Source organism: Plantibacter sp. Leaf314, from assembly GCF_001423185.1.
In the GTDB taxonomy this organism is placed as follows: Bacteria; Actinomycetota; Actinomycetes; order Actinomycetales; family Microbacteriaceae; genus Plantibacter.
Window position 1 is genome coordinate 1 of record NZ_LMOB01000001.1, and the last position, 112,313, is coordinate 112,313.

The following is a 112,313-nucleotide window of genomic DNA, read 5'->3' on the forward strand; positions in this document are numbered from 1 at the left end:
GCTGGTCCTGGACGAGCACCGACACTCAACCACCCCCGGCAGACAGTGCCCTCATCTCGCGGCGGCCCTTCGCGTAGCTCACGAGCCAGCGGAGAGCGAGGGTGTTGGCGCGGTGAGGCTTGACATCGACCGGCACCTGGTAGGTGGAACCACCGACGCGGCGCGAACGCACCTCCGGAAGCTAAGACTCTTTGCGCCGATGGTACTGCAGGGGGGACCCTGTGGGAGAGTAGGACACCGCCGGACTTCTTCGTTGAAATGGCCACCCAAGGTTCTTGGGTGGCCATTTTGCGTTAACGCGCAGTGTGCTCAGGCGGTATGCCTGAGCAGACGAACCGCGTGAAGTCGACGTCTCACGAGTAGCGTGGGACACAGGATTTAGCAGGCAGACGCCGGGTGGCGGCGTTCGAACACCGTGGAGATCATCGTGAGTGACCAGTCAGCAGACCAGCCCGACAAGGGCGAGCGACGAGCACCTCGATCGTCCGGTGATGGACGCCCGAACACGAACCCCGGTCGACGAAACGACAACCCGCGCGGTGACAGGCCGCAGCGTGGTGACGGTCCTCGAGGCGATCGGCCACAGGGCTCTGATCGCCCCGCTTGGCAGCGGGATCGCCCGGCTTCCGGCGATCGCCCGCAGCGGTCGGACCGGCCGGCGCGGAGTGGCGACCGTCCTTCGTCAGGCGACCGCCCGCAGCGTTCGGACCGCCCCGCTTGGCAACAGGATCGCCCTGCCTCGGGCGATCGACCGCAGCGCTCAGACCGTCCCGCCCGGAGCGGGGACCGTCCGTCATCCGGCGATCGACCGCAGCGTTCCGATCGGCCTGCGTGGCAGCGTGATCGTCCGGCTTCGGGTGACCGCCCACAGCGGTCCGACCGTCCCGCGCGAAGCGGCGATCGTCCTGCATCGGGCGACCGACCGGATCGCGGGAACCGCACGGATCGCGGGCACTCGTCCGATCGTGGTGGCCGTCCCGACCGCGGCCGCGACAGTGGCGCACGGAGCGGCGGCCGCGAACTGTGGACGCGCGACGGTGCGCCGGCTCGGGGTGACCGCGACGCCTTCCGGAAGGAACGTGAGCTGACGGAGGAGGAGCGCATCGCGTTCGAGCTCAAGTCGATCCGTCCTCGCCACGACGACCCGGAGATTCCCGCGGACGTCACCCCCCAGGATCTCGACAAGGGAGCTCGCAACGAGCTCAAGACCCTCAGCAAGGAGAACGCCGACGGCGTCGCGCAGCACCTGGCCATGGCGGCCCGGCTGATCGACACCGACCCCGCGCTCGCTCATCTGCATGCCATGTCCGCTGCACGTCGTGCCGGTCGGATCGCGATGGTCCGAGAGACCCTCGCGATCACCGCCTACGAGACCGGTGACTACGCCCTCGCACTCCGCGAACTCCGGACCTACCGACGGATCTCCGGCAAGGACGATCAGTTGCCGCTCATGGTGGACAGTGAGCGCGGTGTCGGCCGTCCGGAGCGCGCCCTGGAACTCGGCCGATCCGTCGACCGCGCCACGCTCGACGTCCCGGTGCGTGTCGCGTTGGCGATCGCCATGTCCGGGGCCCGCCTCGATCTCGGCCAGACCGAAGACGCCCTGACCGAGCTGCAGATCCCGCAGCTCGATCCGAAGCGGGCCTTCTCCTACAGCCCGGCCCTGTTCAACGCCTACGCCGAGACGCTCGACGTCCTCGGCCGTTCCGATGAGGCATCCGTCTGGCACGACCGCGCGACGATCGCCGCTGAGGCGCTCGAGCAGTCGGCCGCCGACGACGAGGGGGAGACCATGGTCGTCGTCGAGGAGTTCTTCGACATCGACGATGCTCCTGACGCTGACGCTGACGCTGACGCTGACGCTGATGCTGATGCTGATGCTGATGCTGATGCTGATGCTGATGCTGATGCTGATGCTGATGCTGATGCTGACTCTGAGGTACCAGAGGAGCTGCCAGAGGAGGCACCGGCCGATGAGCCCGCTACTGACGAGAAGGCCTAAGCCCGTGACCCCCCTCGACGGTGTCGACGTCGTGCTTGCCGACCTGGACGGCGTCGTCTACGCCGGACCGAACGCGATCCCGTATGCGGTGGAGTCGCTGAACCTCGCCGCGACACACGTGCGGGTCGGCTACATCACGAACAACGCCTCCCGGACCGACGCCTCGGTCGCGCAACACCTGACGGACCTTGGCCTCACCGTGGCACCCGCCGAGGTCGTGACGAGCCCCCAGGCCGCCGTGCGACTCCTGGCGGGCCTCGTGCCCGCCGGTTCCACCATCCTGGTCGTCGGCGGCGCCGGCCTCGTCGACGAGGTGGAGAAGGGTGGCTTCGTCGTCACCCGGTCCGCCGAGGACTCGCCGGCCGCCGTGATCCAGGGCTTCGCCCCGGAGGTCGGATGGTCACACCTCGCCGAGGCGGCCTTCGCCCTGCAGACCCCGCGAGCGGACGGGACTGAACTGCCCTGGGTCGCCACGAACACCGACTGGACCATTCCCCAGGCCCGCGGTATCGCACCCGGCAACGGAACGCTCGTCTCAGCCGTCCACACCGCCGTCGGACGACTCGCCACGGTCGCCGGCAAGCCCGAAGTACCGATCTTCGACGAGGCGAAGGTGCGCTTCAACGCGTCCAAACCGCTGTTCATCGGCGACCGGCTCGACACGGACATCCTCGGGGCGAACCGCGCCGGCATCGCCTCCGCGCTCGTCCTCACCGGGATCGATCGAGCCAAGCACGTCCTCGCGGCTGACCAGCACTCCCGGCCGACGTTCATCCTCGAAGACCTGCGGCAGCTGCACGAGCCGTACCCGGTCACGACGATGTCACGGGACGGCAAGGCGGCGACCGTCGGTGCCGCGACGGTCCGCATCCGCGGCAACGACGTCGTCGTGGAATCGAGCGGTCCGACGAAGATCGATCTGCTCCGTGCCGCGTGCGCGGCGATCTGGGCCTCCGGCCGGGCGATCTACGGGCTCAACGTCCCGGAGCACCTGTACGCGGAATGAACGCGCTCTCGGCCGCTACCGGCCGTGTTCGCCCTCAGCGCTCCCACCCGACGACGGTGGTGGTGGCCGGTAGGGTTGCCCTGTGACGAATGAACCGGAGGACCCGAGCAACAGCCTCCCGTCCCGCGTCCACCGCATCGACGAGCAGCCGCTCCGGGAGCGTGCCGCCGCCTACGGCGAACTCGTCGATGAACTCCGGGCAACGCTCGAAGGGAGCGACTCGCCGAGGACCTCGGCATAACGCATGCAGAACCTACCCGAACCGCCCGCAGCACCCGACACCGCGGAGGAGGACCGCTCGCCGGTCCGCCTCGACGCCGCCCTCGCCACCCGTGGGCTCGCCCGGTCCCGAACCCATGCAGCGCAACTCGTCGCCGACGGGCTGGTCACCGTGGACGGACGGACCATCGTCAAAGCAGCGCATCGGGTACGGCCCGACGCGAAGCTCACCGTCGCCGCGACCGACCACTACGTGAGCCGCGCCGCGCACAAACTCCTCGCCGCGCTGGACGCGTTCCCCGTCTCCGTCGAGGACGCCCTGGTCCTCGACGCCGGGGCCTCGACCGGTGGGTTCACGCAGGTCCTCCTCGAGCGCGGCGCCCGACGGGTGGTCGCGCTGGACGTCGGCCATGACCAGCTCGTCCCGCAGCTGCGCGAGGACGAGCGGGTGCAGGTCGTCGAAGGATGCAACGTCCGATTCCTCACCCCTGAACAGTTCCGAGAATTGACCGGCGACGACGAGCGGCCGTCGGTCGTGGTCGGCGACCTCTCCTTCATCTCCCTCACCCAGGTGCTTCCGGCCCTCGTGAGCGTGGCAGCGGTCCCGGCCGAGCTCGTCCTCCTCGTCAAGCCGCAGTTCGAGGTCGGGCGTGGAGGCGTCCGCGAAGGCGTCGTCACCGACGCCGCGCTCCGAGCGGACGCCGTCGCCGGCGTCCTGTGGGCCGCCTGGGACCTCGGACTGGGCACGGCCGGGCTCATCCCGTCACCCATCGTCGGGACGCACGGCAACCGTGAGTACGTCGTGTGGATATCGGCTGAGCACGGCCGCAATCCGACAGAATGGATGCAGCAGATCACCTCGATGGCTGGAGCGTAACCCGATGCCACACCCCACCGATCCGACCGTCGCGGCGAGGAACATCCTGGTCGTCGCGCACACGGGCCGTGACGACTCCCGCGACGCCGCGGTCCTCGTCTCCCGACTGCTGCTGGACGCAGGCGTCCGCCCCGTGCTGAGCGCCCTGGAGCGCGCCGACCTCATCGCCGTCGACCCGGAACTCTCGGTCGTCTCCGTCCTCCACGACGAGGTCGGGCTCGGCGACATCGAGCTGACCATCGTGCTCGGTGGCGACGGCACGATCCTGCGCGCCGCCGAGGTCACCCGCGGCTCGGCTGCCCCGCTGCTCGGCGTGAACCTCGGCCACATCGGGTTCCTCGCCGAGAGCGAACGCGACGACCTCACCGAGACGGTCGAAAGGGTCGTCCGACGCGACTACTTCGTCGAAGAGCGGATGACGCTGTCGGTGCGGGTGAAGGTCGGGGCCGAGGTCGTCTACGAGACGTGGGCGCTCAACGAGGCCACGGTCGAGAAGGCGAGCCGGGAGCGCATGCTCGAGGTCGTCATCGAGGTCGACCAGCGTCCGCTCTCGTCGTTCGGTTGCGACGGTGTGGTCATCTCGACACCCACCGGTTCCACCGCGTACAACTTCTCCGCAGGCGGGCCGGTCGTGTGGCCGTCCGTCGAGGCCATCACCCTCGTCCCGCTCAGCGCGCACGCGCTGTTCGCCAAGCCGTTGGTCGTCGGTCCGGAGTCGGCTCTCGCCGTGGAGGTGCTGGAGCGCACCGACGGGCTCGGTGTCCTCTGGTGCGACGGTCGCCGCGCGCGCGACCTCCAGCCGGGCGCGCGGGTCGTGGTCCGACGCTCGTCGGTGCCGGTGCGTCTGGCGCGTCTGCACGAGAGCACCTTCACCGACCGCCTCGTCAACAAGTTCCAGCTCCCGGTCACCGGCTGGCGTGGCCCGACCGGTCGGGAGGAGCCCATGACCGGCACGATCCACCTGCCGGGTCCGACGACCACCGGCCACGACGACGATCAGGACGGCACTGCATGATCGAAGAGATCGAGATCCGCGACCTCGGGGTCATCGCCTCGGGCACCCTTCCGCTGGGACCAGGTTTCACGGCCGTCACCGGTGAGACGGGCGCCGGCAAGACCATGGTCGTCACCGCGCTCGGCCTCCTCCTCGGACAGCGCTCGGACAGCGGCGTCGTCCGCGCCGGCCAGAAGCAGACCAGTGTCCAAGGACGCTGGTTGGTGCCGGCGGAGGGCGCCGTCGCAGATCGCGTCCGCGAAGCCGGGGGAGACCTCGACGAAGCGGGCGAGGCGGCGGAGCTGTTGCTCGGACGCATCGTGACCGCCGAGGGACGCGGTCGCGCGATCGTCGGTGGGCGCACAGCACCCATCGGGATCCTGTCCGAGCTCGGCGAGCAGCTCGTGGTGGTGCACGGACAGTCCGATCAAATCCGCCTGCGGGCTGCACCCGCCCAGCGGGACGCCCTCGACCGGTTCGCCGGCGAACCGCTCCACCAGGCGTTGGCCGACTACCAGGAGCGGTATCGCCGACTCATCGAACTGCGGACCGAGCTCGAGACCCTCACCGGGGAACGCGACACCCGCCTGCTCGAAGCCGAACAGCTGCGCGCCGCGCTGGCGGAGATCGAACAGGCAGACCCGCAGCCCGGTGAGGACGCAGAGCTCGCCGAGCGCGCGGACCGACTCACGAACCTCGAGGAGCTCCGGCTCTCGGCGGCCGGAGCACGCGAACTCGTCTCCGCCGAAGCCGGCGAGGAGAGCGACGTCGTCGGACTCCTCGAAGGCGCACGGCGGCAGCTGGACCGCGCCGCGGTCCACGACCCTGCCCTCGGCGCGATCGCCGCGAGTGTGGCGAACGCGAGCTACCTGGCTGCCGAGATCGCCGCCGAGCTCTCCAGCTACCTGGCCGGACTCGACGAGGACGGCGCCCGCGAGCTCGAGGTCGTGCAGGAACGTCGCGCGACCCTCGCCACACTGGCCCGGAAGTACGGCCCGACCGCCGACGACGTCCTGCAGCTCCTCGAGACCGGGAGCACCCGCCTTCTGGAACTCGACGGCGACTCCGACCGCATCACCGAGTTGGAGGGTGAGGTCGAGCGCCTCGTCGGCGAGGTCGACACGGCCGCCGCGGCGCTGAGCGCGGTCCGGGTCGAGGCGGCGGCACGCCTCGGAGCAGCAGCCAGCACCGAACTGCGTTCGCTCGCCATGGCCGAAGCCGAGCTGGTCGTCGAGGTCACCGACCGCGACGACCTCACGGTGTACGGCAAGGATGTAATCGCCTTCCTCCTCCGACCCCACGCCGGAGCGGAACCGCGCCCGCTGGGGAAGGGTGCCTCGGGTGGAGAGCTCTCTCGCGTGATGCTGGCCCTCGAGGTCGTCATCGCCGGAGCGGACCCCGTCCCGACCTTCGTGTTCGACGAGGTCGACGCCGGTGTCGGCGGTGCTGCGGCGATCGAGATCGGTCGCCGTCTCGCGGCCCTCGCCGAACGATCCCAGGTGATCGTCGTCACCCACCTCGCGCAGGTCGCGGCCTTCGCCAACAACCACCTGAGCGTGGTCAAGGGCGGAGACGGGTCCGTCACGGCCTCGAGCGTCCGTCAGCTCGTCGGTGCGGACCGCGAAGCGGAGATGGCCCGGTTGCTCTCAGGCCTCGCGGAATCGGACAGTGGCCTCGCCCACGCCCGCGAACTGCTCGCCCTCGCCGCCTCATGACGACGGTCCTGTGCAGGAATCGACACGGAAGCCCGAACTGGATGGTAGGATAAAAGCCCGTGGTGAATACTTCTGAAGCGGGCAACCTGAACTCCTCGACCGACGACATCGTCCCGGGCTCCAACGGCACGACCAAGCACATCTTCGTGACTGGTGGTGTCGTTTCTTCGTTGGGCAAGGGGCTCACTGCCGCCAGCCTCGGCAACCTGCTGACCGCACGCGGGCTCCGGGTCGTCATGCAGAAGCTCGACCCCTATCTCAACGTCGACCCCGGCACGATGAACCCGTTCCAGCACGGCGAGGTCTTCGTGACCGACGACGGCGCCGAGACCGATCTCGACATCGGCCACTACGAGCGTTTCCTCGACATCGAGCTGAGCCAGGCGGCCAACGTCACGACGGGCCAGATCTACTCGACCGTCATCGCCAAGGAGCGCCGCGGCGAGTACCTCGGCGACACCGTGCAGGTCATCCCGCACATCACCGACGAGATCAAGCGCCGCATGCGCCTCCAGGCGTCCGAGACGCCGCAGCCCGACGTGATCATCACGGAGATCGGTGGCACGGTCGGCGACATCGAGTCGCAGCCGTTCATCGAGTCGGCCCGGCAGATCCGTCACGAGCTCGGCCGGAACAACGTCTTCTTCGTGCACGTGTCCCTCGTGCCGTACATGGGCGCCTCGGGGGAGCAGAAGACGAAGCCGACGCAGCACTCGGTCGCGGCCCTCCGCTCCATCGGCATCCAGCCCGACGCCCTCGTGCTTCGCAGCGACCGCCCCGTGACGGAGAGCAACAAGCGCAAGATCGCGCTCATGTGCGACGTCGATGAGGACGCCGTCGTCAACGCGGTGGACGTGCCGAGCATCTACGACATCCCCACCATGCTGAACGACCAGGGCCTCGACGCGTACATCGCGGACCGGCTCGGCCTCGTCACCAACGACGTCGACTGGAGCGGCTGGGCGGACCTCCTCGAGGCCGTGCACCACCCGAAGCACGCGGTCACCATCGGCCTCGTCGGCAAGTACATCGACCTCCCCGACGCCTACCTCTCGGTCACCGAGGCGCTCAAGGCCGGTGGATTCGCGCACGACACCAAGGTCAGCATCCGGTGGATCCCGTCCGACGACTGCGAGACCGTCGAAGGAGCGATCAAGGCGCTCGCCGACGTCGACGGCATCTGCGTCCCCGGCGGCTTCGGTATCCGCGGGATCGAGGGCAAGCTCGGCGCCCTGAAGTTCGCCCGCGAGAACGGCATCCCGGTGCTCGGACTCTGCCTCGGCCTGCAGTGCATGGTCATCGAGTACGCCCGCAACATCGTCGGACTCGAGGGCGCGAGCTCCTCGGAGTTCGACCCCGACACGCAGTTCCCCGTCATCGCGACGATGGCCGAGCAGGTGGAGATCATCGCCGGCGGCGACCTCGGCGGGACGATGCGCCTCGGTCTGTATGCGGCGAAGCTCGACGAGGGCTCGATCGTCGCCGAACTCTACGGATCGAACGAGGTCTCGGAGCGCCACCGTCACCGCTACGAGGTGAACAACGGGTACCGCCAGCAGATCGCGGACGCCGGTCTGCAGTTCTCCGGTCTCTCGCCCGACGGCACGCTCGTCGAGTACGTCGAGCTGCCGCGCGAGGTGCACCCGTTCTACGTCGCGACGCAGGCCCACCCCGAACTCCGTTCACGTCCGAACCACGCTCACCCGCTGTTCGCCGGCCTCGTCGGCGCCTCGCTCGAGCGTCAGCAGGCGAGCCGACTGTTCGACGTCGCCAATGGTTGAGTCGAACGACTCCGTCGGAGCGTTGCGCGACGAGGCACACCCGGTCGACGTCGTCTCCTCGGAGCGCGCCTTCGAGGGCAAGGTCTGGGACATCCGCCGCGAGACGTTCCGGTACGGCGACGGCGAGGTCGTCCGCGAGTTCGTCGATCACACCGGAGCGGTCGCCGTGCTCGCGCTCGACGCCGAGGACCGGGTGCTGCTCATCCAGCAGTACCGCCACCCGATCGGCGAGCGCGACTGGGAGCTCCCGGCAGGGCTGCTCGACATCGCGGGGGAGGACCCGGCGGTCGCCGCGGGTCGTGAGCTCGAGGAGGAGGCCGACCTGGTCGCCGGCTCCCTGCAGCTCCTGACGGAGTTCTACACCACCCCTGGTGGCAGCAACGAGTCGATCCGCATCTACCTCGCCCGCGACCTCACCGCGACCACCGAGGCGTTCGCCCGCGCCGAGGAGGAGGCGGACATCCGCATCGAGTGGGTGCCGCTCGACGATGCGGTGGCGGCGGTGCTCGACAGGCGGCTCCACAACTCGATCCTCATGATCGGTGTCCTGACCGCTGCTGCGGCTCGCGATCGCGGATGGTCGACGCTGCGCGACAGCGGCGACTCCACGATCGGACCGGGCGGAGCCTGAGGCGTGGCGCTCGATCGCGCGGTCGCCGACTACCTGCGGCACATCGCGATCGAGCGCGGCCTGTCGGCCAACACGCAGGCCGCCTACCGGCGGGATCTCGACGGTTACCTGGCCTGGCTCGGCGCCCACGGCGTCGATGAAGCGACAGCCGTCACGGCCGGACATGTGTCGGAGTACACCGCGTCGCTTCGGACGCCCGAGGGACAGCCGGTCCGGGCGTCCTCGCTCGCCAGAGTCCTGTCGTCCATCCGCGGGCTCCACCGGTTCCTCCTCGACGAGCAGCTCGTCGAGGTGGACGTGGCGCGTGAGGTGCGCCCGCCGAAGCTCCCCGGACGCCTGCCGAAGGCGATCACGATCGACCAGGTCCGGGCCCTGCTCGAGACGACCGACGGCGACGAGCTGCTCGCGATCCGCGACAAGGCGCTCCTCGAGCTGCTCTATGCCACCGGCGCCCGGGTCTCGGAGGCGGTCGGCCTGAACGTCGACGACGTCATCGACACCGACATCGTCCGGTTGCTCGGCAAGGGTGGCAAACAACGGATCGTGCCGCTCGGGAGCTTCGCCCGCGAAGCGGTCGACCGCTATCTGGTCCGGGTCCGTCCCGTCTTCTCAGCCCTCGGTCGTTCCACGCCGGCACTCTTCCTCGGGCAGCGTGGCGCACGCCTGTCCCGGCAGAGTGCCTGGCTCATCCTGCAGCGTGCGGCCGAGCGCGCGGGACTCGAAGCGCACATCTCGCCGCACACCCTGCGGCACTCGTTCGCCACCCACCTGTTGCAGGGCGGGGCCGACGTCCGGGTCGTGCAGGAACTCCTCGGTCACTCCTCCGTCGCGACGACGCAGCTGTACACCTTGGTGACGGTCGACAACCTCCGCGACGTGTACACACAGTCGCATCCGCGGGCCAGATGGACCGCGGGCGGAGCGGCACCCCGGGCCTGAGCCGCGGCCCGGTAGACTCGTCACTCGAACGACAGCAAGCGGGAGCGAGGCAACACCGGTGGCCGGTACGAAGCACACGAGCGCAGTGCAGCACGCTGCGCGCAAGACCGCCGCCGAAGCGAACCCGAACGGCCCCACCGGCCGCCCGCGTCGCGAATTCGCGGTCCCGCCGACCCTGGCCCAGCACGGCCCGGCGCGCATCATCTCGCTCTGCAACCAGAAGGGCGGGGTCGGGAAGACGACGACCACCATCAGCCTCTCGGCCGCGCTGGCCGAGTACGGCCGTCGCGTCCTCGTCGTCGACTTCGACCCGCAGGGCGCCCTGTCCGCGGGGCTCGGTATCTCGACCCACGATTCGAACACCGTGTACGACCTGCTGCTCGGCACCGTGAAGGACCCGGCGGAGGTCATCCAGCACACCGCCATCGACGGTCTCGACGTCCTGCCGGCGAACATCGACCTCTCCGCCGCCGAGGTCCACCTCGTCAACGAGGTCGCGCGCGAGACGATCCTGGCCCGAGTGCTGCGGAAGGTCTCCGACGACTACGACGTCATCCTGATCGACTGCCAGCCCTCGCTCGGCCTACTCACCGTCAACGCCCTCACAGCGAGCCACGGGGTGCTCATCCCGCTCGAGTGCGAGTTCTTCGCCCTGCGTGGCGTCGCGCTGCTGATCGAGACGATCGACAAGGTCCGCGACCGCCTCAACCCGGCGATCGAGCTCGACGGCATCCTCGCGACCATGTACGACTCCCGGACGCTGCACTCGCGCGAGGTGCTCGAGCGGGTCGTCGACGCGTTCGACGACAAGGTGCTCGAGACGGTCATCGGCCGGACCGTGAAGTTCCCGGACGCGAGCGTCGCCGGAACCCCGATCACCGAGTTCGCGCCGGAGCACGCGGCAGCGAAGGCCTACCGTCAGCTGGCGAGAGAGCTCATCTCCCGTGGCGCGATCGCCTGATCCCGCGCGGTCGTCCGTGGCCGTACTTCCTCCGGCCGACGAGACCGGCACGCACCCCACCGAGGCGTCGTCCGTCGAACCTGCGGCGACTCCGTCGTTCCGGGTGTCGTTCGACGGCTTCGAGGGCCCATTCGATCTCCTGTTGTCGCTCATCGGCAAACACGAGCTCGACATCACCGAGGTGTCACTCAGCCGCGTGACCGACGAGTTCATCGGCTACCTGCGCACCCTCGAGGCCGACGACGAGCTCGATCAGGCGAGTGAGTTCCTCGTCGTCGCGGCCACGCTGCTCGACCTCAAGATCGCCGGCCTGCTGCCGCAAGGTGAGCTGGTCGACGCCGAGGACGTCGCCCTGCTGGAGGCGAGGGACCTCCTGTTCGCGCGCCTGCTCCAGTACCGCGCCTTCAAGCAGGCGTCGGCCTGGTTCGCCGAACGCCTCGAACGGGAGTCGGCGCGTCATCCCCGCTCCGTCCGCCTGGAGGAGCAGTACCGCCGCCAGACCCCGGAACTCGTCTGGACGCTGACGGCCCAGGATTTCGCGGCACTGGCGACGCTCGCGTTCACGCCACGCGAGCTGCCGACCGTCGGACTCGACCACCTGCACGCGCCGCTCGTGAGCATCCGCGAGCAGGCCGCGCACGTCGTCGCCATCCTCCGCAGCGGCGGATCCCACACGTTCCGTGAACTCGTCGCCGGTGCCGAGCAGAAGGGCGTCGTCGTCGCTCGGTTCATCGCCGTGCTCGAGCTGTACCGCCACGCCGCGCTGTCGTTCGAGCAGATCGAACCACTCGGCGAGCTCACGCTGCGCTGGACGGCGGAGACGTGGGACGACGACAGCCTCGCGAACCTGGGAGCCGATTACGATGCCTGAGCGGTCCGACGAGCCGATCGACCGGCCTGCCGACGTGGCGACGAGCCTCCCGCCCGAACCCGAGCCGGTACCGGCACCGGACGTCCCGAGGGCGCTCGAGGCGATCCTCATGGTGGCCGACGAGCCGCAGAGCCTCGTGAACCTGGCTGCAGCCGTGCACGTGCCGGTCGGAACGGTGCGGCGTGCCATCGCCGAACTCGTGGCCGACTACGACGGGGAACGCGGCGGCGTGCGACGCGGCTTCGAGCTGCGCGAGGTCGGTGGCGGATGGCGGTTCTACGTCCGAGCAGACCATGACGCCCTCATCGCCGACTACGTGGTGTCGCAGAACCCGACGAAGCTCTCGCAGGCGGCGCTCGAGACCCTCGCGGTCATCGCCTACAAACAACCCATCAGCCGTGGGGCGATCGCGTCGATCCGTGCCGTCAACGTCGACTCCGTCGTCCGGACGCTCCTCGGACGCGGTCTCATCACGGAGATGTTCACCGACAGCGAGACGGGTGCCATCAACTACGGCACCACCGATCTCCTGCTCACCCAACTTGGTATCAACGCCATCGAGGAGCTGCCGCGGATCTCGCCGTTGCTCGACGATGGCCGGGAAGGATTCGACAGTGACCAGCACTGAACCAGAGGGCATCCGCTTGCAGAAGGTGCTCGCGAACGCGGGCGTCGCTTCCAGGCGCGTCTCCGAGCAGCTCATCGAGGACGGGCGTGTGGAGGTGAACGGCGTCGTCGTGACCGAGCTCGGCTCACGCATCGACCCGGAGCACGACCTCGTGTCGGTCGACGGCAGCGCCATCCAGCTCGACGCGTCGAAGCGGTACCTCATGCTCAACAAGCCGGTGGGCATCTACAGCTCGCTGAAGGACGACCGGGGCCGCCCCGATCTGCGCCGCTTCACCGAGCAGTACGAGGAGCGGTTGTTCAACGTCGGGCGCCTCGACGCCGAGACGAGCGGCCTGCTCATCCTCACGAACGACGGCGATCTGGCCCACGTGCTCGCGCATCCGTCCTTCGGCGTGCAGAAGACGTACATCGCGAAGGTGACCGGCAAGGTGACCCCGCAGGTCCTCGCGAAGTTGACCGCGGGCATCGACCTGGAGGACGGACCCATCTCCGCCGACAAGGCGCGGCTCCTCGGCACCGAGGACGGCTTCAGCCTGGTCGAGCTCACGCTGCACTCCGGCCGCAACCGGATCGTCCGCCGCATGCTGGACGCCGTCGGACACCCGGTCGTGGACCTCGTCCGTCGCCAGTTCGGTCCCCTCCACCTCGGCACCCTCGGGTCCGGGCAGCTGCGCGAGCTCACCAAGGACGAGCTCGGCGCCATCCTGACGATCGCGCGTACGCACGGCCCTGAGGCGCGTGCAGCCGACGGCACCGCGGCGGAGGCGTCGGAGCCGACCGAATGACCGACGTCGTCGCCTCGCCACCGCGCGTCCAGGGTTCCGTCCGCATCGTGGGAGCCGGGCTGCTCGGCGCGAGCATCGGTCTCGCGCTGCGCGCCAAGGGCGTCGACATCATCCTCGACGACGCGTCGCCCAGCCAGTTGCGTCTCGCCATCGACTACGGAGCGGGTCGTGGTGCCGAGGCGACCGACACCCCGTCCGTCGTCGTCATCTGCGTCCCGCCGGACGTCACGGCCCGCGTGATCGAGGCCGAGCTGGCGGCGTTCCCGGATGCGGTCGTCACCGACGTCGCGAGCGTGAAGCTCGAACCGTATCGGGCGCTGCTCGAGCGCGGCGTCGACCTCACCCGGTACATCGGCTCCCACCCACTCGCCGGGCGCGAGCGCGGCGGCGCCATCTCCGCGCGGGCGGACCTCTTCCTCGGTCGTCCCTGGGTGATCTGCCGCGACGCGGAGACCCCCGCCTGGGCGCTGGCACAGGTCGAGGGACTCGCGCTCGACCTCGGGACCATCCCGATGGAGATGACCCCCGAGGAACACGACCGGTTCGTCGCGCTCGTCTCGCACACCCCGCAGCTCGTCGCGAGTCTCCTCGCCGCCCAGCTGCGGGACGCGGAGGAGGGTGCCATCCAGCTCGCCGGCCAGGGCCTCCGCGACACCGTCCGCATCGCGTCGAGCGCGCCCGAACTCTGGGTGCAGATCCTCAGCGCGAACCATGCCGAAGTCCTCCCGGTGTTGGAGCGGCTGTCCACCGACCTCGACTCGGTCATCTCGTCGCTCCGTGACCCGGAGGTGCCAGGCGCACGCCGCACGATCGCGGACACGATCGCCGCCGGCAACACGGGCGTCGCTCGGCTGCCGGGCAAGCACGGACAGAACCGCCGGTTCGCCAGCATCGTCGTCCTCCTCGACGACCGTCCTGGCCAGCTGGGCGCACTGTTCACGGAGCTCGGCGAGATCGGCGTGAACATCGAAGACCTGCGTCTGGAGCACTCGCCCGGCGCGAACATCGGTCTCGCGGAGGTCCAGGTCCTCCCCGAGGTCAAACAGCGCACCGTGGACGACCTCGAGTCGCGCGGTTGGCGCATCGCAGAGGTATAGGAAGAGACATGACTGAACAGCACCCCACCAGCACCGACGCGTCGACGCAGGCCGCACCCGTCGTGGTCGCGATCGACGGGCCTGCCGGCAGCGGGAAGTCGAGCGTCAGCAAGGCCGTCGCGCGCCGGCTCGGCTACCGGTACCTGGACACGGGCGCCTGGTACCGCGCGCTCGCCCTGCACACCGTGGAAGCAGGTGTCGATCCGGAGGACTCAGCGTCCGTCGTCGCCTCGCTCGAGGCCTTCGGTGAGGCGTTCTCCGTCTCGCTCGACCCGGATGTCACCGCCTTCTCCTTGGGCGGGCAGGACGTGACGGAGGAGATCCGCGGGCAGCGCGTGACGGCGGTCGTGTCGGCCGTCGCAAGGGTCCCCGAGGTGCGTGCGTGGATCAACGACACGTTCCGATCGCTCATCGCGGGCGTCGATCGTCCGGGCATCGTCGTCGAGGGACGGGACATCACGACCGTCGTCGCACCGGATGCTCAAGCTCGGATCCTGCTCACGGCGTCCGAAGCGGCTAGAATGGCCAGGCGTTCAGCGGAATTCGAGAGCCACCCTGCCGGCGACGTCGCGGAACAACTGCAGCGGCGTGATCGGGCGGACTCCAGGGTCGTCGACTTCATGAACGCGGCGGACGGAGTGACCACGGTCGACTCCACGCACATCGACTTCGACGAGACGGTCGACGCGGTCGTCCGCGTCACCGAATCCCTCACAGCAAGGAACTCCCATGGCTCACGATGACGAGCAGTTCGACGGAGGCCCCGACGACCTCGCGGACCGCCTCCAGGACATGGACGAGGAGCTCGCGACCCAGCGGGCCGCGTCCCTCCGCTCCGGCCTGGCCGACTACGACCTCGAGGGCGACGACCTCGACATCCTCGACGGCGCGACGGAGGACCCCGACGAGATCCGGTTCCTGCCGGCCCTGCCCGTCGTGGCCATCGTCGGCCGCCCGAACGTCGGCAAGTCCGCGCTGGTGAACCGCATCCTCGGCCGCCGCGAGGCCGTCGTCGAGGACACCCCCGGCGTCACCCGCGACCGCGTCAACTACAAGGCCGAGTGGAACGACCGCCGCTTCACGGTCGTCGACACCGGCGGGTGGGAACCCGACGCGAAGGGCATCGACGCGTCGGTCGCTGCGCAGGCCGAGATCGCCATCGACCTCTCCGACGTCGTCATCTTCGTCGTCGACGCCATGGTCGGCGCCACGGCGACGGATGAGCAGGTCGTCAAGCTGCTCCGTAAGACCGGTCGTCCGGTGTTCCTCGTCGCCAACAAGGTCGACGACGCCCGCCAAGAGCCGGAGGCCGCTGCGCTCTGGAACCTCGGCCTCGGCGAGCCGTACCCGGTCTCCGCGATCCACGGTCGCGGCGTCGCCGACCTCCTCGACACGATCCTCAAGGTGCTCCCGCAGGTCTCGGCCGTCGCGAAGGACGAGTTCGGCGGCCCGCGCCGCGTCGCGATCCTCGGACGCCCGAACGTCGGCAAGTCCAGCCTGCTGAACAAGACCGCGGGGGAGGAGCGCGTCGTCGTCAACGACCTCGCCGGCACGACCCGCGACCCGGTCGACGAGCAGATCGAGCTCGGCGGCAAGATCTGGCGCTTCGTCGACACCGCCGGTATCCGTCGTCGCGTTCACCTCTCGCAGGGTGCTGACTTCTACGCTTCGCTCCGCACGAGCACCGCACTCGAGAAGGCCGAGGTCGCGGTCGTGCTCATCGACGTGACCGAGGTGATCAGCGAGCAGGACGTCCGCATCATCGACCTCGTGCTCGAGAGCGGGCGTGCGCTCGTCCTCGCGTTCAACAAGTGGGACCAGCTCGACGACGAACGCCGCAAGTACCTGGAGCGCGAGATCGAGCAGGACCTCTCGCACGTCTCCTGGGCTCCCCGCGTCAACATCTCGGCCCGCACCGGTCGTCACCTCGAACGGCTCGTTCCGGCACTCGAGGTCGCCCTCGAGTCGTGGGACATGCGGATCCCGACCGGCAAGTTCAACGCCTTCCTCGCGGAGCTCACCGCGGCGCACCCGCACCCGCTGCGCGGTGGCAAGCAGCCGCGCATCCTGTTCGGGACGCAGGCGGCCAGCCGGCCGCCGACCTTCGTGCTCTTCACCACGGGATTCCTCGACCCGGGTTACCGCCGATACGTCGTGCGGCGCCTGCGCGAGATCTGGGGCTTCGAGGGCACGCCGATCAACGTCAACATGCGCGTCCGCGAGAAGCGTCAGCGCTGATCCGACGCACGATGCTCCGCCGCAACGGCGGGTGCTGACGAAGGCCCGGGACCGCTCGATGAGTGATCCCGGGCCTTCGGCGTGCCGGAGCACGCGCTCAGAGGTGTTGCGGGGTGACCTCGACCGCAGGGGCGAGCACCGACTCGGCGTCCGCGTCGAACGGCCACCAGCTCGGCAGCAGTTCGCCGGTCAGCTGCAGGAATCCTTCGATGTCGCGTGGCCCGGGGGTGTCGAGCCACACGCGGGACGCGCCGACGAACCCGGCCGACACGAAGTTGGCCGCCGAGCGGATGAAGACGTCGCGCTGTTCGGGGCTGAGGGACTCCTCGTGCGGGAGGCTGATCGCTCCGCGGTCGAAGATGTCCAGGATCGTGGCGGTGAAGATTCGGTTGAGCATCGGCTGCAGGCTCGCTCCGATGACGTCGTCGTCCAGCCCCACCCGGTAGATGTCGGCGCGGTCGTCGATGTGGCGGAGGGTCGCCACGGTGAGGCGCGCGATCGCGGCGGGTGCGTCGTCGGCCGACACCGTGGCCAGGTGGGTGACGCTCAGCTCCGTCAGTTCCTCGGCCAGTACCGACTCGAGCAGCTCGCACGGTGCCGCTGCGTGTTGGTAGAAGGTCGACCGGTTGATGCCGGCGCGGGCTGCGATCTCGGAGACGGACATCTCGCTGGTGGGGCGCTTGGCGGCGAGTTCCAGGATCGTTTTGGCGAGGCGAGCCCGCGTCCTGCGTTGACGTGCGTCCATGGTGGTCCTTCGCGTGAATCGGTGGGGAGGGCGCGGCTGCGTCCGATGTGCTGATATTCAAGATATAACATACTCCATCAGGTGGTGGAGAGTTTGTGCACAGCGGGCGTACGGCACGGGGTTTCGTGACAGGCTTGAAGCATGACCGACACGCATCCGCCGAGCGACCCCGTGCGCGACGCGGGCGATGCCTGGGTCGAATCCGGAGACGGCCGCAAGTTCTGGGGCCGATTCGGAGCTGCGGGTCTCTTGGTGCACGACCCCGTGCGCGGGGTGTTGCTGCAGCATCGAGCCGGATGGAGTCACTTCGGCGGAACCTGGGGCATCCCGGGTGGTGCGCGTCACCAGTTCGAGGACGCCGTCGATGGTGCCGTCCGGGAGTCGAACGAGGAGGCCGGGGTGCCGGCGGACTTGATCGAGCTCCGGTTCGCCTCCGTGCTGGACCTCGGGTTCTGGTCGTACACGACGGTGATCGTCGAGGCGGTAGCACCCTTCGAACCGGTCGTCTCCGACCCCGAGAGCATCGCGCTCGCCTGGGTGCCGGTGGCGGAGGTCGAGACCTTGCCGCTGCACCCCGGCTTCGCCGACTCCTGGCCTGAGCTCCGGGCGCAGCTCGACCGCCGGGTCACCATCGTCGTCGACGTCGCCAACGTCGTCGGTTCGCAGCCGAACGGGTGGTGGAAGGACCGCGCGGGTGCCGCGCAGGGCTTCGTCTCGCGCCTGGTCGGTCTCGCTCATGCAGGCACCGACGCGTCCGCCCTCGGGCTGGACTTCGACCGGTGGTGGCCGGCATACGTCGCCGTGGTCGAGGGCCAGGCTCGTGGCGCTCGGCCGGACGCCACTGCAGCCGGGGCCGGTCCGTCATCGCGCGCGGGCGTCTCGGTCGTCGATGCGGCGGGGAGCGGCGACGACGCGATCGTCGACGTCGTCGGCGGGCTCCAAGGGGCCGTCGTGGTGGTGACCTCGGATCGCGGACTCCGCGAGCGGGTCGAGCGACTAGGTGCGACGACACGCGGCGCGGCTTGGTTGACCGATCGGCTCGACCGCACCGTCTGACCCCTGAACCGGATGCGGATCTGCGGTTGTCAAGCGGTCCGGTCGCATCCCCGGTGGAGCATACGGGTCCGCCTATCCTGGGATGATGCGTGCGGTGTGCACGGCTCGTCTGGAGGATCAGCGTGGACCATCGAGGAAAGACACCCGAGCAGCGCGAGGGCGAAGCGTCGTCGGAGCCGACCGAGGCCGGCGAGGCCCAGCGTCAGCGTCTGGCCGAGCGGCCGTGGCTGTCCTCGTACGCGAGCGGCGTGCCGGCCGACATCGACGAGGTCACCGAGACGCTCGTGGACCTGCTCGACACCTCGGTGAAGCGGTTCGGCGATCGCATCGCCCTCGAGTTCTTCGGGGCCGAGACGAGCTACAGCGAGCTCGGTGAGCAGGTCGCGCGAGCGGCTGAAGGCCTCCGGAAGCTCGGCGTGAAGCCGGGCGACCGCGTGGCGCTCGTGCTGCCGAACTGTCCGCAGCACGTCGTCGCCTTCTATGCCGCCTTGCGGCTCGGTGCGACGGTCATCGAGCACAACCCGCTGTACACGGCTCGTGAGCTGCGTCACCAGTTCGAAGACCACGGAGCGCACGTCGCGATCGTGTGGGACAAGGTCTACGACCTCGTGGCAGACCTGCCGGCGGACGTCATGCGCGGCCGGATCGTCTCCGTCGACATCACCCAGGCCCTGCCGCTGTCGAAGCGCCTGGCGCTGCGGCTGCCCGTGAAGCGTGCGCGCGAGTCGCGAGCGGCGATGACCGCAACTCCGTCGGCGAAGCACGTGCTCCCGTGGGAGCGGCTGATCGGCGGCCGCAAGCTGTCGAAGCGGGTCGTGCGGCCGACGCTCGACGACACCGCACTCCTGCAGTACACGAGCGGGACGACCGGAGCGCCGAAGGGCGCCATCCTGACGCATCGGAACCTGCGGGCGAACGCCGAGCAGGGGCGCGCCTGGGTGCCCGGGCTGAGCGAGGGCGAGGAGATCTTCTACGGCGTCCTGCCCCTGTTCCACGCGTACGGGATGACGCTGTGCCTGACGTTCGCGATGAGCATCGGTGCGCGGCTCGTGCTCTTCCCGAAGTTCGATCTGGAACTGGTGCTCACGGCGGCGAAGAAGTCGCCGCCGACGTTCCTGCCGGCGGTGCCGCCGATCTACGACGCGTTGTCGCGTGCTTCGACCCGGAAGGGTGTCGACCTGACGAGTGTGCGGTTCGCGATCTCCGGAGCGATGAGCCTGCCGGTGTCGACGGTCACGCGGTGGGAAGAGGCGACCGGTGGGCTGCTCGTCGAGGGCTATGGAATGACGGAGTCGTCGCCGGTCGCGCTCGGCAACCCGATCGGTCCGTCGCGTCGGCCGGGCACCGTGGGTGTGCCGTTCCCGAGCACCGAGATCCGCGTCGTCGATCCCGAGCACCCGGACGTCGACCGCCCGGCGGGGGAGGCCGGCGAGTTGCTGCTCCGTGGCCCGCAGGTGTTCCAGGGCTACTGGGGCCGCGCCGATGAAACCCGCGAAGCGCTGCTTGAGGGCGGCTGGCTGCGGACCGGCGACATCGTGATGGTGTCGGCGGACGGTTTCGTGACCGTCATCGACCGGGTGAAGGAGCTCATCATCACCGGCGGGTTCAACGTGAGCCCGTCCGAGGTGGAGGAGACGCTGCTGTCGCACCCGGACGTCGAGTCGGCCGCCGTCGTCGGACTACCGCGCGATTCCGGCGGTGAAGACGTGACGGCCGCGGTCGTCATGCGTGCCGGAACGGTCTTCGACGCCGGTTCGCTGCGCGACTACTGCCGCACGCGCCTGACGGCGTACAAGGTGCCGAAGCGGGTCGAGCAGCTCGACGAGCTGCCCACGTCGCTCATCGGCAAGGTGCTGCGCCGCAAGGTGCGCGACCAGCTCGTCGAGGCCCGCAAGGCCGAATAGCGGCTGCCGGAGGGCGAGCCACAGCGATCAGCCGCGGGACTCGGGGTGCAGCCAGTGGCGCACGACGGGGATGAGTAGTGACAGCGCGACGAAGGTGATGGCGCCGCCGATGATGGCGTCGTCGATCGGCGTGTTCCGGCTGACCTGCACGATGCCCGAGACGATCGCGACGGGCAGGGCGGTGAGTGCCGCGACGCGGACCTCTTTCCAGTAGTGGCTGTAGCGCATGATGGTCCTTCGTCGGGCGGCCGCAATGGCCGGCTCATCCTGTCGCGCGGGTGCGGACGAGTCACGGTAGCGTGCCCCGTTCGAGGGTGGGCAGGGGAGACCTCCCGTGTGTCGTGACGGCGGTGCGCTCGGTCGCCGGCACGACCGTCGGAGACGTGTCACGAGGTGGTCGCCGGATCCGCTAGACTGTTCGAGTTGTCTTCTCCGCTCAGCGGAGATGGCATCGGGCTGTGGCGCAGCTTGGTAGCGCACTTGACTGGGGGTCAAGGGGTCGCAGGTTCAAATCCTGTCAGCCCGACCATGAAGTCCCGGAAACCGTCTGGTTTCCGGGACTTTTTCGTTGGTGGCAGGGCGGCAACGGTCAGAACCGCTCGTCGTACGCGTTCCGATTCGCTTCGATCGTCGGGACGTGCTCGCCGGCCCACTCGGCGAGCGCCACCGCATGGGGAATCAGTGATTCGGCGAGGTCTGTCAGCTCGTACTCGACCCGTGGCGGCACCTCGGCGAAAGCGGTGCGGGTGATGAGTCCGTCGCGTTCCAGGTTCCTGAGGGTGAGAGTGAGCATGCGTCGGGAGATGCCCGGGATGCGCTGCTCGAGTTCCGTGAACCGGAATGGGCCATCGTGGAGTGTCGCGATGAGGAGGAGCGCCCACTTGTCGGCGATGCGGTCGAGGAGGGAGCGGATGGCTTTGCCCTGATCGCCTCGGACGGAACACAGCCTTGCGTAGCGGAACATGGCACCTCTCGCGACTCGGTCACACGCGTGTGCCTTTTGTACGCCGGTCCGATCCGGTCCACACTTGCTTTGGTTACCTATCGTAACCATAGACGCACACACGCACTCGGAGGTTGCACATGGTCATCGCCTATTGGATCGTCGCAGGACTGCTCGCGGTCCTGTACCTGTACTCGGGCGGCACGAAGCTCGTCCGCTCGGCGGAGCAGCTGCGCCCCATGATGGCCTGGGTCGACACCATGCCGCTCTCGGCCGTTCGCGTGGTCGGCGCCCTCGAGATCCTGGGCGTGGTCGGCCTGATCCTGCCACCGCTCGTGGGCGTCCTCACCTGGCTGACCGTCGCGGCCGCGGTCGGCCTCGTCCTCGTGCAGGTCGGTGGCATCACCGTGCACCTGCGTCGCGGCGAGGTCCGCGTCCTCGGACTGAACGTCGTCCTGCTGGTGCTCGCCGCGATCGAGGTCTGACTGGCAACCGTCTGGTTGTAGCGGTGGCGGATCGGTGCCTGCCTCGTCAGCCGACTCAGGGGACGAGCACGACGCGCCCGAACACGTCCCCGGCGTCCATGAGACGGTGCGCCTCGGCTGCGTCGCTCAGCGGCAGGGTGTCGTGGACCACCGGCGAGAGCGCGCCTTGGACGGCGTCATCGAACACCTCGGCCCGGACCCGGGCGAGGTCCTCGCGCGGCACGGTGTCGAGGCTCAGGGTTCCGAAGGTGATCGATCGGCGGAAGCCGGCCAGCAGAGCCGTGCCGAAGTCGGTGGGCGGGAACCCGCCCACCACGCCCACGGCGATCAGGCGGCCGTTCGGCGAGAGTCGCTCGATGAACCGGGGGAGGTCGGGGCCGCCGACGATGTCGAGGATGACGTCGAACTCGGCCGGGGCGTCCATATCGCCTGCACCGGAGCGGTCGAGCACGTGGGTTGCACCGAACGCCCGCAGACGTTCCCCGCGTTCGGAGGACGAGGTGGTGACGGCGATGACGCCGGCGCCGGCACGAGCGGCCAGCTCGACGCCGGCCAGGCCGATACTCCCGGCGGCCCCGCGCACGAGGACGGATTCGCCCTCGGCCAGGCGAGCGCGTTCGAGCGCGAAGTGCGCGACCGGGAACGCACTGCCCAGCGTGACCGCCTGGACGGACGTCAGGTCGGACGGCAGCTCGACGATCTCGTCGGCGCGCGCGATCACGTATTCGGCGTACGCGCCCGAGGTCCCCGTGAACGCCCAGACCCGTCGACCGAGCCATGCGGGGTCGACGCCAGGCCCGGTCGCGGTGATGACGCCGGCGGCCTCACTCCCCGGGATCATCCCCGAGTCCCGCGCGGCTTCGGCGATGCCGCCCCGGCGGATCACGACGTCGACCCCGCCGACGCCGACGGCCTCCGTTCGCACGAGGACCTCGCCGACCCCGGGCGTGGGGACGGGCAGGTCCGTCACCTCCATCCCACTCGGGTCGCCGAAGGTCCGGATGATCACTGCGCGCATGGGTGCACTCCGTTTCGCGGCGGGGGATCTGACCCGCCTCCCGAAACGTAATGGACGCACCCGTCCACTTGAGTAATGTGAGACACATGTCCGCGACACTGCCTCAGAACCTGCGTTCCGACGCGCAGGAGAACCGTGACCGCGTCCTCTCGGCAGCCCGCGAACTGTTCGGGACCGACGGTCTCCACGTGACGATGCGAGAGATCGCCCGACGAGCCGGTGTCGGGCCGGCCACCCTCTACCGGCGGTTCCCGACCAAAGCCGATCTCGTCAGAGCCGCCTTCGAGAACGAGCTCGGCGACTGCCGCTCGATCGTGGTCGACGCCCTCGCGGACGTCGACCCCTGGCGTGGATTCCGCAGCATCATCGAGGAGGTTTTGGTCCTCAACGCTCGGAACCAGGGGTTCACGGACGCGTTCCTCGCCGCCTACCCCGATGCCGTCGACTTCCGGACCCAGCGTGAACAGGCCGTGCGCGCGATCACCGCCGTCGCTCGTCGTGCCATCGACGCCGGTGCGCTGCGCGCGGACTTCGTCCTCGACGACTTCCTCGTGATCCTGCTCGCGGCTCGCGGACTCTCGAGGACGACGGAGACGGAGCGCGTCCGAGCCGCGCGACGCTACGCCGCACTCGTGATCGACGGACTGCGTGCGTCCGACCGGCACGGACCGCTCCCTCCCGCGCCGCGACTCATCCCGAGCGTCATCCCGACGTAGGCCGCGGCTGCAGGTTCACGATGCGACGCGTTCACCTGCGTCAGCGGTGATCGGCGTGAAGACGTTCACGAGGTTGCCGTCGGGGTCACGGAACAGGAGCGACCGGTTGCCCCACGGCATGTCCGTCGGCTCGTTCACGAACGTCTCCACGACGCCCTGCAGCGTCGCGTAGATCGCATCGACGTCGTCGACGAGCAGGTCGAGGATGACGGACCGGTTGGCACGCGGCGCGGCAGCGTTCTCACCCAGCAGCGGAATGGTCGCGGAACTGGCGATCGCGAGGGTGCCGGTGTCGGTGCGCACCTCGGCGAAGAGCGGATGCAAGCGTGCCGCGGTCACGCCGGTGACTCGTTCGTAGAACGCAACCATGCGGTCCACGTCGTCGGTGATGATCCGGGTGGCTGCGAGTCGCATGAAGTCTCCTTGGTTCGGTGTGGTTGCCGCTCTTGCGGCGGCCGTCCCGACGATAGAAGCAATACCGGGCAGAAATTGCCCGGTATTCTGAGGTCATGGCACGATCGGGCTCGTCGACCTCTCGCGCGCTGCAGCTCCTCGAGTTGCTCCAGTCGGCGGAGATCCGCACCGTGCCTGAACTGGCCGAGCGGTTGGGCGTCGATGAGCGCACCGTGCGCCGCACCGTGCAGCGTCTCGTGGACATGGAGGTGCCGATCGAGTCGGTGCGAGGCCGCTACGGCGGGTACCGCCTGGCCGGCGGACGCGGAGTGTCGCCGCTGATGCTCACTGACGAGGAGGCGGTCGCCGTCTTCCTCGGCTTGAGCGAAGCCCAGTCGACCTCCGGCTCCCCGGATGTCGCGGCGCAGATCGCTCTCGCGAAGATCCGGCGTTCCCTCCCCGCCGCATCCCTGGAGCGCATCGAAGCGGTCATCGACGCCGCAGCGTTGAACCAGTCGCGCCTCGACGTACCTGATGCCGGCATCCTGCTCACCGTCTCCGACGCACTTCGCTCGCGGCGTCCGCTGGAGTTGCGCTACCGCAACGTGGAGGAAACGCCTTCGCGCCGCACGGTGCATCCACTCGACCTGCTCGTCCATGCCGGTCGCTGGTACTTGGATGCGTTCGACGTCGAGCGAGCGGAGGACCGCACCTTCCGTGTCGACCGGATCCGATCCGCGCGGACGCTGCCCGGCGTGCTCTCGACCCCGGTATCCCGAGCGGAGCGTCCTCGACTCGTCGACCGCTTCGCGGGGGCGGACTACCGATGGCACATCCGGTTGCGCATCCAGGCGACCGTCCCGCAGATTCGGGCCCACCTCCCAGAGAGCGTGGCCATGGTGGAGTCGATCGAGGACGCACCCGGCTGGCATCGGCTTTCGATCCGAGCCAAACGCCTCGACTGGCTTCCAGCGGTGATCGCCGGGCTGGGAGATCACGCGGTGATCGTCGACGAACCTGAAGACCTCAGAAACCTCCTCCACGCGACAGCGACGCGGATGCTCCGCATCGCTCGCGGTGCTGACACGGCACCACCAGTCGCCGACTAGCGTGCGGTGGACGTCGAGGGGCTGATGCTCAGCGCCACTCGTCAGCGAGCCCGGCCACGGCAGCGCCGACACGAGCACGCCCCCGCGCCCGAAGGCAACCCCTGTCCCGTCGACGACGCCGGCGGCCGCACCGGGCTACAGTGCGAGCCAGGCACCACCACGTCCCGTGACTCGCGGGACAGGCACGCACATCGAAGGAGAGCACCCCATGTCAGACCTCCGTATCGCCATCATCCTCGGCAGCACCCGCCCGGGCCGCAACGGCAAGGCCGTCGCCGATTGGGTCGTCGAGCAGGCCGCCGGTCGGAGCGCCAGCTACGAGCTCATCGACCTGCTCGACCACCCCCTGCCCCTCCTCGACGAGCCGACGCCGCCGTCGTTCGGCGCGTACGAGAACGAGCACACGAAGGCCTGGGCGGCGACGATCGCGCCCTACGACGGATTCGTCTTCGTCACGCCCGAGTACAACCACTCCACGTCCGCTGTCCTGAAGAACGCCATCGACTACCTGTACGCCGAGTGGAACAACAAGGCCGCCGGGTTCGTGGCATGGGGCAGCCTCGGCGGCGCACGCGCGATCGAGCACCTTCGCGGCATCAGCGCCGAACTGCAGATCGCGGATGTGCGGCAGCAGCTGAGCTTCTCGCTCTTCGCCGACTTCGAGGACTTCAGCACCTTCACGCCCGGGCCGCAGCACACCGAGGCCGCCGGGGTGCTCTTCGACCAGCTCGAGGCGTGGGCGGGCGCTCTGAAACCACTCCGCGCCTGATCGAAGGACTGCACGCTCGGCGATCCCGCCGTGCGCCGAGGGGAGCGAGCACGACAACATGCCGGGGGACCCTCCGCCCGGGTGTCCGCTCAGCCCGTCGGCTTCCTACGCGCCCGGGAAGGGGCGCAGCTCCAGGCGGCCGTTGCGAGCCATCGGGTGGCGGGCGGCGATGTCGAGCGCCTCGTCGAGGTCGGCGCAGTCGAGGATGTCGAAGCCCCAGAGGGTGTCGGTCGCGCCCGGGATCGGGCCATTGGTGACGAGGCGCTCGCCGGCGCGGACACGGACGCCGCGCGCCTCACTCGGATCGAGTACGTCGCCGAGGAGACGTCGCCCCGTCGTGTCGAGCTCCTCGACCCAGTGGTCGACATCCGAATCGTCGGTGGGGTCGTCGGGCACGGGGTCCGCGAGGACGAACATCATGAATCGCATCAGGCGCTTCCTCTCTGTCGGCGCGCATGGGGGCGCACTCGTCGTTGCTCTCAGGCCTCGGCGGCGACCGGTACTGCGCTGTCGTCGCGCCAGAGGGTGTCGATGGGGATGGCCTGGCCGAGGACCCGCTCGGCGGCGCGATGCCCGGAGTGCAGGGCGGCCGACACCGTCGCCGGGTCGTCCGTCCACGTCGCCTCGCCAGCGAGGTGCAGGACGCCGCCGACCGGGGTCGCGAGGGCGTCGTGGTCCTCGGTCGTCGAGCCGACGGTCATGTAGGCGTAGGACCCACGGGTGAAGGGGTCCTCGTGCCAGCGGGTGACGTGCACCTCCGTTGGTTCCTCGACGCGCTCGCCGTAGAGGCGCCGCAGCTGCTCGAGGATCGACTCCACGACGCGCGAGTCCTCCCAATCCCGGATCTCCACGGCCGTCGGGCCGGCGGCGAAGGTGAGCAGTGTCGGTGAGCCGTGCGCCGACGTCAGGTCGTACCAGGAGTGCCAGCGACGACTCTCCGGCCCCTGCTGCCTGACGGCGTAGACGTCGTCGTCCCAGAACCGCCGCTCGAACCGGAGGAACACCTTCTCGAACGCGTTCATCCGCAACCGGGAGAGCGCACCTGCCACCGGCTCCGGCAGCGGGGGATCGATCGTGAACGCCTCCGACTGCAACACACCGACCGGCACCGTCACCACCGCCGAGCCCGCGTGCAGCACCAGCCCGCCCAACGGCCCCTGGGCAGCGACCTCGACGCCGTCCGCGGACCACCGGACGCTCGTCACCACGTGCTCCAGGCGCACGTCGAGCCCCTCGGACAGCCGTCGGGGGAGCACGTCGTAGCCGTCGGGGAACACGACCTCGTCGCCGTCGATCGCGTCGTCGTCGAGGCCGTGCGCCGCGAGATCCTCGATCCACGCGCCGTACTGCTCCTCCGAACGATGCTCCAGGTACTCGCGGACCCGCTGCACCCGCTCGGCGTCCCACGCCTGCAGGGCGAGTGCCGCCTCGGTCACGTCGCGATACGAGGCGTCAGGAGCGGACTCGGCGACCACCCCGAGCAGGGTCGCGTCGAGCGCGTGGACGTCCTTGGCGAAGCCGCGAGCGTCGGCGTCCGACAGGTGCTCGCCGTCGGGACCGTAGTAGGTGATCGGCCGGCTGTCGGGTTGGTAACCGCCGACGGTGAATTCCACCGTCCGCATCCCGAACGCCTCGGCCGCCGCAGCGACGGCACTGTCCGTCACCCCGTGCACCCACGACGCACCGAGATCGGTCACCAGGCCGTCGCGGCGCTCGGTCGACACGCGCCCGCCGACCCGGTCCCGCGCCTCGAGCACGACGACCGTTCGACCGGCGGCCGCGAGGAGCCGCGCGGCGACGAGGCCGGCGACACCCGCGCCCACGACGACCGTGTCGAAGCGGGCGTCAGCGGACGGGCGGGATGCGGACGCCTCGTCAGACCCGCTCATCGAGGGTCACCCATGTCGCCGGTCGCCGGTGCGCCGTCCACGCGCTCATAGCGGAGGTGGACGGTGCCGGCGGGCGAGGTGGTCGCCGGTCCCAGCAGTCGCAACAACGACGGCACCGTCCCGTCGGCGAAGACGCGCTTGCCCGTGCCGAGCGTGATCGGATACACCCAGAGGTTCAGCTGATCGAACAGGGCCTCCGCGAAGAGGGTCTGCACGAGATCGAGACTGCCGATGACGTGGATCTGCGCGTGACGCTCGCGCAGGTCCCGAACGGCCTTCGGGAGGTCGGGTCCGAGCTGTGTCGAGTTCGCCCACGCCAGGTCCCGCGGCTCACGCAACGCGACGACCTTCGGCAGGCGGTTGAAGAGCCTGGCGATGCCGTCGTCCTGACCTCCTTCCTGCTGCGGCCAGTACCCGGCGAAGATGTCGTAGGTCCGTCGTCCGAGGAGGAGGGCGTCCATGCCGACCATGCCGGCATCGATCTGCTGACCGTCGACCTCGTCGATGAGCGGCGCCTGCCACCCGCCGAACGGGAACCCGCCGCTGGGATCCTCCTCGGGCCCACCCGGCGCCTGAGCGACGCCGTCGAGGGTCATGAAGAGGTCGATGTGGATGCGCCCCATGTCCTGCTCCGATCTGCTGCACTCACGATCCACCGGAGGGAGAGCCCTGTCAACGGCTGTCGGCTGAGAACGCACTGACGAAAGGGCGCCGGGCACCTCGGGGGCGAGTAGCGTTCGAGGAGGCACGCACGCGCGTCACGACGCTCGTGGACGAAGCCGTTCCGCTGATGAGAGGCACCGCACCATGACCGATCTGGACACCATCCCCGTCACCACCCTCGACGGCCGCGACACCACCCTGGCGGAGTGGGACGGTAAGGCGAAACTCGTCGTCAACGTCGCCAGCCGCTGTGGTCTCGCCCCGCAGTACGAGAAGCTCGAGGCCCTCCAGAAGGAGTACGCCGACCGCGGCTTCACTGTGATCGGCTTCCCGAGCAACCAGTTCCTGCAGGAGCTCGGCGACAACGAGAAGATCGCCGAATACTGCTCGGCCACCTGGGGTGTCACCTTCCCGATGATGGACAAGGTGAAGGTCAACGGCCGGAACCGTCACCCGCTCTACCAGGAGCTCGTGAAGACCGCCGACGCCAACGGCAAGGCCGGCAACGTCAAGTGGAACTTCGAGAAGTTCCTCATCGCCCCCGACGGCACCGTGCACCGCTTCCGTCCGACGACCGAACCCGATGCTCCCGAGGTCATCGCGGCGATCGAGGAGAGCCTGCCCGCCTAGCGGTCTGGCGTCCGGCGCCGATCAGGCGAAGGTCACGCCGGTGAGAGCCTCCGCCGTGGACCAGAGTTCGGCGGCGACGTGTTCGTCGCGCGCCGCCGAGCTCCGGCCGACGGGCTTCGGATCGCCGCGCATCTCACCGAAGCCGCTCGGTCCGTAGTAGCCGCCCGGTTCGACGTCCGGCGACACCGCCGCGTAGAGCGTCGGGAGCGCACCCATCTCGGCGCTCTGACCGAGGAGTCGCGTTCCCCAACCGAGGAGCGGTCCCTGCGCGGACTCGGTGTGGGACTGGAGTTCGGTCGACGCGAAGCCGGGGTGCGCCGCGACGGACAGCACGGGGGAGCCGTTCGCCGTGAGGCGTCGCTGCAGCTCGGCCGAGAACATGAGGTCGGCGAGTTTCGACTGGCCGTAGGCGGCCCAGCGTCGGTACCTCCGGCTCCGCCAGTTGAGATCGGCCAGGTCGATCGTGCCGGCCCGGTGGGCGGCGCTCGACAGGGTCACGACCCGCGTCGTGATGCGGTCCAACAGCAGGCCGGTGAGCGCGAAGGGGCCGAGGAAGTTGGTACCGATCTGCATCTCGAAGCCGTCGGCCGTGCGGCGCTCGGGCACCGCCATGACCCCGGCGTTGTTCACGAGCACGTCGACCCCATCGACGCCCTCGGCAAAGCGGCGGACCGATGCGAGGTCGGCGAGGTCGAGCCGGCGCACCTCGACATCGCCCGTCATCGTCGACGCGGCCCGCGCACCCTTCTCGATGTCGCGGCAGGCGAGGATGACGGTTGCGCCGTGCGCGGCGAGTTCCCGAGCCGTGACGGCCCCGATCCCGCTGTTCGCGCCGGTCACGATCACGGTGCGGCCGTACTGGTCGGGGATGTCTGCTGTCGTCCAAGCGCTCATGTGGCCGAGGTTACGCCATCCTGTTTTCTTGCGACCACACATATCGTTCACAGCTTCACCGATATATCGTTGAGCATCGTTCACGAACTACGAAGGAGAGCAATCATGGGTGGATTCCCAAGCGGTGGCGCAGGATTCGGTGGCGCAGGATTCGGGAACGGTGGCGGATTCGGCAGCGGAGCCGGCTTCGGTACCGAGAACATGTGGCAGATGATGGAACAGCTGCGTTCCAAGTTCGAGAAGAGCGCCGGATCGCGCGCGGGCCGCGGCGACGTCCGCTCCGCCGTGCTGGCCCTGCTGGCCGAGCAGCCGATGCACGGCTACCAGATCATCCGCGAGATCGACGAGCGCAGTGGCGGCTCCTGGAAGCCGAGCGCCGGCTCGGTCTACCCGACCCTGCAGCTGCTCTCCGACGAGGGCATCATCACGGCCGAGGAGTCGGGCGGTCGGAAGACCTACGCCCTGACCGAGGCCGGCCGCGACGAGGTCGCCGAGTCCGGAGCGACCGCTCCGTGGCAGACCGGTGAGTCGTCCGAGCACCCCGGCATCACCGCGCTGCCGAAGGCCGGCGTCGAGCTGGCCCAGGCTGCCGCGCAGGTCGGCCGGACCGGTTCGCCCGAGCAGGTCCAGCAGGCCGTCGCGGTCCTCGACGAAGCTCGCAAGCGCCTCTACGCGATCCTCGCCCAGGACTGACCGGGTGTCGTCGACCGGCGGGACGCCCAGCGATTCAGCGTCCCGTTTCGGCGACGTCCCAGGCGTCGTGCGGGCCGGTGTCCACACCGGCCCGCCCGCCGACGGGCGCGCGCGGTACCGCCGCATCCTCAGGTTCGCGAGCTGGCATCTGGCCAACGCATGGTGGTTCGAGATCGTGCTGCCGCGCTTCGGGCTCATCAAGCTGACCGAGCGCACCCGCACGCGCCGGATGCAGCGGTTCGCCCGCCGCTTCCACGTGCTCGCCGTCGATCTCGGCGGACTCATGATCAAGGTCGGGCAGTTCATGTCGTCCCGGCTCGACGTCCTGCCGCCGGAGATCACCAAGGAGCTCGAAGGCCTGCAGGACGAGGTGCCGCCGGTCGCGTTCCCGGAGATCCGCGCGCTCGCCGAGTCGGAGCTCCGTGTGCCCCTGTCGCAGGTGTTCTCCACCATCGACGAACGGGCGGTGGCCGCCGCCTCCCTCGGCCAGGCCCACCGCGCACATCTCGTCCCCTCGCTTGCGGCGGACTCCGGCCTCGACGCCGTCGTGCTCAAGGTGCAGCGTCCCGGTATCGACCGGATCGTCGCCGTCGACCTCGCCGCGCTGCGGAAGGTCGGCGGATGGCTCCGGCGCGTCCGCCTCGTCTCGGACCGCGTCGACATGCCTGCGCTCGTCGAGGAGTTCGCCGCGACGAGCCTGGAGGAGATCGACTACCTCCACGAGGCCGCCAGTTCCGAACGCTTCGCCGCCGACTTCGCCGGTGACGACCGCGTGGGCGTCCCCGCCGTCGTGTGGGAACGGACCTCGCAACGCGTGCTGACGCTCGAGGACGTCACCGCGATCAAGATCACCGACACCGAGGCGCTCCTGGCCGCCGGGATCGATCCGGCCGAGGTGGCCCCGGTGTTCGCGGCGGTCATGTTCGACCAGCTGTTCACCAACGGGTTCTTCCACGCCGATCCGCACCCCGGCAACATCTTCGTCACGCCGATCTCCGCCGCCCCGGGTGAGCGCTCCTGGAAACTGACGTTCATCGACTTCGGCATGATGGGCGAGGTCCCGCCGACGACGCGGCGCGGCCTGCGGAAGCTCCTCATCGCCGCCGCCTCCCGCGACGGCAAGGGACTCGTCGGCGCGATCCGCGACCTCGGGGTCCTCCTGCCCTCGGCGGACACGACCGAGCTGGAGCGCGCGATGACGGCCCTCTTCGGGCGGTTCGGCGGCATGGGGTTCGCCGAGCTCCGCGACGTCGACCCGAAGGAGTTCCGCGACTTCGGCAACCAGTTCAGCGAGGTCGTGCGGGCGCTGCCGTTCCAGCTGCCGGAGAACTTCCTGCTCATCATCCGTGCCATCTCGCTCACCTCGGGCGTCTGCAGTTCGCTCGATCCCCAGTTCAACCTGTGGGACTCCGTCGAGCCGTACGCGGCGCAGCTCCTGCGCGACGAACGCGGCAACGTCGTCCAGGACCTCGGCCGGGAGGCGCTCGAGATCGCGACGGTCGCGGCCCGACTGCCGAAGCGTCTCGACGCGGTCATCACGCGGGTCGAGGACGGCTCCGTCGCCGTCACCAACCCGCGGTTGGAGCAGCGGATCGCACGACTCGATCGCACGACGGGCAGGGTCGTCTCGGCGGTGCTGTTCGCCGCCCTGCTCGTGGCCGGCACCGTCCTCCGGATCGACGACGCCGTGCTCGGCACCGTCTTCATGTCGGTCTCCGCCCTGCCACTGCTCCACGCGTTGTTCTCCGGACGTCGCGGGCGGTAGGCGCGCGGCATGTGCCGCGACCGTCGCGCAGGCGTCGGTTGTGGTGCCGGAGGACATGTCGATGCCCTCGTCCGCGGTGACAGGATCGCCACGCACCGGCGGGACCGTTCCGCGGTGCAGAGCGGAGTGACATGCGCAGGCGACCACAGACCACCGTCCCGACGTCGGGTGGCACCCGATGATCGACGAGGATCTGCGGGTCCGGCTCGCCGACCTCGGCGGGTTCGACACGGAACGCGGTTCGCTCGCCGGGGTCGTCGTGGTCGACGTGACCCGGGTCGTCGCCGGGCCGTACTGCTCGATGGTCCTCGCGGACCTCGGAGCCACGGTGATCAAGGTCGAACACCCGGACGAACCCGACTACACCCGCACGTTCCCGCCGTTGCTGCCGGCTGCGGACGACGCCGACGGGCAGCCGGTCGAGGACCCGGCGCTCAGCGGGTTCTTCGCACAGTACAACCGCAACAAGCTCGGCGTCACGGCCAACCTCCGGCACCCGTCCGGCGCCGCGCTCCTCGAACATCTGGTGGCCAGGGCCGACGTCCTCGTCGAGAACTTCCGACCGGGCACGATGGACCGGCTCGGGCTCGGGTACGAGCGGCTCCGAGAGGTCAACCCGCGCCTCGTCTACGCCGCGCTCAGCGGATACGGCCAGACCGGACCGTCCCGTGGTCGACCGGCCTACGACAACAGCGCCCAGGCGACCGGAGGTCTCTGGTCGATGAACGGGCCGGCCGGTGGCCCACCGACACGGGTCGGCACGATCATCGGCGACCTCGCGGCCAGTCTCTACGGCACCATCGGCGTCCTCGCTGCACTCCGACACGCCGAGAGCACCGGGGACGGGCAGCTCGTCGACATCTCGCAGCAGGACTCGGTGCTCACCCTGACCGAGAACGCCGTCGTGGCGTATACGACCGAGGGCACGATGCCGACCCCGCTCGGCAACGCCCACCCGTTCGTGCGCCCGTACGAGGCGTTCCCCTGCCGGGACGGCTTCGTTTTCTTCGGCGGGTACACCGACAAGTTCTGGAAGCTGTCCTGCGAGCTGTTCGGCGGTCCGGACGAGTACGAGGCCCATCCGGACCTCCAGGCGATGGCGGACCGGTTCGACGAGGAGGTCTACGAGCGGGCGGTCCGTCCGATCATCGAGCGCTGGTTCGCGGATCGCACGAAGGCGGAACTGGAGGCGCTCGCCGGGGACCTCGTCCCGCTCAGTGCCGTCAAGGACATCGGCGAGGTGGTAGCCGACCCGCAGATCGTCGCCAGGGACATGGTCGTCGAGACCGCCTACCCGGGCTTCGGCCCGCTCCGGACGTTCGGTTCCCCCGTCAAGCTGCAGGGAACCCCACCGCGGACGACCGGCCGGGCGCCGGCGACCGGGGCCCACACGGCCGCGGTCCTCCGGGAGCTGCTCGACTACGATCAAGCAGCCATCGACGAGCTCCGCTCCGCCGGGACCATCTGATGGACGGCGTCCGCCTCGACCGCTCCGGAGCGACGGCCGTCATCACCATCGATCGCCCGGACAAGCTCAACGCGCTGACCCTCGCGATGTACGACCAGCTCGGCGCGGCGTTCGCCGAGGTCCGCGACGATCCCCGGATCGGCGTCGCGATCCTGACGGGGGCGGGGGAGCGGGCGTTCTGCGTCGGCGCAGACCTCGGGGAGTCGATCCCTGCGCTGGCCGAGGGGCGATTCGACATCAGCGAGTGGGACGCCGCCCACCAGAAGCACACCACCCTCGACAAACCGGTCATCGGGGCGGTCAACGGCCTCTGCCTCGGAGGCGGGTTCGAGATCCTGCTGTCCACCGACATCCGTGTCGCCGCCGACCACGCGACGTTCGCGCTGCCCGAGACGGGGATCGGTGTGGTGCCTGCAGGAGGCACCCTCAGCCGGTTGGTGCGTCAGATCCCGTACGCCTTCGCCATGGACCTCATGTTGCGCGGCGGGCGGATCGACGCTGCGACGGCCGCCCGGTACGGCATCGTCAACCAGGTGGTCCCGGCCGCCGAGCTGACGGACACCGCGCACCGCCTCGCGGACGAGCTCCTCGCGCGGAGCGGTGCCGCGCTCGCCACGGTCAAACGTGCGGTGCGGGAGCTGTCCGCGTTGCCGCTGGAGGAGGCCTTCCACCGTGAGGCGGTGCTCGGACAGGCCGCGTTCACGAGCGACGACGCACGGGCCGGCCTGGCGGCGTTCGCCGCGCGCACGCCACCGGTCTTCCCCTCACGGGCGTCCTAGACTGAGGCCACCCTGCTCGAGGTGGACGCGGTCCGCCCCACGCTGATGGAGGCCTCATGCGTCCCCCGACCGCTTCCGACGACGTCCGCGCGGACGTCGAGCCCTCCTCGGCGACCGCGACGTTCGCGCTCGACCTCCTCGCCGCCTCCCGCGCGGAGCCGGGACGCCCGGGCGCCGGCGTCGAGGAGCTCCTCAGCCGGGCGGGACTCGACGGGGCCGACGCCGAGGCCGTGGTCGAGTCCGTCCGCGAAGCACAGGTACGGGGTGCACGGCAGCGCCGTCGGGCGAGCGAGCTCGAGGCGCTCTTCTCCACCGCTCGCGAGCTGGTCCGCCTCCAGGACGTCGACGAGGTCCTCGGCCGTCTCGTGGAACGGGCCCATCAGCTCATGGGCACCGACGTCACGTACCTCTCCGAGGTCGAGAACACCAGGGGTGACCTCCGCGTCCGGCACTCCGTCGGCACGGTGACCCCGGGGTTCCGGGACCTCGCGGTGCCCGCCGGGGTGGGACTCGCCAGCCTGGTCGCCGGCACGCGGGAACCCGCCTGGGTCGCACGGTACGAGACGATGACCGAGGCCGGGCACGACGACCGCATCGATGCCGCCGTCCGGGCCGAAGGACTCGTGTCGTTCCTCGGCGTCCCGCTCGCGGTCGGTGACGAGGTGCTCGGTGCGTTGTTCGCGTGCAACCGCTTCGGCTACGACTACACCCCGGACGACGTCCTCCTGCTCTCCGCCTTCGCCGACCACGCCGCGGCGGTCCTGCACACCGCACGGGCGCTCGCCGAACGTGCTGCGGCCGTCGTGCGCGCCGAGGAGGCTTATCGCGAACTGGAGCGACACCTCGCCGCCACGGAGCTGGCGAGCGGTATCCACGAAGAGCTCACCTCGGCGGCGATGTCGGGCGGGACCGTCGTGGACCTCGTCGCCACCGTGTCGCGCCGGATCGGTCTGCGGGTGTGGGTGCTCGACGACCAGGCACGACTGCTCGACGGCACGGGGGAGCTGCCGAGCCGTGCCGTCCTCCGCGACGCGGTCGCCCGGAGTCAGGTGAGCGGGCACGCCGAAGCGGTCGAGGCTCGGGATCGCGCGTGGCTCGTCGTGGCGATCGTGGGCGCCGACCGGGTGCTCGGGTCCATCCTCGCGGAGGACGGAACCGATCCCGCCGACCGGGTCGTCCGACGCACCCTGGAACGGGCCGCCCAGGTCGCCGCCCTGGTCTCCTTCAAACGCGACGCCGTGGTCGCCCTGCGCGCCGAGCGTCGTGCGCACTGGCTCCTGGCCGTCGTCGACGGCGGTGCCTCGGAGCCGTCAGCGGACGTCGAGCCCGCTCTGCTCGCGCTGACGCTCGGGGCGTGCGCCGTGATCGACGTGTTGGAGCGGGACGTCGCCGATGCGGCGTTCGTCGCCGCCGGTGCCGTCGGCGATGACGGCGTCGTCGCCCGCCGCGACCATCGGGTGATCATCGCCTGGGCGGTCGACGATGCGATCGAGGCCACCGAGCGGGTCCGGCGGCTGCTGGCCGACCGGCTGCACGAGCCGGCGCTCACCGCGGTGGTCTGTACCGGGCTGCTCGGCCGGGCGGACCTCGGGCCCGCGGTCGAGCGAGCCGCCGCCGATCTGCGGTTCCTGCGACCGCTCGGCATCGAGGCCACCACGGTCCCCTCCGCCGGTCTCGCGCCGTACCACGCGCTCTCCTCCGGGGAGCCGACCTCGGTGATCCGTTTCGTCGACGAGCTCCTCGGGCCGGTGCTCGGGTGGGACGAACGTCGTGGGACCGCGCTCTTCGACACCCTCGCCTGCTACTTCGACGGCGGTGAGAGCCGGCACGCCGTTTCGAAACGACTCCGGATCCACCCGAACACCGTGCAGCAACGGCTGGATCGCATCCGGTCCCTCCTCGTCGGCGACTGGGACGACAGCGAGTTCCGGTTCCGGGTGCAGGCGGCCGCCCGACTCGAACGCCTCCGACGCTCCCTGCGTGAGGCCCATCCGACGAGCTGAGCCCTTCGGGTCGGATCGGGTCCGCCGGCCGGTCGTTCCGACACATCGTCAGCCCGCAAACATGGGTCGAAGATCCATAGGACGCATTTCCCTGCTCCACCACACTTGCCTGAATCGAACGGGCAAGCATGAGGGAGCACCACGGATGGAATCATTCGACGTCGCGGTTGTCGGCATGGGAGCCCTCGGCAGTGCGGCCGCCTACCACCTCGCCAGGCGGGGTGCGAAGGTCGTCGCCTTCGAACAGTTCGAGCTCGGACACGTTCGCGGTGCCTCCCACGACACCTCGCGGATCGTCCGGACGTCGTACGGCGCACCCCAGTACGTGCGGCTCGCGCAGTCGGCCTACCGTGACTGGGCGGACCTGGAGCAGGAGTCGGGCGAACGGCTGCTCACCATCACCGGTGGCGTCATCTTCCTCCCGGTCGACGGACCCTACTCCGCCTCCGACTTCACCGCGGCGCTCGAGGAGTGCGGTGTGCCGCACGAACTCCTGACGCCCGCCGAGGTGCAGGAACGGTGGCCGCAGTTCCGGATCCCGGAGAACGTCGAGACGGTGTACACCGCGGACACCGGTATCGCCCATGCCGCCCGCACCGTGGCCACGCTCCAGCTCCGAGCTCGGGCGCTCGGCGCCGACATCCGCGACCGCACGCGGGTCGACGCCCTCATTCCGGACGGACAGGGCGTCGTCGTGCAGACCTCGGCCGGCACCGTCCGCGCCGGCAAGGTCGTCCTCGCCGCCGACGCCTGGGCGAACGAACTCCTCGAACCCCTCGGCGCGGCGATCCCGCTCGACGTCATGCAGGAGCAGGTCACCTACTTCCGCCCATCGGACGCCGAGCTGCTCGACCGCGAGCGGTTCCCGGTGTGGATCTGGGAGGACGAGGAGTGCTACTACGGGTTCCCGACCTTCGGCGAACCGACCGTGAAGGCCGCCCGTGACGTCTCGGAGAACCGCATGTCGCCGGCCGAGCGCACCTTCGTGCCGTCGCCGGAGCTCACCGGACAGCTGGCCGACTTCATGGCGGACCTCGTGCCGGCGTCCGGACCGGAACTCCGCACCGTGACCTGTCAGTACGCGCTCACCCCCGACCGGAACTTCGTCCTCGGCCCGCTCGACGAGCATCCCGACGTCATCGTCGCCCTCGCCGCCGGGCACGGATTCAAGTTCACGCCCGCGTTCGGCCGGATCCTCGCGGAGCTCGCCCTCGACGGTGAGACGAGCGACGACGTCTCGAGCTTCCGCCCGTCGCAGGCACGCCGTGCCGACCGCGTCTCACCGATGCCGATCTCCGCGAGCTGATCCCCATGGCGCGATACCTCGTCTCACGGATCCTGTCGTCGCTGTTCGTCCTGTTCGTCCTCTCCGTCCTCGTGTTCTCGATGGTGCGGGTCATCCCGGGCGACCCGCTGTCGGCGTTCGCGGACCCCTCGAACCCCGACCCCGCGGCGCTCGACGCCCTCCGCACCGAACTCGGCCTCGACCGGCCCTGGTTGACCCAGTACCTCGTCTGGCTGCTCGGCGTGCTGCAGGGGGACTTCGGCCGGGCCATCACCGTCCCGAACGAGGTCTCCAACCTCATCGCCCAGCGCCTCCCACTCAGCCTCACCCTCGCCGTCATGGCGACGCTGTTCGGGACGGTGCTCGGCATCCCGGCCGGGGTGCTCGCCGCGACCCGGTGGCGTCGGGCACCGGACAACACCGTCCGCGGGCTGTCCTTCGTGCTCCTCGCGACCCCGCCGTTCGTCCTCGGAACCGTCCTCATCCTCGTGAACTCCCTCACCCTGCGACTCCCGCTCGTCGGCACGGCCGGCGCGAGCGGCGATCCGTTACGCCTCGTGGGGGTGCTCGTCCTGCCCGCCCTGCTCATCGGGCTCGTGCTGGCGGCGATCGTCGCCCGGTACACCCGCGGCACCCTGCTCGACACGCTCGGCCAGGACTTCGTCCGGACCGCCAGGGCCAAGGGGGCGTCGCCGTCCCGACTGGTCGGCCGACATGCGCTGCGCAACGCGCTCATCCCCGTCACGACCGTCATCGGGATCGAGCTCGCCGCGCTCGTCGGCGGGACGGTCGTCATCGAGACCGTGTTCGCGCTCCCGGGGATGGGCTCGCTCCTCCTCACCGGCATCCGCTCATCGGACTACCCGATCATCCAGGCGACCGTCCTGCTCATCGGCGCGGTCTACGTGCTCATCAACTTCATCGTCGATCTCATCTACCCGCTGATCGACCCACGAGTGAGGGTCCACACGTCATGACGGTCACCCGCGCCATCGCGCTCGCAACGGTCGCCGGCAGACGCCGACGCCGCAACCGGTTCGGCCCCGCCTTCTGGAGCGGATCCATCATCCTCGTCGGCATCCTCCTGCTCGCCGCCTGGATGACCCTCGCACCGCCACACGACCCGTTCGCGGCGTCCGGGCCGGCACTCGCCGGGCCGAGCCTCGACCATCTCCTCGGCACCGACAACCTCGGCCGCGACAACCTCACCCGGCTGGCGCTCGCCGCGCGGACCAGCCTGCTCATCTCGGGGGCCGCCGCGCTGCTCGGCGCCGTCATCGGGACGGCCCTGGGGCTCGTGGCCGGGTACCTCGGCGGCTGGGTCGACGCGATCATCATGCGGATCGTGGACGCGGCGCTCGCCCTGCCGGCGATCCTCGTCGCCCTCGTGGTCGGGGTCGTCATCGGCACCGGGCCCTGGCCGCTCATCATCGCGCTGGGTCTCGTCTTCGCTCCGGGCTTCGCCCGCGTCATGCGGGCCCCGGTCATCGCCCTGCGCGAACGGGACTTCGTCCTCGCGGCGACGCTGAGCGGCGTGCGTGGACACCGGGTGATCGCCGAACACCTGTTGCCCAACGTGCTGACGCCGCTGTTCGTGCAGTTCGCCTCCGTCGCCTCACAGGTGGTCCTCATCGAGGCCGCCCTCAGCTACCTCGGGCAGGGCGTCCAGGCCCCCGAGCCATCGGCCGGTCGCATGATCAGCGAGTTCACGCGGTTCATGCAGGTGCAGCCGCTGCTGATCATCCTCCCCTCCCTCGTGATCATCCTGCTGTCGGCGGCGTGGAACCTCCTCGCCGACGGGCTGCAGGACTACTTCGCGCCGAGACGGGAACCCGCCTTCTCGCTCGGTCGCCCACGCCGGCGACGGGCAGCCGCGGCAGCACAGCACGGTACGTCATCCAGCACCACCATCGACGCGGCGTCCACGGACGACGCTCCAGAGAAGAGGCAGCAATGAAGACTCGCATCCTCGCGGGGACGGTCGCCATCGTGGCGGCGTCCCTCGCGCTCAGCGGCTGTGCGCCGGCCGGTCCCGCCGGCGACACGGGCGGCGACCCCGTCGCCGGCGGCACCCTCCACTGGGGCGTCCCGGCCGAACCGTCCGCGGGCGGTCTCGACCCGATGGCCGCCAGTGCGATCGCCGCCGAGGTCATCAACGCGGTCGCCTACGACACGCTCCTCGCGAAGGACGACGACGGTGAGGTCGTCCCCGCCCTCGCCACCGAGTGGTCCCAGCCGGACGAGCTCACCTGGGTGTTCGAGCTGCGTGACGACGTCACCTTCGCCGACGGCAGTGCGTTCAGCGCCGACGACGTCGTCTACTCCTTCAAGCTGATGAAGGAGGCGACCACCTCCGCGAGCACGTATCTCGCGAACGTCTCGAGCATCGAGAAGACCGGCGACACCCAGGTCACGTTCCGGTTCAGCGCACCGGACGGCACGTTCCTGGACGCCGTGTCCGCCCGCCAGACGTTCTTCATCGTGAGCGAAGAAGGGTACGGGGCTGCGACGCCCGACGAGCGGCAACGGACGACCTTCGGGACCGGCGCGTTCCAGGTGACCGACTGGAGCGACGGTGTCAGCGTCACGATGGAGAAGAACGAGAACGCCTGGCAGGACACGAAGCCGTACCTCGACGAGATCGTCTTCGACTTCATCCCCGACGAGTCCGCGCGCCTCGCCGCGCTGCAGCAGGGGAGCATCCAGGCCGCGTACTTCATCGACGGCAGCCTCGCCGATCAGGCCGTCCAGGCGGGCTTCACCCTCGGCGAGGCCTCCTACCGTCAGAACCTCGCCATCTACATCAACCCGGAGACCGGGCCGCTCGCCGACATCGACGTCCGTCGGGCCGTCGCGCTGTCCCTCGACCGCCAGGCGCTCGTCGACACGGCGATGCTCGGTTACGCCGCGCTCTCGTTCGTGCCCCCGGCCGGTGACCCCGGTGCCCTCGACCCGGCAGGCCTGCCCTACTACGAGCGCGACGTCGACCAGGCGAAGCAGCTCCTCGCCGACGCCGGCCAGCCGAACCCGACCATCACGCTCAGCTACATGGGCGACATCGCGCAGTCGCACCACCCCGTCTACGAGATGATGCAGCAGCAGCTCGCCGAAGCGGGGATCACCCTGAAGCTCGACGCGAAGCCGCTGTCGGAGATCGCTCCAGTCTTCACGACCGGCGAGAGCTGGACGGACCTCGTCGCCATCCCGGGCAGCCCCCGCGCCGCGTCGCTGTTCTACTACGACCCCGTCCTCGTCGACGGCGGCGTGTACAACCACTGGGAGGGCAACCCCGAGGCGGACGCCGCACGAGAACTGTTCCAGCAGGCGAAGAGCGCCTCGGACCCGGCGGAGTACGCGAAGCTCGTCGACCAGCTGGCGGAAGAGGCGGCCGAGCAGGTGCTGGAGATCGTGCCGGTCGCGGTCCCCGTCTACTTCGAGGTCTGGGACAGCGCGAAGCTGCACGACTACCAGAGCGACGCGTACTACTCCCGGTACCGGCTCGACGAGGCCTGGCTGAGCCAGTAGTCCGTCGCCCGTCGCCCACCCCTCCCGCACCACCCGAGCGAAAGCTGGTCTGCCTCATGGATCGAGACGTCGACGCCCTCCACGTGGAGGCGCTGAGCATCGCCTACGGCGGCGCTGCGCCATCGGTGCAGGACGTGTCCCTGCGGGTCGGCCCGGGGGAGATCGTCGGCGTGATCGGCGAGTCCGGGAGTGGCAAGTCCAGCATCGCGCTCGCGATGATGGGGCTGCTGCCGGACTCGGCGACGGTGACCGCCTCACGTCTCGACGTCGCGGGGACCGACATGCAGGGCGCCACGGAACACGACTGGTCGGCGCTCCGCGGTTCGCGCGCCTCGATGGTGTTCCAGGAACCCATGTCGGCCCTCAACCCGTGTATGCGGATCGGCGCGCAGATCGCCGAGGTCCTCCGGATCCACGGGGTCGCCGACAAACGGACGGCCAGGGCACGGGCGTTGGAGATCCTCCACCTCGTCCGGATGCCCGACGCAGAACGTCGGCTCGGCTACTACCCCCACCAACTGTCCGGCGGTCAACGCCAGCGAGTCGTGATCGCCATCGCGGTGGCCGCCGGACCGACCCTCCTCGTCGCCGACGAGCCGACGACCGCCCTCGACGTGACGGTGCAGGCGCAGATCCTCGAGCTGCTGCGGACCCTGCGCGATGAGACCGGCATGGGCGTGCTCTTCATCAGCCACGATCTCGGAGTCGTCGGACAGCTCTGCGAACGGGTCGCCGTCATGTACCGCGGTCGGATCGTCGAGACCGGCCGCGCCGAGCGGGTCCTCGCCGACCCACGGCATCCGTACACGAAGGCGCTCCTCGAGAGCATCCCGCGGCCGTCGGTCCCGGTCCGGTCACCACTGGCGGTCATCCCCGCCGACAACGACTTCGCCGACGCCCCGGCGGTCCTGGAGGAGGTCCGATGAACGACACCCTGCTCCGCGTCGACGGCGTCACGCAGCGGTTCGGCCACGGCGAGCACGCCACGCTCGCCCTCGACGACGTGTCCCTCGAGGTGCGTCGCGGCGAGACCCTCGGCCTCGTCGGCGAGTCCGGCTCCGGGAAGAGCACGCTCGCTCGCGCGATCCTGCTCATGCGCCGCCCAAGTTCGGGCCGTGTCGAGTTCGACGGCGAGGACGTCTCGCGGCTCCGCGGGTCCACGTTGCGCACGCACCGTCGACGGGTGCAGATGGTGTTCCAGGACCCCAACGACTCCCTCGACCCTCGGTTCACCGTGGCACGGTCCATCGCCGAACCGCTCGTGGCGGCGGGCATGGGTGCGGCCGGGCGTCGGGCACGGGTCGTCGAGTCGCTCCACCAGGTCGGACTGCCCGGAGACGCCGCCGGTCGGTTCCCGCACGAGTTCTCCGGCGGACAACGGCAACGCATCGCGATCGCCCGGGCCATGGCGGCGAAGCCGGAGTTCGTCGTCCTGGACGAGCCGACCTCCGCCCTCGACGTCTCCGTCCAGGCCCAGGTGCTCAACCTGCTCGTCCGACTCCAGGAGGAGACCGGCGTCACCTACCTGTTCATCACCCACAACCTCGCGGTCGTCCACCACGTCGCGCATCGGGTGGCGGTGATGCGCAACGGCCGCGTCGTCGAGGAGGGCACGGGGGAGCAGGTCATGACGAGGCCGCAGGACGCCTACACGCGCGAACTCCTCGAGTCGATGCCCGTCCTCTACCGGACCTGACCCCACCACCGATCGACGACCAGCAGGAGGAACCCGATGCGCGTGCAACGACTCGGCGACAACGCCCATGAGGCGGCGCTGTACGAGGGCCCCGGCCGGATCGATCTGGAGTGGTACTTCCAGCAGACCACGGCCCTGCCGTCGTCGGTCATGCGGTACCGCCTCGAACCGGGAGCGGCCGAGGGTGAGCATCTCCACCTGGAGGGCGACGACGCGAGCTGTTCGCCGAACAGTTCCGACGAACTGTACGTCGTCACCGCCGGTGAACTCGTCGTGACCTCGGGCGAGCATCGGAGGCGGTTGCGATCCGGCGACGCGTTCTACGCGCCGGCCGGGCTCGTCCACGGTGTCCGCAACGAGTCCGACGCCGTCGCCGAGATGATCCTCGTCTTCGGCCAGCCGACGGGGAACCCGTTCCCGCAATCCGGCGAGGAGGCCTTCTCAACGGACGCGGACCGCTGAACCGGCGACCTCCGCTACCGTCCGGCCTGCAACTGCTCCCGGAGCTCGTCGAGGCGGACGGCGATGCCGAGCCGGAACATGCGCTCGTCCTCGCGCCAGGACGCTCCGAGCACCTGGTCCAGGCGGTCGAGTCGCTGCAGGATCGTGTTCGTGTGGAAGTTGAGGGCCCGCGCGGTCCGGGTGGGGCTCGCGTTGTTCCGCACGAACGCGCGCAAGGTGCCCAGCAGGTCCGCGTTCCGCTCCGTGTCGTACCGCCGGACGAGTCCGATGGTGTCACGCAGGAAGTCGGCCAGGGCCCGCGCATCGGTGTCGAAGATCGCGGAGTAGGGCAGGAAGTCGTCGGTCGATGCGGTGAGGTCCGTGAGTTCGAGCGCCGCGATGAGCCTGGCGGTGCGCATCGCTGTCGTGAACGAGGAGGCGAGGGCACCGGGAGCCGCACGGGGGACGACGGCGACCACCGGATGCTGGAGGCCCGACGCGATGTGCCGGCGGAGCGCCTCGGCGTCGAGGGGCCGACGGTCGGAGGCGTGCGCCGCGACGACGTACCCGCGGTATTCGCCCACGAGGGCATGGTCGTCCAGTTGGCGGCTGAGCGCGCGGGCGGCCGCGGTCTGTTGATCGCCCGGGACCGCGAGCAGCAGTAGGGAGTCCAGTGCCTGCAGGTCGATCCCGAGGCGACGCGCGCGTCGCTCGACGTCGGTCCGTCGTTCGGGCACGTCGTCGAGGAGGTCGGCGATGAGTTCGCTGCGGATCCGGTGGTCGGCGCCGGACGCGGCCTCCTGTTGGAGTTCGAGGAGCGCCGCGACCTGGGCGGCGCGCTCGACGGTGCGGATGTCGACGGCGCCGAGGTCGAACGCCCCGTCGCCGAGGATCAGCGCACCGAAGTGCCGGGTCCCGGCCGACAGGGCGGCGATCGCCCCGACACCGCCACTCGCGACCGTGACGCAGTGCCCGGAACGCCGGCTCTCGGCGATGGCCGCTCGGGCGTCGTCGTCGAGGTCGAGCATGCCGGCCGAGAGCGGCAGGCCGGCGGCGGCGATCACGCGGTCCTGCGCGTCCGTCACGGCGACGGCCCGGCCGAGTGCGGTGGCGAGCGTCTCGGCGACCGGTGCGAACCCGCCCCCGGCGAGGACCGCCTGCACGAGTTCCTGGTGGACGGTGTTCGCGCGGTCGCGCTCGACGAGATGCGCCGTGAGGTCGGCGAGGGTCCGGCGGCTGGCGTCCTCCGAGTCCTGCAGATCGCGCAAGGTCTGCGTCGTCTGCAGGATCACCGAGGCGTGGTCGGCGAGCGCCGAGAGGAGTGCGACCTCCTCGGCGGAGAAGTCCTTCCGGTCGCGGTTGCCGACGAACAGCACCCCGAGCACGTCGTCGCTCGTGAGCATGGGCACGCCGAGCAGCGACACGAGCCCTTCCGCGGCGACGGCGTCGTCGATCCCGCGTTCGTGTCGATCGGTCGTGTAGTCGGAGTACTCGGCGACCCACTGCGCCGTCCGTGATTCGACGACGACGCTCGCGAGCCCACGACCCGGCGGCACGCGGAGGGTCTGGAAGGAGGCGCTGACGGAGCCGCTCGTCTCACGGACCCGCAGCTCGTGGGTGACGGGGTCGAACTCGGACAGGTAGGCGAGGTCGACGCCCATCATCTCGTGGGCACGCTGGACGAGCCGGGCGAGCACGGCATCACTGTCGCGGAGCTCGGCGAGTTCGCGGGCACTGGAGAACAGGGCGGACAACTCGTGTTCGCGGCGTCGCAGCCGGATCAGTTCCTGCTGGGGATCGGCATCGGCGTGATCGAAACCGGTGGCCGTTCGCGCGTCGGCAGGCTCTCGCATCGGGTCTCCTGACTGGTCCCTCAGGAGTCTAAGGTGATCGTCCGTCGAGAGGCGTGTGTCATCCACCCACACGATCGCAGATCCACTGAGTCATCCGCCCATCGTCGTCGATGATCCCCGCTCGTAGGGTCATCATGACCGCAGCGCCGAGGACCCGGTGTCTGCATGTACCGAAGGGCGAGCCATGCCGAGAAACAGCCGAATCCAGGGGCTGCGCGACCACACCACCGAGGAGCGACTCGAGCTCGTCGCCGAGGGTGCCGGCGTGCCGGTCGGGGCGCTCGCCGCCCTGCATCCCGACGCCGGGCTGTCGATCGCCCAAGCGGACCACCTGGTCGAGAACGTCGTCGGCGTCATCGCCATCCCGGTGGGTGTCGCCACCAACTTCACCGTCGACGGCGAGGATCGCCTCGTCCCCATGGCGACGGAGGAACCCAGCGTCGTCGCCGCGGCCTCCAACGCAGCCCGGATCGCGCGGGTGCACGGCGGGTTCCGCACCTCGTCGTCGGGTGACGTGATGATCGCGCAGATCCAGATCCTCGACGCGGTCGACCCGCACGCCGCACGACTCCGGGTCCTGGAGGCGCGCGAGGAACTGCTCGCCCTCGCGAACGAGCTGGACCCGATCCTCGTCTCCTTCGGCGGGGGTGCCAGGGACATCGAGGTCCGGGTCTTGCCGACGCGGGTGGGCACCCAGGTCATCGTCCACCTCCACGTCGACGTCCGTGACGCCATGGGCGCGAACGCCGTCAACACCATGGCGGAGGCGATCGCACCGCGTCTCGCCGAGATCGCCGGCTCGCGCACCCTCCTGCGGATCCTGACGAACAAGGCCGACCAGCGCATCACCCGCGCCAGGGCCGTGTTCGACGCCGAACTCCTCGGCGGACCACAGGTGGTCGCAGACATCGTCGCCGCGAGCGCCTTCGCCGAAGCCGACCCGTACCGGGCGGCCACGCACAACAAGGGCATCATGAACGGCATCACCGCCGTCGTCCTCGCCACCGGCAACGACACCCGCGCGGTCGAGGCGGGCTGCCACTCCCACGCCGCGCGGTCCGGCCGGTACTCGGCGCTGTCGCAGTTCGAACAGGACGCCGACGGGAACCTGGTCGGCACGATCGAGGTCCCGCTGGCCGTCGGGCTCGTCGGGGGAGCCACGAAGGCGCACCCGACCGCGCAGGCGGGCGTCACCCTCCTCGGCGTCGAGACGGCCAGGGAACTGGCGGCCGTCATCGCCTCCGTCGGCCTCGCCCAGAACCTGGCCGCCTGTCGTGCGCTCGCCGCGGAGGGTATCCAGCGCGGCCACATGACCCTGCACGCGAGGACGATCGCGGCGAGCGCCGGTGCGACGGTGGACGAGATCGGCGCGGTGGCGGCGCGGATCGTCGCCGACCGTCGGATCCGGGTCGAGTACGCGCGCGAGGTCCTCGACGAGCTCCGGGCCGGAACCGCATGAGCGGGCTCCCGCGGCCACAGGTGGAGCCGGTCGACGGGCTGCCGACGCGTGTGCGCGTGTACGAGGTGGCGCCGCGTGACGGGTTGCAGGCCGAGACGGACATCCTGCCCACCGCGGTGAAGGCGGAGCTGTGTCGGCGCCTGTACGAGGCGGGGTCGCGCGATCTCGAGGTGACGAGTTTCGTGCCGGCCACCTGGATCCCGCAGTTCGCGGATGCGGAACGACTCGTCGCGGAGCTCGAGGTGCCGTCGGGGGCCCGTGCCGTCGCCCTCGTGCCGAACCTGCGAGGCCTGCATCGTGCGTTGGACGCGGGCATCCGTGCGGTGTCGGTGGTCGTCAGCGCCTCGGAGTCCTTCGCGCGGGCGAACCTCAACACCTCGCGCGAGGGCGCCATCGAACGGGCCGAGGAGGTCGTGGCGGCGGCGACTGCCGCCGACGTCCCGGTCCGCGGCTACGTGTCGATGGCGTTCGGCGATCCGTGGGAGGGTGCCGTGGATCCGGCGACGGTCGTCGACGCGGTCGTGCGTCTGCACCGTGCCGGATGTTCGACGGTCGCGATCAGCGACACGATCGGTGTGGGGACCCCGGGGCTCACGACGCGGATGGTCCGGGACGTGCTCGACGCGGGGATCCCCGTGGATGCGGTCGCGCTGCACCTGCACGACACCTACGGTCAGGGGCTCGCGAACGTGTATGCGGCGCTCTCGCTCGGGGTCGCGGAGTTCGACTCGTCCGTCGGAGGCCTGGGTCGGTGCCCGTACGCGAAGGGTGCCACCGGTAACCTCGCCACGGAGGACCTCGTGTGGATGCTCCACGGTCTCGGCATCGAGACCGGTCTCGACCTCGACGCCCTCGCCGCGACGACCGCCTGGCTGTCGCGCGTCCGGGGCGTCGGAGCCCCGTCGAGCGTGGCGACGGCCTTCGCGGCCGCAGCGTCATCGGTCGACACCCCGAACGCCACTGGAGGCAGCAGATGAGGCACACCGACGAGTACGTGCTCGACGACGTCGAGGCGGTGCGCGCCCTCGTGCGTGAACACCCCTGGGCCACGGTGGTCAGTCACGTGCCGGGTCGGGGTCTCGTCTCCTCGCACTACCCGATGCTGCTCGACGAGGACGAGGACGGGATCGTCCTCCTCAGCCACGTCGGGCGTCCGGACGAGCGGCTGCACGAGCTCGGACAGCATGAGGCGATGGTGATCGTCTCCGGCCCACAGGGGTACGTGTCGCCGAGTTGGTACGACACGACGCCGGCGGTGCCCACCTGGAACTTCGCGGTCGCCCACCTGTACGGTGTGCCCGAGCTGCTGTCCGACGAGGAGAACCTGCGGGTGCTCGACCGCCTCGTGGCCCACTTCGAGCGGGTCCTGCCCGAGCCGTACCTGATGAACGGGACGATCGCGAACAGCGAGTACGCGGCCCGGATCGTCCACGGCACCGTCGGCTTCCGCATGCGCGTGACCCGGATCGAGGCCAAGGAGAAGATGAGTCAGGACAAGCCGGCCGAGGTCGTGGAGCGCGTGATCGCGGCCCTCGGCGAGCCGGGACCGTATCGGAATCCGGCGCTGGCGGCACGGATGGGCGCGATCCACGGCATCGGCACCGGAGCCGCCGCGGCGACCACCGACGGCGGGGTGGCGGCATCGTGACGGACGCGGCGCTGACGCTGCTGAACGCGCGGCCGTACGGCCAGGATCCCGTCGACCTCGTGATCCGCGACGGTCGCATCGCCGGAATCGGCCCGGCAGGGACCCTCGAGACCGCCGGGGAGGTCGTCGACGTCGCCGGCCGCAGCATCGGGCCGGGCCTGTGGGACGCCCACGTCCACCTGACCCAGTGGGTGATCCAGCGGCGTCGGATCGACCTGACGGAGACCGCGAGCGCCGCCGACGTCCTGGCAGCCGTCCGTCGCGCGGTCGACACCGGTGCACCGCTCACCGACGGATTCCTCATGGGGTACGGCTTCCGAGACGGCCTGTGGGCGCAGCCGGCGACGCTCGCCGCGTTGGAGGCCACCGAGTCGGACCTCCCCGTGATCCTCGTCAGCGGTGACCTGCACTGCGCGTGGATGAACACCCGGGCCGCGCACCGGCTCGGCCTGGAGCTCGACGCGAGCGGTGTCGTCGCCGAAGCACCGTGGATCGACGCACTGCAACGGATCGACCAGCACTCGGGGCTCGCCGTCCACGCCTATCGCGACGCCGCCGAGGACGCAGCGCGACGCGGTGTCGTCGGCGTCGTCGAATTCGAGAACACCGACAACCTCGGTGAGTGGTCCGAGCGCATCGCCGGCGGGGCGACGAGCCTGCGGATCGAGGCCGCCGCCTGGCCGGACCGCCTCGAATCCGTCATCGCGGCCGGTCTCCGTACCGGGGACCCGATCGACCCGGCTGGCCTCCTCACCATGGGCCGCCTGAAGGTCGTCGTCGACGGTTCCCTCAACACGCGGACCGCCTGGTGCTGGGACCCGTACCCGGGTGCCGATCCGTCGAGCCCGCACGCCTGCGGCGTCGAGAGCGTCTCGATCGACGAGCTGCGCCGGCTGTTGGAGCGTGCGAGGGGCGCCGGGATCGAGGCTGCCGTGCACGCCATCGGCGACCGTGCCAACACCGAGGTCCTCGACACCTTCGAAGCGCTGGGGATGCGCGGGGTCGTCGAACACGCGCAGCTCGTGCGCGAGGAGGACTTCGCCCGGTTCGCCGAGCTCGGACTCATCGCGAGCGTGCAACCCGAGCACGCGATGGACGACCGCGACGTCGCCGATCGCCACTGGAGCGGCCGCACGGGTCGCGCCTTCGCCTTCGGATCGCTGCACCGTGCCGGGGTCGGGCTCCGGCTCGGATCCGACGCCCCGGTCTCGCCGCTGGACCCGTGGCAGGCGATCGCCGCCGCGACGACCAGGAGTCGCGACGGCCGCGACGCCTGGCACCCCGAACAACGGCTCCCGATGGACGTCGCCCTCACGGCGAGCGTGCGGACGTCGATCGCGGTCGGACAACCCGCCGACCTCGTCATCACCGACCTCGACCCGCTCAGCACCGACCCCGAGCGGTTGCGGTCGATGCCGGTGTCCGCGACCCTGCTCGGCGGCCGCTTCACGTGGAGGGCCATCTGATGCGCGGGTCGCAGCTGTTCAGCAACGCGCGGGTCTTCACCGGCACCGACGAGACGGGGTTCGCCTCGGCGTTCCGCATCGTCGACGGACGCTTCGACTGGGTGGGCGATGCGGCGGACGTCGCGGGCGAGCCCGCCGTCGACCTCGGCGGGCGGACGGTGCTGCCCGGCCTCATCGACAGCCACACCCATCCGGCGCTCATGGCCGCCACCGCCGTGGCAGCCGAGTGCTTCCCGCCGTCCGTGGTGTCGATCACCGGCCTCGTCGACCGCCTCCGCGAGCACGCGGCGACCCTGACCTCAGCGAGCGCCTGGGTCCTCGGTCGCGGCTTCGACGACACGAAGTTCCCCGAGGGACGCATGCCGACGGCGGCGGACCTCGACGCCGTGTCCACCGAGCGGCCCGTCCTCGTCTGGCGTTGCGACGCCCACTCCGCCGTTTGCAACAGCGCGGCGCTCAGACTCGCGGGCATCACCGCCACGACACCCGACCCGCCCGGCGCGCGCTTCGAACGTGGACCGGCCGGCGAACCGAACGGCGTCCTCACCGAGATCGCCGCGGTCGAGGCCGTCTCGCGGTTCATCCCGGTCCCGGAGCGCGAGGAACAGCGCGCATCGTTGGTGGCGATCGGCGAGGAACTGGCGTCCCGCGGGATCGTGGCGGTGTGCGACCTGCTGTCGAACCGTCTGCACGACCCCCTCGATGCCTTCCGGAGCGCCGCCGATCAGGGCCTGCGCACCCGGGTCGCCCTCTACCCGGGGTGGGATCCGTCCGCGCCGCTCGCCGAGCTGACCGAGGACGACCGCGAGGGTCGGATCCGCATCGGCGGGGTCAAGGTCGTCCTCGACGGGGCCTACTCGAACCGCACGGCCTGGGTCGCCGAACCATACCCGGAATCCTGCGACCACGGACTCCGCCTCGTCGACGACGAGGACGTCCTCGCCGCAGGCGCCTGGGCTCGCCGCAACGGCGTCCAGCTCGCCGTGCACGCCATGGGCGACCGCGCGCTCGACCGCGTCGCGAGCCTCTTCGAACACGAGGAACCCTGGCTCGACGGGATCCCGTCGGTCCGGATCGAGCACGCCACCATCATCAGCGAGCCCTACGCCGAACGACTCCGGTCCGCTCGGATGACGTTCGGGATCGCCACCCACACCGTCTTCTTCTTCGCCGAGTACGACGGGTACGAGCTGGCCCTGCGCGCCGAACAGGTGCCGGACGCCTACCCGATCGCGCGGCTGTACCGCACGATCGAACCGCTCGCGCTGTCTTCGGACCGTCCCGCGACCGCGTGGAGTGGCGCGGACGACGTCATGCTGAGCGTGGAGGCCGCGGTCCGACGCCAGGCCTACAACGGCGCCGACTTCGTCCCGGCCGAGGCGATCAGTGTCGCCCAAGCACTGCTGCTGTACACCGGACGGGCCGCGCTGCTCTCGCCCCTCGAGGGCGTCGGCCGGATCGCTCCCGGATACGACGGCAGCTTCGCCGTCCTCGACCGTGACGTCTTCAGCGTGCCCACGGACGAGATCGCCGCCGTGCGGGTCGCCGAGACGTGGATCGACGGTGAGCAGGTGTACCGGCGTCCGCCGGAGGACGAGGAGGACCGGACATGACGACGTTCCAGGAGGATGCGACCACACTGCTCGAGGAGCTCGTGGCCGTCCGGCGCGAACTGCATCAGGCCGTCGAGGTCGGGCTGGACCTGCCGGCGACCCAGCTGATCATCCTGCGCGAGCTGGCCGACCTCGGGCTCGAGATCACGACCGGGGACGGCATCTCCTCCGTGGTCGCGGTCCTGCGCGGCGACCTCCCCGGGCCGACCGTCCTCCTCCGAGCCGACATGGACGGGCTGCCCGTCACCGAGGCGACCGGGCTCCCGTTCGCCGCGACGTCGGGGGCGATGCACGCCTGCGGTCACGATCTGCACATGGCCGGCCTCCTCGGTGCGGTCCGCCTCCTCGTGGCCCGTCGCGACCGGCTCGCCGGCACCGTGGTGTTCATGTTCCAGCCCGGTGAGGAGGGGCAGGCTGGCGCCAGGGTCATGCTCGAGGCGGGACTCCTCGACGTCGCGGGGGAGCGACCCGTCGCCGCCTACGCGCTCCACGTCGACCCCAGCACCCGCCGCGGCGACCTCGTCACCCGGGAGGGCGCGATGATGGCGAGCGCCAACGCGCTGCGCGTCACCGTCCGTGGGACGGGCGGTCACGCGGCGTTCCCGCATCTCGCCGTCGACCCGGTGCCGGTGGCCGCGCACCTCATCCTGGCCGTGCAGACCTTCGCGGCGCGTCGGTTGCCGGCCACCGATCAGGCCGTGATCTCCATCACCCGCCTCGGCAGCGACTCGGAGGCGAGCAACGTCCTGGCGTCGGCGGTCAGCCTCGAGGCGAACATCCGCACGCTGTCGAAGGCCACGCTCACGACGGTGCGCGAGCAGCTGCCTGAGCTGCTGCGGGCCATCGCGGACGCGCACGGCTGCACCCTGGAGTCGACGTTCATCGAGTCCTACCCGGTCACCGTCAACGACCCCGCCGAGACACGGTTCGTGCTCGGCACCCTCGACGCGCTCGTCGGACCCGACCGGGTCGTCCGGCAGGAGGCCCCGTCGATGGCGTCCGAGGACTTCGCCTACGTGCTCGACGAGGTCCCGGGAACGCTCGTCTTCGTCGGTGCGGCACCCGAGGGTGGGTCTCCAGCGCTCCATTCGGAACGGGCCGTCTTCGACGACAGCGTCCTGGGCCTCCAGGCCACGGTCCTCGCCGAGCTCGCGTGGGAGCGGCTCCAGCTGCGCTGATGCGCGGGTGGTCGACCCGAACGGCCCGCGAGATCCCCGACACCTGGGGGATCGGGTGTCCCCTGGATGGGTAGCATTGACTCGTTCCGGATTCCGACGACGAGAGGGCACGCGTGATCACCGCAGAGGACATCACGAGGCGTGCCGCGATCGCCGAGTACCAGATCGTCGGCCGCCCGCCCGAGACCGATCTCGAGAGCCTGGTCCAATTGGCGGCGACGATGTGCGACGTGCCGAAGGCCGTCATCAACATCATCGACGACCGCTTCCAGCACCAGGTCGCGGCGGTGGGGCTCGAGCCCGCGAGTTGCTCGCGTGAGGACTCGATGTGCGCGGTCGTGTTCCAGCAGCAGTCCCGCACGATGGTCCCCGACGCCCGCGAGGACGAGCGGTTCGCGTCGAACCCCTTCGTCACCGGCGAGGTCGCGAACGTCCGCTTCTACGCCTCGAGTCCACTCGTCACGCCGGACGGGGTGCCCATCGGGACCCTGTGCATCTTCGACGACCGGGTGCGCGAGCTCGCCCCGGAGCACGGCCGGGCGCTGGACCTGCTCGCCCGGCAGGTCGTCGACGTCCTCGAGCTGCTCCGCCTCACGCATGAGCTCGGCCAATCGAACGAGCAGCTCGCGCAGTTCGCCGGACAGGTGAGCCACGACCTGCGCAACCCGCTCATGGCGGTCTCCGGGTTCCTCGAACTCGCGACCGACAGCCCCGAGATGGCGAACGCACCGCACGCGGCGAAGGCGCTCGCCCGGGCCGAGTCCGCCGCCGACCGGATGGCGGCGATGATCACCGACCTGCTGGACTTCGCCCGGATCGGTGGCGCCCGTCCGCGGCGCGAGACGATCGACCTCGAGCCGCTCGTCTCCTCGGTGATCGAAGACCTCGATGCGGTCATCGTCGCGACTGGTGCGACCGTCGTCGTCGACACGCCGCTGCCGGTGCACGGCGACGAGACGCTGCTGCGCGCGCTGCTGCAGAACCTGGTCGCGAACGCGGTGAAGTTCAGTGCGGCGGACGGGGTCGTCCCACACGTGCTGGTGCAGGCCGAACGGGTCTCCGCCGGGGTGCTGGTCGCGGTCGAGGACAACGGTCCCGGTGTCACGCCGGAGCAGCGCGAACGCGTCTTCGATCTCATGGAGCGTGCGGCGGGGAGCGAGGTCGCCGGCCTCGGCATCGGCCTCTCGACCTGTCGGAGGATCGTCGAGGCGCACGGTGGCCGGATCGAGATCGACGAGTCCGGGCTCGGGGGAGCGAGCGTCTGGTTCCTGCTGCCGGACCCCCGTTCAGCGGGCTGAGCCTCCTCCGCGCGCCCGGTGCCGACGCACACCCGAGCGGTTGGCGCACCGCACCGAGCAGTACCGCTGCCGACCGTTGCGGGTGACGTCGACGACGACGTTCCGACAGGTGTCGCCCGGTTCCGACCCGGCGGCACAGCGGCTGAGACGCTGCATGCCCCGGGTGGTGAGGTGCAGGGCCGTCCCGACGCTGATCACGGCGGCGAGCACCGCCGGCAGGGTCTGATGCTCGTCACGGTAGTGGAGATGCCAGCCTTCACCATCATGGTCGGTCAGCCGCGGGAACGCGGCCGCTGAGGCCATCTGCCGGTTGAGCGCCGCCGCCCTGGCCTGGTCGTCCGTCGCGTCCACGACCGTCAGCCACTCGTCGACGACGGCGCGCACCCGCCGATGGTCGTCGACCGCTTCGGTGAACGGCATCGTCATCCCGTGCTCGCGGGTGCGATCGACGATGCCGTCCCGGTCGTCGGGCCAGGCGTTCGCGAGTGACGCGGCGAGCAGGACCGCGTACGATCCGTAAGGGTTGAGATGCATAACGCCATTACATCATGGTTGGTGCATGACCATCCTCGACGCACCACCACAGCCGTCCGCTCCGACCACCGAGCTGTCCGATGCACACCCGCACGCCTGGACGACCGAGTCGGCGCACACCACCTCGGAGGGCCGCCTCCGCTACCTCCGGTGCGCTTCCTGCGGGTCCCGCCGGATGGTCCTCGAGCCGTACGAGGAGCTCGGGGCCGTCGTCGTCACCCGCCACGACATCCCGCCACGGTGACGTCCCTCCCGTCGTGCGCGTTAGCGTTGGACCGAGGGGCTGCGGAACCGCGCCCGCCGAGCGAGGAGAGGAACCCCATGAGCGCCGACGTCTGGCTCGACAAGGAATCACCCGAGGTCTACCAGGCGCTCGTCGAGACCGGTCGTGCAGCGGGCCGCGCCGCGCTCGCCGCCGGCATCGACAAGCGCCTCATCGAGCTCGTCCGGATCCGCGCCTCCCAGATCAACGGGTGCGCCTACTGCCTGCGCATCCACGTGGCCGACGCGATCGCGCTCGGCGAGACCACCGAACGCCTGGCGATCCTGTCCGCCTGGCGGGACACCACCTACTTCAGCCCGGTCGAACAGGCGGCGCTCGCGATCACCGAGGACGTCACCCTCATCGCGGACGTGCAACACCGCCGGCGACTGCCGGACGACGACCTGTCGACGCTCACGAACGGTCAGATCGCCGCGGTCCGATGGTTGGCGATCGTCATCAACGCCTTCAACCGCGTCTCGATCACGAGCCACCACCCGGTGCACCCGGACGCGGCGCACTGACCCGGGTCAGTCCTTCCGTCGCCTCGCCCCGCGGAACCATGCTGCGACGCGGGTGCCCAGGGAATCGGAGTACTCGTTCGACAGGTCGAGCGTCTCCTTGCCCAGGTCGCCACCGTTCCTGATCGCCTCGAGCGCACGGAGCGCACGCGCCTCCTGTTCGGCCGCCCGTCTCCTGCGCTCGTCCTCACCCATGCGCCCAGCCTAGACGCGGTCGGCGTCGGCACCAGGCCCGACGGTGACGTGGTGTCGGCCGATGGGCAGCATGAGCGGTTTCCCGGAGGTGGGGTCGGTGATCACCTGGTTCTGGAGACCGAACACGGCGCGGACGGTCGCTTCCGTCAGCACCTCATGTGGCGTGCCGGCCGCGTGGAGTCGCCCGCCGGCGAGGGCGATGAGGTGGTCGGCGTACCGTGCGGCGAGGTTGAGGTCGTGGAGCACCATCACGATCGTGGTGCCGCGGGAGCGGTTGAGGTCGGTGAGGAGGTCGAGCACCTCGACCTGATGGCTGACGTCGAGGAAGGTGGTCGGTTCGTCGAGGAGGAGCAGGTCCGTCTGCTGGGCGAGTGCCATCGCGATCCACACCCGCTGGCGTTGCCCGCCGGACAGTTCGTCCACATGCCGGTCGGCGAGCTCGCTCGTCTCGGTGGCGTCGAGCGCCGCGGCGACGGCGACGTCGTCCTCCGTGCTCCACCGCGAGAGGATGCCCTGGTGCGGGTGCCTGCCACGACCGACGAGGTCGGCGACGGTGATGCCCTCCGGCGCGATCGGCGACTGCGGGAGGAGGCCGAGCGTGCGTGCGAGCTGCTTGGCCGGCGTCCGGTGGACCTCCTTGCCGTCGAGGACGACCCGTCCACCGCGCGGGGCGAGCAGACGCGACATCGACCGGAGCAGGGTGGACTTCCCACAGGCGTTGGCGCCGACGATCGCCGTCACCTTGCCCGGTGGGACGACGAGGTCCAGGTGCTCGATGACGGTGCGATCGCCGTATCCGAGGGTGAGTCGCTCGACGAGGAGCTGATGATCGGTGGTCACGGGGTGCCTCCCGGGCGCGGAGTCGAGACGGGGGTCGGAGCGCCGCGGGGCCGCGTCACAGCGAGCCTCCGGAGCGGTTCGTGCGGATGATGAGCCAGATGAGGAACGGGGCGCCGAGGACGCCGGTCACGACGCCGACCGGGTAGCGGGTACCGAGCAGGTACTGTCCGGCCAGGTCGGCGACCAGCACGAGGAGCGCGCCGACCAGGGCGGCGGGGACGAGCATCGAGCCGCCGCGACCGACGATGCGGGACGCGATGGGGCCGGACAGGAACGCGACGAACGCGATCGGACCGGAGGCGGCGGTCGCGAACGCGATCAGGCCGACGGCGGCCACGATGACGATCAACCGCGTGCGGTCCACCCGGACCCCCAGGGCGGCGGCGGTGTCGTCGCCCAGCTGGGTCGCGGCGAGGTTCCTCGACTGGCCGAGGAGGACCGGTCCGAGCACGAACAGGGCCGCGACGACCGGCCAGACCTGGGCCCAGTTGGTGCCGTTGAGGCTCCCGGTCAGCCAGCGGGTCGCCTCCTGGAGGTCCCACTGGGCGGCACGGGACAGGATGTAGGCGGTGACGCTGTCGAGCATGGCCGCGATGCCGATCCCGATGAGGATGAGGCGCGTGCCCGCCACCCCGCTGCGGTACGACAGCAGGTAGACGAGGACGGCGACGGCCAGGCCCACGACGATCGCGAAGACGGAGACCGCGGTCGCGCCGAGCGAGAGGGTGACGATGGCGAACGCCGCCGCGGCGCTCGATCCGGCGCTGATCCCGATGATGTCGGGACTCGCGAGCGGGTTCCGGAGCATCGTCTGGAAGGTGACCCCCGCGAGACCGAAGGAGGCGCCGGCGATGACCGCGAGGACGGCTCGGGGGAGGCGGAGCCGACCGACGGTGAAGCCCGCGCCGGCGACGTCTTCGCCGAGGATGACGCGGACGACGTCCACCGGTGTGTAGAGCGTGTTCCCGACCATGAGGGAGACGAGGAACACGGCGACGATGAGCGCTCCGAGCACGCCCATGACGAGACCTCGGCGCCGCATTCGCGCGCCGCGTCCCGCGGTGACGAGATCGAGTGTGGACGGTTCCTGCCCGGCGATCGTCGGGTGTGTGCTCCGTGCGTCGACGCTCACAGGGCGCTCACCTTCTGCCGGCGCACGATCGCGATGAAGATCGGCGCCCCGATGAGCGCCGTGATGATGCCGACGTCGATCTCGGAGGGGCGGGCGACGACCCGGCCGAGCACGTCGGCGACGGTGAGGAGGACGGCGCCGATCACGGCTGAGAACGGGAGCAACCACCGGTGGTCGACGCCGACGACGAGCCGACAGGCGTGCGGCACGACGAGCCCGACGAAACCGATGGGGCCGGTGACGGCGGTGGCCGCGCCGCACAGGACGACGGACCCGAGTGCCGCGGCTCCACGAGCGACCGCGACGCGCTCACCGAGACCGGCCGCGAGGTCGTCACCGAGGGCGAGCGAGTTCAGGCCGCGCGCGGACAGGAGGCAGATGACGAGGCCGACGATCAGGAACGGCAGCACCTGTTCGATCTGTACGAAGGTGCCACCGCCGACGCCGCCGATCTGCCAGGACCGCACGCTGCTCGCGATGTCGCCGCGGGGAAGGACGACCGCGGTGATGAACGAGGCGAGCGCGGCGGACGTCGCGGCGCCGGCCAGGGCGAGTTTCAGCGGGGTGGCCCCGCCGCGGCCCAGCGAACCGACGGTGTAGACGAAGACGGCGGAGGCGGCGGCGCCGATGATGGCCACCCAGATGGTGGTGCTCGCCGCGGCGAGTCCGAAGTAGGCGAGGCCGGTGACGACCGCGAGCGAGGCGCCGAGGTTGATGCCGAGGATGCCGGGGTCGGCCAGGGGGTTCCGGGTGACGCCCTGCATGACGGCCCCCGAGACGCCGAGGGCCGCGCCGGCGACGACGGCGAGGAGGGTCCGGGGGATGCGCTTGGCCACCGCGGCCTGGTCGAAGCCGTCGACACCGCCCGCGAAGGCGCCGAGGACGGCCGACCACTCGACGTCCCGAGATCCGATGGTGACGGAGCAGAGCATGGCCGCGACGAGGACGAGGGCTGCGACGAGGAGCCAGAGCCCGCGAACCCGCCTCGGGCGTCGCACGACGGCGACACCCGAGGCGGGTGGGGTGGCGGTGCCGGTGATCACGCCGCCTTGTCTGCCGCCTGCGCGAGCAGCTCGAGGTAGTCGCCGAGGATCCAGGAGATCGAGAGCGGCGTCGGGTTCGCGGCGGTGCCGAGGGGGCTGGTGCCGGGGAGCGCGACGATCGCGCCGTTCGCGACGGCGGGCATCTGCGAGAGCAGCGGGTCGGCCTCGAGCGCCGCGATGAGCTCGTCGCCACCGTAGGTCACGATGATGTCGACGTCACTGAAGGCGTCCGCCTGCTCAGCGCTCTGGGTGAGGGAGAACAGCTCGGTCTCGGCGGAGGCCGTCGCGACGCTCTCCGGGAACGCGAGGCCGAGGTCCTCGAAGAACGCGGTGCGCGTGTCGTGCGTCGTGTAGTAGCTGACCTCGCTGAGGTCGCTCGTGTCGACGTGGGTGAGGAACATCGCGGTCTTGCCCTCGAGCTGCGGGTACGCCTTCGCGGCCTCGGTGATCTCGCCCTCCAACTCGGTGACGAGCGCTTCGCCTTCGTCGGCCATGCCCATCGCCTCACTGTTGAAAAGGATGGTGTCGCGCCAGGACGTGCCCCAGGCGGTCTCCGGGTACGCGACGACGGGCGCGATCTCGCTGAGCGTGTCGTAGTCCTCCTGCGTGAGGCCGGAGTACGCGGCGAGGATGACGTCCGGGTTCGTGTCGGCGACCGCCTCGAAGTCGATGCCGTCGGTCTCGTCGAAGAGGACGGGGGTCTCGGCGTCGAGGGATTCGAGCTTCTCCTCGACCCAGGGGAGCAGGCCGTCGCCGTCGTCGTCACCGAAGTTGGCGGCGGCCATCCCGACGGGGACGACGCCGAGGGCGAGGGGCACCTCGTGGTTCGCCCAGTTGACGGTGGCCACGCGCTCGGGCTTGGCGTCGATCGTCGTCGTGCCGAGGGCGTGCTCGATCGTGATCGGCGTGAAGCCGGCGTCGCCGCCGGCCGCCTCTTCTGCTGACGACGAGGAGCAGGCCGCGAGGCCGACGGTGAGGAACGCCGCCGCGGAGAGGGCGACGAGACGTGGTGCGCGCTGCATGGGGTCCTTTCGGGTGCTGCTGACTGACGCCGGTGCGCTGGCACGACGAACGACGGCGTCGGAGGACGTCGTCTGTGGTTCGAAGAGGGTGGCCGGTGGAGACCGGCACCGCGCGTGGAGCGGCGGTGATGAAGGGTTGCCTAACCAAAGTTAGCTGGCGGCCGGTGGCAGCGCAATCGAGCGGATACGACGCCTTCCTTCGCGAAACGGACACATAGGGACCGGGCGCGTGAGCCGCTTCAGCCCGCGCGGAAGCGTCCTGGACTCGTCCCGGTGACCCGGCGGAACGCCGTGCCGAACGCCGTGGTCGAGCGGTACCCGACAGCCGCCGCCACCTCGTCGATGCCGTCACCGGCGATGAGACGCGTGATCGCGTGCTGCACCCGGGCAGCGGCGACCCAGCGCGCGAACCCGAGTCCCGTCTCCGACTCGAACGTCCGGGTCACCGTCCGGGTGCTCACGCCGAGGAATGTCGCCCATTCCGCGAGGGAGGTCCCGTCGGACGGACTCGCGCGGAGGCGCTCGACGATCGGCGCGAGGAGCGCTGACCGGGGGAGGCGCAGGAGCAGCTCGTGCTCGGCGGGTTCGAGGACGTCCAGGATGGTCGCCTCGGTGGTGGCCCTGGCGCGATCGTCGAGCCCGGCCGCGCTCAGGCGGTCGAGCAGGAGCCGGAGCAACGGGGTGAGCTCGACCGCCGTCGGCAGCTCGGAGATGGCGGGCACCTGATCCACACTGAACATCGCGGCCCGCTGCCAGGTGCCGGCCGGCGTCCAGCCGGTATGGCGCACGCCGGCCGGGATCCAGAGCGCGTGATGCGGGGTCACGGTCCAGACACGGTCGCCGACGGTGGCGGTGGACGCGCCGTGGTCGTTCCACAGGAGCTCGTGCGTGGGGTGCGAGTGTTCGTCCCAATGGGTGTCGCGTGCGATCCGCTCGGTGTTCCCACGGATGACGAACGGCACGGGGATCGCTCCCGCCTCGTAGAGCGGGAGTCGACGGCGTACCGGTCCGGTGTCCGCCCGGACGTCGACGGACTGCTCCCACGGGTCGAGGGCGGTGGGGGCGGACACCGCTCCAGCGTACGGGCGTCCGCGCCGGACCGCGTCGCTTCAGCGCTGCTTCAGCTTGCCCGCGCCACACTGGGAGGCGCCGCTCGAGCGTCGACGGCACGGAGCCGAGAGGTCACACCCCATGCGGATACTCGTCGTCGACGATGAGGTACGTCTCGCCGAGGGCGTCAGGAGGGGCCTCGAGGCCGAGGGCTTCGCCGTCGACGTCGCCGCGAACGGGGTCGACGGACTCTGGATGGCCGGCGAACACCGGTACGACGCGATCATCCTCGACATCATGATGCCCGGCATGAGCGGGTACCGCGTCTGCCAGCAGCTCCGCGACGCGGGGGACTGGACGCCGATCCTCATGCTCACCGCGAAGGATGGCGACTGGGACCAGGTCGAGGCCCTCGACACCGGCGCCGACGACTTCCTGAGCAAGCCGTTCTCGTTCGCCGTGCTCGTGGCCCGGATCCGGTCGCTCGTCCGGCGGGGGTCCCGCGAGCGCCCGGCGGTCCTCGAGGTCGGCGAGCTCCGGCTCGATCCCGCATCCAAGCAGGTCCACCGCGGTGATGTCCCGATCGATCTCACCTCCCGCGAGTTCGCCGTCCTCGAGTTCCTCATGCGGCGCGGCGGCGAGGTCGTGTCGAAGCGCGAGGTCCTGCAGAACGTCTGGGACGACGACTTCGAGGGCGATCCCAACATCGTCGAGGTCTACGTCGGTCACCTGCGGAACAAGGTGGACCGGCCGTTCGAGCGGGCGTCGCTCGAGACCGTGCGCGGCTTCGGATACCGACTCGTGGGCGGCCGTGGCTGACGCCGGGCGGCATGATCCGGACACCGCCGGCCGGGCACCGTGGCGGTCCGTCCGCGCTCGGGCGGCCCTGGGCTCGGTGCTCGCCGTCGCCCTGTTCCTCGGCGTCGGTTCCATCGTCTTCGTCGGCCTGTTCTCGGCGACGTTGCGATCCGGCGTCGAGCAGAGTGCGGCGGCCGAGGCGGAGAGCGTCTCCGCGCAACTGACCGCCGCCGACGCCACGACGCTGCCCGCGGACGACGGCCGGCTGCTGGTGCTGCTCGAGGACGGGCGCGTCGTCGACCGGACGGACGACGAGATCGAGCTGCCGACCCCGGTCCCGGACGGCGACTCCTTCGTCGCCGTCGTCGACGACGAGTCGGTGCTGTTCGCGAGCGAGGACCTCGAGGTCGACGGACGAGACCTCGTGGTCCTCGCGGGTCGTTCCCTCGAGGAGACCGACGACGCCGTCGGACTCGTGGGGGTGCTGCTGCTGGTCGCCGTCCCCGTGCTCGTCGTGCTGATCGGCGCACTCACCTGGCTCCTCGTCGGACGGGCACTGGCGCCGGTGGAGCGCATCCGCCGCGAGGTCTCGGAGCTGGGAGCGGGGGAGCTGCATCGACGGATCGACGTGCCCGCGACGGGCGACGAGATCGGACGCCTGGCCGGGACGATGAACGCGTTGCTCGGTCGTCTGGAGGACGCCCAGACGGCGCAGCGCCGCTTCGTGTCCGACGCCTCGCACGAGCTGCGGTCGCCGCTCGCGGTCATCAGGCAGTACGCGGAGGTCGCGTCGCTCCACCCGGACCGGGTCGACACCGCCGAGCTGTCCGCGACGGTGCTCGACGAAGGCGCCAGGATGCAGACCCTCGTCGAGTCGCTCCTGCTCCTCGCGAAACTCGACGAGGGGGCGACGGGTGCCGGACGGCATGCGCTCGACGTCGACGACCTGCTCCTGGCCGAGGCCGGCCGTCTCCGGTCCGTCGGTGGGCTGCGGATCGAGTCGTCGTCGGTCGCCGCGGCGAGGGTCGACGGCGACGAGGCGCTGCTCGCGCGGGTCGTGCGGAACCTCGTCGACAATGCTGCGCGGCACGCGCGCTCGGTGGTCCGTCTCGGATGCTCGTCCGACGGCCGGTCCGTGAGGATCACCGTGGAGGACGACGGTCCGGGTGTGCCGGTCGAGCTGCGTGCGCGCGTCTTCGAACGTTTCGTGCGCCTCGACGAGAGCCGATCCCGCGACGCCGGTGGATCAGGCCTGGGACTCGCGATCGTGGCCGACGTCGTGCGGGTGCACGGCGGCTCGGTCGAGCTCGTGGACAGCGGGCTCGGGGGAGCCGCGTTCATCGTGACGCTGCCGGCTTCGCCCGCTTCCTGAACGCGGCTTCAGCTCGCTTCAGGCCCGCTTCAGCGCTCCTCGGACAGTCTGGGGCACATGAACGAGAACACAGCCTCTCAGCCCACCGACCCCACGCAGCCCACCGCAGCCACCGAGCGCATCGAGCCCGTCGAGCGCGTCGAGGCGACCGAGCACACGAACATCCCCGCAGCCCCCGCGTCCAAGCCGAGCTTCTGGCGCCGCAAGCCCGTCTGGATCACCGCGATCGTCGTCGGTGCCCTCGCCCTCGGCGGAGCCGGTGCCGCCTACGCGGTGGACGAGTTCGGAGACGCCGACGACGACCGCGTCGCATCGGCGTCGAACGTCGATCGCGACGGTGGCCCCGTCACCGACGACGCCGCCGCCGGAACCACCGACGACCGCGACGTCAGGGACGCCGACGACGTGCCGCTCACCCAGGACGAGTCGGACGCGGCCTCGAAGGCGGCCCTCGCCGAGGCCAAGGGTGGCACGGTGACCGACGTCGACCGCAGCGACGACCCCGGCGTCGCCTTCGAGGTCGACGTGCTCCTCGACAACGGTGACGAGCTCGAGGTCGCCCTCGACGCCGACTACGCCGTGGTCACGAGCGTCCTCGACCCGCGCGACTGAGGTCGACGCCGCCTGGTGCGGAACGACGAGGGCCGGACGGAATCCCAGGATTCCGTCCGGCCCTCGTCGTGTGCGCGGAGCGCTAGGAGCGCGGCTTGCGGTCGTATGACCCGCCGCCCGTGCCCGACTCGTCGTCACGCCGGCGCGCGGGGCCACCACGGTCGGGGCGGAGCTCGATGAGCTTGCCGCTGATCCGGGTGTTCTCGAGCCGGTCGAAGACGTCGTTGCCGAGGCTCGCAGGCAGTTCGACGATCGAGAAGTCCGGCTTGATCTGGATCGCGCCGAAGTCTTCGCGCTTCAGCCCGCCCTCGTTCGCGAGCGCGCCCACGATCTGGCGCGGGTCCACCTTCTGGCGACGACCGACCGCGATGCGGTAGGGCGCCATCGGTCCGCTGGACGGACGGCTGCGACGCTCGGGACGGTCGCCCTGATCGCCACGGTCGCCGCGGTCGAACCGCGCGCCGCGGTCGCCGGAGTCGCGGCGGTCGCGACCGGCGCGGTCGGTGCCACGGTTGGTGTTGTCGAACTCCTCGCGACGACGACGCTCGTCCTCGGCGGAGAGCAGCAGCGGCGTCTCGCCCTGCGACACGACCGCGAGGGCCGCGGCGACGTCTGCTTCGGGGACGTCGTGGTGCGAGACGTAGTGGCCGATGATCTCGCGGAAGCGCTCGATGCGGTCGGTCTGGCCGAGCGCCTCGGTGATGGCGTCGTCGAAGCGGGTGAGGCGCGTGGCGTTGACGTCGTCGACGCTCGGCAGCTGCATCTGGGTGAGCGGCTGGCGGGTCGCCCGCTCGATCGCCTTGAGCAGGTGGCGCTCGCGCGGGGTGACGAAGCTGATCGCGTCACCCGTGCGGCCGGCGCGGCCGGTGCGTCCGATGCGGTGCACGTACGACTCGGTGTCCACCGGGATGTCGTAGTTCACGACGTGGCTGATGCGTTCCACGTCGAGGCCTCGCGCGGCCACGTCGGTGGCGACGAGGATGTCGAGCTTGCCGGCCTTCAGCTGGTTGACGGTGCGCTCACGCTGTACCTGCGCCACGTCGCCGTTGATCGCCGCGGCCGAGTACCCGCGGGCGCGGAGCTTCTCGGCGAGGGTCTCGGTCTCGTTCTTCGTCCGCGTGAAGATGATCATCGCGCTGAAGTTCTCGGTCTCGAGGATGCGGGTCAGGGCGTCGACCTTCTGCGGGTACGAGACCGTGAGGTAGCGCTGTGTGATGCTGGCCGAGGTCGTGGTCTTCGTCTTGACCGTGATCTCTTCCGGGTTGTTCAGGTACTTGGCCGAGATGCGACGGATCGACGACGGCATCGTCGCGGAGAACAGGGCGACCTGCTTCTCCTTCGGGGTGTCGGCCAGGATCGTCTCGACGTCCTCGGCGAAGCCCATCTTCAGCATCTCGTCGGCCTCGTCGAGCACGAGGTACTTGAGCTCGGTGAGGTCGAGGGTGCCCTTCTCCAGGTGGTCCATGATGCGACCCGGGGTGCCGACGACGATGTGGACGCCGCGGCGGAGCGCGGAGAGCTGCACGCCGTAGCCCTGGCCACCGTAGACGGGGAGCACGTGGACGCCGCGCAGGTGCGTCGCATACTTCTCGAACGCCTCGCAGACCTGCAGGGCGAGCTCGCGCGTCGGCGCGAGGACGAGGGCCTGCGGCGTCTTCTGCGCGAGGTCGAGCCGGGAGAGGATCGGGAGGGCAAATGCGGCGGTCTTCCCGGTTCCCGTCTGGGCGAGGCCGACGACGTCGCGTCCCTCGAGCAGCAGCGGGATGGTGGCCGCCTGGATGGCGGACGGGGTCTCGTAACCGACATCCTTCAGCACCTTGAGCACCGCGTCGTCGAGGCCGAGGTCGGAGAAGGTCTGCGTAGCGCCGGCGGGTTCCGCCTCGGGCTGCGTCGTGGAATCAGAAGACGTCATACTCCTAACGGTAGTCGCAACGCAAGCGTTTGCAGGACATCGTCTGGAGCTGACGCCGCCGCGTCGCCGCCCGAGGCGTTCGCCTCAACGGGTCAGAGGCTGCCCCAGCGGGCGCGGGCGCCGCAGAACAGTCCGTAGGCGATGAGGCCGAGACCGACCACGAGCAGGATCACGACGCCGAACGGGAGTGCCGCGAGCGCTGAGATGGCGCCGTCCATCCCGGAGGCCTTCTCCGCGTCCTGCGTGGCCGCGGCGACGATGAAGAGGATCCCGACCGTGACGAGCGCGACCCCCTTGGCGACCCATCCGACGATCCCGAGAACCACGACGGCCCGCTTGGCCGTGCCGGTCGGCGGGTGCACGTCCTCCAGGAACTTCTGCGTCACGCCCTTGAAGACGAAGAAGCCGCCGATGCCGATGACGACGAGGCCGACGGCGATGACGACGAACACCCCGCCGGGGGAGGACAGGAGTGTCGCCGTCAGGCCCGTGCTGGACTGCGACGAGTCGCTGCTGCCGCCGAGGGCGAAGGTCAGTGCCGTGGATCCGACGGCGAGGTAGGCGATCGCGCGTCCGGCGGTCGAGATGCGCTTGCTCCACCGTTTCCGGGTGTCGGACTCGCTGACGAGGAACGCCGCGATGACGGTCCACAGCCCGAGTGCCAGCAGGCCGGCGGCGACGACCCAGATGATCACGATCCCACCCGGCGTGCCGGCGAGCGTCTTGAGCGCACCGGACTGGTCGGCGTCCCCGCCGCCCGATCCGCCGCCCGACAGCGCGATCGAGATGGCGATCCCGCCGATGAGGACGTGGAGGAGCCCGTTGACGGCGTGGCCGGTGCGGGCGAGCGTTCGGAGGGTCGTGCTGTTCTTGGCGGTTCCTGCGGCGTGGTCTGCGGTGGCGCGTGCGTTCGAAGGCATCAGACCACGCTAGCCGCCGCGGACTCGTGCCGACGGGGGGTTGCGCACCCGGCAGGCGGGCCGGCCGCCGACAGACGTCCGATCCGGATGGTGCCTCGTTTCCGAATGATCCGCATGTCCTCGAACCACTCCCGTCCTGCCGTGCCCGACCGTGCTTCCGCCATCACCGCCGATGAGACCGCCCTGGGACTCGGACGCGTCACGGTGGACACGGACATCGGACCCGTCACCGTGCGAGCGGGTCGTGAGGCAGGGGGACCGGCCACGATCCTCCTGCACGGTGCGGCAGGCTCCTGGACGACCTGGTCGCCGTTCCTCCGCGCCGACGACGAGCGAGGCGCGGTCGTCGACGACGTCATCGCCGTGGACCTCCCCGGGTGGGGCGAGTCACCGACGGCCGCTCGGGGGACGGTGAGCGTCCGAGCGCTCTCGGTCGCGGTCGCGACCGTGGCCAGAGCGCTCGGCTACCGTTCCTGGCGGGTCGTCGGGCACTCGCTCGGCGGCTTCGTGGCACTCGATCTCGCCGTCCTCGAGCCCGACGCCACGATCCGTGTCGACCTCGTCTCGCCGACCGGCGTCGGCGTCGTCGAGGCGATCCGTCACCCCGTGACGGGCGGCGTCCGCCTGCCGTGGTTCGCGGGCATGCTCGTCGGCATGCGCGTGCTGGAGGTGCTGGGCTCTCGGGGCCCGGCACTCCTCCGCCTCCTGAACCGGGCCGGACTCCTGGCGCCGCTCATGTCACCGCTCTTCGGACGACGCCACGACCTCGACCGGTCCGTCGTCGACGCACTCGCCGCGGACGTCCGACCCGCGACCTTCCTGGCGGCGACGCGTGCTGCAGCCGCCTACGACCTCCACGGGTGGCGCGGTGTGCGCTGTCCCGTCCGCTGCACCATGGGCGGCCGAGACGTCTTCGTCGGTTCCGACGACGCGGCCGTCCTCGCGGCGCTCGTCCCCGACCTCCGGGTGCACACGTTGGCCGGGACGGGTCACTTCGCCGCGGTGGAACGGCCTGAGGCGGTCCTGGAGCGATACACCGCCGACTGATCCCGCGGTCTGCCGGGCGTGTTGCGTCAGGGATCCGCTATCCTGGAAGCCTGCCCGACTTCGTGGTTGGGGTGGTTGATCGTCCGCACCGTGCTGCATTCGCGCCGTGTGTCGAGCATCGATCTGGGGCTGGAAACCCCCAGCACCCGCACCCCTCGCTCGGAGGTCCCCTATGTCTGCGTCCGCAGCCACCAAATCCCACGCCACCGCACCACCGTCCGGCTCGACCGGTCGCCGTTGGTGGGTGCTCGTCGTCCTCGCGATGACGCAGCTCATCGTCGTGCTCGACGGCACGATCGTCAACATCGCCCTGCCGGCCGCCCAGCGCGAGCTCGACCTGTCCGACACCCAGCGTCAATGGGTCGTGACGGCCTACGCGCTGGCCTTCGGCGCACTGCTCCTCCTCGGTGGCCGGATCGCCGACTACTGGGGTCGGAAGCGCACCTACCTCGTCGGCATGGTGGGCTTCGGCGCAGCATCGGCGTTCGGCGGATTCGCGCAGAGCGGGACCGAACTCATCGTCGCCCGCGGCCTGCAGGGCGTCTTCGCGGCCCTCATGGCGCCGGCGGCGCTCGCCCTGCTCACGGTGACCTTCACCCACGGCCGCGACCGCAACACGGCGTTCGCCGTCTTCGGTACGGTCGCCGGAGCCGGCGCGGCCGTCGGCCTCATCCTCGGTGGGGTGCTCACCGAGTTCGTCGATTGGCGCTGGTGCCTCCTCGTCAACGTGCCGTTCGTCATCGTCGGCCTGATCGCCGGGCTCATCCTCGTGACCGAGAGCAAGGCCGAGGGCGACAACCGCTACGACTGGCTCGGCGCCGTCACGGTCATCCTGGGGCTCGGTTCCCTGGTCTACGGCTTCACGCTCGCCGAGGGCGGCTGGGGCAGCATCGACACCATCGGCTTCCTCGCGCTCGGCGCCGGACTCCTGGCCCTGTTCGTCGTCATCGAGATGCGCGTGGCCCAGCCGCTGCTGCCGTTGCGCATCGTCGCCGACCGCGTGCGCGGTGGTGCCTTCCTCATGCAGATGATCGTCGGCAGCGTCATGATCGGTGCGCTCCTCTACCTGACCTTCCACCTGCAGATCGTGCTCGGCTTCCCGCCGCTCGAGGCGGGGATCGCGACCCTGCCGATGACCGCAGCGATCATGATCGTCGCCCCCATCGCCACCAAGCTCCTGCCGGCGATCGGTCCGCGCCCCCTGCTCATCGTCGGTCCGCTGATCGCTGCGGCGTCCCTCGTGTACCTCAGCCGCATCACCGCAGACGGGAACTACTTCGTGCAGGTCCTCCCGGCGCTCGTCGTGCTCGGGGTCGGCATGGCCATGGTCTTCGTGCCGATGCAGAACCTGGCGCTGACCGGTGTCGCCCCGCACGATGCCGGCGCCGCGTCCGCCACGGCGAACGCCTCCATGCAGATCGGCGGCTCGATCGGGCTGTCGGTCTTCACCACCGTCTACGCCAGCGTCACCGACCAGGCGACCGTCACCGATCAGACGTCGCAGCTGGTGGCGTTCACCCAGGGTTACTCGGCCGCGTTCATCGCCGCTGCGGTCGGACTCGTGGTCGCGAGCGTCATCGCGGTCGTCTGCATCCGCGGTCGCAAGGAGGACCTCCTGCCCTCTGGTGACCAGCAGGCCGTCCACCTGGGCTGATCGCGACCGCGCGCGCCGCTAGCTGCGGGGTGCGTAGGTCGAGAGCACGTTGCCGGAGCTCGTCTGCACGGAGCGGACGAGCTCCAGCCGCGTCACGGGGTCGCTCGGCTCGAAGAGGTGGCGCCCGCCGCCGGCGACGACCGGGTGGACCATGAGGGTGAGGCGGTCGAGGAGACCGGCGAAGAGGAGCTGCCGGACGACGGAGATGCTCGCCTGCACGGCGATGCGCCCACCGTCCTGCTCCTTGAGGTCCGCGACGAACGACTCGAGCGCGCTCGGGATGACAGATGCGTTCTCCCAGGCCAGAGGGTCCGTCAGCGTGCGCGAGGCGACGTGCTTTCGAACCGGGTTGATGAACGAGCCGAACGGGTCGTCACCGTCGACGGTCGGCCAGAACGCGCTCCACTGCTCGTAACTCACACGGCCGAGGAGGACGTCGTCGATCGGTGAGATCGCCTCGGTCATCATCGCCCCCATGTCGGCGTCGAAATGGTCGAACTGCCACTGGTCGGGCGATTCGACGACACCGTCGACGGACTGGAACAGCGACGCATGGACCTCGCGCATGGTGGCTCCTTCGCCAGAGTAGGGCTGCCTGCCTGTCCGGCGGACGTGTCCGTTCTACTCCGCTCCGGCCATGAGCACCACCCTCGTGACGACCTCCGGACGGACGCGTACCGTGTTCGGCATGGCCAGCACCGCGATCGTCCTCACCGTCCCCGGACCGCACGGCGACCGGGAGGTGCGGCTGTCGAGTCCCGAGCGCGTGCTCTGGGAGGAGCCCGGCATCACCAAGCAGGAGCTCGCCGAGTACCTCATCGAGGTGGCGCCGGCGTTCCTCACCGCCAACGGCGACCGGCCCGTGTCGCTGCAACGTTTCCCGGGCGGTGTCGACGGCGAGTGGTTCTTCTCGAAGAACCCGCCGAAGGGCGCTCCCGCGTATGTGCGTGCGGTGGACGTCGTGTACCCGAGCGGGCGGCAGCACCCGCAGCTCGTCCTCGATGAGGCGGCAGCGGTCGTCTGGGCGGCGCAGATGAACACCGTCGTCTTCCATCCATGGCCGTCGCGGGCGGCCGACCCCGATCGGCCCGACGAGCTGCGGATCGACCTCGACCCGCAGCCGGGCACGGACTTCGCCGACGCCTTCCGCGTGGCCGCCTCGCTGCGGGAGCTGCTGACGGAGGTCGGGTTGACCGGCTTCGTGAAGACCTCCGGGAACCGAGGGGTCCACGTGTTCGCCCCCATCGAGCCGGAGCACGAGTTCCTGGACGTCCGTCACGCCGTGATCGCCGCGGCGCGCGAACTGGAGCGGCGGGATCCGTCCCGGGTGACGACCTCCTGGTGGAAGGAGGAACGCGGCGAGCGCATCTTCGTCGACTACAACCAGGCGAACCGCGACCGGACCATGGCGGGCGCCTACAGTCCGCGCGCCCTGGCGGCGGCGACGGTCTCGTGCCCGGTCACCTGGGACGAGCTGCCGGAGGTCGACCCTGGCGCGTTCACGGTCAGGACGGTGCCCGAGCGGTTGCGGTCGGTCGGCGACCCGTGGGCGGGGATGCATGATCACCCTGGACGGATCGACGTCCTCCTGCAGTGGTGGGAGCGGGACCTCGAGCAGGGCCTGGGCGAGCTCCCGTTCCCTCCCGACTTCCCGAAGATGCCGGGGGAGCCGCCGCGGGTGCAGCCGAGTCGGGCGAAGCTCCCCGAGGAGTGACCCGTGGATGCACGAACGCCCGGTGATCGTGGATCACCGGGCGTTCCGTGGGTGCTCGAGGCTATTCGGCCTTGCCGAGGGCGAAGCGCACGCCGCCCTGCTCGTCGATCTGCGCGTCGAGGACGGCGTCGCTGAGAGCGACCGCTGCGGACTCCTCGAGGAACACGGTGGCTCCTGCGCTCTCGATGACCTGGTCCGCTTCATGCGGCGTCGCCGTCATCGTGACTTCGAAGTTGTTGTCGTCGGAGCTGCTGATGCGCAGTCCGGCGCCGTGCGTGAGCGACGACGCGTCGTCCGGGACGACCAGTCCCGGGGTGAGTGGTGCGTTCTCGGCGAGGGTCTTGACGACTCGGCCGGCGTTCTCGGTCAGGGTGAGCATGTGTGTTCTCCGTTCCGTTCGCGAATACGAGTTCCCCACCTTGCTCGGCTTCGGCCCGCGGCGCCACCAGCTCGGCGATCCTCTGCGGGAACTGCCAAGCAACTTTGCAGGGATTCACACCTGGCGGGTCGGCCGTAGCACACCTCGGACGTGAGCTCTTGGGGCAGGCCCGGGCGGAGTGGGCTGCTAGCGTCGAAGGTGCTGTCCGGCGCGATCACCCCGCCCCACGGCACCCCCCCCAACCCCCACAGCTCGAGGAGTCCTATGACCACCGTCGCCGCCATCATCAAGCCCACTGCCGACGCCCCCTTCGAGGTCGGTTCGATCGAGCGCCGCGCTCCGCGGGCCAACGACGTCGTCATCGACGTCCTCTACGCCGGCATCTGCCACAGCGACATCCACCAGGCCCGCGAGGAGTGGGGCAAGGCCATCTTCCCGATGGTGCCCGGTCACGAGATCGCCGGTGTCGTCACCGAGGTCGGCGAGGGCGTCACGAAGCACCGGGTCGGCGACCGCGTCGGCATCGGCTGTTTCGTCGACTCCTGCCGCGAGTGCGAGAACTGCGTCGCCGGCGAGGAGCAGTTCTGCCTCAAGGGCAACGTCGCCACCTACAACGGACGCGAGTACGACGGCGAGCCCACCTACGGCGGGTACAGCAAGCAGATCGTGGCCGACGAGAACTACGTGTTGAGCATCCCCGAGGGCATCGAGCTCGACGTGGCGGCTCCGCTGCTGTGCGCCGGGATCACCACCTACTCCCCGCTGAAGCACTGGGGTGCCGGTCCCGGCAAGCAGGTCGCGATCGTCGGCATGGGTGGCCTCGGCCACATGGGCGTGAAGATCGCTCACGCACTCGGCGCCGAGGTCACCGTCCTCAGCCAGACGACCTCCAAGGAGGCCGACGGCAAGCGCTTCGGAGCGGACCACTACTACGCCACCGGCGAGGAAGGCACGCTGCAGTCGCTCCGTGGCCGGTTCGACCTCATCATCAACACGGTCTCGGCCGACCTCGACATCGACGCGTACCTGTCGACGCTGAAGCTCAACGGCTCGATGGTCTTCGTCGGCCTGCCGGAGAACACCCAGCAGTTCCGTGTGTTCTCGCTCGTGGGAGGCCGCCGCTCGCTCGCAGGCTCGAACATCGGTGGCATCCGCGAGACGCAGGAGATGCTCGACTTCTGCGCCGAGCACGGCATCGGTTCGGAGATCGAGCTCATCGGCGCCGACGAGGTCGAGGGCGCGTACGACCGCGTCGTCCGCAGCGACGTCCGCTACCGCTTCGTCATCGACACGGCGACGATCGGCTGATCGCACCGTTACCCTGAGAACATGATCCGGCTCCCGTTCCGTCGCCCAGGCGGAGCGGGAGCCGTTGCTCGTGAGCCGCTCGGTCGCGAGGTCCTCGTCCTCGGTGGCGTCGCGTTCTTCGTGATGCTCGGCTTCGGGGTCGTGATCCCGGTGTTGCCGGTCTACGTCCGCAGCTTCGGGGTCGGCTATCTCGAGGTCGGAGCGGTCGTCTCCGTCTTCGCGCTCATGCGCCTCGTGGCGAACCCGTTCGTCGGAGCGCTCGTCGACCGGATCGGCGAGCGGGTGGTACTCGCCTCCGGGATCGGGATCGTCGCCGTCTCAAGTGCGTTGGTCGGCCTGGCGGCGGATTACCCGCAGCTGCTGCTGCTCCGTGGCGCGGGCGGGATCGGATCGGCCATGTTCTCCGTGGCCGCCATGACCCTGCTCCTGCGGACGACCGCGCCACACCGCCGAGGCCGGGCGGTCGGCTTCTACCAGGGCGGGTTCCTCGTCGGCGGCATGGCCGGCCCGGCCGTCGGTGGGCTGCTCGCGACCATCTCGCTCACGGCGCCCTTCTTCTTCTACGCCGGGACGCTCGCGATCGCGGGTGTCCTCGGCCTCGTCATGCTGCGGGGCAGTCGGATCGCCGCGCCCACCGAGCACGCAGCACCCGCCGAACCGTTCCGCACCGTGCTCCGCGACCGTCGGTACCAGGCGGCCCTCCTGGCCAACTTCGCCAACGGCTGGGCGTCGATGGGGGTCCGCGGCGCGCTCGTCCCCGTGCTCGTCGTCGAGGCGCTGCACGAGGAAGCGGCCTGGACCGGTGTCGCGTTCGCGATCGCAGCCGTGGCCCAGACCCTGGCGCTCGGGCCGGCCGGCCGCTTCGTCGACACCGTCGGTCGACGCCCGGCGATGCTGGTGGCCTTCCCGGTCGCTGCACTGGCCCTCCTCGCGATGCCCTTCGTCGGCGAGCTCTGGATGCTCGTCGTCGCGCTCTGTGTCTACGGCGTCGCGGCCGCATTCCTCGGGACGGCGCCGGCGGCGGCTGTCGGCGACGCCGCCGGCGGACGGGGCGGACGCGCTGTGGCGGTCTTCCAGGCGACATCGGATCTCGGCGCCATCGTCGGCCCGCTGGTCGCCGGGGCACTGCTCGACGCCTTCTCGTTCCCCGCCGCGTTCGGCTCGGCGGTCGTGCTCATGCTGCTCGTCCCGGTGCTCGCCGCCCGCATGCCTCGGGAGCACCGCGAACCCGCCGCGGCGGGTTAGGGCGTACGGAGGCGGAGACCGACCGAGGTGGTGATGTCCTCGCGCTGGCCACCCGAGTGCACGAGCTGCGTGCCGTCGACCGTCAGCTGACTGGCGTGTTCGTGCAGCGCGCGGGTGACCTCGGGCAGCCGGTGTTGGAGGTCGAACCAGACGGCGTCATCGTGATCGGGGTCGAGGGATTCCTGGTGGTGCACGATCTCGGCGAAGGGTGTCCTGGTCCGCGCTGCCGCCGCGAGAGCCGCCTCGTGCATCCGCAGGTGGTCCGGGTGTCCGTAGCCTCCGCCGTGGTCGTAGCTGATGAGGAGGTCGGGGGAGATGTGTGCGATGAGCGCGGCCAGGTCTCCGGCGACCTCGTCGAGTGGCGCGAGCGAGAACGCCTCCGGTCGGACGTCGTCGGCCGGCCCGGCCAGCCCCTCCCGCACCCAGCGCATGCCGGAGTCGACGTACCGCGTCGTCGTCCCCGGTCGAGCGGCGGGCGGCGTCCCGAGCCAGTACTGCGCGGTGATCCCGAGGGCGGCGCAGGCGGCGGCGAGTTCCGCCTCGCGGTGCGCGGCGAGTGCAGCGGTTCCGGCGAGCGTGCGCAGGGGGCCGTCGACGACTTCGCCGCGCTCGCCCCGCGTCGCGGTCACGAGGACGACCGTGATCCCGCGGGCGACGAGGTCGGCGATGAGTGCCCCCGTCGCGAGCGTCTCGTCGTCGGGGTGGGCGTGCGCGACCAGGACCGTCCGTGCGCGCTCGAGCGCCGGCCTGAGACCGTCGGTCACGACGCGGACGTCGACGCGGACGAGCCTCGTGGGGACCGGGCGGCGGCGACGAGGGGCCGGTAGACGTCGACCAGAGTGTCGCCGGAACGTTGCCAGTCGAAGTGCTCGGCGCGCTCGCGAGCCGTGGTGCCGAGGCGAGCGAGTCGCGTCTGGTCGGTCAGGAGCCCGGCGACGGCCGCTCCCCACACCGCTGGATCGCGGGACTCGAGGACGATGCCGGTCTCCCCGTCGACGACGGCCTCCCGCAGGCCACCCGACGCGGCGACGACGGTCGGCACGCCGCTCGCCGCGGCTTCCAGCGCGACGAGACCGTACGTCTCCGAGTGGGAGGGGACGAGCACGAGCGTGCTCTCGCGGAACAGCGTGGCGAGCCCGACCCGCGACTGCGGCCCGACGAAGCGGACGTCGTCGGCGACACCGAGGTCACGGGCGAGGGCGGCGAGTTCCTCCGCATAGCGGTCGTAGTCGACTGAGACGTCGCCGGCGATGACGAGTTCCGGGCGCAGTTCGAGCGGAACCGCAGCGATGGTCTCGATGGCGAGGTCGAAGCCCTTCAGCGGGTGCAGGCGACCAGCGACAACCGCCGTCGGACGACCGGAACGGGCACCGCCGAGCGGGTGGAAGAGCGTGCCGTCGACACCGGGCGGCACGATCGACACCCGATCGGGGCGGGCTCCGAGTCGGGTGATCGCGGTGTCGGCCTCGGCCGCGCTGATCGCGACGACGGCGTCCGACTCCGCAGCGAGCCACGCCTCCCCTGCCAGACGCCCGGGGGACTCGGCGCGTTCGCCGTGGGAGAGCGGCGTGGTGGACTCTGCGGCGATGCTGTGGAAGCTCTGCACGTGCGGAACCGCCAGTTCACGCGCGAGGGGGAGTGCGGCCATGCCCGAGAACCAGTGGTGGGCGTGCAGGACGTCGTACCGCGGCAGCCGGGCGAGCTCCGAGCGGAAGCCCTCGACGAACTCCTCGTGTCGACCCTTCGCGACCGGCTCAGCGGGTCCGGCGTCGAGGAATCGCAGCGTCACGCCGGGGGCGAGGGCGGCGGAGGACGGCTGGCCGACGGAGGACCGCCGGGTGATGACGTCGACCTCGTGCCCCGCGGCGCCCATCGCGACGGCCTGATGACGCACCACGACGTTCATCCCGCCGGCGTCACCGGAACCCGGCTCGTCACCGGGGCTGGTGTGGAGCGAGATCATCGCGATGCGGAGGGGCTGGGGTTGCGAGGGCACCAGACGAGCCTAGTAGCCGTGGGCGTCCCGGCCCCTCGTGGCGGAGCCACCAGAACGTGCTCGCGCATCCGACGCCGGAGGTTGAGAATGATCGCGAGACGAGTGCGACGGTGCACCCGCCCAGGAGAAAGGGACGATCATGACCACGCTCAACCCGTACCTCGGCTTCCGCGGGACAGCCCGCGAAGCGATGGAGTTCTATCAGGGCGTCTTCGGCGGCGAACTGACGGTGTCGACGTTCGGTGACTTCGGTGCCGCGGTCGAGCCGGACGAGGTCGATCTGGTGATGCACTCCCAGCTGACCGGCGACGCCGGGGTCGTCTTCATGGGATCGGACACGCCAAAGCACATGGACTACCGCGAGGGCAACAACTTCTCGATGTCGCTGAGCGGGCCGGACACCGACGAGGCCCGACTCCGCGAGTACTTCGAGCGGCTCTCGGACGGCGGCACGGTCCAGCAGCCGCTGAGTGTGGCCCCCTGGGGTGACTCCTTCGGCATGGTGCAGGACCGCTTCGGCATCACCTGGCTGGTGAACATCGCCGCCCCGGCGCAGGGGTGACGTGAGTGCGATGAGCGGGTGTGCCCGGGAGACGCGGGTCCCTGGGCTTCGCGCATCGCCTCCGACGTTCGGTCCCTGAGCCTGTCGAAGCGTTCCTCGTGGGCACTTCGACACGCTCAGTGCCCGGGAGGGGTGTGCCAGGGCCGTCGCCGGCTGTCTCGGACAGCTGTCCGAGAAGTCGTGGTACACTGGCCTGAATGCCTCGCACATCAGGAGTATCCGCCCTCGGTGTCGAGCAGTCCACCTCCGGCCGTCCCACGAGCCTGTCCGTCGAGCGTCTCGCTCCGGTCCTCAGGGTGACGGGCGATCCTCGCGCCGAGCGGACGCGCCAGACGATCTTCGACGCCGTTGCGACCATCCTCGCCGGTCGTCCGGAACGCGTGTCCGTCGGCGACATCGTCCGCGTCGCCGGCATCAGTCGCAGCTCGTTCTACGCGCACTTCTCGAGCCTCGACGACCTGACCGCGGCCTACCTTCGCATGCAGTTCGCGGGGCTCACCGCTCCCGCCACCACGCGACCGGTCGGCGAGCGGGCGAGCAGCCGCGAGCGCGCCGAGGACGCCTACCGTCGGCTGGTCGGCCAGCTCCTCGAAGACGCACCGCTCTACTCGAGCGTGCTCGAGCTCCCCGTCGCCCGTGCGGTCTTCGACGCGCTCGTCGGTGAACACGCCGACCACCTGGTCGCCGCCTTGCTGCAGCGTACCCGGGTCCCCGCCGGCATCCCGGTCGAGCTGGTCTCCGCGTACGTCGCCGGCGGCACGCTGTCACTCGTCGACGGTTGGCGACACGGCCGCATCGACGTCTCCGACGACGAACTCGTCGACTCCCTGGTCGCCCTCCTGCCCGCGTGGCTGCTCGAGGAACGACCCACCGGTGCATCGCCGCCGACGCAGACCCCCGAATCATCCGGCAGCTGAACGCGCCGGAGCACGACGACGCCGGTGCGAGAGCGCCGGTGACGACCTGAGAAGAGAAGAGGAACCATGCAGTTCATCGTTGGAGAGACCCTGGTCTACCCGCACCACGGAGCGGTCACCATCACCGAGTTGTCGAAGGTGACGATCAAGGGTGTCGAGCAGGACGTCATGACGCTCCGCGTGCACACGTCCGAGCTCACCATCAAGCTGCCGATCGCGAACGCCGACCTCGTCGGTGTCCGTGACGTCATCGACCACGACGGCGTCCAGGCCGTCTACGGCGTCCTGCGCGAGCCGTTCGTCGAGGAGCCCGGCAACTGGTCGCGCCGCTACAAGGCCAACCAGGAGAAGATGGCGAGTGGCAACGTCCACCGCGTCGGCGAGGTCGTCCGCGACCTGTGGCGCCGCGACCAGGACAGCGGTGTGTCCGCCGGTGAGAAGCGCATGCTGCAGAAGGCCCGCCAGGTGCTCGTCTCCGAGCTGGCCCTCGCACAGGCGATGACCGACGAGGAAGCCTCCGCCGGCCTCGACGAGGTGCTCGCCTCCTCGATCGCGACGCCAGAGGCCGTCGCAGCCAAGTAGTTCGGTTCCAGCAGAGCGCCCCACCGGACCGGTGGGGCGCTCTGCTGCGTCACGGGTCGGACGACGGCGCGGGTGCTCCGTCGGCGCGGAGAACGTCGCAGTCGATGGCCTCGGGTCAGTTGCCGCCGCCTGAGACGATCGCCAGGACACCGACGATCGCGATGGCGATGATCGGACCGAACGACAACACCGTCTTCGTGATCGTCCAGGCGCGGTTCTCGCGCTCGGGAGCCGGTAGTTCAGCCGCCGAGACGTACACCGGAGCCTGCTCGCCGTCACCGGAGGCGGCACCGGTCAGCTGGAGGACCCGCGAGTCGTCCCAGGCCCGGCCGTCGAAGTGGACCTGGCGTTCGTCGTCCGTCGGGTGGGGGTACCAGCCGGCGGCTTCCGTCTGCGCCGGCTTGTCCCGCTGGAACCGCAACACCCGTGACTCGCCCCAGGCCTCACCGTCGAAACGGAGTTCCTTCGTCGGGTCGTCGGGGTTCGGGTACCAGCCTGCGGTCGTAGCCATTGATCCAGTATGACAGCGGGATCCGCCCTGCCGAGACCGAGCGAACGACGGCAGAATAGAGACAATCATGACGACGACACCGCGACCTCGAGCCCCCCGCCCGCAGACGATCCTCGAGGTGGTCCGCACCGCCTGGATCACACCGCACCTGGTGCGCCTCACCCTCGGCGGGCCCGGATTCGCCGACTTCCAGCCCAAGGACGCCACCGACAGTTACGTCAAGCTGTACTTCGCGAAGCCCGAGCTCGGTCTGGAGCCGCCCTACGACCTCACCGCGCTGCGAGCGACCCTCGCGCCGGAGGACCTCCCCGTCACCCGCACGTACACCGTGCGACGGGTGGACAGCGAGGCGCGCACCATCGACATCGACTTCGTCGTGCACGGCGACGAGGGACTGGCCGGCCCGTGGGCGGCGGCCGCCCAACCGGGGGACCGCGTCGTCCTCGCCGGCCCGGGCGGTGCCTATCGCCCCGATCCGTCCGCCGACTGGCACCTGTTCGCCGGAGACGAGTCCGCGGTCCCGGCGATCGCCGCAGCACTCGAGGTCCTGCCGCCTGAAGCGACGGGGCTCGCGTTCATCGAGATCGGTGGCCGCGACGACCTCATCGAGCTCGACCGCCCGGCGGGTGTACAGCTCATCTGGGTCGGGCGCGCCGCTCGCGACGAGTCTGCGGCGGCCCTCCTGGCCACCGCCATCGCCGGTCACCCCTGGCCCGCCGGCCGCGTCCAGGTGTTCGCGCACGGAGAGCGCGAGTCGATGAAGGCCCTCCGCGAGTTGTTCCTCACCCAGCGCGGGCTCGACCGATCGCAGCTCTCGCTCTCCGGGTACTGGGCCTACGGCCGGACCGAGGACCGCTTCCAGGCGGAGAAGCGCGAACCGATCGGGGTCGTCCTTCCGGCCTCGTGACGCGGGCGCCGACGAATCGTCAGTGCGACGGATCGGCCGGCTTGTTCCTCGACCTCCGGACCCGGGACGGTCGTTCGACCCTCGCTCGGATGTCGGGCGGGACGAGGTCGAGCAGTTGATCGCGTCTGAGGGGCAGATCAAGCAGGCTGAGCTTCATCCTGCCCTTGCGGGAATGCCGGCTCGGATCGAGTCGGACGACGTTCGCCGCATCGCGGACCAGCCGGACGGAGACGACCGCACCGCCGGCGACGTCCGCCAGCACCTGGCCGTCGATCTCCACCGCGGCCTGCTTCGTCGCCGTGCCGATCGAGAACTGCAGGCGCTCGGCCGGGCCGAGGATGAACGAGCGGTCGATGCCGGACATCGGTGCCACCGGCGTGACGACGGTGGCCGCCACGGCGGGGGAGAGGACCGGACCGCCCGCGGCGTAGTTGTAGGCGGTCGAACCGGTCGGGGTGGCGACGACGATCGCGTCGGCCTTGAAGTACCCGTACGCGGTCCCGTCCACCGCGAGGTCGGCCATGACGACCCCGGTCCCGGGCCGGCGCGCGATGGAGATGTCGTTGAACGCCAGGAGGTGGGTGACGTCGTCGCCGGTGGTGATCGTGACCTCGAGACCGTGGTGGGGCTCGAGTGAGAACTCGTGGTCGCTGACCCGCTGCAACGCCGCCGCCAGCGCGGTCGGCTCGACCTCCACGAGGAAGCCGACGTTGCCGTAGTTGACGCCGAGCACCGGTGCCGACCTGCCGGCCAGCAGGCGCATCGCTCCGAGCATCGTGCCGTCGCCACCCATCGCCACGGCGACGTCCACCGACGAGGCGAAGGCGTCCTCGTCGAGCAGCTCGACGTCGTCGCCGAGGCGGTTCGCCTCCGCGCGCAGGCCGACGAGGCGCGCGCCGTGCTCGAGTTGCCAGGCGCGGAGGATGCGGACGGAGTCGTCGATGTTCTTCGTGGGGTGGGTGATGAGGCCGATCGTCATCGACGGCCCGGCCGGGTGCTTCGTGCGAGTGGTGGTCACCCGACGAGCATAGGCCGACCGCCTGACAGCCGGATCGGGAGGTGCGGCGGTTGTGGAACGGCCCTGTGGAGACGAGCTGCGTCGCTCGATCGACGTTTGGGATACTGGAGGGCACCGTCCACCGTGACCCTCGCGGGACGAGGTGCGCGGAGGATCCACATGAGCGACACCAGCGGCCAGATCGGGCGATCACGGCGGACCGGGCGACTGAAGACCACGCTGCTCGGCGTGCTGGCTGCGCTCGTCGTCCTGGTGCTCGGATTCGTGGTGTGGACGCAGATCGTGATGCCGGGGACCCGGTCCGCCGCGCTCGAGGTGTGGGAGGACCCGGCCGTCTCCGTCACCGACGTGGGTGACGCCATCGTGCTCGCACCGACGGGCGATGCCGCGGTTGAGGCCTCGGGGACGGGGCTCGTCTTCATCCCCGGAGCGAAGGTCGACCCGTACGCCTACCTCCGCAAGCTGTCCGGTGTGGTCGAGGAGGCGGGGGCGACGGTCGTGATCACGAAGCCGACGCTGAACCTGGCCTTCTTCGATCAGCGCTCTCTCGAGACGTTCACCGCGGCGGCTCCCGACGTCGATACCTGGTTCGTCGGCGGCCATTCCCTCGGTGGCGTGCGGGCCTGCCAGCTCGCGGAGGACCCGGCGGTGGCCGGTCTGGTGCTGTTCGGCAGCTACTGCGCGAACGACCTCTCGGAGGCTTCGCTCGCGGTGCTGAGTCTCTCGGGCAGCGACGACGGTCTGAGTACGCCTGAGAAGGTCGCCGACGCACGCGTCCGCCTTCCGGCCGACGCGACGATGGTCGAGATCGACGGTGCGAACCACGCCAGCTTCGGCGACTACGGCGTGCAGCCCGGCGACGGTGAGGCGACCATCTCGAGCGATACGGCGCGCGCGGCGATCACCCGCGAGTTGGTCCGGTTGCTCGGCTGACCCCGTCGTCGGGGTTCAGGTCGTGCGGTACCGGTCCGTCGGTGTTCAGGCCTTCGGGACCGGAGGCCCGACGACGAGGAGCGCGGTGAACACGGCGACGACCGCGAGGCCGCCGACGACCAGGAGCAGGACGGGGTGGCGGACGAGCCAGCGGGTCGCGCGGTCGAGGACCCGCTGGTCCCGTGGGTCCGAGCCGGCCTCACGTCGCCAGGCGCCGTCGAGTCGACCCGTGCGATCCGCCCAGACGTCGAAGGGGATGGTGGCGTAGGGCACGACAGCGCTCACGAGACCGGTGAGGATCGTTCCGACGCCCCAGCGTTGGTTGATCCCGATGAGGAGCACGGTCGCGCCGTAGACGAGGAACACGAAGCCGTGCAGTGCCCCGCCGATGCTGACGCCGAGCTCGGTCGTCTTGGTGCCGTACTTGAGGATCATCCCGACGATGAGGAGGGTCCAGGTGATCGCCTCGGCGATCGCGATCAGACGGAAGAGGCGGCGCGGCGACACAGGGGCTCCAAGGCTCGGGGTGCAGGTCTTCCAGCTTGTCAGGGACGGCTGGGAGGGTCCTCCCAGGGAACGTCGCGTTCTGGCACCCTGGAGTCGTCGGGAATAGTCGCCACACGGACGAGGTTCTCCGATGTGTATGCAAACGTATACAACCGTCGCGATCGCCCGCGGCGAGCCATACGACGTTGGAGAGCCCCATGACCACATCCCTCGAGTTCGGCATCGACACCTTCGGTGACGTCACGGTCGACGCCGACGGCACGCCGTTGTCACAGGCCCAAGTCCTCCGGAACGTCGTCGAGCAGGGGGTGCACGCGGAGGCGGTCGGCCTCGACTTCATCGGCGTGGGGGAGCACCACCGGGAGGACTTCGCCGTCTCCTCACCCGAGATCGTGCTGGCGGCGATCGCCGCGAAGACCGAGCGCATCCGCCTCGGATCGGCCGTCACGGTGCTGAGCTCCGACGACCCGGTCCGCGTCTACCAGCGGTTCGCCACGCTCGACGGCATCTCCGGCGGACGCGCGGAGGCCATCCTCGGGCGGGGTTCCTTCACCGAGTCCTTCCCGCTCTTCGGATACGAGCTCTCCCAGTACGAGGAGCTCTTCGAGGAGAAGCTGGAACTCTTCGTCGCGATCCGCGAGCAGGAGCCGGTCACGTGGTCGGGGAAGACGCGTGCGCCGTTGCGCGAACAGTCGGTCTACCCCCGGGTCGAGCACGGCAAGCTGAAGACCTGGGTCGGTGTCGGCGGGAGCCCGGAGTCGGTCGTCAGGACGGCTCGGTACGGACTGCCGATGATGCTCGCGGTCATCGGCGGCGGGCCGCTCCGGTTCGCGCCCTTCGTCGACCTGTACCACCGCGCGCTCGCCCAGTTCCAGCTGCCGACGCAGCCGGTGGGGATGCACTCGCCGGCTCACATCGCCGAGACGGACGAGCTCGCGCAGGAGCAGTTGTGGCCCCATTACCGGGCGATGATGGACCGGATCGGTCGTGAGCGCGGGTGGAGCCCGATGACGCGTGGCCACTTCGAGCAGGAGGCCGGTCCGGAGGGTGCGCTGTTCGTCGGATCGCCGGAGACCGTCGCGCGCAAGGTGGCGACCGCGGTCGACGGCCTCGGTCTGTCGCGGGTGGACCTGAAGATCAGCAACGGTTCCCTGTCCCACGAGCACCTCATGGACAGCATCGGGCTGTACGGCTCCGAGGTCGTCCCGCGCGTGCGTGAGCTCCTGGCGGACAGCTCGGCCGCCTGATCCGGTCCGTTCGGAACCCGCGTCCCGGCCGCCTCAGCGGGCGGCCGGGACGCGATAGGGCATGCTCAGCCGGAGGACGGCGCCGCCCTCGGGCGCGTCGCTCGCTGCCGAGCTGACCCGGAGGGCTCCGCCGAAGGCGGCTGCGCGGCGGTCGAGCTGGAGCAGACCGCCGGCCGGTTCCGCACCGTCGAGGAGCCCGGTGCCGTTGTCGAGCACCCGCAGCTCGATGGTCCCACTCGCCACCGGAGCACCGTCGTCCCGCGGCGCCGGCGTCGCGATCCGCAGCTCGACGACGAGCCGGTCCGCCGCACCGTGGGTCAGCGCGTTCGTCACCCCTTCTTCCAGGGTCCGCACGACCACGGCGCGTTCCGCCGTCGTGAACACGTTGTCGATCGGGTCGTCGAGGAGGCGGAACTCCGGCGAGACGTCGAGGGTGGTGGTGATCGACGGCGGCAGGCGCTGCAGGATCGCGCGGATGCTCGGTGCGATGCCGACCTCGAGCAGTGGTGGGGACAGCAAGCGGCTGAGCTCTCGGACGTCCCGCTCGCGCACGGTGTGGAGGTCCTCGCCGAGTGACCGCAGCCGCCGGGTCGCGTCGGAGACGGCTGCAGCGCCCTCACGTTCGAGCGCGGCCGTGACGGCGGCGAGCTGCGCGCTGATCAGCACGAGGTGCTGCTGGAGGGTGCCGTGGAGGCCTTCGGCGACCTCGCGCTTCACGCGCAGCTCCTCGCTCTGCAGCGATTGGAGGGCGACGTCGGCGCGATGGCGTTGGTCGGCGTGGGCGCGTTCCTCTTCGCGCGCGCGCCGTCGTGCCGCGCTCAGACTGAACCCGAAGGTGGCGCACACGGCGAGGGCGATCGCCGTGGTCCCGGTCTCGACGAGGACGGTCTGCAGGCTCGGATCGCGGTAGACGCCGAGGAGGAGCTGCAGGCCGCTGCGCAGCAGGCCGGTCGCCAGCGCGACGAGGAGGACACCGGCGAGCACCTTCGGGCGCCACCACTCGTGGAGGGAGGGACCCCATCTCGACCAGAGCAGCAACGCGAGCACGATGATCGCAGCGCTCAGGGAGACGAGGTTCGCGGTGACGCGCTCCACGAGCATGCCGCGGGTGCCGCCGGGCGCGACCCAGGTGTAGATGTAGACGCTCTGGAAGGAGACGGCGAGTCCGAAGACCGCGGCCATGGCGCCGCTGGCGGTGATGAAGGCCCGACTGTCGCGCCAGCGCTCGGCGCGAGCGGTGAGGGCCTCCTGGGTCATGGCTCCATTCTGACCTGCCGCGTGGTGCGACGGGGGCATCTCCGGGCGGAAGTCGGGAGCTTCCCCCTCGGACGACGAGCCGTTCATCCGGGATACTCGGACCATGCACCACCAGCCGCAGCCCGACCGCTCGTCCGCCGTCCCCGTGGTGGGCGCGGCGACGCTCGACGTCGCGCCGGCCGTCCCGCTCCGGGTCGGAGTCGTCGAGGACCAACCGCTGCTCGGCGGGATGCTCGCCGATCTGCTCCGGGGGACGCCGGGGGTGACGTTCGTCGGTCATGCCGCCACCGTCGCCGAGGCGCGGCGGACGTTCCTCCCCGGGACGGTCGACGTCCTGACGATGGACATCGAGCTGCCGGACGGCAACGGGGTGAGTCTCGGCGTCTCGCTGCGTCGCGCCCAGCCGGGTCTCGGGATCGTCCTGCTGTCGGCCTACGACCTGATGGACATGCTCCTCGAGATGCCGGCAGATGTCAGAGACGGCTGGAGCTACCTCTCGAAGACCTCGTCCCTCACCCGCGACGTCCTCCTCGAGGCCATCCGCGTCTCGGCGCGCGGCGAGACGATGTTGGACCCCGAGCTCGTCGACCGCGCGCGGCCCCGAGCGGGTTCGAGCCTCGAGTCGCTCACCGATCGCCAGTACGCCGTCCTCCAACTGCTGGCGACCGGTCGCTCGAACACGGGGATCGCTACCCGGCTCGGGATCGCCGAGAAGTCGGTGCAGAACCATCTCACGGCGATCTACGCCGCGCTCGGGATCGAACACGACGCCGCGAGCAACCCGCGGGTGTCCGCCGTGCTCGCGCTCCTCGCCGAGTCAGGACGACTCGCCTGAGCCGGGGCGGTCGACCGCTCACCGGCCCCGATCCGGCACCTCGAGGTCGTCGACGGCGCGGTCCGGACGCCAGCCGCGCCAGACCGGATGCCTGAACCGGCCGTCGGGGGTCCATTCGCTGAACCGCACCTCACCGATGAGGACGGGATCCAACCAGTTCGCGTCGGCGGCATCGGCCGGTGGCACGCCCAGCAGTGACGTCGACGAGCGCGCCAACCGTTCGAACCGCACGGCGGTCGCGGCGAGCTCCCGGTCGGTGAACCCGCTGCCGACCCGCCCGGCGTAGTGCAGGAGACCGTCGGGCCCCGGCACGCCGAGGAGGAGCGATCCGATCCCACCCGTGCGCCCACCACGTCCCGGTCGCCAGCCCGCGACGACGACCTCCTCCGCCCGCTCATGCTTGAACTTCATCCACGTGCTGCTCCGTCGACCCGGCCGGTAACGACCGTCGAGTTCCTTCGCGACCACCCCCTCGAGCCGGAGCGCCCGGCTGACCTCGAGTGCATCGTGCAGGGAACCGTCGATCCGCGGCGGAACCTGCACGACCGCGCCGGATCCGACCGTCTCCTCGAGGAGTTCGCGGCGCTCACGGTAGGGCAGTCCCGTCCGGTCCTCGTCGTCGAGGGCGAGGAGGTCGAACACCAACAGCCGGACCGGCGTCAGCCGGCGCTCCCGATCGACGTCGCGGTCCGACGTCAACTGCATGCGTCGCTGCAACAGCGAGAAGTCGGGACGGCCGTCGGCCCCGGACGCGACGATCTCGCCGTCGAGGACGACGTCGCGATCCCCGAACGACGCCCCGAGCTCCTCCACCACCTCCGGGTAGGCCGCGGTCAGATCCTTGCCGTTGCGGCTCGACAACCGCACCCGCCCCGTCGCACCGTCGATGCTCGCGATCGCACGGATCCCGTCCCACTTCATCTCGAACGCCCACGACCCGTCGTCGACGACCTCTCCGAGAGCGGCCGGGCTCGCGAGCATCGGAGCGGGGACCTCGCGCGAACGCGCTACCGGCGGAGCCGGCGGATCGCCTGGAGCGCGCATCCGGTGGATGAGCCAGGAGGGCGCGTCCCGCCCGGAGTCGCCGGCGGTCCGGATGAGCGCGAACCGTGCCGGGCGCTCCAACGGACCACCCGCTCGCCCGTGCAGGGTCGCGATGACCTCGTCGTCCCGCCACTTCTCCAGCTCGTAGGTGCCCGCATCCCAGATGGTCACCTCGCCCGCCCCGTACTCGCCGGCCGGGATGGTGCCCTCGAAGCTGCCGTACTCCAGGGGATGGTCCTCGGTGCGGACGGCCAGACGGTTGCTGCTCGGATCCGTCGGGACACCCTTCGGCAACGCCCAGGACACGAGCACCCCGTCGTGCTCGAGTCGGAAGTCATGATGCAGCTTCCGTGCTTCATGCCGCTGGATGACGAACGACGGCGCCGTCCCCGCAGCCGACGATGGCGGCGACGCCTCCGGAACCGGCTCAGGCGTCCGCGAAGCATCGCGTTTCCGCCGGTACTCCGAGAGTCGATCCTCGTGCTCCGACGGCCTGATCGTGATCGACGGACGGGGGTCGCCGAGCACCGACAGCGGATCGACACCGTCGGCCAGCCGTTCGAGCACCTCCGGGAACTCCAACTGGGAGAGCTCGGGATCGTCGAGCTCGTCCCACGACCGTGGCGCCGCGACCGTGGGACGCAACCGACCCCGCAGGGAGAACGGGGCGATCGTCGTCTTCGACCCGTTGTTCTGGCTCCAGTCGACGAACACCTTGCCCCTGCGTCGATCCTTCGCCATCTCGCTCACCACGAGCGTCGGCGCATCCGCCGCGAGCGCCCGAGCGAGTTCATGCGCCACGAGCGACACCTCGTCCGAACGCTGCCGACCGTCCAACGCCGCATAGAGGTGGATCCCCTTGCTGCCACTCGTCACCGGGACCGGTTCAAGCCCCATGTCGACCAACACCGCGCGTGCCATCCGAGCGACCCCGGCGCACTCGGCGAACGACACCCCCTCACCAGGGTCGAGGTCGAGCACGAGCCGGTCGGGAGGACGGCGCTCGCCGGACCGGTCGAACCGCCACTGCGGCACGTGCAGTTCGAGCGCGCCGAGCTGTGCCAGCCAGGTGAGCGTCGCGAGGTCGTCGACGACCGGGTACTCGTTCGTGTGATCGCTGTGCTCGATGGGGAGACGCTGCACCCAGTCCGGCGCCGACGCACCCAGGTCCTTCTGGAAGAAGCCGGACTCCGGCGCCTCGGCCGTCCCGACACCGTGCACCCAGCGTTTCCGGGTCACCGGCCGGTCCGCCACGTGCGGCAACAGATGCGGTGCGACGGCCGCGTAATACGCGAGGACCTCCGCCTTGGTCGTGCCCGTCGCAGGATAGAGGACCTTGTCGAGATGGGTGAGCTGGATGCGCCGACCGTCGACGGTCACCCACTGCGCCCGCGCGCCGCCGGAGCTCGTCCTCGCCATGGCGCCCAGCCTGCCGTCCGAGCCCGTCAAGGGCTAGCCCTTGACGCCGGTCCGGGTGTCTACTGGTGCGATTGACGGCGTGGGCCGACCCGCCGGCGGACAGGAGAGGTCATGCGCGCGATCTGGAAGGGCGCCGTCACGTTCGGTCTCGTCAACGTCCCGGTGAAGGTGTACAGCGCGACGGAGGACCACGACCTCTCGCTGCACCAGGTGCACGACGCCGACGGCGGGCGTATCCGGTACCAGCGCAAGTGCGAGGTCTGCGGCAAGGTCGTCAGCTACGACCACATCGACAAGGCCTACCAGGACGGCGAGCAGACGGTGGTCCTCACCGCCGACGACCTCGCGTCGCTCCCCGAGGAACGCAGTCGCGAGATCGAGGTGGTCGAGTTCGTGCCGAGCGACGACCTCGACCCGATCATGTTCGACCGCAGTTACTTCCTGGAACCGGACTCCTCCTCCTCGAAGGCCTACGTCCTGCTCCGGAGGACGCTCGAGGAGACCGACCGCACGGCCATCGTGCGGTTCGCCCTCCGCCAGAAGACGCGACTCGGCGCCCTCAGGGTGCGCGAGGACGTCATCCTCCTGCAGACACTGCTCTGGGAGGACGAGGTCCGCGAGGTGCGGTTCCCGGCCCTCGAGGAACGAGTCCGCATCTCCGCCAAGGAACTCGAGATGTCGGAGGCGCTCGTCGAGTCCTTCTCGTCCCGCTTCCGTCCCGACGCGTTCGTCGACGAATACCAGGCACAACTCCGGAAACTCATCGATGCGAAACTCGAGCAGGGCGACGCCCTCGACACCGCCGCCACCTTCGGCGAGCAGCCCGAGCCCGACGACGACAAGGGCGCCGAGCCGATCGACCTCATGGAGGTGCTGCAGCGCAGCATCGACCGGCAGCGTGGTGGGAAGGACCCGAAGGCCGACACCGGGTCGAGTGGTTCCTCGAAAGCCGCCTCGTCGAAGACCACGACGTCGAAGAGCACGACCTCGAAGCGCAGCGCGTCGAAGCGCAGCACGACCAAGGCCGGATCGTCGAAGGACGAACCGTCGTCGACCCCGGCCAAACGCAAGAAGAGCGCCTGATCCACCTCCCACCGGTCGGAGGAGCGCGACCTCCGGGGAAGCCCTCCTCCACAGCGACCACGCACCGGCCGGCCCACCCACCATCGCCACCGAAGCGACCAGCCGTCGGCGGCTCCTGACAGACTTGCCACATGTCCGACGTCAGCGCGCCAGCCCCCACCCACCACGAAGCCACCACCACCGGGTCGGTCGCTGAAGCGACGGCGGCGCTCGCCGCTCTGACGGGCGTTCCGGGAGCCCGGTTCCACGATGGCCAGCTCGAGGCGATCCTCGCCCTCGTCGACGAGCACCGTCGCACCCTCGTGGTCCAGCGCACCGGTTGGGGCAAGTCGGCCGTGTACTTCATCGCGACGGCGCTGCTCCGTCGTCGGGGTGCCGGTCCGACGCTGCTCGTCTCGCCGCTCCTCGCCCTCATGCGCGACCAGGTGGCCGCGGCGGCGCGTGCCGGTGTTCGGGCGGTCGCCATCAACTCGGCGAACGCTCATGAGTGGGACGACGTCCGCGCGCAGCTGGACGCCGACGAGGTCGATGTACTGCTCGTGTCGCCCGAGCGGCTCAACAATCCGCGCTTCCGCGATGAGCAGCTCCCGACCCTCGTGGCTCGAACCGGCATGCTGGTGGTCGACGAGGCCCACTGCATCTCCGACTGGGGTCACGACTTCCGCCCCGACTACCGGCGGCTGGCCGAGCTGATCGGTCGTCTGCCGGTGGAGGTCCCGGTCCTGGCGACGACCGCGACGGCCAACGCCCGCGTCGTCCGCGACATCGCCGAGCAGCTCACCGCACCAGCCGCTTCCGGCTCCACGGCGGCCGAGGTCCTCACCATCCGCGGTTCCCTCGCGCGGGCGTCCCTCCGGCTCGGCGTGCTCCGGCTCCCGGAGTCCAGGGACCGCCTCACCTGGTTGCTCAGCCACCTCGACGGACTCACGGGGTCCGGCATCATCTACACCCTCACCGTCTCCGCCGCAGAGGACACCGCGCGGCTGCTGCGCGAGGCCGGTCACGAGGTCCGGGCCTACACCGGCCGGACCGATCCCGACGAACGCGAGGAGTCCGAGCGGCTCCTCAAGGAGAACCGGCTGAAGGCCCTCGTGGCGACGAGCGCGCTCGGGATGGGCTTCGACAAACCCGATCTCGGGTTCGTCGTGCACCTCGGCGCGCCGTCATCGCCGGTCGCGTACTACCAGCAGGTCGGGCGAGCCGGGCGCGCGACGGAACACGCCGACGTCCTGCTCCTGCCCGGAGCGGAGGACGAGGAGATCTGGCAGTACTTCGCGACCGCGTCGATGCCTGACGAAGCTCGGGCCACGGCCGTCCTCGACGCGCTCGACGATCGGCCACGGTCGACCCCGGCACTCGAAGCACTCGTCAACCTGCGCCGCACCCCGCTGGAACTGCTGCTCAAGGTGCTCGACGTCGACGGCGCCGTGCAGCGGGTCGCCGGGGGATGGGTCTCCACCGGTGAGCCGTGGGTGTACGACCGCGAACGCTACCGCCGGATCGCCGAAGCGAGGGTCGCGGAACAGCAGGCGATGCTCGCCTACGAGCGCGGCGAGGAGTGCCGGATGCTCGTGCTCCAGCGCGAACTCGACGACGCGACCGCCGAACCCTGCGGACGGTGCGATCGGTGCGCAGGTGCCTGGTTCCCCACCGAACTCGACAGCGCAGCTGCCGCCTCGGCTTCCGAGGCGCTCGGGCGGGTCGGTGTCGAGCTCGAACCTCGAGCGCAGTGGCCGACGGGTGCCGGCAAACTCGGCGTCACCACCGACGGAGCACCGGTCAGCGGCCGCATCTCGCTCGAGGATCGTCTGGAACCGGGCCGGGCGCTCGCGCGCTTGACCGATCTCGGCTGGGGCGGCGTCCTCCGTGAACTCTTCGCCGCCGGCGCGGCGGACGCCCCGGCGTCCCGCGCGGTGATCGACGCGAGCGTCCGGGTGCTCGCCGACTGGCCGTGGGCGAGGCGACCGGCCGCGGTCGTGAGCGTCCCCTCACGATCACGTCCGCAACTCGTCGACTCGGTCGCCCGGGGTATCGCCTCGCTCGGACGACTGCCCTACCTCGGTGAACTGGACCTCGTCGGCGACGGCCCTCGCGGAGGGCCCGGCGGGAACAGCGCCTATCGGCTCGCCGGCGTCTGGGACGCGTTCAGCGTCGGTGCCGAACTCCGCACACAGCTGGCGACGCTCGAGGGCGCGCCGGTGCTGCTCGTCGACGACCGGGCGGACAGCCGATGGACGCTCACCGTCGCCGGACGGGCGCTCCGGCTCGCGGGCTCCGGCCCGGTCCTCCCGTTCGCCCTCGGCATCGTGGGCTGAGCCCTGTCACCCCTCGTGGAGACTCGACCGCGTGTCCTTCGCGAGGTGCTTCGGCAGCAGGAGCGTGCAGACGAGGCCGACCACGGCGGCCGCCGCGCAGATCGCGAAGCTCAGCCGGAACGCGTCGGCGCTCGGCGTCGTGACGGCCCCGTCCGTGACGACCTGGGAGGCCAGGATGGCGCCGATCACCGCACTCGCGATCGTGGAACCGAGCGTCCGCATAACCGAGTTTAGCCCGTTGGACGCCGCGGTCTCGCTCGGCGGGACGGCGCCCATGATCAGCGTCGGCATCGCCGCGTACGCGAAGCCCACGCCGAAACCGACGGCGGTCGCCGTCAGGACCGTGTGCCAGACCTCCGTCATGAGCCCGATCGCGACCGCGTAGCCGATCGCGATGATCGCGATACCGATGAGCAGGCTCAGCCGCGCACCCTTCGCGGCCGTCAGCCGAGCGGCGACGGGCGACATCGCCCACATGATCAGACCGCTGGGCATGAGGCAGAGGCTCGCGATGAGCATGTCCTGCCCGAGCCCGACCCCCGTGCCCACCGGTGCTTCGAGGATGCCGGGGAGGACCACGGTGCTGCCGAAGAAGGCGAATCCGACGGTGATCGACGCGAGGTTCGTGAAGAGCACCGTCCGGCGTGCGGCGATCCGCAGATCCACGAGCGGGCTCGAGGAACGCACCTCGAACCAACCCCAGAGGAGCAGGACGACGACCCCGCCGATCAGGCACGCGAGCGTCCCCACGCTCGTCCAGCCCCACTCGTTGCCCTTCGAGACGGCGAGGAGGATCGGCACGAGTCCGGCGGCGAGTCCGATCGCCCCGATCCAGTCGAAACCGCCCTCGCTCCGCAGCGTGCTCACGGGGACGAAGCGGGCCACGAGCAGGAATCCGACCAGTCCGAGCGCACCGGCCACCCAGAAGAGCACATGCCAATCCAGGAACTGTGAGATGACGGCTGAGATCGGCAGGCCGACGGCTCCACCGATGCCGAGCGTGGCGCTCACGAGGGCGACCGCCGGACCGAGCCGCTTCGCATGGAGCACGTCGCGCAGGATGCTGATGCCGAGCGGGATCACGCCCATCGCCATACCCTGCAGGGCGCGAGCGACGATCAGCGGCACGATCGTTGACGAGAACGCAGCGAGCACCGAGCCGGCCATCATGATCCCGAGCAGGATCAGGACCATCCGGCGCTTCCCGTACAGGTCACCGAGACGACCGGAGATCGGCGTCGCCACCGCAGCGGAGAGCAGGGTGGCGGTCACCACCCACATGCTGTCCGAGGCGTGCACCCCGAGGATCGTCGGGAGGGACGGCACGAGCGGGGTGACGAGCGTCATCATGAACGCCGCGACGAGGCCGGTGAACGCCAGGCTCGCCACGACCGCCCGCTCAGGGAGCGGCTTGCTGAGCGCAGCGCGCTCCTCGTCGCTCAGCCACGGTCGCTCCTGCGACTCCGGTCCGTCGTCATGGTCGTCGGGCTGCGCTGAATCCTGCGTCACGGGTCCTGTTCCTGTGGAGAGTGGATGCGGCCGGAGCCACTCGGAGTCGAACGCCCGCGCGCGGCCTGGCATTCCCGTCTCCCGGAACCGATCGTCCGCGGGGGCCGTGCGCGACTCAGCGGGGCAGCCGGGGGATCGCCGCGACGAGCTGCCGCGTGTACGCCTCGGCCGGCCGGTGGAGGACCTGAGCGGTCGACCCCGCCTCGACGACCCGCCCGTCCCGGAGGACGACCGTGCGCTCGCACAGGGCCGCGACCGTGCCGAGGTCGTGCGACACCATGACGAGAGCCAGACCGTTCGAGGCCCGCAACTCGGCGAGGAGCTCGATGATCTGGATCCGGGTGCTCATGTCCAGGGCACTCACCGGCTCGTCGGCCAGGAGGAGTCTGGGGTTCGGGACGATCGCACGAGCGATGGCGATCCGTTGGCGTTGGCCGCCGGAGAACTCGTGCGGGTAGCGGGATGCGGCCTCGGGAGGAAGACCGACCGCTTCGAGCGCGTCCGCGGCTCGGCTCACGGCCTGCTCCGCCGAAGCCAGCCGCAAGGAGCGGAGCGGCTCTGCGACGATGCGGCCGACGCGCTGCCGTGGGTCGAGCGAGGAGTACGGATCCTGGAAGACCGCCTGCACGGATGCGCGGAAGCCTCGGACGCGGGCCTTGTCCCGCGGATCGAGCGCGCTGCCGTCGAATCGGACGGACCCCGTGGTCGGACGGTCGAGGCCGAGCAGCAGTCGGAGGAGGGTGCTCTTCCCGGCGCCGGACTGGCCGACGACGCCGACCGCCTCACCGGCGCCGACGGACAGGGAGACGTCGTCGAGCGCGACCTGGCCACCGCGGTACCGGAAGCCGGCCGCGTCGAGCTTTAGGATGGGCGCAGCGGCGTCAGGGCTCGATCCGTCGATCATCGCGGGTCCTCCAGTGCGTCGTCGATCGCGCGGGCGCTGGCGACGAGACGCCGCGTGTCCTCGTGCTGTGGGGCCGTCAGCACCTGCGCGACGGGGCCGCGCTCGACCGCTCGGCCCGAGCTGAGCACGATCACCTCGTCGACCATGGTCGACACCACGGCGAGATCGTGACTGATGAACAACAGCGCCATGCCCCGTTCGCGCACGAGCCGGTCGAGGAGCGACAGCACCTCCGCCTGCACGGTGACGTCGAGTGCGGTGGTCGGCTCGTCGGCGATCAGGAGCTGCGGTCGTCCGGCGAGGGCGATGGCGATGGCGACGCGCTGTCGCTGGCCGCCGGACAACTCGTGCGGAAACGACGCGGCGATGCGGGCCGTGTCGGTGAGCGAGACCTCGGTGAGCGCCGCATCCACGGCATCCCGCAGTCGGTCCCGACGGAGCCCGAGGTGTCGTCGGAGCGGTTCAGCGAGCTGAGCGCCGACGCGCATGAGCGGGTCCAGGGCGGTCAGCGGCTCTTGGAAGACGAGTCCAGCGACCCGGCCGCGGAGGGGACGCAGGGAGCGGTCCGTGGCGCCGATGACCTGCGTGCCGGCCAGCTCGATGCTGCCGCTCGCGGTGAGCTGGTCGTCGAGCAACCCGATCGCGGCGAGAGAGGTCAGCGACTTGCCGGACCCGGAGCCGCCGATGAGACCGAGTCGGTCGCCGGCGGCGATCATGAGGTCGAGGTCGTCGACGAGTGGCCGCTCGGTGGCGTCCGATGCTCCGCGCCGCGTACCACGGGTGATGGTGAGGCCGGTGATGTCGAGCAGGGCCGTCATGCGCTGCGCCTCCTCGTCGGATCACCGAGATCGCGCAGGCCGTCCGCGATGAAGTTCACGCCGACGACGAGCATGATCACCGCGACACCGGGCGCGATCGCTCCGATCGGTGCCGTCGTGACCGTGGCCTGTGCCTCCTGGAGGAGCCGTCCCCAGGAGGCGTTCGGCGGCGGAGCCCCGAGGCCGAGGTAGGACAGGCTCGCTTCCGCGAGGACGGCGATGCCGAACTGCAGGGCGAGGTTGACGCTCAACGTCGGCCAGATGTTCGGCAGTACGTGCTGGCCGATGATGCCGGGCCAGCTCGTCCCGGCGGTGCGCGCGGCGACGACGTACTGTTCGCCGAGGACGCGCTTCGTGAGGATCCTCGTGAGCCGGGCGACGATGGCGGACATGGCGAGCCCGATCGCGACGATGGCGGTGCCGAGCGAAGCGCCCTGGGCGGCGACGATCAGCATGGCCAACAGCAGGACGGGGAAGGCGATCACGACGTCGAGGGCGGCGGAGATCGTGTCGTCCAGCCAGGCGGCCGCGAACGCCGCGGCGAGACCGACGGCGATCCCGATGACCGCGCCGACCGCGACGGCCCCCGCCCCAGTGACGAGCGCGATGCGGGCACCGATCATGAGTTGGGTGAAGAGGTCTCGACCCAGCTTGTCCGTGCCGAGCCAGTGCGTGCCGCTCGGTCCTTCGAGACGGTCGCCTGCCGTGTCCGTCGGCGCGAAGGGCGTCCAGAAGAGGGAGACGAGCGCCAGCGCGGCGATGACACCGACGAGGACCAGCCCGACCGTGAGGGTGACGGAGCGTCCGCGGCGTCTCCCGCCCCGCTCGGGGGCTGTGGCGGCCGTCCGGGCGTCGAGGTCGCTCATCGGAGCCCGCTCCCGGCGATGGAGGTGCGCAGGCGCGGGTCGATGAGGCGCTGGGCGATGTCGGCGAGGAACCCGGTCACGAGGACGACGAGGGTGGACACGAGGAGGATGCCCTGGATGTTCGGGTAGTCGTGCTGCTGGATCGCCGTGAGGAGCATCGACCCGAGTCCCGGCAGGCTGAAGACGCTCTCGACCACGACGGCCCCGAGGAACGTGGTCGCGAGTTCGATCCCGAGGATCGCGACGACGGGGACGGCCGCGTTGCGGACGCCGTGCCGGAGGAGCGCCTCGCCGAGTCCGGCACCCTGCGCCCTGGCGGAACGGAGGTAGTCGCTCCCGAGCACGTCGAGCGTGGCGGAGCGGACGTACCTGGTGATGGACGCGCTCATGACGATGGCGATGGTGATGACCGGGAGCGCCAGACTCGTGAGTGCCGCCGCCGGGTCTGCCCAGTCGTCGCGCGGGAACCCGCCGGACGGGAACAGGCGGAGCGTGACCGCGAACACGCTCACGAGGAGGATGCCGACCCAGAACACCGGCACCGCGATGCCGAACTGCGACAACCCCGACAGGGCGATGCCGTACCACCGGTCGGCTCGGAGTGCGGCGATGACGCCGGCCAGGCTGGCGAGCACGACGGCGAGGAGGAAGGCGAGGAGCGTCAGCGGGACGGTGACCTGCAGGCGCGAGGCGATCTCAGGGCCGACGGGGAGACTGCTCACGAAGGACGAACCGAGGTCGAAGGTGAGGACGCCACCGAACCAGGCCAGGAACTGCTCGCCGACCGGCCGATCCGCTCCCACCTGCGCGCGCGCCGCCTCGATCTGCTCCTGCGTGGCGTTCACCGAGAGCAGGGCGTTCGAGGGGTCTCCCGGCAGCAGCCGGAGCAGGACGAACAACACGGTCATGGCGACGAGGAACGACACCACCAGGAACGCGGATCGACGCAACAGGTAGGGGAGCATGGTGGACCTCAGCGTAGCGAGGCCGGGCCGACCGGGCGGTCCCGGTCGGCCTCGGCGACGACTACTTCCGGACGATGTCCGCGACGAAGAACTGCGAGTTCAGGCCGTTCACGCCGTATCCCGACACGTCACTCGCGGCGACGACGATCTGGGGGTAGAGGTACAGCCAGACGCTCGCGGCGTCCTCGGCGATCTGCTCGTTGACGAGCTTCAGCTTCGCCGTCTGCTCGTCCGTCGTGGTCGCCTGCTCCGCCTCGGAGACCCACTGCGTCACCTGGGGGTTGTCGTAGCCCCAGTAAAAGTCGGGGTTGCCGTACCAGACCACGTCGCGGTCGTTGACGTGCTCCTGGAGCGTGGCCTGGAAGTCGCGCTCCTTGAACACCTTCGAGTACCACTCGTCCGCGCTGATCGTGTTGATCTCCACGGTGATGCCCACCTTGGCGAGTTCGCTCTGCAGGAACTCGGCGACGGCCGGGTGCGGGTCGTAGCTCGGCGTGTCGAGCGTGAACGTGAAGCCGTCGGCCAGGCCCGCCTCGGCGAGCTGCTGCTTGGCCAGCTCGGGGTCGTAGGGGTTCACCTGGGTGAGGTCCTCGTACCACGGGTCCGTCGGCGGGACCATGGACCCGATGAGCGTGCCGTAGTCACCCCAGATCGACGACAGGAGCTTCTTCGTGTCGATAGCGGAGTAGACGGCCTTCCGGACGAGGGCCTGGTCGAACGGTGCGACGCGGTCGTTGAAGGCCAGGAGCTCCTTGGTGGTGGAGTCGCCGTCGGAGACCGTGTAGTCCGCGTTGTCGGTGAACTGCGTCAGCTGGTCGGGGCTCTGCACGCTCGTGATGATGTCGATCTGCTTCGTGACGAGGGCGTTGCTCAGCGCGGTCGCGTCGGTGAAGTAGGTGAAGACCACTTCAGCGTTCTTGGCGGGGTCCCCCCAGTAGTCGTCCCAGCGCTCGAGGCTCAGGGTGCTGCCGCGCTTCCACTCGCCGAGCGTGTACGGGCCGGTGCCGTCCTCGGAGGTCTTCAGGTCCTTCGCGGCGTCGTTCACGATCCAGACGTAGCTCAGGTTGTACAGGAAGGAGATGGAGCGCTCGGAGAGCGTGACGACGACGGTGCGGTCGTCGGGGGTCGCGATGTCGGAGACCACGGCGAAGCTGCTCTTCCGTGCCGACTGCGAGTCCTCGGCCGTCACGGCTTCGATGCTCGACTTCACGTCGGCCGAGGTGAGTGGGTCACCGGAGTGGAAGATGACGCCGTCCTGGAGCGTGAAGGTGTAGGTGAGGCCGTCGTCGCTCACGGTGCTGTCGGCGGCGAGCACGGGTTCGACGTCGCCGTCGTCGGTCAGGCGGTAGAGCCCCTCGTACACGTTGCCGGTGAGCGCTTCGGTGACGCCCTGACCGCCGCCGCCGGTGTTACTGAGGTTCTGCGGCTCGTAGAGGGAGCCGACGGCGATGGTCGCGTCGTCACCCGTCGCGGAACTGCTGCTCCCGCCGGCGCAGCCCGCGAGCGCGACGGCGGTGGCGACGGACAGGGCGACGAGCCCGATGGTTCTCTTCACGGATACTCCTGTGGTGTGGGGGTGGTGATGCGGGAGGCGCAGCTGATGGGGTGGGGCGTCGTGCCGTCGGTCAGACGGCGTAGAGGTCGAAGCCGTCGCGGAACCGCACGAGGCGTTCTCCGGCGCGGACCTCAATGGCGAACCGGTTCTGCGCGGGCGGCATCGGACAGTTGTACTGCACCGAGAAGCCGCACGGCGGCACGAACGCTCGGTTGAAGTCGAGGACGACCTCGCCCTCGGTGCCGAACCCGCCGTCGTCGGTCCGCTCGACGAACAGGAACCGGCCTGCACCGTAGGTGCCGGTCTCGCCGTCGACGCCGTTCGTCGCATCGCCGAACACGAGGAGGAGAGTGCCGCCGTCGTCGAAGGCGCTCATCGTGTACGTCGTCCCGTCCCTCGTGAACGTGATGTCGCCCGGGACGACGAGCTCGCGCGAGCCGCCGTTGTCGCGGATGTGCTCGAAGGGCACGGTCCGTGAACCGTCGACCGGCGTGAAGTGGGCCGTCTGCACCCAGGAGGGGTCGTACGGGAAGACCGGGACGTCGATGAAGGCCTTGACGGCCGGGGCTGCGGCGTCCCACCTGCGGATGCCGACCTCGTCCGCGCCCGTTTCGAGGTGGGTGCGGCGGAGGGTCGTCACGGTGACCCCGTCCGCCTGTTCGGCCGCGATGGCCGCCGCAGCCTCGTCGAGGGTGGCCGGGGTCTCGTCGGGGAGCCAGCGGGTCTCCACGAGGGCGAGGTTGCCGAGCGGCGCCGTTACAGCTGCGCGACGGTCCTGCCGCCAGGCGTCGTGCTCTGCGGTCGCGTCGTGGTGCGGTGCGGTGTCGATCGGCATGTCTCGATTCTCCGGATGACGACGGGCGGGTCCCAATCGTGTGTCCTTCGGAGTCCAGCACGGTTCGGGTGTGAAGTATTCCCGTGACGGACCGAGGAGGTCGCGGCGGTCTGGGAGGATGTCCTCATGAACGCCACGCTCGTCCGCATGCCAGCCGATCGACTGCGGGGGTGGATGCTCGCGGCGAACGCGCAGTACCGCCTCGAGCGCATCGAGGCGGGGGAGACGGAGGCTGAGGCCACGGCGAAGGCCGCCCAGTCGCTCGCGGAGACGTTCCCCGCCGGTCGCCTCCAGGTCGGCCATCTCGTCTTCGAGGTCGTCCTCGACGAGACGGCGGTCGGCGTCCTCTGGATCGGACCCCGCAACACGAGCCATCCGGACGAGTGGTGGGTGTGGGACGTGGAGATCGACGAGCCCTTCCGCGGACAGGGGCTCGGTCGGGAGGCCATGCAGCTCGCCGAGACGGCGGCCAAGGAGCAGGGGGCGAAGACGCTCGGGCTGAACGTGTTCGGGTTCAACCGCGTCGCGCGGGGGCTCTACGAGTCCCTCGGGTACGAGACGATGGCCGTGCAGATGCGGAAGGCGCTCTAGCGGGTCTCCAGCCCGTCGATGAGTTCGGTCATGACGCGGTCGGCGAGTGACGGCGGCCTCGGGTGCCCGTCGCGGGTGGTCTGCGGCGTGGTCGCGCGGTCGAGGGCGAGGACCTCGCCGTGGAGGTGCTCCATCTTCGCGTCCAGCCGTGAGGCGGCCTCCGCGGCGTGCTTGAGCTCGGCGAGCAGGGTGTCGGGGACGGCCTTGTCGTACTTGTAGTAGATCTTGTGCTCGAGACTGGCCCAGAAGTCCATCGCGATCGTCCGGAACTGGATCTCGACCGGGACCTGGACGACGCCGTCCGACATGAACACGGGCACCTCGACGATGACGTGGAGGCTCTGGTACCCGTTCGGCTTCGGGTTCGCGATGTAGTCCTTGACCTTCACGACGGTGATGTCCTGCTGACTGGTGAGCAGCTCGAACACCTTGTAGGTGTCGGAGATGAAGCTGCAGGTCACCCGGATGCCGGCGATGTCCGTGATGTGCTCGCGGATGTCGTCGATGTCCTGGCCGTACTGCTTCCGCTCGATCTTGCCGATGATGCTCTCGGGCGACTTCAGCCGCGAGCTGATGTGCTCGATCGGGTTGTAGTCGTGGATCTGCGTGAACTCCTCCTTGAGGATGTTCAGCTTCGTCGTGATCTCGTCGATGCCGAACTTGTACAGCATCATGAACCGCGTGAACTCGTCCTTGAGCCGCTTCAGCTCTTCGAGGTTCTCCGACGACGATGGTCCACCCATGGCTTGTACTCCAGCTCTGTATCCGACGGGCCGACGGCCCGCTCGCACTCTACTGAAACGGCCTTGGAACCACTCTCAGCCTGGAGCGCGTCGACGGGCACGTCCGCACCTCAGTGCTGCAGGGCTGGACGCCGCCGGGCCGAGGCGCGCGCTCGGCGTCCGCTCCCGGCGGTCAGGACCAGACCGACCACCACACCGGCGACGGCACCGGAGGCGTTGGCCAGGAGGTCGCGGGGATCGCTCACCCGTCCGGGGATGGTGAGCTGCGCCGTCTCGATGGCGACGGTGAGGGTCGCGGCGATCAGCACGGCGAGCCACCACCGGCGTCGACCGAGCAGGAGGAGGAAGAAGACGCCGATCGGCACGAACATGGCGACGTTCGCTCCGAACTCCAGTCGCTCATAGGTGATCCAGGCGGTCGTCTCCCACCGGGCGAGGACGTCGACGATCCGGTACACGAGCGACTCGGTCTGTCCGTCGAACGGTCGGGGGCCGAGCGTGATCATCGCGACGAGTCCCAGGTACACCACGGTCAGGGTGCTGAGGACGGGATGGCGACGGAACATCCGTCAAGCATGCACGAACCACCTTGGCGGTGCGTGAGTGCCGTCTGGACGGTTCCGACGCGGCGGCTGAGCGCTGCCCGACGGCACGCTCCGTGCTTCAACGGCCTCGCAGTCGTTCGATGTCGCGACGTTCGCGCTTGGTCGGGCGGCCGGCACCGCGGTCACGGACGGCGACGACCTGGCGCTCGGCGGGGGTCGGAAGCGGGGGAGAGCGGTCGATCAGGCACTCGGCCGCCACCTCGGCGCCGACCCGTTTCGCGATGAGGCGGCGCACCTCGACGACACGATCGAAGCCGGCCACCCGGAGGCGCACCTCGTCGCCGATGCGGACGGGCTGAGCGGGCTTCGCGCGGTCGCCGTTGACCCGCACATGGCCGGCGCGACAGGCGGAGGCGCCGGCGGAGCGGGTCTTCGTCAAGCGGACGGCCCACACCCACGCATCGACGCGCACGCTCGAGGGGCTCTCCATCCTCTGATGCTAGAGCAGCCGCTCGGTAGACTCGACCCGTGACGGACGGGGTGGGACGAGGGGTTCGACGGACCGGCGAAGACCGCCTGGTCACGATCCCGAACGCGCTCAGCGTCCTCCGGATCCTGCTCGTCCCGGTCTTCCTGATCCTCCTCGTGCAGGGGGAGGACCTCTGGGCGCTCGTGACCCTCGCGTTCTCGGGCGTCACCGACCTCCTCGACGGATGGATCGCTCGGCGGTTCGACCAGATGACGCGACTCGGACGTCAGCTCGATCCCGCGGCCGACCGGCTCTACATCATCGCGGCGCTCATCGGGCTCGCTGCGCGTGACCTCATCCCGTGGTGGCTCCTCATCGTCGTCGTGGCGAGGGACGTCCTCCTCATCGGGTTGGCGGTCGTCCTCCACCGGACCGGCACGGGGGTGCTGCCCGTGACCCGGGTCGGCAAGTGGGGTACGGCGCTCCTCTTCATCGGGCTCCCGGTCCTCATGCTCGGCGCGGCGTTCCCCGCCGTGGCGGCGATCGCGACGCCACTCGGCTGGGTGTGTTCGATCGCCGGAGCGGCGCTCTACTGGTGGGCGGGCATCCTGTATCTGTTGCAGACCGTCCGCATCGCGCGTGCCGACCGTTCGGGGCGTCCGCACGGCGCCGGATCCGTCGCGTCACCCTCGTCCGGGCGGCTCGACAGGCACGCCACATCGGATACGCTTGACGGAGAGGAGGTCGACGGTGGCTGAGCACGATGAGAAGTATCCCGCGACCGGGGCGTACACGCCGGGATCCGTCACTGACGGAGCACCGACGAGCGGCTCGGGCGAACGGGAAGTCGACACGACACTCACCTTCGGTGAAGACCTCGGAGCTGCCCTCGCGGCCATCGACTCCGACGTCACCGCTGAGGAGCATGAGGCGATCGCGGCACTCCCTTCGGGGTCTGCACTGCTGATCGTCCGTCGCGGGCCGAACGCCGGAGCACGCTTCCTCCTCGACGACGACGTCACCACGGTCGGCCGTCACCCCGAAGCCGACATCTTCCTCGACGACGTCACCGTCTCGCGTCGCCACACGGAGTTCCACCGTCACGGCACGGCCTTCGAGATCCGCGACCTCAACTCGCTGAACGGCACCTACTTCGACGGTGTGCGCATCGACAAGGCCATCCTGCGCGACGCCGCGGAGGTCCAGATCGGCAAGTTCCGCCTCACCTTCTACGCGTCGCGGATCGACCTCGCCTCCCAGCTGGGAAGCTAGTGGCGGCAGCCAGCGCGAACGCGCGAAGCGATGCTGCTCCGCTGCTCAGCATCGGGCAGGTCCTCGCGCGGCTCACTCCGGAGTTCCCGGAGCTGAGCAATTCGAAGCTTCGCTTCCTCGAGGAGCAGGGCCTCGTCTCGCCGGCCCGGACGAAGTCCGGCTACCGGAAGTTCTCGAGTGATGATCTGGACCGGCTCCGGCTCATCCTGTCGATGCAACGCGACCACTACTTCCCGTTGAAGGTCATCCGCACGTACCTCGTCGAGGTCGACGCCGGCCGGTCTCCGATGTTCCCGGGCTCGGGGCAGTCGGTCGGCGCACCGTCGATCCACCCGAGCGCCCGCAGGTTCTCCCGGAACGAACTCATCCGTGAGGCCGGAGCCACGCCGATGCTGTTCAACGACGCGGTGAGCGCCTCGTTGATCCTCCCGGCGGAGAACTACGGCGAGGACGTGGCGTCGCTGCTGCGCATCCTGGTCGAGTTGCAGCGATCCGGCATCGAACCTCGCCATCTGCGCGGGTTCCGTGCCTCGGTCGAACGCGAGGTCGGACTGATCGAGAGCGCGCTGAGCGCGGTGTCCAAGCGGAACGACGCCGCCGGGCGAGCCCGTACCGCAGACCGCGCCGTGGAGATCGCGGCGCAGCTCGAGGGGGTACGGTCGAACCTCGTCCGCACCGCGCTCGAACGACACCAATCCTCCTGACGGGCCGTCCAGGGCGTAGACTGCCCTCATCCATCACGGCCAGGTCACAGTTCGGTCACTCGTCACGACACGCCGTCCGTTTCGACCGGATGTCGCAACGTTGGCAGTGGCTGATCGATACCGTGGTGGAAGCGGCCGAGCCGTTCCGACGCCCCCGTCAGGACCACGCAGACCGTGAAGCGAACATCGAGGAGAAGCAGACATGAGTGAACTCAGTCGCGACGGTGCGTCACGATACGGTGACCTCGGGCTGCTGTTCACCGATGGACTCCCGGAACTCGAAGAGGGCCAGGGCTACCGCGGAGCCATCGCTGCCCGCGCCGCCGGCATCAGCTACCGCCAGCTCGACTACTGGGCTCGTACCGGTCTCGTCGAGCCCACGGTGCGCGGAGCATCCGGGTCCGGGACGCAGCGTCTCTATGGGTTCCGCGACATCCTCGTCTTGAAGCTCGTCAAGCGTCTTCTGGACACGGGGATCTCCCTGCAGCAGATCCGCACCGCGGTCGACCAGCTCCGCGAGGCCGGCATCGTCGATCTCGCCCAGACCACGCTCATGAGCGACGGGGCCAGCGTCTACCTGTGCACGTCCAACGATGAGGTCATTGACCTCGTCAGCCGCGGTCAGGGCGTCTTCGGCATCGCCGTCGGCAAGGTCCTCCGCGAGGTGGAGTCGACCCTCATCGAGTTCGACGCGCAGTCGGCCGACCCGATGGATGAACTCGCCGCACGTCGTTCCGCCCGCACCGCGTAACCACCGCTCTCGCGCGGTCCCGCCCCTGGCGCCGTCGCGGCGCTGTGCCCAGCACACCGGTCTCTAGGCCCGTCGTAGGGCCTGCCATCGGTCCCTGAGTCTGTCGGCGGGCTCGACGCTCGAGCCGCCGAACGACCATCCACTGGTGCCAGTCGTCGTGCGCGACGACGGCGACGCCGGTGTCAGCCTTCGGTGACGGGCGTCTCGACGGTGGACGTGCTGGTGACGGCCGCAGGCTCCGGGGGAGCGCCGTCGGCGTACTCGCCGACCCGGCCGGTGCGCAGCACGCGGTCGAGGAGCGAGTCGAAGTTCTTCGCCATCTCCTGAGCGGTGTCGCCCGGCCAGACGTGGACGGGCTTCGCCGCGCCCTGTGCCTGCTGCAGCGAGGTGCGCTCGAGGAGCTGCGGGTTGAGGATGAGGGGGCCGAACATGTCGCGGAGTTCCTTGATGCGGAACTGGTGCTCCATGGACTGCGGACGCACCCGGTTGACGATGATGCCGAGCGGCTGGAGCCGGGGGCTCAGCCCGCGACGGATCTCCTCGACGGCGCGGAGCGCGCGGTCGGCGGCGGAGACGGAGAAGAGGCCGGGCTCGGTGACGACGGCCACGCGGTCGCTGGCAGCCCAGGCCGTGCGGGTGAGGGCGTTGAGCGACGGGGCGCTGTCGATGAGGACGAGGTCGTACTCCTCCTCGACGTGTGCGAGTGCCTCTTCGAGTCGCCAGATGTCGCGGATGCTCGGGTGCGGGCCGTCGAAGTTGATCGCGGACGGACTGCCGATCATGACGTCCATCTTGCCCGGGTGGATCTTCGTCCAGCCGCTCGCCACGATCGCCTGCTCGACGATCTTCTTCTTCGGCGAGGTCAGCACATCCGTCACCGTGAGGTGACCGGCGACGTCGACGGCCATGCCGGTCGAGACGTCGGATTGCGGGTCGAGATCCACGACCAACGTGCGGATGTCCTTCGAGAACGCGGCGGAAGCCAGGCCAAGGGTGACGGTGGTCTTGCCGACGCCCCCCTTCAGGGAGCTAACGCTGAGTACATGCACAAGGCTCAACGTTACCGTGACTAGGCTAGGGAATCTCAACGTTTGCTGAGTTGGCTGTTGTGGAAAGGGTTCCATGTTCAGGAAGATTCTTGTCGCCAATCGCGGAGAGATCGCCATTCGGGCGTTCCGTGCCGCGTATGAGCTGGGGGCGAAGACGGTTGCGGTGTTCCCATACGAGGACCGTAATTCGATGCATCGGCTGAAGGCCGATGAGGCCTACCAGATCGGTTCCGAGGGTCATCCCGTGCGGGCCTACCTCGACGTCTCGGAGATCATCCGGGTCGCGAAGGAGTCGGGCGCCGACGCGATCTACCCCGGGTACGGCTTCCTCTCGGAGAACCCCGAGCTCGCCGAGGCCGCCCGTGCCGCCGGCATCACCTTCATCGGCCCGCCGTCGTCGGTGCTCGAGATGGCCGGGAACAAGGTCACCGCGAAGGAGCACGCGATCGCCGCCGGCGTCCCCGTGCTGAAGTCGACCCCGGCGAGCCGCGACATCGAGGAACTGCTGGCGGGGGCCGCCGAGATCGGGTTCCCGATCTTCGCGAAGGCCGTCGCTGGTGGCGGCGGGCGCGGTATGCGCCGCGTCGACAGCGAGGCCGACCTCCGCGGCGCGCTCGAGGCGGCCATGCGTGAGGCGGACAGCGCCTTCGGCGACCCGACGATGTTCCTCGAGCAGGCCGTCGTCCGGCCCCGCCACATCGAGGTCCAGATCCTGGCCAGCGCCGACGGTGAGACCATCCACCTGTTCGAGCGCGACTGCTCGGTGCAGCGACGGCACCAGAAGGTCGTCGAGATCGCTCCGGCCCCGAACCTCGACGAGGACACCCGCCAGGCGATGTACCGCGACGCCATCGCGTTCGCGAAGTCGATCGGGTACGTCAACGCCGGAACCGTCGAGTTCCTGCTCGACACCGCCGGTGAGCGCAAGGGCCAGCACGTCTTCATCGAGATGAACCCGCGCATCCAGGTCGAGCACACGGTCACCGAGGAGGTCACCGACGTCGACCTCGTGCAGTCGCAGATGCGGATCGCCGCGGGCGAGTCGCTGACGGACCTCGGGCTCACCCAGGATTCGCTCCACCTGCGGGGCTTCGCGCTGCAGTGCCGCATCACGACCGAGGACCCCACGGCGGGCTTCCGGCCCGACACGGGCAAGATCACGACGTACCGGTCCCCGGGCGGCGGTGGCATCCGGCTCGACGGCGGCACGGTCGCGTCCGGCGCCCAGATCAGCCCGCACTTCGACTCGATGCTCGCGAAGCTCACCTGCCGAGGCCGCACCTTCGAAGCCGCGGTCACGCGGGCGAAGCGCGCCCTCGCGGAGTTCCGCATCCGCGGCGTCTCCACGAACATCCCCTTCCTCCAGGCGGTGCTCGAGGACGACTCCTTCGTCGCCGGAGACCTCAGCACCTCCTTCATCGACGAGCGCCCGCAGCTGCTGCGCGGACACGTCTCGAAGGACCGCGGGACGAAGGTCGTCAACTGGCTCGCGGACGTCACGGTGAACCAGCCGAACGGCTCCCGCCCGCCCGGACCGGACCCGGTCGACAAGCTCCCGTCCATCGACATCACCGCCAACGCTCCGGCCGGTTCGCGGCAGCGGCTGCTCGAGCTCGGCCCGAAGGGCTTCGCCGAGGCGCTCCGTGCGCAGACCGCGCTGGCGGTCACCGAGACCACGTTCCGAGACGCACACCAGTCGCTCCTGGCCACCCGGGTTCGGACCAAGGACCTCCTCGCCGTGGCACCGTTCGTCTCCCGGCTCACCCCTGAGCTGCTGTCCGTCGAGGCCTGGGGCGGTGCCACCTACGACGTCGCCCTCCGTTTCCTCGGTGAGGAGCCCTGGGAACGACTGGCGTCCCTGCGGCAGGCCATGCCGAACATCGCGATCCAGATGCTGCTCCGCGGCCGGAACACCGTCGGGTACACGCCGTACCCCACCGAGGTGACCAACGCCTTCGTGCGCGAGGCCGCCGACACCGGGATCGACATCTTCCGGATCTTCGACGCGCTGAACGACGTGTCGCAGATGCGGCCGGCCATCGACGCCGTCCTCGAGACCGGGACGACGATCGCGGAGGTCGCGGTCTGCTACACCGGAGACCTGCTGAACCCCGCCGAGGACCTCTACACCCTCGACTACTACCTGCGGCTCGCCGAGAAGATCGTCGAGTCCGGCGCGCACGTGCTCGCCATCAAGGACATGGCCGGCCTGCTCCGCCCGTCGGCGGCGGCGAAGCTCGTCGCGGCGTTCCGCGAGCGGTTCGACCTGCCGGTCCACGTGCACACGCACGACACGCCGGGCGGACAGCTCGCGACGCTCCTCGCCGCGAGCAACGCCGGTGCGGACGCCGTCGACGTCGCGAGCGCCCCGATGGCCGGCACTACCAGCCAGCCGTCGGCGTCGTCGCTCGTCGCTGCGCTGGCGCACACGGAGCGCGACACCGGCATCTCGCTGCAGGCGATCGCCGATCTCGAGCCGTACTGGGAGGCCGTCCGGGCGATGTACCGTCCGTTCGAGTCCGGACTCGCCGGCCCGACCGGCCGCGTGTACACCCACGAGATCCCCGGCGGCCAGCTGTCGAACCTCCGCCAGCAGGCGATCGCCCTCGGACTCGCCGACCACTTCGAGCTCATCGAGGACATGTACGCGGCGTCCAACAAGATCCTGGGCCGCGTGCCGAAGGTCACGCCCTCCAGCAAGGTCGTCGGCGATCTCGCCCTCCACCTCGCCGCCGTCAAGGCGGATCCGGCCGACTTCGAGGCCAACCCCGACAAGTACGACGTCCCGGACTCGGTCGTCGGCTTCATGGCGGGCGAGCTCGGCGAACTGCCCGGCGGGTGGCCGGAGCCGTTCCGGTCGAAGGTGCTGGCCGGCCGCTCGGTCGACATCGGGGTCACCCCGATCTCCGTGGAGGACCAGGTCGCTCTCGACGGAGCGTCGGCCGAGCGTCGCTCGACCCTCAACCGCTTGCTGTTCCCCGCGCCGACGAAGCAGTTCGAGCAGCAGCGGGACCTGTACGGCGACCTCTCCGTCGTGGACACGGCCGACTACCTCTACGGCCTCGAGCCGGGCACGGAGCACGTCGTCGAGATCGACAAGGGCGTCCGGCTGTTCGTCGGCCTCGAGGCGATCGGTGCAGCGGACGAGAAGGGCATGCGCACGGTCATGGCGACGCTCAACGGCCAGCTCCGTCCGGTGTTCGTCCGCGACCGCAGTGTCGAGGTCGACGTCCGGACGGCCGAGAAGGCCGACACCTCCGTGTCGGGCCAGATCGCCGCGCCGTTCTCCGGCGTCGTCACGGTGAAGGTCGCCATCGGCGACCGCGTCGAGGCGGGCCAGCCGGTCGCCTCGATCGAGGCCATGAAGATGGAGGCGGCCATCACGACCGCCGTCGCGGGTGTCGTCGAGCGGCTCGCGATCCCGGCCACCCAGCAGGTGGAGGCGGGCGATCTGCTCGTCGTCGTGAAGCCGAACGCCTGATCACCTCCGAGACCGGTCGTGTCCCTCTCCGGAGGCGATGCGGCCGGTCTCCGCTGCCACCACCACCGCCATCGGCCCGGAAGGACCCCACCCGTGACGACACGCCCCATCAGACTCTTCGGTGACCCGGTCCTGAAGGCCCAGACGACCGAGGTCGGCGCGATCGACGACGACATCCGGAGTCTGGTGCGCGACCTCGTCGACAGCGTCGAGCTCCCGGGTCGGGCCGGCGTCGCCGCGACCCAGATCGGCGTCGGTCTGCGGGTGTTCAGCTACAACGTCGACGGCGTGATCGGATATCTCATCAACCCGAGGCTCGTCGAGGTCCGCGGTGAACCCGAGGAGATCGGCGAGGGATGCCTCTCGGTTCCAGGACTCTGGTTCCCGACACCGCGCCATCCGTACGCGCGTGCGGTCGGTGTGGACCTGGACGGTGAGGAGCTGGTCGTGGAGGGCGAGGGCTTGCTCGCTCAGGCGTTGCAGCACGAGACCGATCACCTCGACGGGATGCTCTACCTCGACCGCCTGTCGAAGGAACACCGGCGCGAGGCGATGCGGCAGGTCCGCGAGAGCGACTGGTTCTAGGCGCCCTGCGAGACGCACGACGCGCAGTACTGCAGGCCCGGCGAACGGAGGTCCGGTCGCCGAGCCCGCAGACGGGTCACTTCAAGGACATCCCCTGGGTCTCGGGGGAGCCCGCTCCGAGGTACATGCCCTCGATCGTCTCCGCGAAGTCCTTGAGGATCACGTTGCGCTTGATGCTGAGCTTCGGCGTGAGGTGACCGCTCGCCTCCGTGAGCTCGTCGTCGAGGATGACGAACTTGCGGATCGACTCCGCGCGGGACACCTTCGTGTTCGCCTCGTCGATGGCGCGCTGGACGGCGGCGAGGACGGCGGGGTTCCGTGCCGCGTCCTGAGCGCTCATCGACGCGTCCTGCCCGTTGTTGGCGAGCCAAGAGGGCAGCATCTCGGTGTCGAGGGTGATGAGCGCGCTGATGAACGGCTTCTGGTCGCCGACGACCACCACCTGGCCGACGACCGGCGTCGCGCGGATCGGGTCCTCGAGCGCGGCCGGGGCCACGTTCTTCCCGCCCGCGGTGACGATGATCTCCTTCTTGCGGCCCGTGATGGTGAGGAAGCCGTCGGTGTCGAACGATCCGATGTCGCCGGTGCGGAACCAACCGTCGTCGAAGGCCTCGGCCGTCGCCTCGGGGTTCTTCCAGTACTCCTTGAAGACGTTGATGCCGCGGACCTCGACCTCGCCGTCGTCGGCGATGCGCAGGGAGACTCCGGGCAGTGCGGGGCCGACGGTGCCGATCTTCGACTTCTGCGCGAGGTTGACGGTGGCCGGTGCCGTGGTCTCGGTCAGCCCGTAGCCCTCGAGGATCACGATGCCGAGCGCGTGGAAGAAGTGACCGAGTCGTGGGCCGAGGGGAGCGCTCCCGGAGACCGCGTAGCGGACGCGGCCACCCATCGCCGTGCGGATCTTCGACAGCACCAGCCGGTCGAGGACGCGGAACTTGAGTTTCAACCCGAGCGGGACCGTCCCTGACTCGAGCGCCTTCGAGTAGGCGATGCCCGTCTCGGCGGCCGCGCGGAAGATCTTGCCCTTCCCGCCGGCTTCGGCCTTCTGCTCCGAGGAGTTGTAGACCTTCTCGAACACGCGGGGTACGGCGAGCAGGAACGTGGGCTTGAAGGTGCCGAGGGAGGGGAGGAGCTGCTTGGTGTCGGGCTGGTGCCCCGTCTTCACCCCGGAGTGCACGCACAGCACGGCGATGAACCGCGCGAAGATGTGGGCGGTGGTGATGAACAGGAGGGTCGAGGCGCCGGGAGCGGACACCACGTCCTTGAGCGCGACCGCGGAGTTCCGCGACAGTTCGACGAAGTTCGAGTGGGTGAGCACGCACCCCTTCGGCCGACCGGTCGATCCCGAGGTGTAGATGAGTGTCGCCATGTCCGAGCCCACCGCGAGGTTGCGACGGCGTTCGATCTCGGCGTCGGGGACGTCGACACCGGCGGCGGAGAGCTTGTCGAGGTCGCCGAGGTCGATCTGCCACACGCGCGTCACCTCGGGGAGGTCACCGTGGACCTCGTCGAACCGCGCGAACTGGTCGGGGGTCTCGACCAGGACACTCGTCGCACCGGAGTCGCTCAGGATCCACTGCACCTGGCTCGGCGAACTCGTCTCATAGATGGGGACGAGGAGTGCGCCGGCGAACCAGGCGGCGAAGTCGATGAGCGTCCACTCGTACCGGGTCTTGCACATGAGCCCGATCTTGCTCCCGGGCTCGATGCCGGCAGCGACGAAGCCCTTCGCGAGCGCGACGACCTGTGCGTGGAACTCGGCGGTGGTCACATCCACCCACTCCGAACCACGAGGCACGGCGAACAGTGCGGCGTTCGGTGCAGCAGCCAACCGCTTCACGAGCAGATCGGTCGCATTGGCGGATGGGTCTGCTGCGACGACTGCAGGGACGTCGAACTGTTCCACGGCAACTCCTTCGGTACCAGGTCGGCAAGATGTGGCTCCATCCTAGGGCACCGGTATTCACGCGGTTTCTGTGGCGCGCAGCGGCTCAGTAGACTCGACTGCGGCGTGCGGAGGACCGACGCTCGAGCCGACGGGCTGCGTATGGCAGCGACGTCGGCGACACAGGACAGGGAGACGGCATCGTTATGGCCAACGCGATCGGCATCGACATCGGCGGGACGAAGATCGCGGGCGGTGTCGTCGACGACGAGGGCCGGATCCTCGCGGCCGGGCGCACGCCGACGCAGGCCGCCGATCCCGTCGCCATCATCGAGGACGTCGTCGCCATGGTCCGTTCGCTGGACGACGGCAGCATCAGGAGCGTGGGCGTCGCAGCCCCCGGCTTCTTCGACGCCACCCGCTCGACCGTCTACTACTCACCGAACATCGCCTGGCGGAACGAGCCGCTGCAGGCGCGACTCGCGGCCCGCCTGCCGGACAAGATCGTCACGATCGAGAACGACGCGAACGCCGCGGGCTGGGCCGAGTTCCGCTTCGGCGCCGGTCGCGACGAGCGCAGCATGGTCATGGTCACGATCGGCACGGGCGTCGGTGGGGCGATCGTCCTCGACGACCGGTTGCTCACGGGCGGCTTCGGCAGCGGCGCTGAACTCGGTCACATGCGGCTCATCCCCGACGGGCTGCCCTGCGGCTGCGGTGCTCGCGGCTGCGTCGAGCAGTACTGCTCGGGGAACGCGCTGTTGCGGCTCGCCAACGGGGCCGCGGACGCGGGCGGCGACGGGGCCGCCCTCGCGCGAGCACGCGCCGCCGCAGGAGGCATCTTGAACGGCCACCACGTCTCCGCGCTGCTGGAGGCCGGCGACCCCGGGGCCCTCCGGTGCCTCCGCGAACTCGCCGGCCTGCTGGGCCAGGCCCTCGCGAGCATGTCTGCCATCCTCGACCCGAACGTGTTCGTCATCGGTGGCGGCGTCGCTCAGGCCGGAGACCTCCTGCTCGATCCCGTGCGTGAAGCGTTCCTGGCCCACCTGCCGGCGCGCGGATTCCACCCGGAGCCGAGCTTCAGCATCGCCGAGCTCGTGAACGACGCCGGTGTCATCGGCGCCGGGGATCTCGCCAGGAGCGCCCTCGTCGTCGGCTGACGGCTGCGGGGAGACAGAGGAGCACGATGTTCTACTGGTTCATGAAGTACCTGGTCGCCGGCCCGATCCTGAAGACGATCTTCCGTCCCTGGGTGATCGGTGCCGAGAACATCCCGGAGCATGGTGGCGCGATCATCGCCAGCAACCACCTGTCCTTCATCGACTCGGTCATCCTGCCGCTGTGCGTCGACCGACGCATCTCCTTCCTGGCCAAGAGCGAGTACTTCCGCGGGAAGGGGTTCGGTGGCTGGGCGACGAAGACCTTCATGCTGGGTACCGGGCAGCTTCCGATCGACCGCTCGGGCGGCAAGGCCTCCGAGGCGTCGCTCAACACCGGCTTGGCCGTCCTCGGTGGCGGCAACCTCCTCGGGATCTATCCGGAGGGCACCCGCAGCCCCGACGGCACCATGTACCGCGGACGCACCGGGGTCGCCCGCATGGTGCTCGAGGCCGGCGTGCCGATCGTCCCCATCGCGATGATCGACACGGAGAAGGTCATGCCGATCGGGACGAAGCTGCCGCGCATCCGCCGGATCGGCATCGTCATCGGGAAACCGCTCGACTTCTCGCGGTTCGCGGGGATGGAGGGTGACCGCTTCATCCTGCGGAGCGTGACGGACGAACTGATGGTCGAGCTCCGCAAGCTCTCCGGTCAGGACTATCGCGACGTCTACGCGACGAGCGTCAAGGAGCGCGCCGCGTCGGCGTGACGCTAAGCTGAAAAACCGGGCCGCGATCGCGGCCCGTTCCCCCGTCCGGGCGAGCTCCGGAGCGCGTCCGGTCGAAGAGAGACAGGAAATCCG

The 112,313-nt window shown here is 70.1% G+C and carries 111 protein-coding genes, 1 tRNA gene and 1 pseudogene; 71 read left to right on the forward strand and 42 right to left on the reverse strand.

The features are described 5' to 3' along the window. Positions 1-55: 55 nt before the first annotated feature. Positions 56-175 (reverse strand): annotated as a pseudogene (locus ASF68_RS19125) (30S ribosomal protein S7); the annotation flags it as partial. A gap of 618 nt (positions 176-793) precedes the next feature. After that, positions 794-1,246 (reverse strand): hypothetical protein, encoded by a 453-nt coding sequence (locus ASF68_RS19130; protein WP_235526726.1) that lies wholly within the window; start codon positions 1,244-1,246, stop codon positions 794-796. Between the two features lie 57 nt (positions 1,247-1,303). Here ASF68_RS19130 and ASF68_RS00005 point away from each other — a divergent pair, with 57 nt between their 5' ends. The 16 genes from ASF68_RS00005 (at position 1,304) to der (ending at position 16,746) form a co-directional block, all read left to right on the forward strand. After that, a complete protein-coding gene (locus ASF68_RS00005) occupies positions 1,304-2,002 on the forward strand; it encodes a hypothetical protein (protein ID WP_235526727.1) in 699 nt (232 codons plus the stop codon). Beyond that, entirely contained in the window at positions 1,974-3,008 is a 1,035-nt protein-coding gene (locus ASF68_RS00010; RefSeq protein WP_056005139.1) for an HAD-IIA family hydrolase, read from the forward strand. Before ASF68_RS00005 ends, ASF68_RS00010 begins: the two co-directional genes overlap by 29 nt. An 82-nt stretch (positions 3,009-3,090) precedes the next feature. Continuing rightward, positions 3,091-3,249: a hypothetical protein gene (locus ASF68_RS19015; RefSeq protein WP_200936377.1), complete on the forward strand. Its 159-nt coding sequence runs from the start codon at positions 3,091-3,093 to the stop codon at positions 3,247-3,249. Positions 3,250-3,252: 3 nt separating this feature from the next. Further along, on the forward strand, positions 3,253-4,104 hold the full coding sequence (locus ASF68_RS00015; protein WP_056005142.1) for a TlyA family RNA methyltransferase: 852 nt from the start codon (positions 3,253-3,255) through the stop codon (positions 4,102-4,104). Between the two features lie 4 nt (positions 4,105-4,108). After that, positions 4,109-5,119, forward strand: a complete 1,011-nt coding sequence (locus tag ASF68_RS00020; protein ID WP_082455702.1) for an NAD kinase — start codon at positions 4,109-4,111, stop codon at positions 5,117-5,119. Further along, entirely contained in the window at positions 5,116-6,813 is a 1,698-nt protein-coding gene (gene recN / locus ASF68_RS00025; protein ID WP_056005145.1) for a DNA repair protein RecN, read from the forward strand. The genes ASF68_RS00020 and recN overlap by 4 nt, the downstream gene beginning before the upstream one ends. 86 nt (positions 6,814-6,899) lie before the next feature. Further along, positions 6,900-8,594, forward strand: coding sequence for a CTP synthase (locus tag ASF68_RS00030; RefSeq protein WP_228507220.1), 1,695 nt, complete (start codon positions 6,900-6,902; stop codon positions 8,592-8,594). Continuing rightward, the gene (locus tag ASF68_RS00035) at positions 8,587-9,225 is read left to right on the forward strand and encodes an NUDIX hydrolase (RefSeq protein WP_056005148.1); all 639 of its coding nucleotides are present in this window, start codon (positions 8,587-8,589) and stop codon (positions 9,223-9,225) included. Before ASF68_RS00030 ends, ASF68_RS00035 begins: the two co-directional genes overlap by 8 nt. Positions 9,226-9,228: 3 nt before the next feature. Next, a complete protein-coding gene (xerD, locus tag ASF68_RS00040) occupies positions 9,229-10,164 on the forward strand; it encodes a site-specific tyrosine recombinase XerD (RefSeq protein WP_056005151.1) in 936 nt (311 codons plus the stop codon). Positions 10,165-10,249: 85 nt separating this feature from the next. After that, complete coding sequence (locus tag ASF68_RS00045) at positions 10,250-11,125, forward strand: ParA family protein (RefSeq protein ID WP_056011089.1); 876 nt, start codon at positions 10,250-10,252, stop codon at positions 11,123-11,125. Between the two features lie 16 nt (positions 11,126-11,141). Further along, a complete protein-coding gene (locus ASF68_RS00050; protein WP_056005154.1) occupies positions 11,142-11,996 on the forward strand; it encodes a ScpA family protein in 855 nt (284 codons plus the stop codon). Further along, the gene (locus ASF68_RS00055; protein ID WP_082498410.1) at positions 11,989-12,624 is read left to right on the forward strand and encodes an SMC-Scp complex subunit ScpB; all 636 of its coding nucleotides are present in this window, start codon (positions 11,989-11,991) and stop codon (positions 12,622-12,624) included. Before ASF68_RS00050 ends, ASF68_RS00055 begins: the two co-directional genes overlap by 8 nt. Further along, positions 12,590-13,411, forward strand: a complete 822-nt coding sequence (locus ASF68_RS00060; RefSeq protein WP_056005157.1) for a pseudouridine synthase — start codon at positions 12,590-12,592, stop codon at positions 13,409-13,411. The genes ASF68_RS00055 and ASF68_RS00060 overlap by 35 nt, the downstream gene beginning before the upstream one ends. Further along, the gene (locus ASF68_RS00065; protein WP_056005161.1) at positions 13,408-14,508 is read left to right on the forward strand and encodes a prephenate dehydrogenase; all 1,101 of its coding nucleotides are present in this window, start codon (positions 13,408-13,410) and stop codon (positions 14,506-14,508) included. The genes ASF68_RS00060 and ASF68_RS00065 overlap by 4 nt, the downstream gene beginning before the upstream one ends. An 8-nt stretch (positions 14,509-14,516) precedes the next feature. Beyond that, a complete protein-coding gene (gene cmk / locus ASF68_RS00070) occupies positions 14,517-15,251 on the forward strand; it encodes a (d)CMP kinase (RefSeq protein WP_056005164.1) in 735 nt (244 codons plus the stop codon). Beyond that, on the forward strand, positions 15,238-16,746 hold the full coding sequence (gene der, locus ASF68_RS00075; protein WP_056005168.1) for a ribosome biogenesis GTPase Der: 1,509 nt from the start codon (positions 15,238-15,240) through the stop codon (positions 16,744-16,746). The genes cmk and der overlap by 14 nt, the downstream gene beginning before the upstream one ends. A gap of 97 nt (positions 16,747-16,843) precedes the next feature. On the opposite strand, the gene ASF68_RS00080 is transcribed toward der, so the two are convergent. After that, the gene (locus ASF68_RS00080; protein ID WP_056005171.1) at positions 16,844-17,491 is read right to left on the reverse strand and encodes a TetR/AcrR family transcriptional regulator; all 648 of its coding nucleotides are present in this window, start codon (positions 17,489-17,491) and stop codon (positions 16,844-16,846) included. A gap of 141 nt (positions 17,492-17,632) precedes the next feature. Here ASF68_RS00080 and ASF68_RS00085 point away from each other — a divergent pair, with 141 nt between their 5' ends. Then, positions 17,633-18,547, forward strand: coding sequence for an NUDIX domain-containing protein (locus ASF68_RS00085; RefSeq protein WP_056005174.1), 915 nt, complete (start codon positions 17,633-17,635; stop codon positions 18,545-18,547). 209 nt (positions 18,548-18,756) lie between these two features. Beyond that, on the forward strand, positions 18,757-20,451 hold the full coding sequence (locus ASF68_RS00090; RefSeq protein WP_056011095.1) for a long-chain-fatty-acid--CoA ligase: 1,695 nt from the start codon (positions 18,757-18,759) through the stop codon (positions 20,449-20,451). A 27-nt stretch (positions 20,452-20,478) separates the two neighbouring features. Here ASF68_RS00090 and ASF68_RS00095 read toward each other — a convergent pair whose 3' ends face one another. Next, on the reverse strand, positions 20,479-20,679 hold the full coding sequence (locus ASF68_RS00095) for a hypothetical protein (RefSeq protein WP_056005177.1): 201 nt from the start codon (positions 20,677-20,679) through the stop codon (positions 20,479-20,481). A 224-nt stretch (positions 20,680-20,903) separates the two neighbouring features. Here ASF68_RS00095 and ASF68_RS00100 point away from each other — a divergent pair. Continuing rightward, positions 20,904-20,980 (forward strand) — tRNA-Pro (locus ASF68_RS00100). 60 nt (positions 20,981-21,040) lie between these two features. On the opposite strand, the gene ASF68_RS00105 is transcribed toward ASF68_RS00100, so the two are convergent. Continuing rightward, positions 21,041-21,415, reverse strand: coding sequence for a helix-turn-helix domain-containing protein (locus ASF68_RS00105; protein ID WP_056005179.1), 375 nt, complete (start codon positions 21,413-21,415; stop codon positions 21,041-21,043). A 119-nt stretch (positions 21,416-21,534) separates the two neighbouring features. Between ASF68_RS00105 and ASF68_RS00110 the strand changes: the two genes are divergently transcribed. Then, positions 21,535-21,879 carry a DoxX family protein gene (locus tag ASF68_RS00110; RefSeq protein ID WP_056005182.1) on the forward strand — a complete coding sequence of 115 codons (345 nt, stop codon included), beginning with the start codon at positions 21,535-21,537 and terminating at the stop codon, positions 21,877-21,879. Between the two features lie 55 nt (positions 21,880-21,934). Here ASF68_RS00110 and ASF68_RS00115 read toward each other — a convergent pair whose 3' ends face one another. Then, on the reverse strand, positions 21,935-22,897 hold the full coding sequence (locus ASF68_RS00115; protein WP_056005185.1) for a zinc-binding dehydrogenase: 963 nt from the start codon (positions 22,895-22,897) through the stop codon (positions 21,935-21,937). An 86-nt stretch (positions 22,898-22,983) separates the two neighbouring features. Between ASF68_RS00115 and ASF68_RS00120 the strand changes: the two genes are divergently transcribed. Continuing rightward, complete coding sequence (locus ASF68_RS00120; protein WP_157580128.1) at positions 22,984-23,613, forward strand: TetR/AcrR family transcriptional regulator; 630 nt, start codon at positions 22,984-22,986, stop codon at positions 23,611-23,613. Between the two features lie 15 nt (positions 23,614-23,628). Here ASF68_RS00120 and ASF68_RS00125 read toward each other — a convergent pair whose 3' ends face one another. Further along, complete coding sequence (locus tag ASF68_RS00125; protein WP_056005188.1) at positions 23,629-24,027, reverse strand: VOC family protein; 399 nt, start codon at positions 24,025-24,027, stop codon at positions 23,629-23,631. Between the two features lie 95 nt (positions 24,028-24,122). On the opposite strand from ASF68_RS00125, the gene ASF68_RS00130 reads away from it, so the two are divergent. Next, entirely contained in the window at positions 24,123-25,115 is a 993-nt protein-coding gene (locus ASF68_RS00130) for a YafY family protein (protein WP_056005191.1), read from the forward strand. Positions 25,116-25,323: 208 nt separating this feature from the next. Then, on the forward strand, positions 25,324-25,884 hold the full coding sequence (locus ASF68_RS00135) for an NADPH-dependent FMN reductase (RefSeq protein WP_056005194.1): 561 nt from the start codon (positions 25,324-25,326) through the stop codon (positions 25,882-25,884). A 105-nt stretch (positions 25,885-25,989) separates the two neighbouring features. On the opposite strand, the gene ASF68_RS00140 is transcribed toward ASF68_RS00135, so the two are convergent. From ASF68_RS00140 to ASF68_RS00150, 3 genes are read right to left on the reverse strand one after another with little or no spacing between them, the layout of a single operon-like run. Continuing rightward, the gene (locus ASF68_RS00140) at positions 25,990-26,313 is read right to left on the reverse strand and encodes a YciI family protein (protein ID WP_056005197.1); all 324 of its coding nucleotides are present in this window, start codon (positions 26,311-26,313) and stop codon (positions 25,990-25,992) included. Positions 26,314-26,363: 50 nt separating this feature from the next. Continuing rightward, positions 26,364-27,773, reverse strand: a complete 1,410-nt coding sequence (locus ASF68_RS00145; RefSeq protein WP_056005200.1) for an NAD(P)/FAD-dependent oxidoreductase — start codon at positions 27,771-27,773, stop codon at positions 26,364-26,366. Further along, positions 27,770-28,396 carry a dihydrofolate reductase family protein gene (locus ASF68_RS00150; protein WP_056005203.1) on the reverse strand — a complete coding sequence of 209 codons (627 nt, stop codon included), beginning with the start codon at positions 28,394-28,396 and terminating at the stop codon, positions 27,770-27,772. Before ASF68_RS00150 ends, ASF68_RS00145 begins: the two co-directional genes overlap by 4 nt. A 184-nt stretch (positions 28,397-28,580) precedes the next feature. Between ASF68_RS00150 and ASF68_RS00155 the strand changes: the two genes are divergently transcribed. After that, positions 28,581-29,066 carry a glutathione peroxidase gene (locus ASF68_RS00155; protein ID WP_056005205.1) on the forward strand — a complete coding sequence of 162 codons (486 nt, stop codon included), beginning with the start codon at positions 28,581-28,583 and terminating at the stop codon, positions 29,064-29,066. Between the two features lie 21 nt (positions 29,067-29,087). Here the strand turns inward: ASF68_RS00155 and ASF68_RS00160 are convergent, their stop codons facing one another. Continuing rightward, a complete protein-coding gene (locus ASF68_RS00160) occupies positions 29,088-29,960 on the reverse strand; it encodes an oxidoreductase (protein ID WP_056005208.1) in 873 nt (290 codons plus the stop codon). Between the two features lie 201 nt (positions 29,961-30,161). Between ASF68_RS00160 and ASF68_RS00165 the strand changes: the two genes are divergently transcribed. The 12 genes from ASF68_RS00165 to ASF68_RS00220 all read left to right on the forward strand — a co-directional run bounded on the left by ASF68_RS00165 (position 30,162) and on the right by ASF68_RS00220 (position 43,636). After that, positions 30,162-30,653 (forward strand): PadR family transcriptional regulator, encoded by a 492-nt coding sequence (locus ASF68_RS00165; RefSeq protein ID WP_056011101.1) that lies wholly within the window; start codon positions 30,162-30,164, stop codon positions 30,651-30,653. Between the two features lie 67 nt (positions 30,654-30,720). Further along, positions 30,721-32,418, forward strand: coding sequence for an AarF/ABC1/UbiB kinase family protein (locus ASF68_RS00170; RefSeq protein WP_056011104.1), 1,698 nt, complete (start codon positions 30,721-30,723; stop codon positions 32,416-32,418). Positions 32,419-32,596: 178 nt separating this feature from the next. After that, complete coding sequence (locus tag ASF68_RS00175; RefSeq protein WP_056005211.1) at positions 32,597-33,886, forward strand: CaiB/BaiF CoA-transferase family protein; 1,290 nt, start codon at positions 32,597-32,599, stop codon at positions 33,884-33,886. Continuing rightward, the gene (locus tag ASF68_RS00180) at positions 33,886-34,665 is read left to right on the forward strand and encodes an enoyl-CoA hydratase/isomerase family protein (RefSeq protein WP_056005214.1); all 780 of its coding nucleotides are present in this window, start codon (positions 33,886-33,888) and stop codon (positions 34,663-34,665) included. The genes ASF68_RS00175 and ASF68_RS00180 overlap by 1 nt, the downstream gene beginning before the upstream one ends. Positions 34,666-34,721: 56 nt before the next feature. Further along, on the forward strand, positions 34,722-36,668 hold the full coding sequence (locus tag ASF68_RS00185; protein WP_056005217.1) for a helix-turn-helix domain-containing protein: 1,947 nt from the start codon (positions 34,722-34,724) through the stop codon (positions 36,666-36,668). Positions 36,669-36,813: 145 nt separating this feature from the next. Further along, complete coding sequence (solA, locus tag ASF68_RS00190) at positions 36,814-37,974, forward strand: N-methyl-L-tryptophan oxidase (protein WP_056005220.1); 1,161 nt, start codon at positions 36,814-36,816, stop codon at positions 37,972-37,974. Between the two features lie 5 nt (positions 37,975-37,979). Then, entirely contained in the window at positions 37,980-38,930 is a 951-nt protein-coding gene (locus tag ASF68_RS00195; protein ID WP_056005223.1) for an ABC transporter permease, read from the forward strand. Continuing rightward, entirely contained in the window at positions 38,927-39,910 is a 984-nt protein-coding gene (locus ASF68_RS00200) for an ABC transporter permease (protein ID WP_056005226.1), read from the forward strand. Before ASF68_RS00195 ends, ASF68_RS00200 begins: the two co-directional genes overlap by 4 nt. Next, positions 39,907-41,478, forward strand: coding sequence for an ABC transporter substrate-binding protein (locus tag ASF68_RS00205; protein ID WP_056005229.1), 1,572 nt, complete (start codon positions 39,907-39,909; stop codon positions 41,476-41,478). Before ASF68_RS00200 ends, ASF68_RS00205 begins: the two co-directional genes overlap by 4 nt. Before the next feature lie 56 nt (positions 41,479-41,534). Then, positions 41,535-42,404, forward strand: coding sequence for an ABC transporter ATP-binding protein (locus ASF68_RS00210; RefSeq protein ID WP_056005232.1), 870 nt, complete (start codon positions 41,535-41,537; stop codon positions 42,402-42,404). Beyond that, positions 42,401-43,174: an ATP-binding cassette domain-containing protein gene (locus ASF68_RS00215; protein ID WP_056005235.1), complete on the forward strand. Its 774-nt coding sequence runs from the start codon at positions 42,401-42,403 to the stop codon at positions 43,172-43,174. The genes ASF68_RS00210 and ASF68_RS00215 overlap by 4 nt, the downstream gene beginning before the upstream one ends. Before the next feature lie 36 nt (positions 43,175-43,210). Continuing rightward, entirely contained in the window at positions 43,211-43,636 is a 426-nt protein-coding gene (locus tag ASF68_RS00220) for a cupin domain-containing protein (RefSeq protein ID WP_056005238.1), read from the forward strand. 14 nt (positions 43,637-43,650) lie between these two features. Here the strand turns inward: ASF68_RS00220 and ASF68_RS00225 are convergent, their stop codons facing one another. Then, entirely contained in the window at positions 43,651-45,468 is a 1,818-nt protein-coding gene (locus ASF68_RS00225; RefSeq protein WP_056005241.1) for a helix-turn-helix domain-containing protein, read from the reverse strand. A gap of 184 nt (positions 45,469-45,652) precedes the next feature. Between ASF68_RS00225 and ASF68_RS00230 the strand changes: the two genes are divergently transcribed. From ASF68_RS00230 to ASF68_RS00260, 7 genes are all read left to right on the forward strand, one after another. After that, positions 45,653-46,927, forward strand: coding sequence for a hydroxymethylglutaryl-CoA reductase, degradative (locus tag ASF68_RS00230; RefSeq protein WP_056005244.1), 1,275 nt, complete (start codon positions 45,653-45,655; stop codon positions 46,925-46,927). Next, positions 46,924-47,904 (forward strand): hydroxymethylglutaryl-CoA lyase, encoded by a 981-nt coding sequence (locus tag ASF68_RS00235; RefSeq protein ID WP_056005247.1) that lies wholly within the window; start codon positions 46,924-46,926, stop codon positions 47,902-47,904. Before ASF68_RS00230 ends, ASF68_RS00235 begins: the two co-directional genes overlap by 4 nt. Then, the gene (locus tag ASF68_RS00240) at positions 47,901-48,575 is read left to right on the forward strand and encodes an FMN-binding negative transcriptional regulator (RefSeq protein ID WP_082498413.1); all 675 of its coding nucleotides are present in this window, start codon (positions 47,901-47,903) and stop codon (positions 48,573-48,575) included. Before ASF68_RS00235 ends, ASF68_RS00240 begins: the two co-directional genes overlap by 4 nt. Further along, positions 48,572-50,041 carry an amidohydrolase gene (locus tag ASF68_RS00245; RefSeq protein ID WP_056005250.1) on the forward strand — a complete coding sequence of 490 codons (1,470 nt, stop codon included), beginning with the start codon at positions 48,572-48,574 and terminating at the stop codon, positions 50,039-50,041. The genes ASF68_RS00240 and ASF68_RS00245 overlap by 4 nt, the downstream gene beginning before the upstream one ends. After that, complete coding sequence (locus ASF68_RS00250; protein ID WP_056005253.1) at positions 50,041-51,654, forward strand: amidohydrolase; 1,614 nt, start codon at positions 50,041-50,043, stop codon at positions 51,652-51,654. The genes ASF68_RS00245 and ASF68_RS00250 overlap by 1 nt, the downstream gene beginning before the upstream one ends. Beyond that, positions 51,651-52,832, forward strand: coding sequence for a M20 family metallopeptidase (locus ASF68_RS00255; RefSeq protein WP_056005256.1), 1,182 nt, complete (start codon positions 51,651-51,653; stop codon positions 52,830-52,832). Before ASF68_RS00250 ends, ASF68_RS00255 begins: the two co-directional genes overlap by 4 nt. Positions 52,833-52,945: 113 nt before the next feature. After that, positions 52,946-54,130: an ATP-binding protein gene (locus ASF68_RS00260; protein WP_056005259.1), complete on the forward strand. Its 1,185-nt coding sequence runs from the start codon at positions 52,946-52,948 to the stop codon at positions 54,128-54,130. On the opposite strand, the gene ASF68_RS00265 is transcribed toward ASF68_RS00260, so the two are convergent. Then, positions 54,119-54,664 carry a CGNR zinc finger domain-containing protein gene (locus ASF68_RS00265; protein WP_056005262.1) on the reverse strand — a complete coding sequence of 182 codons (546 nt, stop codon included), beginning with the start codon at positions 54,662-54,664 and terminating at the stop codon, positions 54,119-54,121. The two genes, ASF68_RS00260 and ASF68_RS00265, sit on opposite strands and share 12 nt — an antisense overlap. 25 nt (positions 54,665-54,689) lie before the next feature. On the opposite strand from ASF68_RS00265, the gene ASF68_RS00270 reads away from it, so the two are divergent. Together ASF68_RS00270 and ASF68_RS00275 are read left to right on the forward strand one after the other, a co-directional pair. Beyond that, the gene (locus tag ASF68_RS00270; RefSeq protein WP_056005266.1) at positions 54,690-54,908 is read left to right on the forward strand and encodes a hypothetical protein; all 219 of its coding nucleotides are present in this window, start codon (positions 54,690-54,692) and stop codon (positions 54,906-54,908) included. Between the two features lie 77 nt (positions 54,909-54,985). Further along, entirely contained in the window at positions 54,986-55,450 is a 465-nt protein-coding gene (locus ASF68_RS00275) for a carboxymuconolactone decarboxylase family protein (RefSeq protein WP_056005268.1), read from the forward strand. A gap of 6 nt (positions 55,451-55,456) precedes the next feature. On the opposite strand, the gene ASF68_RS00280 is transcribed toward ASF68_RS00275, so the two are convergent. The 6 genes from ASF68_RS00280 to ASF68_RS00305 all read right to left on the reverse strand — a co-directional run bounded on the left by ASF68_RS00280 (position 55,457) and on the right by ASF68_RS00305 (position 60,749). Then, positions 55,457-55,642, reverse strand: a complete 186-nt coding sequence (locus tag ASF68_RS00280; RefSeq protein WP_056005271.1) for a hypothetical protein — start codon at positions 55,640-55,642, stop codon at positions 55,457-55,459. 9 nt (positions 55,643-55,651) lie between these two features. Continuing rightward, a complete protein-coding gene (locus ASF68_RS00285) occupies positions 55,652-56,482 on the reverse strand; it encodes an ABC transporter ATP-binding protein (protein WP_056005274.1) in 831 nt (276 codons plus the stop codon). Positions 56,483-56,537: 55 nt separating this feature from the next. Continuing rightward, on the reverse strand, positions 56,538-57,524 hold the full coding sequence (locus ASF68_RS00290; protein ID WP_082498619.1) for an iron chelate uptake ABC transporter family permease subunit: 987 nt from the start codon (positions 57,522-57,524) through the stop codon (positions 56,538-56,540). A gap of 86 nt (positions 57,525-57,610) precedes the next feature. Continuing rightward, the gene (locus tag ASF68_RS00295; protein WP_235526807.1) at positions 57,611-58,654 is read right to left on the reverse strand and encodes an iron ABC transporter permease; all 1,044 of its coding nucleotides are present in this window, start codon (positions 58,652-58,654) and stop codon (positions 57,611-57,613) included. Continuing rightward, positions 58,654-59,679 carry an iron-siderophore ABC transporter substrate-binding protein gene (locus tag ASF68_RS00300; protein WP_056005280.1) on the reverse strand — a complete coding sequence of 342 codons (1,026 nt, stop codon included), beginning with the start codon at positions 59,677-59,679 and terminating at the stop codon, positions 58,654-58,656. The genes ASF68_RS00295 and ASF68_RS00300 overlap by 1 nt, the downstream gene beginning before the upstream one ends. A 239-nt stretch (positions 59,680-59,918) precedes the next feature. After that, positions 59,919-60,749, reverse strand: a complete 831-nt coding sequence (locus ASF68_RS00305; protein WP_082498414.1) for an AraC family transcriptional regulator — start codon at positions 60,747-60,749, stop codon at positions 59,919-59,921. Between the two features lie 121 nt (positions 60,750-60,870). Between ASF68_RS00305 and ASF68_RS00310 the strand changes: the two genes are divergently transcribed. Genes ASF68_RS00310 through ASF68_RS00320 form a run of 3 tightly spaced genes read left to right on the forward strand, consistent with a single transcriptional unit; the run spans position 60,871 to position 63,511 of the window. Next, entirely contained in the window at positions 60,871-61,548 is a 678-nt protein-coding gene (locus ASF68_RS00310; RefSeq protein ID WP_056005284.1) for a response regulator transcription factor, read from the forward strand. Continuing rightward, a complete protein-coding gene (locus tag ASF68_RS00315) occupies positions 61,541-62,899 on the forward strand; it encodes a cell wall metabolism sensor histidine kinase WalK (RefSeq protein WP_056005288.1) in 1,359 nt (452 codons plus the stop codon). The genes ASF68_RS00310 and ASF68_RS00315 overlap by 8 nt, the downstream gene beginning before the upstream one ends. A gap of 57 nt (positions 62,900-62,956) precedes the next feature. Continuing rightward, on the forward strand, positions 62,957-63,511 hold the full coding sequence (locus tag ASF68_RS00320) for a hypothetical protein (protein WP_056005291.1): 555 nt from the start codon (positions 62,957-62,959) through the stop codon (positions 63,509-63,511). 82 nt (positions 63,512-63,593) lie between these two features. On the opposite strand, the gene ASF68_RS00325 is transcribed toward ASF68_RS00320, so the two are convergent. Next, positions 63,594-65,423 carry a DEAD/DEAH box helicase gene (locus ASF68_RS00325; RefSeq protein WP_056005295.1) on the reverse strand — a complete coding sequence of 610 codons (1,830 nt, stop codon included), beginning with the start codon at positions 65,421-65,423 and terminating at the stop codon, positions 63,594-63,596. Between the two features lie 92 nt (positions 65,424-65,515). After that, complete coding sequence (locus ASF68_RS00330) at positions 65,516-66,343, reverse strand: DUF1206 domain-containing protein (RefSeq protein WP_056005298.1); 828 nt, start codon at positions 66,341-66,343, stop codon at positions 65,516-65,518. A gap of 114 nt (positions 66,344-66,457) precedes the next feature. Between ASF68_RS00330 and ASF68_RS00335 the strand changes: the two genes are divergently transcribed. Further along, positions 66,458-67,390 (forward strand): alpha/beta fold hydrolase, encoded by a 933-nt coding sequence (locus ASF68_RS00335; protein WP_162239327.1) that lies wholly within the window; start codon positions 66,458-66,460, stop codon positions 67,388-67,390. A gap of 172 nt (positions 67,391-67,562) precedes the next feature. After that, positions 67,563-69,044: an MFS transporter gene (locus ASF68_RS00340; RefSeq protein ID WP_056005304.1), complete on the forward strand. Its 1,482-nt coding sequence runs from the start codon at positions 67,563-67,565 to the stop codon at positions 69,042-69,044. Positions 69,045-69,062: 18 nt separating this feature from the next. On the opposite strand, the gene ASF68_RS00345 is transcribed toward ASF68_RS00340, so the two are convergent. Further along, the gene (locus ASF68_RS00345; protein ID WP_056005307.1) at positions 69,063-69,611 is read right to left on the reverse strand and encodes a dihydrofolate reductase family protein; all 549 of its coding nucleotides are present in this window, start codon (positions 69,609-69,611) and stop codon (positions 69,063-69,065) included. A gap of 121 nt (positions 69,612-69,732) precedes the next feature. Here ASF68_RS00345 and ligD point away from each other — a divergent pair, with 121 nt between their 5' ends. Then, positions 69,733-70,758 (forward strand): non-homologous end-joining DNA ligase, encoded by a 1,026-nt coding sequence (gene ligD, locus ASF68_RS00350; RefSeq protein WP_056011113.1) that lies wholly within the window; start codon positions 69,733-69,735, stop codon positions 70,756-70,758. 61 nt (positions 70,759-70,819) lie between these two features. Here ligD and ASF68_RS00355 read toward each other — a convergent pair whose 3' ends face one another. Next, complete coding sequence (locus ASF68_RS00355; RefSeq protein ID WP_056005310.1) at positions 70,820-71,137, reverse strand: hypothetical protein; 318 nt, start codon at positions 71,135-71,137, stop codon at positions 70,820-70,822. Between the two features lie 264 nt (positions 71,138-71,401). On the opposite strand from ASF68_RS00355, the gene ASF68_RS00360 reads away from it, so the two are divergent. Both ASF68_RS00360 and ASF68_RS00365 read left to right on the forward strand, forming a co-directional pair. Then, entirely contained in the window at positions 71,402-72,445 is a 1,044-nt protein-coding gene (locus ASF68_RS00360; protein WP_056005313.1) for an NAD(P)-dependent alcohol dehydrogenase, read from the forward strand. A 21-nt stretch (positions 72,446-72,466) separates the two neighbouring features. Further along, positions 72,467-73,690: an MFS transporter gene (locus tag ASF68_RS00365; RefSeq protein WP_056005316.1), complete on the forward strand. Its 1,224-nt coding sequence runs from the start codon at positions 72,467-72,469 to the stop codon at positions 73,688-73,690. Here ASF68_RS00365 and ASF68_RS00370 read toward each other — a convergent pair. Next, the gene (locus tag ASF68_RS00370) at positions 73,687-74,454 is read right to left on the reverse strand and encodes a PIG-L family deacetylase (protein WP_082498416.1); all 768 of its coding nucleotides are present in this window, start codon (positions 74,452-74,454) and stop codon (positions 73,687-73,689) included. The genes ASF68_RS00365 and ASF68_RS00370 overlap by 4 nt on opposite strands. Continuing rightward, positions 74,451-75,686 (reverse strand): glycosyltransferase, encoded by a 1,236-nt coding sequence (locus ASF68_RS00375; protein WP_157580130.1) that lies wholly within the window; start codon positions 75,684-75,686, stop codon positions 74,451-74,453. Before ASF68_RS00375 ends, ASF68_RS00370 begins: the two co-directional genes overlap by 4 nt. 136 nt (positions 75,687-75,822) lie before the next feature. Here ASF68_RS00375 and ASF68_RS00380 point away from each other — a divergent pair, with 136 nt between their 5' ends. The 3 genes from ASF68_RS00380 (at position 75,823) to ASF68_RS00390 (ending at position 77,747) form a co-directional block, all read left to right on the forward strand. After that, positions 75,823-76,248: a VOC family protein gene (locus ASF68_RS00380; protein WP_056005319.1), complete on the forward strand. Its 426-nt coding sequence runs from the start codon at positions 75,823-75,825 to the stop codon at positions 76,246-76,248. A 197-nt stretch (positions 76,249-76,445) separates the two neighbouring features. Beyond that, complete coding sequence (locus ASF68_RS00385) at positions 76,446-77,165, forward strand: TetR/AcrR family transcriptional regulator (RefSeq protein ID WP_082498417.1); 720 nt, start codon at positions 76,446-76,448, stop codon at positions 77,163-77,165. Between the two features lie 66 nt (positions 77,166-77,231). Beyond that, complete coding sequence (locus ASF68_RS00390; protein WP_056005325.1) at positions 77,232-77,747, forward strand: CarD family transcriptional regulator; 516 nt, start codon at positions 77,232-77,234, stop codon at positions 77,745-77,747. Between the two features lie 115 nt (positions 77,748-77,862). Here the strand turns inward: ASF68_RS00390 and ASF68_RS00395 are convergent, their stop codons facing one another. Continuing rightward, positions 77,863-78,258 carry a hypothetical protein gene (locus ASF68_RS00395; RefSeq protein ID WP_056005328.1) on the reverse strand — a complete coding sequence of 132 codons (396 nt, stop codon included), beginning with the start codon at positions 78,256-78,258 and terminating at the stop codon, positions 77,863-77,865. 67 nt (positions 78,259-78,325) lie between these two features. Between ASF68_RS00395 and ASF68_RS00400 the strand changes: the two genes are divergently transcribed. Further along, positions 78,326-79,165 (forward strand): siderophore-interacting protein, encoded by an 840-nt coding sequence (locus tag ASF68_RS00400; protein WP_056005331.1) that lies wholly within the window; start codon positions 78,326-78,328, stop codon positions 79,163-79,165. Between the two features lie 19 nt (positions 79,166-79,184). On the opposite strand, the gene ASF68_RS00405 is transcribed toward ASF68_RS00400, so the two are convergent. Continuing rightward, positions 79,185-80,183, reverse strand: a complete 999-nt coding sequence (locus ASF68_RS00405) for an NAD(+)/NADH kinase (protein WP_235522528.1) — start codon at positions 80,181-80,183, stop codon at positions 79,185-79,187. A gap of 159 nt (positions 80,184-80,342) precedes the next feature. Here ASF68_RS00405 and ASF68_RS00410 point away from each other — a divergent pair, with 159 nt between their 5' ends. After that, entirely contained in the window at positions 80,343-81,116 is a 774-nt protein-coding gene (locus tag ASF68_RS00410; protein WP_200936379.1) for an alpha/beta hydrolase, read from the forward strand. A gap of 45 nt (positions 81,117-81,161) precedes the next feature. Here the strand turns inward: ASF68_RS00410 and ASF68_RS00415 are convergent, their stop codons facing one another. Continuing rightward, the gene (locus ASF68_RS00415; RefSeq protein ID WP_056005336.1) at positions 81,162-81,623 is read right to left on the reverse strand and encodes a DUF3817 domain-containing protein; all 462 of its coding nucleotides are present in this window, start codon (positions 81,621-81,623) and stop codon (positions 81,162-81,164) included. Positions 81,624-81,820: 197 nt separating this feature from the next. Between ASF68_RS00415 and ASF68_RS00420 the strand changes: the two genes are divergently transcribed. Further along, entirely contained in the window at positions 81,821-82,870 is a 1,050-nt protein-coding gene (locus ASF68_RS00420) for an LLM class flavin-dependent oxidoreductase (protein ID WP_056005338.1), read from the forward strand. A 33-nt stretch (positions 82,871-82,903) separates the two neighbouring features. Here ASF68_RS00420 and ASF68_RS00425 read toward each other — a convergent pair whose 3' ends face one another. Further along, entirely contained in the window at positions 82,904-84,127 is a 1,224-nt protein-coding gene (locus tag ASF68_RS00425) for a sensor histidine kinase (protein ID WP_056005341.1), read from the reverse strand. Between the two features lie 103 nt (positions 84,128-84,230). On the opposite strand from ASF68_RS00425, the gene ASF68_RS00430 reads away from it, so the two are divergent. After that, positions 84,231-84,962 (forward strand): response regulator transcription factor, encoded by a 732-nt coding sequence (locus tag ASF68_RS00430; protein ID WP_082498418.1) that lies wholly within the window; start codon positions 84,231-84,233, stop codon positions 84,960-84,962. Between the two features lie 18 nt (positions 84,963-84,980). Here ASF68_RS00430 and ASF68_RS00435 read toward each other — a convergent pair whose 3' ends face one another. Beyond that, positions 84,981-87,425 (reverse strand): ATP-dependent DNA ligase, encoded by a 2,445-nt coding sequence (locus tag ASF68_RS00435; protein ID WP_056005343.1) that lies wholly within the window; start codon positions 87,423-87,425, stop codon positions 84,981-84,983. 111 nt (positions 87,426-87,536) lie between these two features. Between ASF68_RS00435 and ASF68_RS00440 the strand changes: the two genes are divergently transcribed. Both ASF68_RS00440 and ASF68_RS00445 read left to right on the forward strand, forming a co-directional pair. After that, entirely contained in the window at positions 87,537-88,508 is a 972-nt protein-coding gene (locus ASF68_RS00440; protein ID WP_056005345.1) for a Ku protein, read from the forward strand. Between the two features lie 131 nt (positions 88,509-88,639). Next, positions 88,640-90,823: an ATP-dependent DNA helicase RecQ gene (locus tag ASF68_RS00445; RefSeq protein ID WP_056005349.1), complete on the forward strand. Its 2,184-nt coding sequence runs from the start codon at positions 88,640-88,642 to the stop codon at positions 90,821-90,823. A 6-nt stretch (positions 90,824-90,829) separates the two neighbouring features. Here ASF68_RS00445 and ASF68_RS00450 read toward each other — a convergent pair whose 3' ends face one another. The 7 genes from ASF68_RS00450 to ASF68_RS00480 all read right to left on the reverse strand — a co-directional run bounded on the left by ASF68_RS00450 (position 90,830) and on the right by ASF68_RS00480 (position 98,275). Further along, entirely contained in the window at positions 90,830-92,332 is a 1,503-nt protein-coding gene (locus ASF68_RS00450) for an MFS transporter (RefSeq protein ID WP_255353611.1), read from the reverse strand. 115 nt (positions 92,333-92,447) lie between these two features. Further along, complete coding sequence (locus ASF68_RS00455) at positions 92,448-93,236, reverse strand: ABC transporter ATP-binding protein (RefSeq protein WP_056005352.1); 789 nt, start codon at positions 93,234-93,236, stop codon at positions 92,448-92,450. Next, positions 93,233-94,054, reverse strand: coding sequence for an ABC transporter ATP-binding protein (locus ASF68_RS00460; protein ID WP_056005355.1), 822 nt, complete (start codon positions 94,052-94,054; stop codon positions 93,233-93,235). Before ASF68_RS00460 ends, ASF68_RS00455 begins: the two co-directional genes overlap by 4 nt. Then, on the reverse strand, positions 94,051-94,920 hold the full coding sequence (locus ASF68_RS00465; RefSeq protein WP_056005358.1) for an ABC transporter permease: 870 nt from the start codon (positions 94,918-94,920) through the stop codon (positions 94,051-94,053). The genes ASF68_RS00460 and ASF68_RS00465 overlap by 4 nt, the downstream gene beginning before the upstream one ends. Next, entirely contained in the window at positions 94,917-95,885 is a 969-nt protein-coding gene (locus tag ASF68_RS00470; protein ID WP_056005361.1) for an ABC transporter permease, read from the reverse strand. The genes ASF68_RS00465 and ASF68_RS00470 overlap by 4 nt, the downstream gene beginning before the upstream one ends. Positions 95,886-95,946: 61 nt before the next feature. Further along, positions 95,947-97,440 carry an ABC transporter substrate-binding protein gene (locus ASF68_RS00475; protein WP_056005364.1) on the reverse strand — a complete coding sequence of 498 codons (1,494 nt, stop codon included), beginning with the start codon at positions 97,438-97,440 and terminating at the stop codon, positions 95,947-95,949. A gap of 70 nt (positions 97,441-97,510) precedes the next feature. After that, on the reverse strand, positions 97,511-98,275 hold the full coding sequence (locus tag ASF68_RS00480) for a DUF1684 domain-containing protein (RefSeq protein ID WP_056005367.1): 765 nt from the start codon (positions 98,273-98,275) through the stop codon (positions 97,511-97,513). 126 nt (positions 98,276-98,401) lie between these two features. Between ASF68_RS00480 and ASF68_RS00485 the strand changes: the two genes are divergently transcribed. Further along, complete coding sequence (locus ASF68_RS00485) at positions 98,402-98,866, forward strand: N-acetyltransferase (RefSeq protein ID WP_056005370.1); 465 nt, start codon at positions 98,402-98,404, stop codon at positions 98,864-98,866. Here the strand turns inward: ASF68_RS00485 and ASF68_RS00490 are convergent. The 3 genes from ASF68_RS00490 to ASF68_RS00500 form a co-directional block, all read right to left on the reverse strand. Beyond that, positions 98,863-99,609 (reverse strand): GTP pyrophosphokinase family protein, encoded by a 747-nt coding sequence (locus ASF68_RS00490; RefSeq protein ID WP_082498419.1) that lies wholly within the window; start codon positions 99,607-99,609, stop codon positions 98,863-98,865. The genes ASF68_RS00485 and ASF68_RS00490 overlap by 4 nt on opposite strands. A gap of 110 nt (positions 99,610-99,719) precedes the next feature. Beyond that, positions 99,720-100,175, reverse strand: a complete 456-nt coding sequence (locus ASF68_RS00495) for a VanZ family protein (RefSeq protein WP_056005373.1) — start codon at positions 100,173-100,175, stop codon at positions 99,720-99,722. Between the two features lie 97 nt (positions 100,176-100,272). Beyond that, on the reverse strand, positions 100,273-100,644 hold the full coding sequence (locus ASF68_RS00500) for an RNA-binding S4 domain-containing protein (RefSeq protein ID WP_056005376.1): 372 nt from the start codon (positions 100,642-100,644) through the stop codon (positions 100,273-100,275). Positions 100,645-100,682: 38 nt separating this feature from the next. Here ASF68_RS00500 and ASF68_RS00505 point away from each other — a divergent pair, with 38 nt between their 5' ends. The 4 genes from ASF68_RS00505 to ASF68_RS00520 all read left to right on the forward strand — a co-directional run bounded on the left by ASF68_RS00505 (position 100,683) and on the right by ASF68_RS00520 (position 103,350). Further along, positions 100,683-101,381, forward strand: a complete 699-nt coding sequence (locus tag ASF68_RS00505; RefSeq protein WP_235526728.1) for a CDP-alcohol phosphatidyltransferase family protein — start codon at positions 100,683-100,685, stop codon at positions 101,379-101,381. Beyond that, on the forward strand, positions 101,374-101,895 hold the full coding sequence (locus ASF68_RS00510) for an FHA domain-containing protein (protein ID WP_082455726.1): 522 nt from the start codon (positions 101,374-101,376) through the stop codon (positions 101,893-101,895). The genes ASF68_RS00505 and ASF68_RS00510 overlap by 8 nt, the downstream gene beginning before the upstream one ends. Beyond that, complete coding sequence (locus ASF68_RS00515; protein ID WP_056005379.1) at positions 101,895-102,599, forward strand: MerR family transcriptional regulator; 705 nt, start codon at positions 101,895-101,897, stop codon at positions 102,597-102,599. Before ASF68_RS00510 ends, ASF68_RS00515 begins: the two co-directional genes overlap by 1 nt. A gap of 202 nt (positions 102,600-102,801) precedes the next feature. After that, positions 102,802-103,350, forward strand: coding sequence for a MerR family transcriptional regulator (locus ASF68_RS00520; RefSeq protein ID WP_056005382.1), 549 nt, complete (start codon positions 102,802-102,804; stop codon positions 103,348-103,350). A gap of 182 nt (positions 103,351-103,532) precedes the next feature. Here ASF68_RS00520 and ASF68_RS00525 read toward each other — a convergent pair whose 3' ends face one another. Continuing rightward, positions 103,533-104,399, reverse strand: a complete 867-nt coding sequence (locus ASF68_RS00525; RefSeq protein WP_082455728.1) for a ParA family protein — start codon at positions 104,397-104,399, stop codon at positions 103,533-103,535. Positions 104,400-104,472: 73 nt separating this feature from the next. Between ASF68_RS00525 and ASF68_RS00530 the strand changes: the two genes are divergently transcribed. Continuing rightward, a complete protein-coding gene (locus tag ASF68_RS00530; RefSeq protein ID WP_056005385.1) occupies positions 104,473-107,880 on the forward strand; it encodes a pyruvate carboxylase in 3,408 nt (1,135 codons plus the stop codon). A 93-nt stretch (positions 107,881-107,973) separates the two neighbouring features. Then, on the forward strand, positions 107,974-108,465 hold the full coding sequence (locus ASF68_RS00535; protein ID WP_056005388.1) for a peptide deformylase: 492 nt from the start codon (positions 107,974-107,976) through the stop codon (positions 108,463-108,465). A gap of 76 nt (positions 108,466-108,541) precedes the next feature. On the opposite strand, the gene ASF68_RS00540 is transcribed toward ASF68_RS00535, so the two are convergent. Further along, a complete protein-coding gene (locus tag ASF68_RS00540) occupies positions 108,542-110,371 on the reverse strand; it encodes a long-chain fatty acid--CoA ligase (protein WP_056005391.1) in 1,830 nt (609 codons plus the stop codon). A 185-nt stretch (positions 110,372-110,556) separates the two neighbouring features. Between ASF68_RS00540 and ASF68_RS00545 the strand changes: the two genes are divergently transcribed. After that, positions 110,557-111,510 carry an ROK family protein gene (locus tag ASF68_RS00545; protein ID WP_056005394.1) on the forward strand — a complete coding sequence of 318 codons (954 nt, stop codon included), beginning with the start codon at positions 110,557-110,559 and terminating at the stop codon, positions 111,508-111,510. Between the two features lie 26 nt (positions 111,511-111,536). Next, complete coding sequence (locus ASF68_RS00550; RefSeq protein WP_056005397.1) at positions 111,537-112,220, forward strand: 1-acyl-sn-glycerol-3-phosphate acyltransferase; 684 nt, start codon at positions 111,537-111,539, stop codon at positions 112,218-112,220. Positions 112,221-112,313: the final 93 nt, after the last annotated feature.

Bases quoted from the DNA above. Each gene is read 5' to 3' on its own strand.
- ASF68_RS00005 (WP_235526727.1), top strand. From the start codon at position 1,304: ATGTCCGCTGCACGTCGTGCCGGTCGGATCGCGATGGTCCGAGAGACC.
- ASF68_RS00010 (WP_056005139.1), top strand. From the start codon at position 1,974: ATGAGCCCGCTACTGACGAGAAGGCCTAAGCCCGTGACCCCCCTCGAC.
- ASF68_RS00015 (WP_056005142.1), top strand. From the start codon at position 3,253: ATGCAGAACCTACCCGAACCGCCCGCAGCACCCGACACCGCGGAGGAG.
- ASF68_RS00020 (WP_082455702.1), top strand. From the start codon at position 4,109: ATGCCACACCCCACCGATCCGACCGTCGCGGCGAGGAACATCCTGGTC.
- recN (WP_056005145.1), top strand. From the start codon at position 5,116: ATGATCGAAGAGATCGAGATCCGCGACCTCGGGGTCATCGCCTCGGGC.
- ASF68_RS00035 (WP_056005148.1), top strand. From the start codon at position 8,587: ATGGTTGAGTCGAACGACTCCGTCGGAGCGTTGCGCGACGAGGCACAC.
- ASF68_RS00055 (WP_082498410.1), top strand. From the start codon at position 11,989: ATGCCTGAGCGGTCCGACGAGCCGATCGACCGGCCTGCCGACGTGGCG.
- ASF68_RS00060 (WP_056005157.1), top strand. From the start codon at position 12,590: ATGGCCGGGAAGGATTCGACAGTGACCAGCACTGAACCAGAGGGCATC.
- ASF68_RS00065 (WP_056005161.1), top strand. From the start codon at position 13,408: ATGACCGACGTCGTCGCCTCGCCACCGCGCGTCCAGGGTTCCGTCCGC.
- cmk (WP_056005164.1), top strand. From the start codon at position 14,517: ATGACTGAACAGCACCCCACCAGCACCGACGCGTCGACGCAGGCCGCA.
- der (WP_056005168.1), top strand. From the start codon at position 15,238: ATGGCTCACGATGACGAGCAGTTCGACGGAGGCCCCGACGACCTCGCG.
- ASF68_RS00080 (WP_056005171.1), bottom strand. From the start codon at position 17,491: ATGGACGCACGTCAACGCAGGACGCGGGCTCGCCTCGCCAAAACGATC.
- ASF68_RS00085 (WP_056005174.1), top strand. From the start codon at position 17,633: ATGACCGACACGCATCCGCCGAGCGACCCCGTGCGCGACGCGGGCGAT.
- ASF68_RS00095 (WP_056005177.1), bottom strand. From the start codon at position 20,679: ATGCGCTACAGCCACTACTGGAAAGAGGTCCGCGTCGCGGCACTCACC.
- ASF68_RS00105 (WP_056005179.1), bottom strand. From the start codon at position 21,415: ATGTTCCGCTACGCAAGGCTGTGTTCCGTCCGAGGCGATCAGGGCAAA.
- ASF68_RS00110 (WP_056005182.1), top strand. From the start codon at position 21,535: ATGGTCATCGCCTATTGGATCGTCGCAGGACTGCTCGCGGTCCTGTAC.
- ASF68_RS00115 (WP_056005185.1), bottom strand. From the start codon at position 22,897: ATGCGCGCAGTGATCATCCGGACCTTCGGCGACCCGAGTGGGATGGAG.
- ASF68_RS00120 (WP_157580128.1), top strand. From the start codon at position 22,984: ATGTCCGCGACACTGCCTCAGAACCTGCGTTCCGACGCGCAGGAGAAC.
- ASF68_RS00125 (WP_056005188.1), bottom strand. From the start codon at position 24,027: ATGCGACTCGCAGCCACCCGGATCATCACCGACGACGTGGACCGCATG.
- ASF68_RS00130 (WP_056005191.1), top strand. From the start codon at position 24,123: ATGGCACGATCGGGCTCGTCGACCTCTCGCGCGCTGCAGCTCCTCGAG.
- ASF68_RS00135 (WP_056005194.1), top strand. From the start codon at position 25,324: ATGTCAGACCTCCGTATCGCCATCATCCTCGGCAGCACCCGCCCGGGC.
- ASF68_RS00140 (WP_056005197.1), bottom strand. From the start codon at position 26,313: ATGCGATTCATGATGTTCGTCCTCGCGGACCCCGTGCCCGACGACCCC.
- ASF68_RS00145 (WP_056005200.1), bottom strand. From the start codon at position 27,773: ATGAGCGGGTCTGACGAGGCGTCCGCATCCCGCCCGTCCGCTGACGCC.
- ASF68_RS00150 (WP_056005203.1), bottom strand. From the start codon at position 28,396: ATGGGGCGCATCCACATCGACCTCTTCATGACCCTCGACGGCGTCGCT.
- ASF68_RS00155 (WP_056005205.1), top strand. From the start codon at position 28,581: ATGACCGATCTGGACACCATCCCCGTCACCACCCTCGACGGCCGCGAC.
- ASF68_RS00160 (WP_056005208.1), bottom strand. From the start codon at position 29,960: ATGAGCGCTTGGACGACAGCAGACATCCCCGACCAGTACGGCCGCACC.
- ASF68_RS00165 (WP_056011101.1), top strand. From the start codon at position 30,162: ATGTGGCAGATGATGGAACAGCTGCGTTCCAAGTTCGAGAAGAGCGCC.
- ASF68_RS00175 (WP_056005211.1), top strand. From the start codon at position 32,597: ATGATCGACGAGGATCTGCGGGTCCGGCTCGCCGACCTCGGCGGGTTC.
- ASF68_RS00180 (WP_056005214.1), top strand. From the start codon at position 33,886: ATGGACGGCGTCCGCCTCGACCGCTCCGGAGCGACGGCCGTCATCACC.
- ASF68_RS00185 (WP_056005217.1), top strand. From the start codon at position 34,722: ATGCGTCCCCCGACCGCTTCCGACGACGTCCGCGCGGACGTCGAGCCC.
- solA (WP_056005220.1), top strand. From the start codon at position 36,814: ATGGAATCATTCGACGTCGCGGTTGTCGGCATGGGAGCCCTCGGCAGT.
- ASF68_RS00195 (WP_056005223.1), top strand. From the start codon at position 37,980: ATGGCGCGATACCTCGTCTCACGGATCCTGTCGTCGCTGTTCGTCCTG.
- ASF68_RS00200 (WP_056005226.1), top strand. From the start codon at position 38,927: ATGACGGTCACCCGCGCCATCGCGCTCGCAACGGTCGCCGGCAGACGC.
- ASF68_RS00205 (WP_056005229.1), top strand. From the start codon at position 39,907: ATGAAGACTCGCATCCTCGCGGGGACGGTCGCCATCGTGGCGGCGTCC.
- ASF68_RS00210 (WP_056005232.1), top strand. From the start codon at position 41,535: ATGGATCGAGACGTCGACGCCCTCCACGTGGAGGCGCTGAGCATCGCC.
- ASF68_RS00215 (WP_056005235.1), top strand. From the start codon at position 42,401: ATGAACGACACCCTGCTCCGCGTCGACGGCGTCACGCAGCGGTTCGGC.
- ASF68_RS00220 (WP_056005238.1), top strand. From the start codon at position 43,211: ATGCGCGTGCAACGACTCGGCGACAACGCCCATGAGGCGGCGCTGTAC.
- ASF68_RS00225 (WP_056005241.1), bottom strand. From the start codon at position 45,468: ATGCGAGAGCCTGCCGACGCGCGAACGGCCACCGGTTTCGATCACGCC.
- ASF68_RS00230 (WP_056005244.1), top strand. From the start codon at position 45,653: ATGCCGAGAAACAGCCGAATCCAGGGGCTGCGCGACCACACCACCGAG.
- ASF68_RS00235 (WP_056005247.1), top strand. From the start codon at position 46,924: ATGAGCGGGCTCCCGCGGCCACAGGTGGAGCCGGTCGACGGGCTGCCG.
- ASF68_RS00240 (WP_082498413.1), top strand. From the start codon at position 47,901: ATGAGGCACACCGACGAGTACGTGCTCGACGACGTCGAGGCGGTGCGC.
- ASF68_RS00250 (WP_056005253.1), top strand. From the start codon at position 50,041: ATGCGCGGGTCGCAGCTGTTCAGCAACGCGCGGGTCTTCACCGGCACC.
- ASF68_RS00255 (WP_056005256.1), top strand. From the start codon at position 51,651: ATGACGACGTTCCAGGAGGATGCGACCACACTGCTCGAGGAGCTCGTG.
- ASF68_RS00265 (WP_056005262.1), bottom strand. From the start codon at position 54,664: ATGCATCTCAACCCTTACGGATCGTACGCGGTCCTGCTCGCCGCGTCA.
- ASF68_RS00270 (WP_056005266.1), top strand. From the start codon at position 54,690: ATGACCATCCTCGACGCACCACCACAGCCGTCCGCTCCGACCACCGAG.
- ASF68_RS00275 (WP_056005268.1), top strand. From the start codon at position 54,986: ATGAGCGCCGACGTCTGGCTCGACAAGGAATCACCCGAGGTCTACCAG.
- ASF68_RS00280 (WP_056005271.1), bottom strand. From the start codon at position 55,642: ATGGGTGAGGACGAGCGCAGGAGACGGGCGGCCGAACAGGAGGCGCGT.
- ASF68_RS00290 (WP_082498619.1), bottom strand. From the start codon at position 57,524: ATGCGGCGCCGAGGTCTCGTCATGGGCGTGCTCGGAGCGCTCATCGTC.
- ASF68_RS00300 (WP_056005280.1), bottom strand. From the start codon at position 59,679: ATGCAGCGCGCACCACGTCTCGTCGCCCTCTCCGCGGCGGCGTTCCTC.
- ASF68_RS00310 (WP_056005284.1), top strand. From the start codon at position 60,871: ATGCGGATACTCGTCGTCGACGATGAGGTACGTCTCGCCGAGGGCGTC.
- ASF68_RS00320 (WP_056005291.1), top strand. From the start codon at position 62,957: ATGAACGAGAACACAGCCTCTCAGCCCACCGACCCCACGCAGCCCACC.
- ASF68_RS00325 (WP_056005295.1), bottom strand. From the start codon at position 65,423: ATGACGTCTTCTGATTCCACGACGCAGCCCGAGGCGGAACCCGCCGGC.
- ASF68_RS00330 (WP_056005298.1), bottom strand. From the start codon at position 66,343: ATGCCTTCGAACGCACGCGCCACCGCAGACCACGCCGCAGGAACCGCC.
- ASF68_RS00335 (WP_162239327.1), top strand. From the start codon at position 66,458: ATGTCCTCGAACCACTCCCGTCCTGCCGTGCCCGACCGTGCTTCCGCC.
- ASF68_RS00340 (WP_056005304.1), top strand. From the start codon at position 67,563: ATGTCTGCGTCCGCAGCCACCAAATCCCACGCCACCGCACCACCGTCC.
- ASF68_RS00345 (WP_056005307.1), bottom strand. From the start codon at position 69,611: ATGCGCGAGGTCCATGCGTCGCTGTTCCAGTCCGTCGACGGTGTCGTC.
- ligD (WP_056011113.1), top strand. From the start codon at position 69,733: ATGGCCAGCACCGCGATCGTCCTCACCGTCCCCGGACCGCACGGCGAC.
- ASF68_RS00355 (WP_056005310.1), bottom strand. From the start codon at position 71,137: ATGCTCACCCTGACCGAGAACGCCGGCCGAGTCGTCAAGACCCTCGCC.
- ASF68_RS00360 (WP_056005313.1), top strand. From the start codon at position 71,402: ATGACCACCGTCGCCGCCATCATCAAGCCCACTGCCGACGCCCCCTTC.
- ASF68_RS00365 (WP_056005316.1), top strand. From the start codon at position 72,467: ATGATCCGGCTCCCGTTCCGTCGCCCAGGCGGAGCGGGAGCCGTTGCT.
- ASF68_RS00385 (WP_082498417.1), top strand. From the start codon at position 76,446: ATGCCTCGCACATCAGGAGTATCCGCCCTCGGTGTCGAGCAGTCCACC.
- ASF68_RS00390 (WP_056005325.1), top strand. From the start codon at position 77,232: ATGCAGTTCATCGTTGGAGAGACCCTGGTCTACCCGCACCACGGAGCG.
- ASF68_RS00395 (WP_056005328.1), bottom strand. From the start codon at position 78,258: ATGGCTACGACCGCAGGCTGGTACCCGAACCCCGACGACCCGACGAAG.
- ASF68_RS00400 (WP_056005331.1), top strand. From the start codon at position 78,326: ATGACGACGACACCGCGACCTCGAGCCCCCCGCCCGCAGACGATCCTC.
- ASF68_RS00410 (WP_200936379.1), top strand. From the start codon at position 80,343: ATGAGCGACACCAGCGGCCAGATCGGGCGATCACGGCGGACCGGGCGA.
- ASF68_RS00420 (WP_056005338.1), top strand. From the start codon at position 81,821: ATGACCACATCCCTCGAGTTCGGCATCGACACCTTCGGTGACGTCACG.
- ASF68_RS00425 (WP_056005341.1), bottom strand. From the start codon at position 84,127: ATGACCCAGGAGGCCCTCACCGCTCGCGCCGAGCGCTGGCGCGACAGT.
- ASF68_RS00430 (WP_082498418.1), top strand. From the start codon at position 84,231: ATGCACCACCAGCCGCAGCCCGACCGCTCGTCCGCCGTCCCCGTGGTG.
- ASF68_RS00435 (WP_056005343.1), bottom strand. From the start codon at position 87,425: ATGGCGAGGACGAGCTCCGGCGGCGCGCGGGCGCAGTGGGTGACCGTC.
- ASF68_RS00440 (WP_056005345.1), top strand. From the start codon at position 87,537: ATGCGCGCGATCTGGAAGGGCGCCGTCACGTTCGGTCTCGTCAACGTC.
- ASF68_RS00445 (WP_056005349.1), top strand. From the start codon at position 88,640: ATGTCCGACGTCAGCGCGCCAGCCCCCACCCACCACGAAGCCACCACC.
- ASF68_RS00455 (WP_056005352.1), bottom strand. From the start codon at position 93,236: ATGATCGACGGATCGAGCCCTGACGCCGCTGCGCCCATCCTAAAGCTC.
- ASF68_RS00460 (WP_056005355.1), bottom strand. From the start codon at position 94,054: ATGACGGCCCTGCTCGACATCACCGGCCTCACCATCACCCGTGGTACG.
- ASF68_RS00465 (WP_056005358.1), bottom strand. From the start codon at position 94,920: ATGAGCGACCTCGACGCCCGGACGGCCGCCACAGCCCCCGAGCGGGGC.
- ASF68_RS00470 (WP_056005361.1), bottom strand. From the start codon at position 95,885: ATGCTCCCCTACCTGTTGCGTCGATCCGCGTTCCTGGTGGTGTCGTTC.
- ASF68_RS00480 (WP_056005367.1), bottom strand. From the start codon at position 98,275: ATGCCGATCGACACCGCACCGCACCACGACGCGACCGCAGAGCACGAC.
- ASF68_RS00485 (WP_056005370.1), top strand. From the start codon at position 98,402: ATGAACGCCACGCTCGTCCGCATGCCAGCCGATCGACTGCGGGGGTGG.
- ASF68_RS00490 (WP_082498419.1), bottom strand. From the start codon at position 99,609: ATGGGTGGACCATCGTCGTCGGAGAACCTCGAAGAGCTGAAGCGGCTC.
- ASF68_RS00495 (WP_056005373.1), bottom strand. From the start codon at position 100,175: ATGTTCCGTCGCCATCCCGTCCTCAGCACCCTGACCGTGGTGTACCTG.
- ASF68_RS00500 (WP_056005376.1), bottom strand. From the start codon at position 100,644: ATGGAGAGCCCCTCGAGCGTGCGCGTCGATGCGTGGGTGTGGGCCGTC.
- ASF68_RS00520 (WP_056005382.1), top strand. From the start codon at position 102,802: ATGAGTGAACTCAGTCGCGACGGTGCGTCACGATACGGTGACCTCGGG.
- ASF68_RS00530 (WP_056005385.1), top strand. From the start codon at position 104,473: ATGTTCAGGAAGATTCTTGTCGCCAATCGCGGAGAGATCGCCATTCGG.
- ASF68_RS00545 (WP_056005394.1), top strand. From the start codon at position 110,557: ATGGCCAACGCGATCGGCATCGACATCGGCGGGACGAAGATCGCGGGC.
- ASF68_RS00550 (WP_056005397.1), top strand. From the start codon at position 111,537: ATGTTCTACTGGTTCATGAAGTACCTGGTCGCCGGCCCGATCCTGAAG.